The 115,343-nt window shown below is 31.3% G+C and carries 93 protein-coding genes (2 of these 93 running past the window's edge); 50 read left to right on the forward strand and 43 right to left on the reverse strand.

What is annotated here, in order from left to right; translation table 11 throughout:
- From V9L04_RS06940 to recA, 4 genes are all read right to left on the reverse strand, one after another.
- A protein-coding gene (locus tag V9L04_RS06940; RefSeq protein ID WP_338793361.1) for a hypothetical protein crosses the window boundary here: on the reverse strand, positions 1–1,132 show its 5' portion. 497 nt of this gene lie to the left of the window's left edge; the window shows 1,132 of its 1,629 coding nt (coding positions 1–1,132); the start codon lies at positions 1,130–1,132; its stop codon lies beyond the left edge, outside the window.
- Positions 1,133–1,344: 212 nt separating this feature from the next.
- Positions 1,345–3,444 carry an alkaline phosphatase D family protein gene (locus tag V9L04_RS06945; RefSeq protein ID WP_338793362.1) on the reverse strand — a complete coding sequence of 700 codons (2,100 nt, stop codon included), beginning with the start codon at positions 3,442–3,444 and terminating at the stop codon, positions 1,345–1,347.
- Between the two features lie 285 nt (positions 3,445–3,729).
- Complete coding sequence (locus V9L04_RS06950) at positions 3,730–4,743, reverse strand: methyltransferase (protein ID WP_338793363.1); 1,014 nt, start codon at positions 4,741–4,743, stop codon at positions 3,730–3,732.
- Between the two features lie 219 nt (positions 4,744–4,962).
- Positions 4,963–6,117, reverse strand: a complete 1,155-nt coding sequence (gene recA / locus V9L04_RS06955) for a recombinase RecA (protein ID WP_338793364.1) — start codon at positions 6,115–6,117, stop codon at positions 4,963–4,965.
- A gap of 807 nt (positions 6,118–6,924) precedes the next feature.
- Here recA and hflX point away from each other — a divergent pair.
- The gene (gene hflX / locus V9L04_RS06960) at positions 6,925–8,178 is read left to right on the forward strand and encodes a GTPase HflX (RefSeq protein ID WP_338793365.1); all 1,254 of its coding nucleotides are present in this window, start codon (positions 6,925–6,927) and stop codon (positions 8,176–8,178) included.
- Positions 8,179–8,244: 66 nt separating this feature from the next.
- On the opposite strand, the gene V9L04_RS06965 is transcribed toward hflX, so the two are convergent.
- Complete coding sequence (locus V9L04_RS06965; RefSeq protein WP_338793366.1) at positions 8,245–10,074, reverse strand: ABC transporter ATP-binding protein; 1,830 nt, start codon at positions 10,072–10,074, stop codon at positions 8,245–8,247.
- Positions 10,075–10,452: 378 nt separating this feature from the next.
- Here V9L04_RS06965 and V9L04_RS06970 point away from each other — a divergent pair, with 378 nt between their 5' ends.
- The 5 genes from V9L04_RS06970 (at position 10,453) to V9L04_RS06990 (ending at position 14,494) form a co-directional block, all read left to right on the forward strand.
- Positions 10,453–11,523 carry an FAD:protein FMN transferase gene (locus tag V9L04_RS06970; RefSeq protein WP_338793367.1) on the forward strand — a complete coding sequence of 357 codons (1,071 nt, stop codon included), beginning with the start codon at positions 10,453–10,455 and terminating at the stop codon, positions 11,521–11,523.
- Between the two features lie 373 nt (positions 11,524–11,896).
- Positions 11,897–12,352: a hypothetical protein gene (locus tag V9L04_RS06975; RefSeq protein ID WP_338793368.1), complete on the forward strand. Its 456-nt coding sequence runs from the start codon at positions 11,897–11,899 to the stop codon at positions 12,350–12,352.
- 259 nt (positions 12,353–12,611) lie between these two features.
- Positions 12,612–13,337, forward strand: a complete 726-nt coding sequence (locus V9L04_RS06980) for a DUF3592 domain-containing protein (protein ID WP_338793369.1) — start codon at positions 12,612–12,614, stop codon at positions 13,335–13,337.
- 10 nt (positions 13,338–13,347) lie between these two features.
- Positions 13,348–13,761 carry an SWIM zinc finger family protein gene (locus tag V9L04_RS06985; protein WP_338793370.1) on the forward strand — a complete coding sequence of 138 codons (414 nt, stop codon included), beginning with the start codon at positions 13,348–13,350 and terminating at the stop codon, positions 13,759–13,761.
- A 16-nt stretch (positions 13,762–13,777) separates the two neighbouring features.
- Entirely contained in the window at positions 13,778–14,494 is a 717-nt protein-coding gene (locus V9L04_RS06990) for a hypothetical protein (protein ID WP_338793371.1), read from the forward strand.
- Between the two features lie 73 nt (positions 14,495–14,567).
- Here V9L04_RS06990 and nadE read toward each other — a convergent pair whose 3' ends face one another.
- From nadE to V9L04_RS07005, 3 genes are all read right to left on the reverse strand, one after another.
- The gene (gene nadE / locus V9L04_RS06995; RefSeq protein ID WP_338793372.1) at positions 14,568–16,586 is read right to left on the reverse strand and encodes an NAD(+) synthase; all 2,019 of its coding nucleotides are present in this window, start codon (positions 16,584–16,586) and stop codon (positions 14,568–14,570) included.
- 279 nt (positions 16,587–16,865) lie between these two features.
- A complete protein-coding gene (locus tag V9L04_RS07000) occupies positions 16,866–17,360 on the reverse strand; it encodes a hypothetical protein (protein ID WP_338793373.1) in 495 nt (164 codons plus the stop codon).
- Between the two features lie 138 nt (positions 17,361–17,498).
- Positions 17,499–20,849, reverse strand: coding sequence for a hypothetical protein (locus tag V9L04_RS07005; protein ID WP_338793374.1), 3,351 nt, complete (start codon positions 20,847–20,849; stop codon positions 17,499–17,501).
- 448 nt (positions 20,850–21,297) lie between these two features.
- Between V9L04_RS07005 and V9L04_RS07010 the strand changes: the two genes are divergently transcribed.
- The 8 genes from V9L04_RS07010 (at position 21,298) to V9L04_RS07045 (ending at position 30,954) form a co-directional block, all read left to right on the forward strand.
- On the forward strand, positions 21,298–22,071 hold the full coding sequence (locus V9L04_RS07010) for a porin family protein (RefSeq protein WP_338793375.1): 774 nt from the start codon (positions 21,298–21,300) through the stop codon (positions 22,069–22,071).
- Between the two features lie 296 nt (positions 22,072–22,367).
- Positions 22,368–23,852 carry a TolC family protein gene (locus tag V9L04_RS07015; protein ID WP_338793376.1) on the forward strand — a complete coding sequence of 495 codons (1,485 nt, stop codon included), beginning with the start codon at positions 22,368–22,370 and terminating at the stop codon, positions 23,850–23,852.
- Positions 23,853–24,007: 155 nt separating this feature from the next.
- Positions 24,008–24,967, forward strand: a complete 960-nt coding sequence (trxB, locus tag V9L04_RS07020; protein WP_338793377.1) for a thioredoxin-disulfide reductase — start codon at positions 24,008–24,010, stop codon at positions 24,965–24,967.
- 178 nt (positions 24,968–25,145) lie between these two features.
- Complete coding sequence (gene folP / locus V9L04_RS07025; RefSeq protein WP_338794189.1) at positions 25,146–25,916, forward strand: dihydropteroate synthase; 771 nt, start codon at positions 25,146–25,148, stop codon at positions 25,914–25,916.
- 94 nt (positions 25,917–26,010) lie between these two features.
- On the forward strand, positions 26,011–26,388 hold the full coding sequence (locus tag V9L04_RS07030) for a DoxX family protein (protein WP_338793378.1): 378 nt from the start codon (positions 26,011–26,013) through the stop codon (positions 26,386–26,388).
- Between the two features lie 160 nt (positions 26,389–26,548).
- Entirely contained in the window at positions 26,549–27,235 is a 687-nt protein-coding gene (locus V9L04_RS07035; protein ID WP_338793379.1) for an N-acetylmuramoyl-L-alanine amidase, read from the forward strand.
- A 78-nt stretch (positions 27,236–27,313) separates the two neighbouring features.
- Entirely contained in the window at positions 27,314–29,869 is a 2,556-nt protein-coding gene (locus V9L04_RS07040) for a bifunctional UDP-N-acetylmuramoyl-tripeptide:D-alanyl-D-alanine ligase/alanine racemase (protein ID WP_338793380.1), read from the forward strand.
- 176 nt (positions 29,870–30,045) lie between these two features.
- The gene (locus V9L04_RS07045; RefSeq protein WP_338793381.1) at positions 30,046–30,954 is read left to right on the forward strand and encodes an Abi family protein; all 909 of its coding nucleotides are present in this window, start codon (positions 30,046–30,048) and stop codon (positions 30,952–30,954) included.
- A 117-nt stretch (positions 30,955–31,071) separates the two neighbouring features.
- Here V9L04_RS07045 and V9L04_RS07050 read toward each other — a convergent pair whose 3' ends face one another.
- The gene (locus tag V9L04_RS07050; RefSeq protein WP_338793382.1) at positions 31,072–31,611 is read right to left on the reverse strand and encodes a YceI family protein; all 540 of its coding nucleotides are present in this window, start codon (positions 31,609–31,611) and stop codon (positions 31,072–31,074) included.
- Between the two features lie 340 nt (positions 31,612–31,951).
- The gene (locus tag V9L04_RS07055; RefSeq protein ID WP_338793383.1) at positions 31,952–32,491 is read right to left on the reverse strand and encodes a YceI family protein; all 540 of its coding nucleotides are present in this window, start codon (positions 32,489–32,491) and stop codon (positions 31,952–31,954) included.
- Positions 32,492–32,604: 113 nt separating this feature from the next.
- Here V9L04_RS07055 and V9L04_RS07060 point away from each other — a divergent pair, with 113 nt between their 5' ends.
- Positions 32,605–33,120: a TspO/MBR family protein gene (locus V9L04_RS07060; RefSeq protein WP_338793384.1), complete on the forward strand. Its 516-nt coding sequence runs from the start codon at positions 32,605–32,607 to the stop codon at positions 33,118–33,120.
- 4 nt (positions 33,121–33,124) lie between these two features.
- Here V9L04_RS07060 and V9L04_RS07065 read toward each other — a convergent pair whose 3' ends face one another.
- The 7 genes from V9L04_RS07065 to V9L04_RS07095 all read right to left on the reverse strand — a co-directional run bounded on the left by V9L04_RS07065 (position 33,125) and on the right by V9L04_RS07095 (position 43,814).
- The gene (locus V9L04_RS07065) at positions 33,125–34,861 is read right to left on the reverse strand and encodes a hypothetical protein (protein WP_338793385.1); all 1,737 of its coding nucleotides are present in this window, start codon (positions 34,859–34,861) and stop codon (positions 33,125–33,127) included.
- A gap of 30 nt (positions 34,862–34,891) precedes the next feature.
- Entirely contained in the window at positions 34,892–36,232 is a 1,341-nt protein-coding gene (gene rmuC / locus V9L04_RS07070; RefSeq protein WP_338793386.1) for a DNA recombination protein RmuC, read from the reverse strand.
- 110 nt (positions 36,233–36,342) lie between these two features.
- Positions 36,343–37,209, reverse strand: a complete 867-nt coding sequence (locus V9L04_RS07075; RefSeq protein ID WP_338793387.1) for a LiaF domain-containing protein — start codon at positions 37,207–37,209, stop codon at positions 36,343–36,345.
- Positions 37,210–37,343: 134 nt separating this feature from the next.
- The gene (locus V9L04_RS07080; protein ID WP_338793388.1) at positions 37,344–38,810 is read right to left on the reverse strand and encodes a M28 family peptidase; all 1,467 of its coding nucleotides are present in this window, start codon (positions 38,808–38,810) and stop codon (positions 37,344–37,346) included.
- 179 nt (positions 38,811–38,989) lie between these two features.
- Positions 38,990–39,610 (reverse strand): class I SAM-dependent methyltransferase, encoded by a 621-nt coding sequence (locus tag V9L04_RS07085; protein ID WP_338793389.1) that lies wholly within the window; start codon positions 39,608–39,610, stop codon positions 38,990–38,992.
- A gap of 152 nt (positions 39,611–39,762) precedes the next feature.
- Positions 39,763–42,951, reverse strand: coding sequence for a TaqI-like C-terminal specificity domain-containing protein (locus V9L04_RS07090; RefSeq protein WP_338793390.1), 3,189 nt, complete (start codon positions 42,949–42,951; stop codon positions 39,763–39,765).
- Between the two features lie 134 nt (positions 42,952–43,085).
- Positions 43,086–43,814: a 3'-5' exonuclease gene (locus tag V9L04_RS07095; protein ID WP_338793391.1), complete on the reverse strand. Its 729-nt coding sequence runs from the start codon at positions 43,812–43,814 to the stop codon at positions 43,086–43,088.
- A gap of 355 nt (positions 43,815–44,169) precedes the next feature.
- Between V9L04_RS07095 and dut the strand changes: the two genes are divergently transcribed.
- The 9 genes from dut to V9L04_RS07140 all read left to right on the forward strand — a co-directional run bounded on the left by dut (position 44,170) and on the right by V9L04_RS07140 (position 51,928).
- Positions 44,170–44,625, forward strand: a complete 456-nt coding sequence (gene dut, locus V9L04_RS07100) for a dUTP diphosphatase (protein WP_338794190.1) — start codon at positions 44,170–44,172, stop codon at positions 44,623–44,625.
- A 214-nt stretch (positions 44,626–44,839) separates the two neighbouring features.
- The gene (locus V9L04_RS07105; RefSeq protein ID WP_338793392.1) at positions 44,840–45,853 is read left to right on the forward strand and encodes a sugar phosphate nucleotidyltransferase; all 1,014 of its coding nucleotides are present in this window, start codon (positions 44,840–44,842) and stop codon (positions 45,851–45,853) included.
- A 252-nt stretch (positions 45,854–46,105) separates the two neighbouring features.
- Entirely contained in the window at positions 46,106–47,875 is a 1,770-nt protein-coding gene (locus V9L04_RS07110; RefSeq protein ID WP_338793393.1) for a tetratricopeptide repeat protein, read from the forward strand.
- A gap of 42 nt (positions 47,876–47,917) precedes the next feature.
- Positions 47,918–48,103: a hypothetical protein gene (locus V9L04_RS07115; protein WP_338793394.1), complete on the forward strand. Its 186-nt coding sequence runs from the start codon at positions 47,918–47,920 to the stop codon at positions 48,101–48,103.
- A gap of 193 nt (positions 48,104–48,296) precedes the next feature.
- Positions 48,297–48,662: a hypothetical protein gene (locus tag V9L04_RS07120; protein WP_338793395.1), complete on the forward strand. Its 366-nt coding sequence runs from the start codon at positions 48,297–48,299 to the stop codon at positions 48,660–48,662.
- 36 nt (positions 48,663–48,698) lie between these two features.
- Positions 48,699–49,364, forward strand: a complete 666-nt coding sequence (locus tag V9L04_RS07125; RefSeq protein WP_338793396.1) for a hypothetical protein — start codon at positions 48,699–48,701, stop codon at positions 49,362–49,364.
- A 456-nt stretch (positions 49,365–49,820) separates the two neighbouring features.
- The gene (locus V9L04_RS07130; protein ID WP_338793397.1) at positions 49,821–50,195 is read left to right on the forward strand and encodes a TraR/DksA C4-type zinc finger protein; all 375 of its coding nucleotides are present in this window, start codon (positions 49,821–49,823) and stop codon (positions 50,193–50,195) included.
- Between the two features lie 172 nt (positions 50,196–50,367).
- Entirely contained in the window at positions 50,368–51,270 is a 903-nt protein-coding gene (prmA, locus tag V9L04_RS07135; RefSeq protein ID WP_338793398.1) for a 50S ribosomal protein L11 methyltransferase, read from the forward strand.
- Positions 51,271–51,433: 163 nt separating this feature from the next.
- On the forward strand, positions 51,434–51,928 hold the full coding sequence (locus tag V9L04_RS07140; protein ID WP_338793399.1) for a hypothetical protein: 495 nt from the start codon (positions 51,434–51,436) through the stop codon (positions 51,926–51,928).
- 102 nt (positions 51,929–52,030) lie between these two features.
- Here the strand turns inward: V9L04_RS07140 and V9L04_RS07145 are convergent, their stop codons facing one another.
- The 11 genes from V9L04_RS07145 to V9L04_RS07195 all read right to left on the reverse strand — a co-directional run bounded on the left by V9L04_RS07145 (position 52,031) and on the right by V9L04_RS07195 (position 59,867).
- Positions 52,031–52,729, reverse strand: coding sequence for a hypothetical protein (locus tag V9L04_RS07145; RefSeq protein WP_338793400.1), 699 nt, complete (start codon positions 52,727–52,729; stop codon positions 52,031–52,033).
- Between the two features lie 23 nt (positions 52,730–52,752).
- The gene (locus tag V9L04_RS07150) at positions 52,753–53,439 is read right to left on the reverse strand and encodes a hypothetical protein (RefSeq protein ID WP_338793401.1); all 687 of its coding nucleotides are present in this window, start codon (positions 53,437–53,439) and stop codon (positions 52,753–52,755) included.
- Positions 53,440–53,486: 47 nt separating this feature from the next.
- The gene (locus tag V9L04_RS07155; RefSeq protein ID WP_338793402.1) at positions 53,487–54,383 is read right to left on the reverse strand and encodes an ABC transporter ATP-binding protein; all 897 of its coding nucleotides are present in this window, start codon (positions 54,381–54,383) and stop codon (positions 53,487–53,489) included.
- A 98-nt stretch (positions 54,384–54,481) separates the two neighbouring features.
- Positions 54,482–55,090 (reverse strand): TetR/AcrR family transcriptional regulator, encoded by a 609-nt coding sequence (locus V9L04_RS07160; protein WP_338793403.1) that lies wholly within the window; start codon positions 55,088–55,090, stop codon positions 54,482–54,484.
- Positions 55,091–55,137: 47 nt separating this feature from the next.
- Positions 55,138–55,557 carry a hypothetical protein gene (locus V9L04_RS07165; protein WP_338793404.1) on the reverse strand — a complete coding sequence of 140 codons (420 nt, stop codon included), beginning with the start codon at positions 55,555–55,557 and terminating at the stop codon, positions 55,138–55,140.
- 83 nt (positions 55,558–55,640) lie between these two features.
- Positions 55,641–56,294 (reverse strand): ElyC/SanA/YdcF family protein, encoded by a 654-nt coding sequence (locus tag V9L04_RS07170; RefSeq protein ID WP_338793405.1) that lies wholly within the window; start codon positions 56,292–56,294, stop codon positions 55,641–55,643.
- Positions 56,295–56,419: 125 nt separating this feature from the next.
- The gene (locus V9L04_RS07175) at positions 56,420–57,592 is read right to left on the reverse strand and encodes an acyl-CoA dehydrogenase (RefSeq protein ID WP_338793406.1); all 1,173 of its coding nucleotides are present in this window, start codon (positions 57,590–57,592) and stop codon (positions 56,420–56,422) included.
- A gap of 148 nt (positions 57,593–57,740) precedes the next feature.
- Positions 57,741–58,274 (reverse strand): hypothetical protein, encoded by a 534-nt coding sequence (locus V9L04_RS07180; RefSeq protein WP_338793407.1) that lies wholly within the window; start codon positions 58,272–58,274, stop codon positions 57,741–57,743.
- A 28-nt stretch (positions 58,275–58,302) separates the two neighbouring features.
- Positions 58,303–58,605 (reverse strand): preprotein translocase subunit YajC, encoded by a 303-nt coding sequence (gene yajC, locus V9L04_RS07185; protein WP_338793408.1) that lies wholly within the window; start codon positions 58,603–58,605, stop codon positions 58,303–58,305.
- 290 nt (positions 58,606–58,895) lie between these two features.
- Positions 58,896–59,246 carry a hypothetical protein gene (locus tag V9L04_RS07190; protein ID WP_338793409.1) on the reverse strand — a complete coding sequence of 117 codons (351 nt, stop codon included), beginning with the start codon at positions 59,244–59,246 and terminating at the stop codon, positions 58,896–58,898.
- A 270-nt stretch (positions 59,247–59,516) separates the two neighbouring features.
- Positions 59,517–59,867, reverse strand: coding sequence for a hypothetical protein (locus V9L04_RS07195; RefSeq protein WP_338793410.1), 351 nt, complete (start codon positions 59,865–59,867; stop codon positions 59,517–59,519).
- Between the two features lie 367 nt (positions 59,868–60,234).
- On the opposite strand from V9L04_RS07195, the gene metG reads away from it, so the two are divergent.
- Both metG and V9L04_RS07205 read left to right on the forward strand, forming a co-directional pair.
- Complete coding sequence (gene metG / locus V9L04_RS07200) at positions 60,235–62,379, forward strand: methionine--tRNA ligase (RefSeq protein ID WP_338793411.1); 2,145 nt, start codon at positions 60,235–60,237, stop codon at positions 62,377–62,379.
- Between the two features lie 142 nt (positions 62,380–62,521).
- Positions 62,522–63,067 carry a DUF4291 domain-containing protein gene (locus tag V9L04_RS07205; RefSeq protein ID WP_338793412.1) on the forward strand — a complete coding sequence of 182 codons (546 nt, stop codon included), beginning with the start codon at positions 62,522–62,524 and terminating at the stop codon, positions 63,065–63,067.
- A 74-nt stretch (positions 63,068–63,141) separates the two neighbouring features.
- Here the strand turns inward: V9L04_RS07205 and V9L04_RS07210 are convergent, their stop codons facing one another.
- Complete coding sequence (locus V9L04_RS07210; RefSeq protein ID WP_338793413.1) at positions 63,142–64,881, reverse strand: DUF4419 domain-containing protein; 1,740 nt, start codon at positions 64,879–64,881, stop codon at positions 63,142–63,144.
- A 424-nt stretch (positions 64,882–65,305) separates the two neighbouring features.
- Here V9L04_RS07210 and V9L04_RS07215 point away from each other — a divergent pair, with 424 nt between their 5' ends.
- A complete protein-coding gene (locus V9L04_RS07215; protein ID WP_338793414.1) occupies positions 65,306–66,655 on the forward strand; it encodes a Na+/H+ antiporter NhaC family protein in 1,350 nt (449 codons plus the stop codon).
- 57 nt (positions 66,656–66,712) lie between these two features.
- On the opposite strand, the gene V9L04_RS07220 is transcribed toward V9L04_RS07215, so the two are convergent.
- The gene (locus tag V9L04_RS07220) at positions 66,713–70,501 is read right to left on the reverse strand and encodes a gliding motility-associated C-terminal domain-containing protein (RefSeq protein WP_338793415.1); all 3,789 of its coding nucleotides are present in this window, start codon (positions 70,499–70,501) and stop codon (positions 66,713–66,715) included.
- 172 nt (positions 70,502–70,673) lie between these two features.
- Entirely contained in the window at positions 70,674–70,838 is a 165-nt protein-coding gene (locus V9L04_RS07225; RefSeq protein ID WP_338793416.1) for a hypothetical protein, read from the reverse strand.
- A gap of 399 nt (positions 70,839–71,237) precedes the next feature.
- On the opposite strand from V9L04_RS07225, the gene V9L04_RS07230 reads away from it, so the two are divergent.
- Entirely contained in the window at positions 71,238–71,687 is a 450-nt protein-coding gene (locus tag V9L04_RS07230; protein ID WP_338793417.1) for a hypothetical protein, read from the forward strand.
- A 92-nt stretch (positions 71,688–71,779) separates the two neighbouring features.
- Here the strand turns inward: V9L04_RS07230 and V9L04_RS07235 are convergent, their stop codons facing one another.
- A complete protein-coding gene (locus tag V9L04_RS07235; RefSeq protein WP_338793418.1) occupies positions 71,780–72,976 on the reverse strand; it encodes a hypothetical protein in 1,197 nt (398 codons plus the stop codon).
- Between the two features lie 186 nt (positions 72,977–73,162).
- On the opposite strand from V9L04_RS07235, the gene V9L04_RS07240 reads away from it, so the two are divergent.
- Entirely contained in the window at positions 73,163–74,080 is a 918-nt protein-coding gene (locus V9L04_RS07240; protein WP_338793419.1) for a 3-hydroxybutyryl-CoA dehydrogenase, read from the forward strand.
- A gap of 168 nt (positions 74,081–74,248) precedes the next feature.
- Here V9L04_RS07240 and V9L04_RS07245 read toward each other — a convergent pair whose 3' ends face one another.
- Positions 74,249–74,725, reverse strand: a complete 477-nt coding sequence (locus tag V9L04_RS07245) for a PaaI family thioesterase (RefSeq protein WP_338793420.1) — start codon at positions 74,723–74,725, stop codon at positions 74,249–74,251.
- A gap of 142 nt (positions 74,726–74,867) precedes the next feature.
- Between V9L04_RS07245 and V9L04_RS07250 the strand changes: the two genes are divergently transcribed.
- The gene (locus tag V9L04_RS07250; RefSeq protein WP_338793421.1) at positions 74,868–75,908 is read left to right on the forward strand and encodes an MBL fold metallo-hydrolase; all 1,041 of its coding nucleotides are present in this window, start codon (positions 74,868–74,870) and stop codon (positions 75,906–75,908) included.
- Between the two features lie 26 nt (positions 75,909–75,934).
- On the opposite strand, the gene V9L04_RS07255 is transcribed toward V9L04_RS07250, so the two are convergent.
- Both V9L04_RS07255 and V9L04_RS07260 read right to left on the reverse strand, forming a co-directional pair.
- Positions 75,935–79,630 carry an ATP-binding protein gene (locus V9L04_RS07255; protein WP_338793422.1) on the reverse strand — a complete coding sequence of 1,232 codons (3,696 nt, stop codon included), beginning with the start codon at positions 79,628–79,630 and terminating at the stop codon, positions 75,935–75,937.
- A 332-nt stretch (positions 79,631–79,962) separates the two neighbouring features.
- Positions 79,963–81,192: a serine hydrolase domain-containing protein gene (locus V9L04_RS07260; RefSeq protein WP_338793423.1), complete on the reverse strand. Its 1,230-nt coding sequence runs from the start codon at positions 81,190–81,192 to the stop codon at positions 79,963–79,965.
- A gap of 84 nt (positions 81,193–81,276) precedes the next feature.
- Here V9L04_RS07260 and V9L04_RS07265 point away from each other — a divergent pair, with 84 nt between their 5' ends.
- On the forward strand, positions 81,277–81,726 hold the full coding sequence (locus V9L04_RS07265; protein WP_338793424.1) for an HAD family hydrolase: 450 nt from the start codon (positions 81,277–81,279) through the stop codon (positions 81,724–81,726).
- On the opposite strand, the gene V9L04_RS07270 is transcribed toward V9L04_RS07265, so the two are convergent.
- The 3 genes from V9L04_RS07270 to V9L04_RS07280 all read right to left on the reverse strand — a co-directional run bounded on the left by V9L04_RS07270 (position 81,710) and on the right by V9L04_RS07280 (position 86,497).
- On the reverse strand, positions 81,710–83,932 hold the full coding sequence (locus V9L04_RS07270; RefSeq protein ID WP_338793425.1) for a T9SS type A sorting domain-containing protein: 2,223 nt from the start codon (positions 83,930–83,932) through the stop codon (positions 81,710–81,712). The genes V9L04_RS07265 and V9L04_RS07270 overlap by 17 nt on opposite strands.
- 250 nt (positions 83,933–84,182) lie before the next feature.
- On the reverse strand, positions 84,183–85,256 hold the full coding sequence (locus tag V9L04_RS07275) for a Fe(3+) ABC transporter substrate-binding protein (protein ID WP_338793426.1): 1,074 nt from the start codon (positions 85,254–85,256) through the stop codon (positions 84,183–84,185).
- A 668-nt stretch (positions 85,257–85,924) separates the two neighbouring features.
- The gene (locus tag V9L04_RS07280; RefSeq protein WP_338793427.1) at positions 85,925–86,497 is read right to left on the reverse strand and encodes a hypothetical protein; all 573 of its coding nucleotides are present in this window, start codon (positions 86,495–86,497) and stop codon (positions 85,925–85,927) included.
- Positions 86,498–86,671: 174 nt separating this feature from the next.
- On the opposite strand from V9L04_RS07280, the gene lnt reads away from it, so the two are divergent.
- From lnt to V9L04_RS07345, 13 genes are all read left to right on the forward strand, one after another.
- Entirely contained in the window at positions 86,672–88,384 is a 1,713-nt protein-coding gene (gene lnt, locus V9L04_RS07285) for an apolipoprotein N-acyltransferase (RefSeq protein WP_338793428.1), read from the forward strand.
- A gap of 34 nt (positions 88,385–88,418) precedes the next feature.
- The gene (locus tag V9L04_RS07290; RefSeq protein ID WP_338793429.1) at positions 88,419–89,354 is read left to right on the forward strand and encodes a 1,4-dihydroxy-2-naphthoate polyprenyltransferase; all 936 of its coding nucleotides are present in this window, start codon (positions 88,419–88,421) and stop codon (positions 89,352–89,354) included.
- 247 nt (positions 89,355–89,601) lie between these two features.
- The gene (locus tag V9L04_RS07295; RefSeq protein ID WP_338793430.1) at positions 89,602–94,047 is read left to right on the forward strand and encodes a T9SS type A sorting domain-containing protein; all 4,446 of its coding nucleotides are present in this window, start codon (positions 89,602–89,604) and stop codon (positions 94,045–94,047) included.
- 194 nt (positions 94,048–94,241) lie between these two features.
- Entirely contained in the window at positions 94,242–96,185 is a 1,944-nt protein-coding gene (asnB, locus tag V9L04_RS07300; protein WP_338793431.1) for an asparagine synthase (glutamine-hydrolyzing), read from the forward strand.
- A 92-nt stretch (positions 96,186–96,277) separates the two neighbouring features.
- Positions 96,278–96,727: a DUF1572 family protein gene (locus V9L04_RS07305; RefSeq protein WP_338793432.1), complete on the forward strand. Its 450-nt coding sequence runs from the start codon at positions 96,278–96,280 to the stop codon at positions 96,725–96,727.
- 91 nt (positions 96,728–96,818) lie between these two features.
- Entirely contained in the window at positions 96,819–97,085 is a 267-nt protein-coding gene (locus V9L04_RS07310) for a hypothetical protein (RefSeq protein WP_338793434.1), read from the forward strand.
- A gap of 77 nt (positions 97,086–97,162) precedes the next feature.
- Positions 97,163–97,522: a PIN domain-containing protein gene (locus V9L04_RS07315; RefSeq protein WP_338793435.1), complete on the forward strand. Its 360-nt coding sequence runs from the start codon at positions 97,163–97,165 to the stop codon at positions 97,520–97,522.
- A gap of 48 nt (positions 97,523–97,570) precedes the next feature.
- A complete protein-coding gene (locus tag V9L04_RS07320; protein ID WP_338793436.1) occupies positions 97,571–98,431 on the forward strand; it encodes a hypothetical protein in 861 nt (286 codons plus the stop codon).
- 81 nt (positions 98,432–98,512) lie between these two features.
- Positions 98,513–99,811, forward strand: a complete 1,299-nt coding sequence (locus V9L04_RS07325) for a DUF5103 domain-containing protein (RefSeq protein WP_338793437.1) — start codon at positions 98,513–98,515, stop codon at positions 99,809–99,811.
- A 114-nt stretch (positions 99,812–99,925) separates the two neighbouring features.
- On the forward strand, positions 99,926–100,837 hold the full coding sequence (locus tag V9L04_RS07330; RefSeq protein ID WP_338793438.1) for an SDR family oxidoreductase: 912 nt from the start codon (positions 99,926–99,928) through the stop codon (positions 100,835–100,837).
- 82 nt (positions 100,838–100,919) lie between these two features.
- Positions 100,920–101,459, forward strand: a complete 540-nt coding sequence (locus V9L04_RS07335) for an isochorismatase family protein (RefSeq protein ID WP_338793439.1) — start codon at positions 100,920–100,922, stop codon at positions 101,457–101,459.
- A 6-nt stretch (positions 101,460–101,465) separates the two neighbouring features.
- Positions 101,466–102,677, forward strand: a complete 1,212-nt coding sequence (locus V9L04_RS07340) for an AAA family ATPase (RefSeq protein WP_338793440.1) — start codon at positions 101,466–101,468, stop codon at positions 102,675–102,677.
- A 34-nt stretch (positions 102,678–102,711) separates the two neighbouring features.
- Positions 102,712–103,434: a hypothetical protein gene (locus V9L04_RS07345; RefSeq protein ID WP_338793441.1), complete on the forward strand. Its 723-nt coding sequence runs from the start codon at positions 102,712–102,714 to the stop codon at positions 103,432–103,434.
- Between the two features lie 3 nt (positions 103,435–103,437).
- Here the strand turns inward: V9L04_RS07345 and V9L04_RS07350 are convergent, their stop codons facing one another.
- Complete coding sequence (locus tag V9L04_RS07350) at positions 103,438–103,878, reverse strand: hypothetical protein (protein ID WP_338793442.1); 441 nt, start codon at positions 103,876–103,878, stop codon at positions 103,438–103,440.
- A gap of 121 nt (positions 103,879–103,999) precedes the next feature.
- The gene (gene rnhA / locus V9L04_RS07355) at positions 104,000–104,476 is read right to left on the reverse strand and encodes a ribonuclease HI (RefSeq protein WP_338793443.1); all 477 of its coding nucleotides are present in this window, start codon (positions 104,474–104,476) and stop codon (positions 104,000–104,002) included.
- A 141-nt stretch (positions 104,477–104,617) separates the two neighbouring features.
- Here rnhA and V9L04_RS07360 point away from each other — a divergent pair, with 141 nt between their 5' ends.
- Both V9L04_RS07360 and V9L04_RS07365 read left to right on the forward strand, forming a co-directional pair.
- Positions 104,618–104,983, forward strand: a complete 366-nt coding sequence (locus V9L04_RS07360) for a DUF1622 domain-containing protein (RefSeq protein ID WP_338793444.1) — start codon at positions 104,618–104,620, stop codon at positions 104,981–104,983.
- Between the two features lie 225 nt (positions 104,984–105,208).
- Positions 105,209–106,474, forward strand: a complete 1,266-nt coding sequence (locus tag V9L04_RS07365; protein WP_338793445.1) for a hypothetical protein — start codon at positions 105,209–105,211, stop codon at positions 106,472–106,474.
- A 51-nt stretch (positions 106,475–106,525) separates the two neighbouring features.
- Here the strand turns inward: V9L04_RS07365 and V9L04_RS07370 are convergent, their stop codons facing one another.
- Positions 106,526–107,164, reverse strand: a complete 639-nt coding sequence (locus V9L04_RS07370) for a CatB-related O-acetyltransferase (protein ID WP_338793446.1) — start codon at positions 107,162–107,164, stop codon at positions 106,526–106,528.
- A 45-nt stretch (positions 107,165–107,209) separates the two neighbouring features.
- Here V9L04_RS07370 and V9L04_RS07375 point away from each other — a divergent pair, with 45 nt between their 5' ends.
- The 4 genes from V9L04_RS07375 (at position 107,210) to V9L04_RS07390 (ending at position 111,572) form a co-directional block, all read left to right on the forward strand.
- Positions 107,210–108,292, forward strand: a complete 1,083-nt coding sequence (locus tag V9L04_RS07375) for an endonuclease/exonuclease/phosphatase family protein (protein ID WP_338793447.1) — start codon at positions 107,210–107,212, stop codon at positions 108,290–108,292.
- Positions 108,293–108,519: 227 nt separating this feature from the next.
- A complete protein-coding gene (gene ppk1, locus V9L04_RS07380; RefSeq protein ID WP_338793448.1) occupies positions 108,520–110,742 on the forward strand; it encodes a polyphosphate kinase 1 in 2,223 nt (740 codons plus the stop codon).
- A 361-nt stretch (positions 110,743–111,103) separates the two neighbouring features.
- Entirely contained in the window at positions 111,104–111,409 is a 306-nt protein-coding gene (locus V9L04_RS07385) for a hypothetical protein (RefSeq protein ID WP_338793449.1), read from the forward strand.
- 4 nt (positions 111,410–111,413) lie between these two features.
- Entirely contained in the window at positions 111,414–111,572 is a 159-nt protein-coding gene (locus V9L04_RS07390) for a hypothetical protein (RefSeq protein ID WP_338793450.1), read from the forward strand.
- 189 nt (positions 111,573–111,761) lie between these two features.
- Here V9L04_RS07390 and V9L04_RS07395 read toward each other — a convergent pair whose 3' ends face one another.
- Positions 111,762–114,215, reverse strand: coding sequence for a leucine-rich repeat domain-containing protein (locus V9L04_RS07395; protein ID WP_338793451.1), 2,454 nt, complete (start codon positions 114,213–114,215; stop codon positions 111,762–111,764).
- A gap of 6 nt (positions 114,216–114,221) precedes the next feature.
- On the reverse strand, positions 114,222–115,343 hold the 3' portion of the coding sequence (locus V9L04_RS07400) for a hypothetical protein (protein ID WP_338793452.1). 48 nt of this gene lie beyond the right edge of the window; the window shows 1,122 of its 1,170 coding nt (coding positions 49–1,170); its start codon lies off the right edge, out of view; its stop codon occupies positions 114,222–114,224.

The following is a 115,343-nucleotide window of genomic DNA, read 5'->3' on the forward strand; positions in this document are numbered from 1 at the left end:
AACTATCAAAGGCAAGGCTTCCTATTCCATCCAATCCTTCAGCACGCTCTGAATATACAATATTTCCTTTTTCTATTTGCAAAGTATCTATTGCCAAACCAATTTTCCATTCATAAGGCATTTTTTTCTCACTAGGTTTTCCATGTCTATTTCTATCTTTCAAAATAGAAATATCAGGATTAAAAACTAGAATTTTGTCAGCTTTTATGAGTTGTCTTTGTAGTGCTTGCCAATCTAAATTATGCGCTTCTAACTGTTGCGCTTTTATCTCTCGTTTTTCATCTAAATCTTGAGATAACTGCACATTTTTTACTTTTACAAGGTTATTTCCATAGTTTATTTCTCCTATTTTAAAATTTGTACCATTTTGGTGTGCCATTGAATAATTATCAATCAATAGTTTAGCATCAGAAAAACGCAAAACATCTACATAAGAAGTATCAAAACTGACAGTATTCAATGTTCCATTTAGCGTATCAACCATTTGTACAAAATCAGCCGTTTTATGATTTAACTGTTCAAAAGAAACTTGGACTTTTTCTGAGCTAAAACGAAATGTAGGAGGTTTGAGCCATCTAGCATCATCTATTTCTAAGTCTAATTTTTTGAGTTCTATAATTGAATTTGAATTATACTGATAACGTCCTGTTAGATTTTGTATTTCCAAAACTCCTACTGAAAGAGGTGCAACTACAAAATTAGCTACTGTATCAGCAGCACCAGAAACACCTTGTGTAGAATCAGCAACATACTTTATTTCAATAACAGGATTTTGAAGTGTAACTCTATCGGCATGCCATTCTCCTTTCGAAATATATTTCCAAAGACTTGCCCCTTTAAAAACTACTTTCTCTACATCGATTTTTGCCTTTGGTTTCCCTTTCTCTTCTGCTGAAACACTATCTGTTCTAACTTTAATTTTTTCTAAGGTTACTTTTGTAGGTAGTAATTGGACATGAACATCATCTATTTCTATTCTGTAAGGAGATTTTTTATTTTCATTAATAGAAGTAGTAATTTGATTTTTTAAGTAGTTATCTAAATAATTGACAGCTACAAAACCTCCCACAACAAGCACTAGAATAATGCTTCCTACAATGATAAGGAATTTTTTAGATATAATATTTTTCATAAAACAGATAGAATTTTGAGATAGGTATAAAAATAGAGTTTAAAAAATAGGCTTTATAATGAGCCTGCAAAAATAAGAACGTTAAACAAAAGGCAAAGTTTTTTTTAATACAGAATTAAAGTGAAATAAAACAGAAAAACACAAAAAACACTTCCTTTTTAAAGAAAAAAGAAGTGTTCAATTAAAATAAATCAATTTTACAGTCATTTTTTTTATTTCTCTACTACAACTCTACGGCTAATCTGTCCTTTTGGTGTTTCGAATTGAAGAATATAAACACCTACTGAAAGGTCTTTTACAGAAAAATGAAGAGCAAAATTTCCACTCACATTTTTTTGTTCATTGATTACTCTTATAGTTTTTCCTTGAGAATCAATAAGTTTGATTTTGACATTCATTGGACGAGCAACTGCATAATTTACAAGTGCAATTGTAGAAGAAGGATTTGGATACAAACTCAAAATTGCAATATCTGTAAACTCATTTTTTGTAGGAAAAAGACCTAAAACTTCATCCACATATTCAGGAACTTCATTTGGTGCTGCTGTTGCTTGTGTAGATTTAGGTTCAGTCTGTGCATCTGCTTTTGTTAGATGATTTCTTCCATCTGTTGTTAGCCAGCCTTCTCCAAAGTTCTCAATTTCAGAAGGTTCTAACACTTTATCTACAAAAAACCAATCTGCCTGAACAGCACTTTCTTTAATATCCAAAATAAAGTAACCATGTCTGTCCAAATCAACAAACTTCATGTGAGGATTTGGATTAATGCCTTCTAAAGGTGCAGGAAGAGGTTTGTTAATTTGGTATTCTAAAGCTGCTGAAGTAGCTGCACCTACATTTTCATCAAAATTAGCAGAAGCAATACTTGGAGTGGCAAACTCAACAGCTACAGAACCTTCACCAGTTGAAGCATTATAAGTAGGAGTTGCCTCATCAAAGCCAAAAATAGATGGACGTTTTGCAACATCAAAGGCAAAAGTAGAATGAAAATCACCTGTCAGCCAAACTATATTGTCGATAGAATTACCTGACATAAAATCAATAATATTATCTCTTTCTATTGGATAACCATCCCAAATATCTGTAAATGTACTTTCTACTTGTGCAGGTGTTTGTGGAGGAGTAAGCGCAGCAGCAGCCCATCCGACATTAAACTCCGAAAAAATAACTTGGTTTCCGATTACTTTCCATTTTGCAGTAGAGTTACCTAGTTTATCCAAAAACCATTCTTTTTGAGTTTGCCCTAAAAGTGTACGGTTTGGTGCATACATAAGTGGATTTGTAACATCATTAATTTGCTCATCACGCCCTTCGATACGAGTATCAATCATAATCAAATCCATCAAATTTCCGTAATTAATAACACGATAGATTCCTGTATTTTGCGTTCGGATGGGCATCCATTCATCATATACTTTTTTAGAAATTGCTTTTCTATCTGCCCAACTTCCTTCTGTCGAATCAGTATGATTTTGCGCTCCATCTTTGTAAGAATCATTTGCAAATTCATGGTCATCCCAAATAGTAATGAAAGGATGCTGTTGATGCGCTCTTCGAAGATTATGGTCTAAACGATACAATGAATAACGAGTACGATAATCTGCAACAGTCAAAATTTCTGTTTCTGGTTGATGTGAACGTTCGATAAGGTTTGCGCCATACGCTCCTTTTCCATACTCATAAATATAGTCTCCCAAATGAACAACAGCATCAAGGTCATTTCGGTCTGCAATTCTTCCAAAGGCATTGAAATAACCAGCTTCATAATTTTGACAAGAAACAACAGCAAATTTTAAATGTTCTGCATTGGTTTCATTAGGAGCTGTCTTGGTACGACCAATAAGTGAATTTGCTTCCAAAGCAGAAAAGTAATAATAATAAGTTGTATTTGGCTGTAAACCAACTACATCAATCTTGACTGTAAAATCTCTATCTGCATTTGTAGTAAACTCTCCTTCTGCAACTACATTTTTAAGCTCAACATCAGAAGTTAAATACCATTTTACAGGAATATCACTTGTTTGTGTTTCTGTATCTGGTGTTACTCGTGTCCAAATAATTACTCGGTCAGAAAGAGGATCACCAGAAGCAATCCCATGATAAAATGGTTTTAGACGCTCTTCGAAAGGTAAGCCATCTTGAACATCATTTTGAGAACTAATCTTGGATATTTTTCTTTTGAGAGAAATAGGAGCAGGTTGTGCTGTTGGACTGACTATCTTTGTGATTGTGCCAGTATCTTGTCCAAAGACTGGTAAACTAGTTACCGAAAAAGCAATACAATACAAGATAAATAAAGTAGTTTTTTTCATTGCGAAACAATTTTGAATTATTTTAGTGATGGATTTTTAAAATACTTCGCAAGTTGAATTTATAAATTTACTTTATCATTAGTTTTATATGAATTTTCTTTGAATCACTATTAAGTATGTAAACTTGTTTTGCACGATAAGCCATGTCATAAAAGATAAAATTTGGTACAAAAAAGACTTTCCAATAAATTAGAAGGTCTTTTTTATGAGAATAATCTATAAGTTACTATGCTATATCTGATACTTTAAAAGTATATTAATAATTAAACTTTTTACTTTTATAATTTACACAGCAACTGCTTCAATAATACTTAAAGGACTTTGAGTTGGATAAACATTGTTTATTTTAAAACCTGCTTTTTCTAACAACTCTTCAAACTCTTGTTTTGTACGTTCTTTTGCTCCTAGAAGCAATAACATAACAATATCTAAAGATTTTTCAAATATTTGAGGTTGGTCTTCTTTTATCAAAATATCCATAATCAATAAATGTCCATTCGATGAAATGGCTTCTCTACATTTTTTGAGAATTTTTATACAATCTTCATCATTCCAGTTATGTAATACATATTTAATTACATAACAATCTATGTTAGCAGGAATAGATTTAAAAAAATCACCTTCTACATATTCTAAAACTTCATCTCTATCATTTGCTTTAGCTTGAGCAATGGCATGAGGCAAATCGAATAGAATAGGTTTAATATGTGGATAATTTTGTTTTATTACCTTTAATAATTGTCCTTCTGCTCCTCCTAAATCCACAACACTTTTACAATTACTAAAATCGTAAGCATTAACCAAAGGTTTGTCAAAAGAGTATGAAAAACTAGACATAGCCTGACTAAATACTTTTCCATCTTTGGGACTATCTTTTTTAAAATATTCAAATAAATTTTCGTATCCCATAGCTTTTTCAGAAGCTGAATCACCTGTACTAATAGAATGTTCTAGATTATTGAATATCTTCCACATCCATGGGCTTCCCATCATCCGTGCAAAATTTCGTTGAGAACCATCTGTTTCTTCCTGCAAAAAATAAGAAACATCATTGTTAGAAACCATTTTGTTGTCATCAAGTTCAAAAATTCCTTGTATAGCCAAAACTCTGATTAAACGATATAAAGCATTTTCATTTAATTGTAGTTCTTTACTTATTTGAGCAATAGATTTTGCCTCATTACCAACTATATCAGCAATGCCTAACTCAGCTGCTATACTTAAACATCTTGAAGACACCATTTGTGTCATGATTTCACGCATTTGATTAGGTGGTTTTTTATGAACTTTATTTTGCATATATAATTTATTAAGATGGATTAATTAATATTTGAATATAAACTGTTTCGTGGAACAAATTACAAATTATATTTTGCAATGTAGAGTTACACTAAAAATAAATTATGTTTATTTATTCGAATGACAAAAATAAAAAAGACCTTCCACAAGGCAGAAGGTCTTTTGATATATCAAACAAATAGATGAAGTAAATCCATTTTTAAACGAACTATAAACAGATTATTCTCCGTCTTCTAATTCTTCGTCTTCAAAGACAAAATCTTCGTCGTTGTCTTCTTCCTCATTTTCAGCGTCAGCAGTTGCAGCAATTGCTTTTTCTGCTTTTTTGCCTTTAGATTTAGAAGATTTTCCATCTTTTTCAGCTAAATTAGCTGCCTTATCTAGTTCACGAAGTTGTCCTTCAAGATCTGCCATTAGCACCTCATCTTCTTCGATAAGAGCTTTTACAGAATCACGACCTTGTCCGAGTTTGTTATCTCCATAAGAGTACCAAGAACCTGATTTTTTCACAATATCCAAATCAACGGCTAAATCCAAGATTTCGCCAGCTTTAGAAATTCCTCTTCCATACATAATATCAAACTCAACTTGTTTGAATGGAGGAGCTAATTTATTCTTTTTGACACTCACACGAGTACGGTTACCTGTGATTTTGTCTCCGTCTTTAATTGCTCCAATACGACGAATATCCAAACGAACAGAAGAATAAAATTTAAGTGCATTACCACCTGTTGTTGTTTCAGGACTTCCGAACATAACACCAATTTTATCACGAAGTTGGTTAATAAAAATACAAGTACATTGTGTTTTGCTAATTACACCTGTTAGTTTACGAAGTGCTTGAGACATCAAACGTGCTTGAAGACCCATTTTCGAATCTCCCATATCGCCTTCTAATTCTGCTTTTGGTACAAGAGCAGCCACAGAGTCTATTACTACAATATCAATGGCAGTTGAACGAATAAGCTGTTCAGCAATTTCTAATGCCTGCTCTCCATTATCAGGTTGAGAGATAAGAAGGTTGTCCAAATCTACACCTAAATTTTGAGCATATTGTCTATCAAAAGCGTGTTCTGCGTCAATAAAGGCAGCCAAACCACCTTGTTTTTGAGCTTCTGCAATAGCGTGTAGTGTAAGGGTAGTTTTACCTGAAGATTCTGGCCCATAAATTTCTACTACTCTACCACGAGGTAATCCTCCAATTCCTAAAGCAATATCAAGTCCTAGTGAACCTGTTGAGATGCTTGGAATATCTACTACATTATCATCAGTCAATTTCATGACTGTTCCTTTTCCGTATGTTTTGTCTAGTTTAGCTAAAGTTACTTTTAGTGCTTCTAGTTTCTTTTTTTGGTCGTCGGCTCCTTTTGCCATAATTGAAATATATATAAGAGTGATAAATTATTTACTAAATTATTTTTCCTTTTAAGGATATTACAAAATTAACGTCGTAGAACGTAAGCGATTTACGTAGTAAAGATTATTTTCTAAAAAAAAGCTAATTTTTTACTATTTTAAAAATCAAAATTTTATTTTGTCCTTTTAGGATATTACAAAATTAAGAGCGCAGAACGTAAGCGATTTACGTAGTAAAAAATAATTTGAAGTTTTTTTGACTTTTTTCTAAATTATTTTTCTTGCCTTGTATTTGTTGTTTTTGCTTCCTTTGCTTTTAAGGATACTACAAAATTAAGAGCGCAGAACGTAAGCGATATACGTAGTAAAAAATAATTTCAGATTATTAAACGTTATCACGATTAATTGTCTTATTTGTGTTTAGCTTCACTCAAGACTACGTCGTTTATTTAAAAGAACTAAATCTGGTTCAATCAGTTAAAGTAATTGAATTTACATTTGTTTGTTGGGTCACTATACTAAAACAAAGGCTGTGTGTTTTCCATAAAATAGGATTTGCAAACTTTACTTTATGGAAAGGAAAGAAATTTATACAGAATACTATTTCTCTATTTGTTAAATAAATAGTTTAGATCTAAAAGACAACACTGATCGAATTTTATGCATCGTATGTTCTGAATAGCTAATCTCTTTTAGTTATTAGTTTACGAGAGTTAAAAGTTAGTCTATCAAAAAATGTAAAAGCAAACAAAATTTAAAAATTTCAAGTTTCATATTCAATAAAATCAATACAGAAAACATTTATATCTTTACATAAAAAAATATATGTTAGAAACCGAAAATATAAAACCCGAAACAGCCGTTTTGGTAGGAATTGTAAACCAGACACAAAACTCACAAAAATCACAAGAATATTTAGATGAATTAGAATTTTTGGCAGAAACGCTTGGCATTCAGTGTGTAAAACGTTTTACACAACAATTAGATACGCCCGACACAACTACTTTTGTAAGAAGTGGAAAAATAGAAGAAATCAGAGAATATATGGAATCAAAAGAAATTGATACTGTTATTTTTGATGATGAGCTTTCACCTCGCCACGTTCGAAATATAGGTAGGGAATTCGAAAACAAACAAGTCTTTGATAGAAGTACACTTATTTTAGAGATTTTCAAACACAGAGCGCAAACGTCACAGGCAAGTACACAAGTAGAACTAGCTCGTTATCAATATCTTTTACCACGTCTTACTAATATGTGGACTCACCTTTCTCGTCAGCGTGGTGGTGTAGGACAGCGTGGAGCAGGTGAAAAAGAGATTGAAACTGACCGTCGTATTGTTAGAGATAGAATTACGCTTTTGAAAGAGCGATTAAAGAAAATTGAAAAGCAAGATGAAACACGTCGCAAACAGCGTCATAAAGTAGTTCGTGTTTCTTTAGTAGGTTACACCAATGTTGGAAAATCTACATTGATGCAGATTCTTAGTGGTTCTGATGTTTTTGCTGAAAACAAACTTTTTGCTACCGTAGATTCTACAGTACGTAAAGTTTTTTGGCAAGGAATTCCATTCTTACTTTCTGATACAGTTGGTTTTATCAGAAAACTACCAACTATGCTTATCGAAAGTTTCAAATCTACTTTGAAGGAAATTGTAGAGGCTGATGTTCTGATTCATGTAGTTGATATTTCGCACCCTGCTTTCGAAGAGCATATAAAAGTAGTTCAGGAAACGCTCAAAGAATTAGGAGCATCAGACAAACCGACACTTTTAGTATTTAATAAAATTGATGCTTATACGAATGATGTTCAGGTAGGTCAGAATTATTTGGTTTGTCCTCCAACTTTGGAAGAACTCAAAGATTCTTATTTGGGAAGTGATACAAAAAATACTGTTTTTGTTTCAGCAGTCAAAAATCAGAATATTGAAGAGCTAAAAGAAAAATTAATCGAACTAATTGCAGCTCGTCATTTTCAGATTTATCCGAATTATGTGCGTCCAGATTATTATGCCCAAGGTCAAGATTACAATCAAGAAGATTATGGAATAATAGAGGAACATAATGATGAAGAGGAATAACAAAAAAGTAAATGTCAGTTCAATCTTATAAGAATGAACTGACATTTTTTTTATCAAATAAAAAATCTAGCCTTTTTCAGCCTGCAAAAACTGCATTTCATAAAGTGTGTTATAATATCCACCCAGTTTTAAAAGCTCTTCATGTGAGCCACTTTCTTTTATCTCACCTTTATCCAAAACCATAATTTTATCAGCCTTTTGAATAGTAGCCAAACGGTGAGCAATAACTATTGCTGTTCTTCCTTCCATCATTTTATCAATTGCATTTTGAATTAATTCTTCTGTTTCAGAGTCTACTGAAGAAGTCGCTTCATCAAGAATCAGTATTTGAGGATCATAAACCATTGCACGAACAAAGGAAATAAGCTGTCTTTGTCCTACTGAAAGTGTTGCTCCTCGTTCTTGTACATCATAATAAAAACCATTTGGAAGTTTTTCTATAAATTCTTTTGCTCCTACTAATTCGGCTGCTTGTTTTACTCTTTCTAAAGAAATATCTGGATTTCGTAATGTAATATTGTCTATGATAGTTCCTGAAAACAAAAAGACATCTTGTAAAACAACTCCAATATGCTGGCGTAAAGAATTCAAATTATAATCTTCTAAATTCTTATCATCAATAAAAATTTCTCCTTTCTGAATCTCATAAAATTTATTTAATAGATTGATAATAGAAGATTTTCCTGCTCCTGTTGCACCTACCATAGCAATGGTTTGACCTTGTTTTACTTCAAAAGAAATATTTTTCAATACCCATTCAGGTTTTGTTTCTACTTGAATATCTCCGTTTTCTGAATATTCTTTTTTGGTAGAATCCATATTATAGGCAAACCACACTTCCTCAAAACGAATATCTCCTTTTAAATTTTTGGCAAAATAAGTTCCGTTGTGTTGAATGGTACTATTGTCATCTAAAAGTTTCAGAATTCTGTCCGAACTCACAATTCCTAATTGCAGTGTATTAAAACGGTCTGCAATCATTCGAATAGGACGGAAAAACATAGCCAAAAATAAAATAAAAGCAATCAGAGTTCCGAGTTCAATACGCTCTCCCAAAACACTAGAAGCACCATACCAAACTACCAAGCCAGTTCCTGCTGCTCCCACAATTTCGGCAAGAGGAAAGTAAAGTGAGTAATACAAAACCGTTTTCACATTCGCTCTTCTATGTTCCTTATTAATAGCCTCAAACTTTTTGTGTTCTCGTTTTTCACTATTAAAAATCTGAACAATTGCCATTCCTGTTACGTGTTCTTGTACAAATGAATTGAGATTCGAAACAGCAGTACGAACATCATTAAAGGAATCTTTTACTTTTTCTTTAAAAATATATGTTCCAACTAACAGAAAAGGCAATACAGTAAGAGTAACCAAAGTCAGTTTCCAGTCTAGATATAACATAGCAGCTAAAATAAAAATAAGCTGCAAAATATCTCCTAAAATGTTGGCAATTCCTTGTGTAAAAATATTAGAAAGCGTTTCAATATCTGAAATATTACGAGTTACAAGTCTTCCGATAGGTGTTTTGTCATAAAAAGACAATTTCATTCCCATCAAATGATTATAGACTTGCATACGAATATCACGCACTACATTTTGCCCCAACCAACCCGAAAGGTAACTATGAATAAACTCAACACCCACTTGTACGACAGCTGAAACTAAGAGCAAAATAAGCATCAAATTTAAGCCTTGCCAGTTGTTTTGAAGGATATAATCATCAACTGTAAGTTTGATTAAATAAGGACGAATAGGGGCAATGATTCCTAACAAAACAGTTAGAAAAATAATAAAATAAAAACGTCCTTGATATGGTTTTACAAAAATGAAAACACGTTTGAGTATTTTCCAGTCAAATATTTCTCCTTTAGGAGTTGATTTTTCTAAATTTGCCATTTATATAATACAAAAAGTAGTGCAAGTAGTATAAAAGAAAGTCATCAGAATAATAAAAACATACTGCAAGTTAATCTAAAAATTTATTTAATTATTCATTAATAACTCAGACTTCACTACAACGCATGAGTATAGCAATAGGTTTTTTTAACAATTCTATAATTTAACAAACTCAAATGAGGTATCAAAAATTCTTTAGTCTCAGTAAAAATAAAACTAGTTTTTTGAATAAAAATTTTACTTAGTCAGACTAGAAAATCTGAAATATTTATTACTTATAACTTGAGTTAAGTTACACAAAATTACTAGACGAATAGTTTGTATTTTTGCTTACTGATTGATTCAACAACTAAAAATCTTAAAAAAATTAAAGGTAAAATGGAAAAGAAATATTATTATCGAAATGCAATTTATGGAGGTATACTTATTTTAATGATGTTTTTGGTGTACAAATTCCGAAATACAGAAAATATAAATAACCAACAAATCTACCAAGTATATGGAGAAACACAAGGCACAACCTATACTATAAAATACTTAGCTGAAAAAGGTAATAATTATCAGCTTGCCATTGATTCGGTTTTGGTTGCTTTTAGTCAGAGCCTTTCTACTTATATTCCTGATTCTGAGATTTCTATTTTTAATAACCTATCAACTATTGATAGTGTGGTAGTTTTTCAGAATGAGCTTTTTTATCCCGTCTTGAAGACTAGTAAAGAAATATTTGAGCTGAGTGAAGGAGCTTTTGACCCAACTCTTGCACCTGTAATTCGTGTTTGGGGATTTGGCGAAATAGAAGAACCTGAAAAAATTCCGTCTGATAAAATTGATTCCTTATTAGAATTTGTAGGTTTTGATAAATACATTGTTTTTGATAAAAAATCGCTCAAAAAAACTAAAAAACATATCCAACTTAATTTTAATGCCATTGCTCAAGGTTATGCAGTTGATGTAGTAGCTCTTTTCTTAGAGCAAAAAAACATCAAAAATTATATGGTAGAAATTGGTGGAGAACTCAGAGCCAATGGAAAAGGAACAGATAACACAGGATGGAAAATAGGAATTGATAAACCCATTGAAGAAGAAAAAGACAGTCAGAATACAGAAAGAGAACTTCAAGCAATAGTTACTTTGAATAACAAATCTCTTGTAACATCAGGAAATTATCGCAAATTTTATGTTAGAGAAGGTAAAAAATATCCCCATACTATCAATCCAAAAACGGGTTATCCTGTTTCTCATAATCTTTTAAGTGCAACTATTTTGGCTAATGATGCCATGACTGCTGATGCACTTGGTACAGCTTGTATGGTTTTGGGAAAAGATAAAGCTTTAGAAATGATAGAAAAATTAGAGAATACAGAAGTATTTTTGATTTATGATGAAAATGGAACTACCAAAACAGCTATGAGCAATGGATTCAAAAACCATATCGAAGAGTTAAAATAAAGATTAAGGTTTATTTTTTTTGTTTATCTTTAATGTTTCGTTAGAATTGAGTTTACAAACACAATTCATATAGAAAGGTAATACAGACTAGGGTCATGTTCTATTGTAACTATATCAACAAATGAAACCTATTTTTACACTACCTTCATCATTAGAATTATTTTGAAATTACTCTAAAGATGTTCTGATTTCTCTAAAAATTACTTCAAAATAAAATCGTTTTTGTATTTTGGCTAGTAAATTGAATTACAATAGGTTATACACTTTCATAAATTTGGACAAATATAGAGTTCTGATAGTTCTCTGTCTTTTTTCTTGTTGTGTTACTAAATTTATGTTTCTAATTTTATTCTAGTCCTATAAAAAAATAATTATGAAAATTTTCCTTTTTTTGTGCAGTTTGTTTGCCTTTATGGCTTTTAGTAGCTCTTCTGAAGCCTATGCTCAATGTGATGTAGATTCGTTGGCTCAAGTAAAAATAATGAAAGATTTATCTAAAAACGGATATCGTCTTTCAAAGAGCTACCGTGTTCAGCGTACTTGTAGAGGTTGTAACAACTTTAGAAATTATACTGTCATTATGACTAAAGGAAATACCTATACACTTGTAGTATTGAGTAGTGAAGGTGGCGCAGAAAATATTATTGCTAATTTTAAAGAGCTTTCAGGTGCAGTTATCGCTTCTAATTATGATGATGGCTCAAAGAAGTTTTATACTTCTATTACCTTTCAATGCAATCGTACAGCTCCTTATTATCTCAATTTTCTTCCTAAAGATTCCAAAAGCTCATGTGGAATGGCATTTTTAGCATTTAAGATAACCAAATAAAAAAGCCTTTTTTGATTTAAACAACAAGCAAACCTAATTCTAAAACAGAATTAGGTTTTTTGTTATATAGAATTTGAAATTAAATGCTAAAAAAGTGAACAAAATTTATGTATTTTGCATAGTGAATAAACAATTAAAAATTACGAATATAATTCCTTGATAGTGAATAGTTTTTAAGATGAAAAATATTATTTAATTTTCACTTCTACTAAGTATAGGTTAGCTTACAGTTTTTTGGCTGTCATAAAAAATATCAAAAATGAAAAGAACGGCATTCTATCTCGCTTTATCACTTATTCTGACAGGTTTGGTTTTTCTTGTTTTGGCTACACAAAGTTGGAATAAAGAACAAATTCGTCAGACAAAATATGAGCGTACTTTGGGTAGAGTAGTCGAAATAAAACCTCTCCCAGAAGACAAAACATACCCTGTCATTGGTTTTTATGCCTTGGATAGCCAAAAAGTAATGGTACACGCAAAACAGGAGGCTTCTCGCTTTTCTAGTTACAATCTTGGAGAAGTAGTAGAAATTTATTATGATATTATCAATCCAGATGATACCCATATTGTTCGTTATGAGTGGTTTTGGATGAGTTTTTTGTCTATTACAGGAATTGCATTTGTGGGAGGAGGGCTTGTTTGGGGACTTATGATTTGGCTACGAGCTAACCGTCGAAATTGGCTTTTAGAAAATGGAAGTGTTTTAGAAGGTGTAATTCAGTCAGTAGTGCAAGACCCACAAATTATGCTACAAGACAAACCTGCTTTTATTATTCTCTGTGAATGGAAAAGAGATGAAAATTCAGGAGTATTACTTTTCAAGAGTGAACCTTTAGCTGCCGACCCTACTGAGCTTTTAGAAGAAAGAGAAACACTACCCATTTATATAGATTTAGAAAACCCAGAAAATTACTGGATTGATATTTCGTTTTTGAATGAAGAAAGAGAAGAAGAAACTAGAACAGAAGAATCAGAAAATCTATAAGAATAATTCTATGAAAATAACCGATTTTGAAAAACATATCGAAACTCGTTTTTTAGACAGAGGATTTTATATCTATGAACAAGATTATATTCAAGAGATAGATACCATTGGATTAGGAGAATTTTTTGCCATTGTTTTGGGAACAACTTATTACAAAGTTTATGTTCAGATTGAAGAAGAAACTATCATTGCATGGAATTGTACATGTCCGTATGATGGAAATAACTGCAAACATGTAGTAGCTGTTTTGTATTATATACATGATTCTAAAATGTGGCTAGAATTACCTAAAAACACAGTTTTAGATAAAATAGAGTCTGTTTTTGATAAACTTTCAAAAGAAGAAATTAAAAAATTTCTCTTTACTTATTTTAAAAGAAATGATGAAATGAGAGAGGATTTTTTACATAGATTTAGGAAGTAATAAAACTAAGGAAATTATGTTAATACCAACAAACACAGTAAGTTTTTTTAAATGGGTAAAGAAAAGAAGTGAACACTATTGGAGTAAAGAATATCAAGATTCTATTGCTTCTAAAGATGAAATATATAAGTGTGAAAAGTGGATTATTGGTGCAAAATGGGTCGGACTAACCGAATCCCAAATTGAAGAAGTTGAGAAAAAATATCAAGTAACTTTTACTGACAAACATAAAGCATTTTTACAAATTCTTCACTCTATAGACAGAAAAGAGGTTAATGAGTATTTAGAAGAAGACCCTTTCTTTTATAACTGGATAAGAGATGAAGAAGAAATTAGATATAGACTGAATTGGGCATTTGAACAAATATTATTTGATATTTTAAATCCTAGATGTAATTTTTGGCTAAAGTCGTGGGGACAAAAACCAAAGTCAGAACAAGAAAAAGAACATATTTTTAAAGAACAGTTTGCAAAATCGCCTCAACTTCTTCCTATTAAATCTCATAGATTTATAGTGAATGACCATCAAAATACAATTTTATCTATTTGGGGAAGTGATACAATCATTTATGGTCAGAATTTCAGACATTATTTATTGAATGAAATAAGTGAACATTTGAATTTATCAACAGAAGAGAGAAAAGAAGTTGATGCATTAAATGCAAAGGAATACAAAAGTATAGAATATCAAAAAATCCCTTTTTGGAGAGAAATAATTAGTTCTAACTCTTGAAAAAACTATCTTATTTAAAAGAATACAAACTCTATATTTATATAATAGAGTTTGTATTTTATTATAAGAGAAATCAATTATTGCCAAGTTGTTCCAATTCATATTCAAAACCACTAGATAAAATAGGGAAACGACACCACGTTTTTGGATCAAGATTTTTATCATCTAAATGGAAAGAAGGCGCATAACGTTCTCGCTTCCATTGGTTTCTACTCCAAAGTCTGAAAAATTTGATTGTCCATTCTTTGAGTTGCTTTTCGTTGTATTGCTTGAAAGTTAGTTTTAATAACTTCAAGCAATCAGCAGGTGATTTTTTATCTCTGATGGCAGCTTCTTCAATAGCATCTAGCAAATCATAAGGCATCAAATCATCTTCATCTGTTTGTTTATTTTCTAAAGGTCGAAGTTCGGCAGTCGGTTGTTGCTGATTGATAAATTTTAGAGCTTCAATTTTGAAATAAGACGATTCAGAATCATTAATCCAAGTCAAAACTCCTTTTATTTCTAACCATTTTAACCAATTTCTCAAAAAATGTTTATCTATTCCTGCAATGGGGCTAAGTCCTCCACTTGTGTCTCCGTCCATTGTTGCATAACCTACAGCAGCTTCCGAACGATTACTTGTAGAAAGCAAAAGAGCATTATAAATATTTGCAATCATCCAAACAGAAGGCGCACGAACCCTAGCTTGAATATTTTGTAGCGCAATATCATCAGTTTGCCAAGTGAGTTTTCTATCCAAACCCTGCTCAATAATTTTGTGATATTCTTTCACAACCTCGTTAATATTAAATGTATAATGAGTTGCATTTAGTGCTTCTGCTAACTTATCTGCTGCATTTTCAGTTGTGTTTGAGCTGTTTTCGGTGGGTTGATAAGCTGTAAGTAATAATTTTTTAGCAACTTCATCAACTGTACTTAAATTTTGAATAGCTGAAATATAATAAAGTTTTTTCTTAAACTCTTCTAACCCAATATTTTCAACACCTAATTTTATCAATAAATATACGCAACAAGCTACGGCTGCCGAATCTGCTCCACCCGAAAGAGAAACTACAAAACCATTCGAACGACTTTTTCGAAGATAATCAAAGAGTCCTAAGGCTAAAGCTCGTGTAAACTCTTCTTCTTGAATAGAATCACTATATTCCCATTTTGATTCACTTGGGTCATACGGTTCAGGTTCTACATTTGGAAAATTGTATGGAATTATTATTTTATTATCTTGAGTAGAAGGCAAATCAAAATTCATACTCGCCTGAGATTGTGCAATTCGGTTGGCATTAATATCAATAACAGCATCAGTAACAAGTACATCATGAAAACTCAAACGCTGACCAATATTTGCTATTTCTCCTGCTGAGGCTATAATTGTCCCTCCATCATAAATCGCTCTTCCTGCTTCATTTCCTAAGAGATTTGCATACAAATATGCCACCCCAAAAGCACGAGAACCTTCCAAAACAAAGCGTTTACGTACATTTATTTTATTGAAAGCAAAATGAGAAGCAGAAGGATTCATAATTACATCAATTCCATAATTAGATAAAACACGTCCAGGGCGATGAGCTACCCACGCATCTTCACAAATTTCAAAACCAATTTTTATTCCTCCAATATCAAAATAAATATCTCCAAAAAGATAATTTTCCGTTTCTTTTGTTTCTAGGTTTTGAATAGACAGATTTATATGTTTATCAGCGACCCAAGGTGTAAACCAACGAGGTTCATAATGAATTCCATTTCCAGCCAAAAAACGTTTAGCTACAAAACCTGCAATTTTTCCATCTACCAAAAGCGCACAGGCATTGAAAGTTCGGTTTTGATACATCATGGGAAGTCCCAAACAAGTAATAATTCCCTTTGTGTGGGGCAAAACTTCATACAAAACTCGTATAGACTGCTCCAAAACATTAGGCGAATAAAACATGTCTTCACAGCCATATCCAGAAATACACAGTTCGGGCAAACATAGAACGCTTACATTTCGTGCTTTTGCCTCATGAATGGCTTGCAGAATATTTCTTTTATTGCGCTCCCAGTGCATTGGAGTTTGGTTCAAAACAGCACAAGCTACTTTTAGTAATTTCATAAATGGAAATATGTTACTTTATATTTACTTGGTTCAAGCAACAATACTAGTTGAAACAATTAAATATAAGTTAGGTTAGTGTCAAAAATACAATTTCTATTAATTTGATTAACGGAATTTATTAGAAATAGTTTTAGATAGTGAAGCATAACAATCAATTTAATATCATTTACATGAATTTTATCACTAGTTTCAACAGCCTTTTTCAATAAAATATAAAAAAGCCTTCTAATTTTTCAATTAAAAGGCTTGTCGTAGAAAGTAATTACTTACAAAACACTATTTTTCTTCATCTATAACATCTCTTCGCACCCAATAACCATCATTTTCTATCCATTCATAACGTGGCTCATTTCCTACTTTTTGTAAAAACTTATCTGTAACTACAAACTCTCCTTTTTTCCATGTAATTTGAAAATCTACAATTACACTATCTTTTGAAGTAGTCATCAAAACAGGCATATAACCTACAGTAGGAGATACTTTTTTAAATCTTGGACGCAATACCTTTTGTATTTGTGGATAGCGATAAGGCAATCTACTATTCATAAGAGGATCTTCAATCTCCATAGCTATTTTACCATCTTTAAGTAAAGAATCTTCATAATATCTATTGATTACTTTTCCCATAGTGGTAGTATCATTCCAGTTAGCAGCTAGAGTTTCAATTTCTTCGTTTTGTTCACTTTCAGAATCTTTATTTTCTGTAGAACTTGTACAAGAATAAAAAGTAATTACAACAATTACAAATAACAAAGAAGATAAATAACGCATAAAATTTTTAATTAATAATTTGATTAGCATTAATTTTTATAAAATAATTTGACAAAAAAGAAAGGCTAAGGTTGCCCTTAGCCTTCTTTTTATATATAAAGGATTCAAATATGAATCATTAAAGCCGTTAGACTAAAATTATTCTAATTCGATACCAGTACCGTAGTTTACGTCACGGATATAAGTCATACCAGAATACACGTCAAAGCTACTAGCTCCACCGATAGTTCTGAAACGCTCACCCATTGCATTGTAGTAAGGATCATTACCATTATACAAGAATGAAGTAACTGTAACACCATTAACCGTTACTGCAGTAGTAGGGAAAGAACCTGGTGTATAAGTTAAGCCATCAATCATTGCACTTGGATTCAATGTAGCAGTACCAGTTCCACCAGTAGTAGCATCTTGATCACCAAATGTTACATTGAAAGTAGGAGGAGTAATATATGTTCCAGTAATTTCAGGAACAGTACCAGCAATTGCAGTAAAGAACGCAGTTGCATCAGTAGTTGGGTTAGTACCTAACCAGTACTTGAAGCCAGCTGCATATGTAGAAGCATCTGCTGCATAAGGTGTAAGGTAAGTACCATTACGACTGTTAGCAGAAGCAGTAAACTCATTTTCTAAACGAGCTACGCTAATAGCAACGTTTACTGGGTTAGTAGCTAAATCAGCAGCAGAGAATGGCAATGCACCTGTATAAGATAATGAAGTATTAGTAATCTCACCAGCTTCGTTAAAAGTAAGGTTGTTACGAATAGCACCATTAATAGCTGTATTGATAGCAGCTAAATCTTCAGCAGACTGATTTCCACCAGAAAGTCTGAATTCAGGACGAACTGCATAACCAGAACCTGGAGTATCAAAAGTGATAGTCAAGTTAGTTGCATTAAGAGAAGCAGAAGCATTTGCATTTGCACCACCGTCAGCAGATTGAGCATACTCAGCTAAAGCAGTTCCTTTGTTACCGTCAAGGTCAGCAGGAATTACCCAGAAGTTGTATGCAGCAGGAGCAGGATTAGTATAACCAATACCTTGGTTTACAATGAACAAACCTACTAAGCTGTTACCAGAGTTATCAAAGATTGGGTAACCCCAAGCATTAACACCACCACCAGCAGTTGGATTTTCAAATACTACGATGAAATCACTGTTATCTGCGTAGTCAGCAGGAGCTACAGCAACACCATTTCCATCAACGATAGTACCAGAACCATCATTAAGCGTAGTCAAGTAATCAAAAGATTCACCAGCAGCTGTTACAGTTGACTGATACACATCATTTGTAGTACCGTAGTTAGTAAGGATATAGCTATCAATACTTCCACCTTGAGTAAAGCCTTCAGCAGAAACACCTACAGCATCAGGGTTAGCATTAATATTAATAGTACCATTTATTTCTGTACCAACAGCTCCCCATCCAGAAGTAGCTCCTTGTATTTCAATACCTGTAATAACTCCATTAGTAACAGTAGCAACAAAAGTTGGAAGAGTTGCACCAGCAGGAGCAGTTAATCCTGTAGCTGTAATACTAGGTACAAATGTATAATTAGTACCTCCATTAAATGAAATATCTCCACCTGGACCTGTAAGGTTTCTTGCACCTGCACCACCATTATTCCAATTTAATGCACCAGCAGCATCTACTATAAATAGTTCATCACCAGCAGCAGCAGGAGATACGTTACCATTTTCACCATAATTAAATGTAATATTAAGGCTTGTATCATCATATCCGTCACCACCACCTGTTAATTGAACTTCTGTAACAGTACCTACAGTTTCATCAACAATAGCAGTAGCAGTAGCTAAAGAACCACCTGTTGGAATAATATTGTTGTTGAATACAACACCAGGAGCAACACCTGTATATGCACCTACACCTGTAACTGGAGTACCAGGAGCAACTGAAGGAGTCATTCCAAATCCACCGTTCATGATACGGATATAAGTAATTTGAGAGCTAGGAGCAGCTACAGAACCAGTACCATTAGCAACTGGAACACCACCTACACGACCTGTATACGACTTACGAGTAAATGTAACAGCAGGAGCAGCAGCATAACCTGATCCACCACTTGTTACAGTAACACTACCTACCATTTTCAAGCCTCTGTCTCTTGCATCAGCAGCATCACCAGTAGCAGTTGCAGGAATATCTACCAAAGTAGCTGTACCAGTAGCAGTAACACCACTTGCAGAAGTTCCGATAGTTACAGTAGGAGCTTCATAATAATAACCTCCATCACTTACAGAAATAGCAGAAACTCTATCACCACCTGCAATACTAGCAGTAGCAGTAGCGTCAGTAGTAACGAAGTCAAAGTTTACAGTAGAGTAAACAGCAGCTAAGTCTGATTCTCCTGTAAAGAAAGGAGTTGGAGTTTGGTTTCCACCCATCTCAGTATTCTGAGTGTAAAGGAAACGTTTAGTACCTGTACCAAAATCACCGTCAGTAGAACCTGTTTGAGTGATACCGTTACCAAATACGTAAGTACGATTTGCAGCGAAATCATCAAACTTCATCTTAATTGGAAGACCAGATGCAGTACCTGGTACATTAACACTATAGAAACCACCTTGAGTAGCTCCATCAGTTACATCAACACCACTATCATCTGTCAAATCAGTAAGAACAGTAGTACCAGTAGTAGAAACAGCATTCTCATAAGCGATACGTCTTACGATACCTGACTTAGTAATATTTCCATTGATGTTAGTACCTTCGTCAGTACCGTTCATTGGATTAACGTATTTTGCCATAAAAGCAGCGTTTACGTCAATGAAAGCACGTACTTTAACGCCGTCTGGAGCTGGCTCTTCAAAGTTATTACCGAAAGTAATATCTGTTTCAGCAAAAGCAAATCCTTTGATTTCAGCAAGTTCAGGAGTACCAGCTGGAGGATTAAGAGGGTTTTCAAATACAGGAATAACATTACTTACAGCAACGTGTGCGCCATTAGCAACACCACCATCTGGAGTAAGGTTAGCTGTATAGTTTACAGTACCATAGTTATCAGATACGATACTTACAGTAACTTCACCACTGTAAAGTTCGAATGAAGCAACACCAGCAGCGTTAGTAGTAACTTCTTGGCTGATACCTGACTGACCAGTAACATCACCTGATGTAAATTGAGATACAGTAACGACAGCACCGTCAAGACCTTCAACTTCTTCAAAACGACCACTAGAGAAAGCAGCATCACTACCTGGAACTACAACAACAGAATAAAGAACTCTACCACCTGCGTTAGCACGAGTAAGAGCTTCTATTTGTTGACGAACTCTAAGAGTTTGCTCTAAACGAGTTACATCGTTGTTTAAGTTATCTTGATTACGAGTGTTTTCAAGCTCAAGACGTTGTTGCTCTAAAGCATAAGCATCTGCTTCTGTGAACTCATCACGTTCACAAGATGAGAAAGTAACCAATGCCAATAAAACAGCAAGGTACTTGAATGAATAAATAAAAAGATTTTTGTTCATGGAACAATAGAGTTTAGTGTAATTGAATATCAATTTTTTGCGCACTTAGTAGTTTACACTTGTGAATGCAAAGGTAATTATTAGTTTTGAGACTTACAAAACGTTTTTCAAAAATAATTTTTATTTTTTTCCAAGTTATTTGAATGTTTTTCATTCTATATCTTAAAAAATTTTAGTTTTTTAAATTATTTTTTGAGAAGTTTCTAAAGCCTTTATCACGAATGTAGTAGCTTTGCAGACAAGCGAACTGTCTGTTATGCTTATAAGACCCAACAACTACTAAAAAAGGTTGCATTTGGTTAAAAAAAAATCAAAATTCTTTCATTTTTTTTCAGAAATATTAAATTCTATGTGGTACATCAATCAAAAAAACACACTTAAACACCTGTATATAAATCACTTACAGACAAATTCTTTTAATTTATTTTTTTTATTATTATTTAGTCTTTTGACTAATTTATTTTTTATTTCGTCTGCTTTTTCACAATCTCAAGACGGTAACACAAATGATTCTCTACAAATAGATACATTAAGCTCTTCTGCTTCTTTAGATTCTGCCTTACTTACAAAAAAAATACGTACAAATTTTAGTATCGGATTTCGTGGGGGCATTAGCATTGGAAAACTTGAAATAGCTAGTCCTTTAGAAAATGATCAAAATACAACAGGTATTGGTTCTTCTATTACTGTTTTTACTAATTATAGAATTAATTCAAAATTTAGTATTCAGCCCGAAATTAATGTGGGAAAGTATAGAAGTAATAACACTTTATATCAAATTGCTCTTACAGAAGGCAAAGTAGACTATTCCATTTCTACTTATGATTTTAATTTATTAGGAGTATATTCTTATTCTATTAAAGATTGGTTTTCGCTTTCTTTGGAAGCTGGAGGTTCGGTTGCTTATTTACAAAACTCATTTGGAAAAGTAGTTGCTCCTAATATACATGTAGGTGGATTCTATGATACAAATTCAGACAATCAGTTTGAAAAGCTTAATTATGGAGCAATAATAGGAATTGTTCCTTCTTTTAATTTTGAAAATATAAGTATTCAGGCTTCTATACGATATAGATACGGACTCAATAACATTAATACTTTTGATTATAAACTCAATAGATATTTATCAGATTCAGAGCGAACTATCCAAACTAGAGATATTATTTTTCAAATTGGTTTCTTTGTTCCTATATATAAGAAGGAGAAAGTGATTGGTGAATAATAACTTTTAATTGAGTATTATTAATCATTTTTTTCAAAGATAAAGTCATAAAAAAGATGTTGTTTACTACGTCTACTTTTTTCTAGACATTCTTTAACAACCTCAATTAAACACCTGTAAATCAACAATTTATATATACATTTTTTACTCGTGAAAATTAATATTGATAAAATTGTAATTTTCTTTTAAAAAGTTTAACAAATCAATTACTGATTTGGTAGCTCTATATAAATAGATTTTATTTATTTTGGCTTCTTCTAATAAGAAAATATATACTCAAGAATTTTAAATCAACTATGAAAGATATGCAATGTAAAAAAGGTAAGAAGCTGGTATTACTCACTAGCTTTTTTTTTAGTGTTTGTTTTTTCTTGTTATCAGGACAAACAATTGCTCAAAATACAACAGAATGGTCACTTGACTCTTGTATCTCGTATGCACTTCGTCAGAATATACAACTTAAAATAAGTGAACTTGGTATTGAGAATTCTGAATTAACATTGAAACAATCAAAAGATAACAGATTACCAAATGCTAACGCATCTATTTCTCATAATTATAATTGGGGACGTTCGATTGACCCTTTTTCAAATAGCTTTGTAAATCAGCGTATTCAAACCAATAATTTGTCTCTAAATTCTTCTGTTACTCTTTTTAATGGTTTTAGTCTAAAGAATACAATTGAACAAAATCAACTTCAAGTAGAAGCAGATAAGCTCAACTATGGACAATCTCAAAATGACTTGATGCTAAATATTGCTAGTAACTATCTACAGGTTGTTTTGAATAAAGAAATTGCAGCAAATGCTCGTCGTCAGAAGACAAGCACACAAGCACAATATGATAGAACAGCACAACTTGTAGAAGCAGGTGTTCTGCCTAGAGCAAATCTATATGATTTGGAAGCACAATTAGCAGCCGATCAACAACAGATTATTTTAGGAGAAAATAATTTAATGTTAGCAAAATTACAACTTCGCCAACTTATGCAACTTTCACCTACTGAAGAGTTTGATATTGTTACTCCACAAGTAGATGATCCTTCAGCAGTTTTAGACTCTAAAAATCCATATCAAATCTATCAGATTGCCGAAACTACACAGCCTAATATAAAAGGAGCAGATATCAGCATTGAAGTAGCAAAAAAGGGAATTGATATTGCAGAAGCAGGTAGGTTACCTATACTTTCTTTAATAGGAGGAGCAGGTTCGAATTATACAAGTAATCAAAGAGTTCGTTCTGATTTTACCACTCAGACCGTTGTAGGTGTAGATACACTTGGATATATTCCAGATGGAGCAGGACTTCCAGCAGATTATGTAGTACGTCCCAATGTAGCTTTTGGAACAGAAAATTTTGGTTTTTTTAGTCAGCTTAATGAATCCTTTAGATATAATCTAGGATTAAATCTTCAAATTCCAATCTTTAATCGTTTTCAAGTAGATAATAACATTCAAAGAGCGCAAATTCAGACTCAAAATGCTCAATTAAACTCTCAACTTGTTCGTACTCAACTCTATCAAACCATCGAACAGGCTTATATTTCGGCTCGTGCTGCAAAAGCCTCTTTTGAAGCTAGTCAGCAGCGTGTCAAAGCATTAGAAGAAACTGTTAGAGTAATGGAAAAAAGACTTGAAGCAGGGGCAGCCAACAGTACAGAGTATACAGTAGTAAAAAATAACCTTTCTGTTGCACAAGCTGATTTGCTTAGAGCCAAATATGAATTTATTTTTAGAATAAAAGTATTAGAGTTTTATGAAGGAGAAGAGTTGAAATTCTAATAAAAATCTGATATTTAGTAGTTTCAAAACCATTTCTCATAAAAAATCGTTTATTTTGTAACTTATATGAAATTATGTTGATACGTTGATTAAAGGGAAAAGATAACCAACTAAAAACATTTTTATATTAACAACCAAAAAATAAAAAAAGAATTATGTCAGAAATACATACAACAAAATGCCTAATTATTGGCTCAGGTCCAGCAGGTTATACAGCAGCTATTTATGCAGCTAGAGCAGGACTAGAACCAATTTTATATAAAGGACAACAACCTGGAGGGCAGCTTACTATCACAAATGATGTAGAAAACTTCCCTGGTTATGCTGATGGTGTAATGGGTCCTCAAATGATGCAGGATTTGGATAAACAAGCAGGTCGTTTTGGAACAGATTTGCGTTATGGAGTTATCGAAAAGGTAGAATTTAGCAAAACTGGAGGAGTTCATGTTGCTTATGACGATTCTGGAATACGAATAGAAGCCGAATCAGTTATTATTTCTACTGGTGCTGCTGCAAAGTGGTTAGGTTTGCCTTCTGAAGCAGAATACAATGGAAAAGGTGTTTCTGCTTGTGCTGTTTGTGATGGTTTTTTCTTTAGAGGACAAACAGTTGCAATTGTAGGTGGTGGAGATACTGCTTGTGAAGAAGCAAGTTATTTGGCAAAACTTTGTAAGAAAGTATATATGATTGTTCGTCGTGATGAACTTCGTGCTTCCAAAATCATGCAACAACGTGTCATGACAAAAGACAACATCGAAATTCTTTGGAATACAGAAACAGAGCAAATTTTGGGAGATGGAGAAAATGTAACTTCGGTTCGTCTTCTAAATAATCAAAAGAATGAAAGTTATGAGATTGCTGTAGAAGGATTTTTTGTAGCCATTGGACACAAACCAAATACAGATATTTTTGTAGGGCAATTAGATATGGACGAAAGTAATTATTTAATTACACAAAATGATAGCACACTTACTAATATTCCTGGAGTTTTTGCTTCTGGAGATGCTCAAGACAAAATTTATCGTCAAGCTGTAACAGCAGCAGGAACAGGTTGTATGGCTGCTCTTGATGCAGAACGTTACTTGGTAGAAAAAGAAGCAATGGTAAATGCTTAATAATTAAGTACAAATACATGAATAAAAAAATTAGCTACGTTGCCTTTTATATTTATAAAAGTTAGTGTAGCTAATTTGATTTAGACAAAAAACTATAAATTAATTCTTATTGCAAACCTCAATCATCCCTACCCTACGTCTAAAAAATCAACTCATTTCCTTACAAAAACCAATTGTAATGGGGATTTTGAATGTTACACCTGATTCTTTTTATGAAGAAAGTAGAATAACTACTGAAAAACATATTCTCAAAAAAGCATCTCAAATGTTAGAAGAAGGTGCAACTATTTTGGATATTGGAGGATATTCTACTCGTCCAAATGCTGATGATATTTCTATCGAAGAAGAAATAAATAGAGTTGTACATCCAATTTCAGCTATAAAAAAAGAATTTCCAAACGCTATTATTTCTATTGATACTTTTCGTTCAAAAGTAGCTAGGGAAGCCATAAATGCAGGTGCTGATTTGATAAATGATGTTTCTGGTGGAAATTTGGATAATCAAATGTTTGAAACGGTAGCAAATTTGAAAGTGCCTTATATTTTGATGCACATGAGAGGAACACCTCAAACGATGAAAACACTAACCAATTATGAAAATATCATTGCAGAAATGATGACTTATTTTCATAATCGAATAATGACTTTGAAAAATTATGGAGTAGAAGAAGTTATTCTTGATTTAGGCTTTGGATTTGCCAAAACGATAGACCAAAATTATTTTCTTCTGAAAAATTTAGCCATTTTTGAGCAGTTCGAATTACCTATTTTAGCAGGTCTTTCTCGTAAATCTATGATTTATAAACGCCTTGATATTCCTGTTTCAGAAACACTAAATGGAACTACAGTTTTGAATACAATAGCTATTCAGAATGGAGCAAAAATTTTGCGTGTTCATGATGTTAAGCCTGCAATGGAAGCTATTCAGCTTTTGAGTTATTTGAAATAAATTATAATTGTACCTACAACTATATTTCATAAATTGCGTATAAAATTTTAGTCTTTTATATCAATTCATAAACTCAATTTTTTAAATCAAAACAATGAAAAGTAAAATTCTCTTTATTGTCAGTCTTCTTTTTGGTCTAATGATGATTAATGGTGGACTTAATAAATTTCTTCACTACATGCCTATGCCTGAGATGCCAGAAGCTGCTACCAAACTAATGATTGCTTTTGTAGAATCTGGTTGGATTATGTCTCTAATTGCTATTGTAGAAATTGTTGCAGGAATCTTGATTATCATTCCAAAAACTCGTGCTTTGGCTGCTATCATGATTTTTCCTATTACTATAGGAATTGTATTTTTTCATATTTTTCAAGATTCTTCAGGAATGATTATAGGTTTTGTTCTTTTGCTTATTAATCTTTGGATAATTTTTGAAAACAAAGAAAAATATATGCTTATGATTAGTGAATGACTAATAAATTCTTAAAGTTAAACTATAAATTAGGTTTTCTATTTTTAAAAATGGAAAGCCTTTTTTGGTTCGTTAAAATAGAATCAAAAAAACATTCTAGCAAAAAATTTGTACTTTAGTTTGTCTCTAAAATGTAATTATAAATCTATCTATCCAAAAAATGAAATATTACTACTTTTCTAAAATTAAATATTTTGCTTTATTTAGCTCTTTTTTAGTCATTTTTCTAATAGGAAGTAGTTTTTCTTTTTTAGATGCTACTCAAAAAAAACTATTTGTAGTTGTCATTGATGCAGGACATGGAGGCTATGATGTTGGAAACGAATGTTCAGACTTAAAAAGGTTTAAACAAGAGAAAGATGTGGTTTTACCTGTTGCTTTACAACTGGGAGGTTATTTAGAAAATTTATTAGAAAATGTAAAAGTAGTTTATACTCGTAAAAATGATACTTTTGTGAGCTTAGAAGATAGAGCAAAAATAGCAAATGATTCGAGTGCTGATTTATTTATTAGTATTCATGCCAACCACAATCCTATAAAAAGTATTTATGGTTCGCAGGTTCATATTCATAATCACGACATAAAATTCAGTAAAATTTTTGCCAAAAAACTGATAAAACAACTTTCTGAACGAGCAAAAAGAAAAGTATTAAAACTTCAAACAACAGATGACAGAGGACATAACTTATTTGTTCTTCAAAACACAAAAATGCCAGCCGTTTTGGTAGAATTAGGTTTTATGAGTAACGCAAAAGAAGAAGTATATCTCAATAGCGAATACGGACAAGCGATTTTAGCTTCTGCTATTTTTCGTGCTGTCAGAGAGTATCGTGAAGTAGTCCAATAATTAGAATTTGTTTTTGTAAAATTTCGTATCTTTTCATTCCCAAATAATAGCAAATAAAATTATATCAAAACCGAATTTATGCCTACTTCTTCTCTCGTTTCTAATGTCGCTTATATTACCGATTACTACAAAGAATTTCGTTACAAACAATTACTAACAGATAGTCGTAAACTTTCCATTCCTCACGATACAATCTTTTTTGCTATAAAAGGAAAACGCCAAGATGGGCATAATTTTATCAAAGGTTTGTATAATAAAGGTGTTCGATATTTCATAATCGAAGACGAAACGGCTGCCTTAAGACATTTTAAAAATGATGAGGAAGCACAAGGCGCACATTTTCTGCTTGTCAAAAATAGTATTCGTGCTTTACAAGAACTAGCTGCTCACCACAGAAAACAGTTTAAACTTCCTGTTATCGGAATTACTGGAAGTAATGGCAAAACCATTATAAAAGAATGGTTATCACAGCTTTTATCAGATAGTTTTCAGATTATCAAAAGCCCAAAGAGTTATAATTCTCAAATTGGTGTTCCTTTATCGGTTTGGGAACTTTCAGAAGAACATACACTTGCTATTTTTGAAGCAGGAATTTCACAACCTGGGGAAATGGAATATTTAGAGCCTATCATCCAGCCTAATATTGGAATTTTTACGAATCTAGGAAGCGCACATGATGAGGGTTTTGAAAGTCGAATAGAAAAGGCAACCGAAAAAGCAAAATTATTTGAACACTGCAAATTTCTTATTTCAAGAGATATTTATTCAGCAGTAAATACAGCAATTCTTTATTTAAAAGAACGAAAAGGTGACCCTCATTTTTTTGGTTGGACTACTCAAGATGTCGCTATTTATCCATCTGCTGTCGATATGCGTTACCTTGACCCAAATGTGGGTGGTGTGAATGTGGGTTTGTATGACCCTCATACTGACAAAAAACTCAATTTTTATTTACCTTTTTCTAATCCTGCTCACGTCGAAAACTGTTTGCATTGTGTTGTTACTATGTTACTTTTTGAATACAAAGAAAAAGAAATTCAAGAAAAAATAAATAAGCTAAAAGCTGTAGAGATGCGCCTTGAACTCAAACAAGGAATTTTTAATTGTAGCTTAATTGATGATACCTATAATAATGATTTTGCAGGGCTCAATGTCGCTTTAGATTTTTTATTACAACAAAGTAACAAGCCAAAACGAACTGTTATTTTGTCGGATATGCCAGAAGAAAATCAAAAAGGATTATATGAGAAAATATTTCAATTGTGTGCAAAAAAAGGAGTAGAGCGTGTTATTGCAGTTGGAGAAAATATCAAGAGAATGCTTATTCCTGATACAGAAATGCTTATTGATGTAGAGTTTTTTGCTACCACAGAAGATTTTCTGAGTGATTTTGCAGATGGAGATATTCGTTTTGGTAATGAAGCTATTCTAATAAAAGGAGCAAGAAGATTTGAGTTTGAAAAAATTGTAGATGCTTTAGAGTTAAAAGTACATGGAACAAAACTAGAAATCAATCTTAATAATTTAGCACATAATTTAGACTATTTTCGTTCACTTATTTCTCCCAGAACGAGAGTTATGGCAATGGTAAAAGCCTTTGGATATGGAAGTGGAAAAAACTTCGAAATTGCTCATTTGCTACAATATCATAGAGTAGATTATTTGGCTGTGGCGTATGTAGACGAAGGAATTTCGCTGCGAAATGAAGGAATAAGAACACCAATTATGGTCATGAATCCTTCAGTGGATAGTTTTGAAAAAATGTATATTCATAAACTTGAACCTGAAATTTATAGTGTTGCAACCCTAAAAAGATATGCAGAATATGCAAAAGAAAAAACGTATGAGCTTAATCTAGCAGAGTTTGGAGCAGATGTAAAAGATGTGTTCAAAATCCATTTAAAATTAGATACAGGAATGACTCGTTTGGGTTTTTCGACAAATGATTTACCTATTTTATTAGATTTGATTCAGTCTGTTGGCGAATCTTTAGAAGTAGCAAGTGTATTTACACATTTAGCAGCAGCAGATGATGAACAAATGGACGATTTTTCACTCCAACAAATCAAAGAATTTGAAGAATGGGCTGCCGAATTAGAGAAACAATTAGGCTATTCTTTCCTTCGTCATGCTGTCAATTCAGCAGGGATTATTCGCTTCAAAAATGCACATTTCGAAATGGTACGTTTGGGTTTAGGATTATATGGAGTGGATGCTTCCAAAAAAGCACAAGAATATTTATTGCCTATTAGTTCATTGAAAGCAACCATTTCGCAAATAAAAGTAGTTCATCCCGAACAAAGTATTGGCTATTCAAGAAAAGGAAAAGTAGAGCGTATCTCCAAAATTGCTACTATTGCCATTGGTTATGCTGATGGATATGATAGGCGTTTTGGAAATGGAGTAGGAAAGGTTTATTTACATGGCGAACTTGCACCTACGATTGGAAATATTTGTATGGATATGTGTATGGTAGATGTAACTGATATTGAAGATGCAAAAGAGGGCGATGAAGTCATTATTTTTGGAGAGTATCCAACTGTAACCGACCTTGCCAATACTATTGGGACAATTCCGTATGAGATTTTGACCAATGTAAGCGAACGAGTAAAACGTATTTTTTATGCAGATTAAGAAAAACAGTTATCAGTTAATTTCAGAATCGTGTATGTTAAAAAAGAGAGATAATTTTTTTATTATGCTTTTTTTTACCACCTTTACACTATCAACGCTCCTCTCGCCTCTTCTTTTTATTAATAAAATGAATGCGCAATTTTGAGGGGCTTTTTGTTTGCCCTTACTTTTTTCTGATGATAGAATATACAAAAAAGCCAAAATCTGTCGAACAACAAATAGAATTGTTAAAGAGCAGAGGTCTATTATTTTCGAATGAAGATAAAGCAGCTAAAATACTAGAAAACATAAGCTATAGTAGGCTTAGTGCTTATTGGTATCCCATGCTTAAAGAACCAAAAGAAGACGAAATATTTAAAGAAAATTCCTATTTTGATACAGTTTTCAAAATTTATCAGTTTGATAGTGAGTTAAGAATATTAGTGTTTTATGCAATAGAACAAATTGAGATAGCTTTAAGAACACAGATAACATATCAATTATCTATAGAACACGATACAGGGTTTTGGTTTGAAAAAAGTGCCCTTTTTAAATCTTATCCCAAATTTATTGAGGTAATCCAAATAATAATAGCAAGTACGAACAAGTCTAATCAAGATTATATTAAAAAATATAAATCAAAATATACTCAATATTTACCACCAGCTTGGAAAAGTTTCGAAATTTTATCTTTTGGAGTATTAAAAACAATTTTTGAAAATCTAGAAGATAAAAACATGCAAATTAATATATCTAATCATTTTGATTTAAACCATGAAGTTTTGAAATCTTGGTTAGAGTCAATTCTATATGTTCGTAATGTTTGTGCCCATCATAGTCGTTTATGGAATATAAAATTAACTGTTTCGCCTAAATTTCCTAGAAGGACAACTGGTAAATGGATAAACAAATGGAATGAAATAGAGGATAGTGGAGCAAAAACTTATGTAATTCTTTGTGCATTAACTTATTTAATGGATAAAGTCAATCCATATCATAAATTTAGAAAAAAGTTATTTGAATTAATCCAAGAATATGAAAGTAGTATAGATTTAGCTCATATGGGTTTTACTGAAGATTGGAAACAACAAGAATTATGGAATTAAACCAATCAAAAAGTGAATATATACCAAAACATTATATGCTGCACAAATCGAAAAAAACGACATTCCTTCAAAAGAAAAAATGTCATTTTTTATTCCCTATTCTCCACTAATTTAACTCTAAACAGTTTGTTCTACTACCTTTGCAACTTGTACGTTCATAATTAGTTTTACCTCATCACTTACTACTATTCCACCTGCTTCAGTTACACCATTCCAAGTCAAACCAAAATCTTTACGATTGATTTTTCCTTTTAGCTCAAAACCTGCTTTTGTGTTTCCGTACATATCATTTGCTGTTCCACCATATTCTACATCTAATGTAACTGGTTTTGTTGTGCCTTTAATAGTCAAGTCTCCTTTTAACTCATACTCATCTCCTGATTTTTTCTCAAAAGAAGTAGATTCGAAAGTAAGTTTTGGAAATTTCTCTGCGCCAAAAAAATCGTCAGACTTTAAATGTCCGTCACGCTGTCCATTTCCTGTTGTGATACTGTCTATGCTTGCCTCAAAAGAAATTTTTGCATCTGTCAAGTCATCTTTAGTAGCTTCTAGTTTTCCTGAAAACTCTTGAAAAGAACCTGTTACGGTAGAGATTACAAGGTGTTTTACTTTAAACTGAATTTCAGTGTGCATTGGGTCAATATTCCAAGTAGCCATAATAAAAAGTGTTTGTCTGAAAGTGATAAAAAAAAATGATGGAACAAATAATTAATAGCAGAAAAAATAGAAATTTTGAAGTTATCTATTCTGTTATTTCGTTGCTCTTGATTAGTTATACGCAAAGATAAAAAAATAGTTGTACATACAATCATTTATTTTCAAATAAAATCGAAAAATCTCAAAAAAACCTAATTATTACGCCAAAAAGACATTTAATTTAATTGTCTAAACAATTAAATTAAGATCTAAATACAAAAAAAAAGCCTTTGTTTTATGATTTCTCATCAAAACAAAGGCTTTAAAAATCTTAATTGTTTTTCCTTTATGATTCTTTTATTTAGTCTTGTTTTACAAGTTGTAGTTCGGCAACAAGTCTTATATCATCAGAAACTATAACTGCACCTTCTTCTGTCGTAGCACTCCAAACTAATCCAAACTCTTGACGGTTTACTTTTCCATTAAGTTCAAAGCCAATTTTAGTTTGTCCATACATATCTACTGCTGTTCCACCATATTCTACCTTTAAAGAAATTGGTTTTGTTATTCCTTTTATAGTCAAATCTCCTTCCATATTATATGAATCATCAGAGCCATTTTTCTTAAAAGAAGTAGATTTGAAAGTAATAGTTGGATATTTTTCTGCTTCAAAAAAATCATTAGAGCGCAGATGCTCATCACGCTGTTCTACACCAGTATCGATACTATCTACTTTAGCTTCAAAAGAAATTGTTGAATCTTCAAAATTGGTTTTGTCATCAGATACTTTCTCCATTTTTCCAGAAAACTCTAAAAATGAGCCTGTAACAGTAGAGATTACCATGTGTTTGGCTTTAAATTGAATTTCGGAGTGCATTGGGTCTATTGTCCAAGTTGACATAAAAATAAAAATTTAGTTAAAAAAATGATTTACAGAACCTATAACAAAGAAGTTTAAAAAATGTTGTTGCTATAAATTTATTTTTTCAACTTCTATTTTTTACTTTTATAAATATGCAAAACAGAAAATCATTTATCATTAAAGCCTTAATTTTAGTTATTATCTGTGAGGTTATTGGTATCGTTGCAGGACTTGCTACAGCAGAAGGTGTAACAAGTTGGTTTCAGACCATCGAAAAGCCCTTTTTTAATCCTCCAGGTTGGCTTTTTGCGCCTGTTTGGACTCTTTTATATTTTTTGATGGGCATTTCGGCTGCTCTTGTTTGGCATAAAGGCACAGATAATGGAAAAGAACAAATTTTTGAAATGAATAATAATAAAGTGCGTATTGCATTAGGTCTGTTTGCAGTTCAGCTTATCCTAAATTTTTGTTGGTCATTTATCTTTTTCAAACATCATCTACTCTTTTTTGCTTTTATAGAAATAATTACGCTTCTCACTTTTATTATTCTCACCACAATACATTTTTATAGAATTCATAAAATAGCAGGTCTTTTAATGATTCCCTACATTTTGTGGGTGAGTTTTGCTAGTGTTCTGAATTTTTCGCTTTGGTGGCTCAACAAATAATTATTTATTTTCTCTCAAATCCTTTTACAAAATCATCTTGATAGAAAATAGAATAGTTCAAACTATCTGTTTTAGACAATGGAAATTCTTTTTCATTAGGTAAAATAATAATTTGATATTCTGTTTTTGGATTTGGTAAAACCTCAACTTTTGTATCTAAATCTCTGAAATAATATCTTAGAAAGACATTATAAGTATCATCTAAAACCAATACAGAGCTTGGATTTTGATGATAAATAGTTTTGGCTAAAGGCTCTGCAAACTGATAAACATTCGTTCTGATATTCCAATGATAATATTGTCCATACATTCTAAAGGCACTATAAAGAATAGCTAGAGAAATAAATATAGCCTGAAAACATTTTTTATAAAATAGTTTAGTAAGGTATTTTTCTGTCAGAATTCCTATACCAAAACAAAGCATCAAAATTTCAGCTACTTGTCTGTACAAAAAAACTCTTTCAAAAGGCAATACTTTTTGAATAAAGACAATCAGATAAGGAGAATAAGCAATACACCAAAAATAAATGACTATTTTTCTAAACTCTTTCTTATAAAAAAATAAAACTAGAGAAGTTATGAAAGCCAAAATACCGATAACCCCATGCACCTCCCACAAATAAAAAGGGAAACTTTGCAACCATTTTTCAAGATGTAAAGGAGCAACCCAAGAATTAGAAACAATGGCTGAAAGTCCATTAAAAATAAGAATTGGAGAATACAGCATCAGAATAATTATTCCTGAAATAAAAGACACTATAATACTTTCTATTCGGATTTTATTTGTTCCAATAATCCACAAGCCAAGCAAAGAGCCAAACCAAACATAAACAAAAACAGGAATGGTATAACAACCCAAAATTATAGATACAGACCATAAAAACCAGTGTTTTTTAGATTGGGTTGTTGTCACTAAAAAACCAACAATGGCTTTATTCTGATTTGAAATAATTTTGAAAACAGCAAAACAAGACCACAAAAAAAACAAAACTATCCAAGCATAACCTCGTCCATGGGTTGCATAAAAGAAAAAACCTCCACTCAAGGCAATCAAACCAAAGGCAAACCAAGCTATAGTTTTTTGTTTTTTTCTATAAAAAAATAGCCAAATTGTCCATAGAGAAAAAATGGCTGAAAATGTAGCAGGAAGTTTTAGACAAATAAAATCAGAAAAAAAAGAAGGAATAATCTTGTTGAGAAAAGCCGAAAAAATCAGAAAAGCAACGTGGTTATTTGGAGCAGGATAATAAGTAGCACAAACCAAAATACCTCTATCTACAAAGAAGGTATAAGAAAAAACTTCATCATTTTGCCAACCATAAATCCACCAAAAAATGATATAAACAGGCAAAGGAATAAATAAAACTACTTTTTCAAGAATAGAAATTTGACTCCAAATAGATTTTACTTTCTTTGAAATTGATTCTATTTCAATGTAAATTCTATTCTTAGAGAGAATAAAATACTTTTTTATCCATTTCCACTTCCAAAAAATCAAAGCACAAAAAAGTGTGTAAATTGTTCCACCAACTATTTTTAAAATAAAAAAACGAGTTTCTGTCAGTAGATTTTGACGAAAAAAATCAATTCTATCAGTTTTATTATAAAAAGAAAGAAGCTCAAAAGTAAAACTCTGATACTCCAAATTAAATAGAAAAATCAAGAATAAAATTGAACACAAAACTACACTAAATACGACTACAAAACCCACAAATTTATCTAAGAATATGCCTTTGCTCATATAAATTATAGATTTTGTTTGAAGATAAAATTATTCTTCCACACGAATTTCCTGTACTTTTTGAAGTTGTTTTTCTATGGCACGAGAACGAACATTTGCTTGGTCTAAGGTATTACTAGCTTCTCCCAATTTCTTTTGGATTTTTTCTAACGCAGTTCCAAAATTAGAAAACTCATTTTTTATACTTCCCAAAAGCTGCCACACTTCGCTACTTCGCTGTTCGATAGCCAATGTTCTAAATCCCATTTGCAGACTATTCAGAATGGCTGAAAGCGTCGTCGGACTTGTAATAGTAACTTTATAATCTCGCTGAACTTGCTCAAAAAGTCCGTCGCAACGCATCACTTCGGCATACAAACTCTCAAAAGGCAAAAACATGATTGCAAAATCAGTGGTGTGAGGAGGAACAATATATTTTTGTTGAATATCTTTTGCTGATGATTTTATTCTATTTATCATCAATTTTCGTTTTTCTTCTATCAATTTTGGTTCTGCCAAATCATACGCATCCATTAGAGAATGATAATCTTCAACTGGAAATTTTGCATCAATCGGAATCAGAACATTCTGACTTTTATCTTTTGCATGTGGAATCTTCAAAACAAATTCTACAATGGCGTTACTGTTCGGATTTGGTTTTACATTTTTGGCGTACTGTTCGTTACTCAAAATTTGCTCTAAAATAGCTTCTAACTGAAATTCTCCAAAAATACCTCTTGTTTTTACGTTATTCAAAATCTTTTTCAAATCGCCTACACCGTTTGCCAGTTGTTGCATTTCACCTAATCCTTTATGAACAAGTTCTAGCCTTTCGCTCACAATTTTGAAAGATTCTCCCAAACGTTTTTCTAAAGTAGATTGTAGTTTTTCATCAACTACATTTTTTATTTCGTCTAGTTTCTGTGTGTTTTGTGTTTGCAACTCATTCACTTTGAATTCTAAAGTTTTTCGAATATTTTCTAAGTTTGAAGTTGTTGTTTCATTGATTTTACTTTCAAACTGCAATATCGTTTGTAGGGATTCTTGTCTGTTGCTGTCTAATTGAGTTTTGAAATGACGAAAAGCCTCTGCTATTTGACGAATTGTTTTTTCTAATTGGTCTTGATTTTTTTCAGAAACTTGTCCTAAAGTCTCTCTAAACTGCTCAAAAGTTTGGTTACTTTCTGTGCGATTTTCTTTTGATTGTTGGGCAAGTTCTTGACGATTGAAAACAAACTGTTGTTCTATTTTTTGTAAATCTCGTTCTATAAATTGCAGATTTTCAAGGAGTTTGTTTCCGTTTGTATTCTCCTTATTTTGTATCAATCTTATTAACAAAAAAATTACAACTCCTATTCCTATTAAAATCAGCCACAGTAAAGCATTTTCCATATTATCTTAGACTATTTTTATTTGAAAGCTAAAGCATTCAGTACATTTTTGCACCTTAAAAGGTACACTACATTTATTTTTTGCTCATTTTATTAGATAAATTTCAAAAACTAATATATTACTTTTACTGAACCCATAAAAGTATTTCCATGCAAAGTAATTGTAAAAGCAATAGCTTTGTTTTCTGTTTGTTCATTTCCTAAAAATTTATTGACTTGACTCATAAAACCATTTTTTTTATCTTTTATAGAATACTCTCCCAAAATAAGATTTGTATTTTTCTGAACTGTTCCACCATTAGGAATATAAATTTTGATTTCATTGAGCGCACCTTTTATAAAAATATCAATATGCTTTCCTGCTAAATCTTGGTTTCTCAAATCTAATGTGGTATTACTAAAAATGCTATCCACATCTATTCTAAAACGCTGTCCTTCAAAACGACAGTTTCTAAAATCTATTTTTTGTGTTCCAAAAACAGCTTGAAAATGAACAGATTGCTCTGTTAAAACTGGTACTAACTCCTTATCAGTGGTAAAAATAGCTTTTACACTTCTAGCAGGGAAAAAATTAGAAAGCTCTGAACCCAAATGAGTGGTCGTTTTAGAAGAAGAAAACTCTGAAGTTGAGTGGGTCATTCGACTACTAGAGGATGAAAACTCAGAATCTGAGCTTCGCTGGCTAGAAGAAGAGAATTCAGAACTTGAATGGGAGGATTTCTCACTAGAAGATGAAAAAGCAGCAGGAGGAAAATCTGATTTTTGTTGTGAGATATTTTTATTGGGAAATAATTTATTCTTTATTTCTTTAGGAAAGTCAAAAACAATCACTTCTAATTCCTCAATACATTTTGCATTTAGAGCTTCTTTTACTCGGTTTTCATATTCATCATCATCCAAGTTTTGCTCAGCAAAAGCTGTATTCAAGACATCTATAAGTTCTTCTCTTTTTGCAGGTAATCCGTAGGTAGTTTTCATGATTTTTGTAAGTTGGAAGTCGTTGGTGGAGACAACAGCAAGAATAATATGTAGAATAAAACTGCAAATTACTTTTTCTATTCTAAAAAACAAATAACTGTTTCAAGCGTCGACGCTTGAAACAGTTATATAAATTATTCTATTCCATATTCAGCCATCATATAAGTAAGGCTTGCCATAGCAGCAGCTCCCAATAAAAATTCTCTTTCATGAACAGCTTCAAAAACATCTGTTTTGGCATGGTGATGGTCAAAATAACGCTGAGAATCAGGTTCTAAACCAATCAAAAGCGTTCCAGAATCTCCCAAAGGACGAATATCTGTTCCTCCATAACCATACTCTACTTTATGCAAATTATACGGCTCAAATAAAGGAATCCATTTTTGAATAACTTTCAAACGAATAGAATCCTGAACTCTAAAACCTCGTGGTGTAAATCCTCCACTATCTGATTCTAAAGCAGCAATGTGGTTTTCATTTTTCTCTGTTGCTAATCTTGCATATTCTTTTGCTCCTCTTGCACCATTTTCTTCATTCATAAACAAAACACAACGAATTGTTCTCTTTGGTCTAGTTTCTATTTTTTGGATTAACCTCAAAACTTCAACAGATTGCAAACAGCCTGTTCCATCATCGTGCGCTCCTTCTCCCAAATCCCAAGAATCCAAATGTCCTCCAACTGTAATTATTTCTTCTGGCTTTTCTCTTCCTCTCAGTTCTCCAACTACATTATAAGAAAGAACATCTGGCAACGTTTGGCAATTGAGTTGCAATTCCATTTCTACTGATTTATTTTCTTTTTTAGCTTTAACTAATAATTTTTCTAAATAATCAGCCGAAATTGTACTAAGCGCAGCAGCAGGAATTTTTTTTCCATCTTCTTCATAAACCATTACTCCTGTATGTGGATGATTGTCATTTGCTAGAGTAAGCGAACGCAATAAAAATGCTTTTGCACCTACTTTTGCAGCATAATTTGCACCACGTACACGCACAGAAGAACAAGCTCCATAAGCAGAACCAGTATTTATAAATTTTGCATTCATTGGTTGAGTTACAAAAATGATTTTACCTTCGTATTTTTTGGCTTCTTTTTTAGATAAATTTTCTAAATCATCCAAAGAATTTACAGCTATTATTTCAGATTTGATTCTTCCATCTGTTCCAACCGAGCCACCTAAAGCTGTAATATCAAGCACTTTTTGATTGATTTTATTCTTATCATTACCAATAATCTGACAAAACTCTTTTTCGCCACGTTCCCAATGAGGAACCATAACAGGTTGTAAATAAACGCTATCCAAGTTCATAGAATCCAAAACTCTCTGCATATATTCAACAGCTTTTTGGGCATTTTCCGAACCACTAAGGCGTGCGCCAATATCTTTACACAAATAACGAAGTTGAGCATAAGCAGGCGAACCGACTAAAGCATCATCATGAATAGAGCGCAAAACTGTTTCAGGTGCAGGAATTTCAGTTTTTATTTTATCAGAATCAGTGATTACATAATTTGGTGGAGCTTCAGCAGTCGTACAAGAAAAGAGAAATAATCCATTACATAAAATGAGAATAACAAACGAGAGAATAGTTTTTTTCATAGAGAAAGTATAGAAATAAAATTCTATTTTTTTAGGTGTAAAATAAGCTAGAGGTATAATTTCCTGATTTTTTTGATACTTCAAATTTTACACAAAAAATACTCATAAAAAAAGAATTCTATGAGTATCATCGTTTTTGTAACTAAAATTAACAGAAATATTTTTTCTCTGAAACAAATTTAAAACTTCTCAAAGCTGCAAAATAAAAAATTTTGTTTGGTATCAAAAGGTGTAGTATGGTCTTCTTGCAAACAAGAAATTTTCCTAAAATTCTTTTCAAATTGAGCTGTCAAACTTTCTTCATTGTATTGCGAGACATCCAAACCACTACATTTTTTAGCTCCTTCTTTCGAAAAAGTAGCTAAAACTAGATTTTTATTTACGTGTTTTTCTACTATTTCAGTATATTTTTTGATATGATTTGACTCAGTTAGAAAATGAAAAGTGGCTCTATCGTGCCAAAGGTCAAAATTTGCTTCAGGTTCAAATTCGATTACATCACTTACTACCCAAGTTACATAGTTCGCTTTTTCTCCAAATTTTTCCTCCACTCGTTTTTTTGCTTTTTCTAGTGCGATGGAAGAAATATCCAAAACAGTAATATCAGTAAATCCATCTTCTAATAAAAAATCTACAAGCAGACTTTCGCCACCACCAACATCAATTATTTTTGCATTTTTTTCTAAATTAAAAGAAGCAATAAAATCAAGTGAAGTTTGAGGTTTTGATTGTGTCCAGCTTACTTCTTGGGGAGTTTTGGTTTCATAAATGTTTTCCCAATGTTGTTTTTTTGAGGTCATTTTTGATAGTTTTTTATATCTTGAATGTGTATTCAGTTCCTTAAAACTGAAAATAATACTTCCTCAGAAGTGTTATTTGTATAAATCACGCTTCTAAGGAAGCGAACCATTCAGTTCTGAGGAACTGAATGCACAGTAAAACATTGAAAAACTTATAGGTTTGTGATAATGTTTACTTCATCTTTTTCTACTCCATAAATTTGATAAACCAATTCATCAATTTTCAGAATGCAAGTTTGTTGCCTATTATAAAAATCGGATAATTTTGTTTTTTCGTCTTCAAAAATAGAAACCCATTCTATCAATTCTTTTTTTGGAATAATGGCTTTTACATTTTTGAGTTCTTCTACAAATTCTGTCCATTCTAATTCATACCACAAACTTAATTTTTCAGTTATTTTTTTTGGTTTGAAGGAAGATTGAACCACTTTTAAAAAGGCATTCGAACGGTTATTTAGCTTTTCAGATTGTTCTAGCAGCGTATCTACAAGACTTATAATTTCTTTTTGCGTTTCTTTTTCTACAAAATCAATAGACTTTATAGGCAATTTTTTGAGATATACTTTCTTCACTTCTGCAAACAGTTTTCCTTTCTCTTGGGCAATGGATTGATAGACATAATTCATCAATTTACTATTCAGAATAGCCAAAATATATTTCAATGAATAACCTTCTTTCGGATTTGCAATATTATAAACATTATTCAAATTGATGTATTTATTGGTGTCCAAATGACAAATCAAACTATCAGAAGTTTGGCGAATAATAATTTTTTCTTCTTCAAAAAAAGGTGCATTTTGGCGAAATTCTGCCAACCAATTTCCATAACTCAAAAACATAGGAGGTTTTCTAACAAAATGATAGCGATGAAAATCTTTTCCATTTACACATCTCAAAAAAGTTTCATTTACTGCTTTTGTGGCTGTAAATGGTTTTTCATCTACTGTTTTTTTTGTTTGTTTTGGATTTCCTTTATTTTCTTGATAGGCTTTTATTCCCATCGTTATATTTTCTACAACTTCATCTAAAAGTAATGTGTTTTCATAAATATTCTTCAAAAAGTTAGAATTTCCAATGTTATAAGTTCCGTCTGGATTGATAAATTCCTCAAAATTTATATCTAAAAAAGGTTTTTCTTCCTCTTCTTCTTTTGAAGTTGTAATTCTATATTTTACAGTTTGGTTTTGCTTTTCATTTTTGATAATCCACGAAATAGTGTCGCCTACATTTGCATCTTCAAAAACTTTATAAGCGTGTTTGGTTAGGTTATCAATAGAATAAGCAGAAAAATAAGAGCGAAGTTTCGTAAAAAAATGCTGATAGGTAAATGTGTTTGGCGTAATAAACCCTAAATAACCGTTTTGATTGAGTAGTTGCAGAGCCTTTTCATAAAAAACCACATAACTATTGATTTGATATTCTGCCGTTTGATAATTTGTGCGAATATAAACCGTTTCGGATTCTGAAAAAGAAGCTCCATAAGGAGGATTTCCCACAATAACATCAAACTTTACATCAAATTTTGTATTATTTTTTAGACTGTTTTTTGTATCAATTTCAGAGCTTTCTAACTTAAAATTTTTATTCCAATCAAAAGCATTTGAAGTAATTTTTTTATCATCAATTAGGCTATTTCCTTGTTTGATATTTTCAGAAAGATTAGCAAGTGAAACTGTTTTGTTTGCGCTCATAATCCAAAGTGAAAGTTTTGTAATTTCGACACTCTCCTTGTTCAAATCGACACCAAAAATATTATTATCAATTATTTCTCTTTTGTGTTGCCATTCTTTTGAAGAATCAGAAGCCGAAATACTTGCAAACATTCCAGCCGAATTTCCATTTGTCTTTTTTGTATTATAATTGTCTAGTTCTTTTTCAATAATTTTCCATTCTGTACTCAAAAATACTACTACTTCGGTCAGAAAAGCACCACTTCCACAAGCTGGGTCTATTATTTTTATGGTTTTGAGTTGTTGGGAATACTCTAGCCAAAATTCTTTCGTTTCGGTTTTGTGTTTTTCTAAAAGAGTGTTTTTTTGGTCTTCTAGCCACTTTCCTACCGAATTTTTGATAATTTGTTTGGTGATATAATTTGGCGTATAAAAAATTCCATCTTTTTTTCTTCTATCAAAATCTTCTAAAATTTCTTGTTCAGTAGGAATAGTTTCATTTGGTTTTTCTTGAATTTTTTCTTGAATCTGAATTTTGAAATCTTCTAAATCAGCAATTGATTGTTCGAAAATATGTCCCAAAATTGTAACATTCAACTGACTTTCAAAGTCATATTCCAATAAAAAAGAAACAAAAGAAATCAGAAAATCATCATGTACCTCAAGTTCATTGAGTTTTTCATTATTGCTAAAAAGTCCACCATTAAATTTTGGAATATTGAGGCGTGGAATTCGATGCGAAAAACCTTTATCAAAACTGACAAAAATGTCTTTCATTTCTCTCCAAAAATAATCTTCTCTAGCTGTAACTTTATCTAATGTTTGGTCTTTAATAATCCTCAAAATATCCAAAAGAGGAATTGTATCACGTACAAAACAAATAAAAAGAAGTCTATCAATGATGATTTGAGTAAGCGATAAAAGTTCTAAGGGTTTCTTTTTATAAGTTGTGTTTTTTCTTAGGAGATTGTAAAATAAAAGTTCTCTATGTGCTGCATAACCGTTATAAAATTCGGTAGAAATTACTTTTTCCTCTTCCCTTTTTTCTACAAACAATTTATCAATAACACTATTTTGTTCTTCCAAAAATAAATTTCGAAAATAAAGCAAATACATAAAACGCTCAAAATTTTGAGGGTTTAATAAAGTCTGAATTTCAAAATTTTCGTATTTGGAACTGTCAGAGGCGTGATAAAGACGTATTTCGATAAAATTAGAAACAATAATCCAATTACATTTCGAACCTAATTTGTGAGCATATCGAAAAGCTTGTTCGACAGCACTTCCTTTAAAATCTTTTCGATACTGGATTTTGTCCAAATGTTGAGTAGCACTTTTTAGCTCAACGACAGCACAAGAAGTTCGTTTATTTTCAGTTCCAAAATAACCTAAAACGGCATCAGGTTTGGTAGAGTCTGTATCTGTTTTGGGTTTAATTTCGATATTCCATTTTTCAGAATTTTGATATTCATACCCCAAAACATCTCCAAAAATTTGATTGATAAAAGAAATGTCTTGCTGCGTTTCGGAAAGTTGATAAATTTTTCCACTTTCAATAGCTGCTTGCCATTCTTTAATGATTTTTTTTTTTTGTTCTAAATCAGGAATTTGTGCTATAAACTGCTGAATTACTTCCGAACGAAAATCCTTTTTTGAAAAAATAGAAAGCATAAAACTTGGGGTAAATGACTATTATTCTAAACTGTTTGTTTAGCAAATTTAAACAAATGATGAGATATTTTTTTAAATTACTTTTTTATTTTGCATCTACTTCTGAAATCTAACTTCTGAATTCTAAATTTATTCTATTCCACAACAATAATATTCTCTTCTTTTATAATAGGCAAATTTTGCATTCTCAAAAATAATTGTCCTGTCAAGATTACGTCTTTTGTACAATAGACAGCAATTCTATTCAAATCATTTTCATTATAATAAACACTATTTACTTCACTTCCATCAATATCATCTTTACTTGTTGCTAATCCAAAAACGGCAGCCAAAAGAGAAAGAGAAGTAAAGTTTTTGTAATCGCCAAACTTCCACATGTGCATCGTATCAATATGATTTATTTCCCAAGGTTTTTTACCTGAAATATCTAAAGCATAAGGAATATCTAGTCCATTAATGAGCATTCTACGACAGAGATATGGAAAATCAAACTCTTTTCCGTTATGCGCCACAAACTGCAAATTCTTACCAAACTTTTCTACTACTTTTATAAAATCTTCTAAAAGTTCTTTTTCATTATCAGAAGCCAACGATTTTACTCTAAAAATCTGTTCTTCTTTTCCTGTATCATCTTTTTGAATAGTAAAAAAACCAATTCCGATAACAACTATTTTTCCAAACTCAGCATAAATTCCAGCTTTTTCTTCAAATGCTTCTTTGACTGTGTCATCTGGTGAAACTCGTGCAGCTTTTTTCTCCCAAAGAGATTGTAATACTTCTGGTAATTCTTCGAAAGTAGCATGTGAGGCAACCGTTTCGATATCGATAACCATCAAGTTTGATAAATTAGTTGTTTTGTTCATAGTTTTAGAAGAGAATGAATTAGTAGTAATTTTAGCTTGTTTTTTAGAGTGATATAAATTTCAGTTTTCAGCTAAAAGATTAGTTTTTGTTCTAGCTGATAAAAATACTGTATTTAATTCAAACTAAACACATTTGAAGGATTTAAAGCAATTCCTTTTCCTATTTTGTATTTCTAATTTGATTTTTCTTAAATTTAGCATTTCATATTGATTTAGAAAAATAAAATAACTATTCGTTGTTGATGTTTTGATACAGAAGCACCAACAAAACGCCAAATAATATCATATTCTCAAACAACGTCTATACTTTTAAATAGACACATCAAATTTAAAACTCAATTTAATTTTGGATACAATTATAGAAAATATTCTTCAAGTTAAAATAATAAATAAATCATCAAATCCACTTCCTTTCTATCAAACTCAAAGCAGCGCAGGAATGGATTTGTATGCCAATATAGAAACTTCTATTGAATTAGATTCTTTAGAAAGACAACTAATCCCAACAGGAATTTTTATAGAGTTGCCTGTAGGGTTTGAAGCTCAAATTCGTCCTCGTAGTGGTCTTGCTTTCAAACATGGAATTTCGATTGTCAATTCCCCAGGAACTATTGATGCTGATTACAGAGGTGAAATAAAAGTTTTGTTAGTCAATCTTTCCAAAGAAAAATTTACTATCCAAAAAGGTGAACGCATTGCTCAAATGGTTGTTGCAAAACACGAGCGTGTAAACTGGCAAGAAGTACAAACTATCGAAGAACTTTCTCAAACAGAAAGAGGAAGTGGTGGTTATGGAAGCACAGGAAAATAATCAGTTACCAGTTAATTTCGAATAAATTTAGAAGATAGATTTCAGAAGATAGAAGTAAATACTAATTGCAAGTAACTATGAAATTGTATTTTGTATTCTCTTTTATCTCTCTTAACTCTGTGGTTCAAAAATGTATTCGCATTTTCATTCTCTGTGTACTTTGTAACTCTGTGTTTAATAAAAGTATTTAAAACAACATAAACCAAAAAATATAGTGAAAATAATCATTCCAATGGCAGGACGTGGTTCTCGTCTTCGTCCTCATACACTTACTGTTCCCAAACCTTTAGTTCCTGTTGTGGGAAAACCAATTGTAGAGCGTTTGGTAGAAGATTTGGCTCGTAGTTCTAAAGAAAAAATTGAAGAAATTGCTTTTATTATTGGTGACTTTGGTGATGAAGCTGAAAAAGAACTTCTCAAAGTAGCTGAAAATGTAGGCTCAAAAGGTAAAATTTATCATCAAGATGCTCCTCTAGGAACTGCACATGCCATTATGTGTGCAAAAGAATCTTTAGAAGGAAATGTCATTGTAGCTTTTGCTGATACACTTTTTAAAGCTGATTTTTCTATCAATACAGAAAATGATGGTGTTATTTGGGTACAAAAAGTAGCTGACCCTTCGGCTTATGGTGTTGTTCAATTAGATGAAAATGATGTTATCAATAATTTTGTAGAAAAGCCAAAAGAATTTGTATCTGATTTGGCAATTATTGGTATTTATTACTTTAGAGATGGCGAATATTTGCGTTCAGAATTACAATATGTCATCGATAATGAAATCAAAGACAAAGGCGAATATCAGCTCACGACAGCATTAGAAAACATGCGCCAAAAAGGAACAAAATTTCGTACTGGACAGGTAGAAGAATGGTTAGATTGTGGAAATAAAGATGCTGTTGTTTTTACCAATCAACGTTATTTAGAGTATTTGACAGACCGAAAAACAGAAACTTTAATTTCTCCAAGTGCAAAAGTGGAAAACTCTATTGTTATAGAGCCTGTTTTTTTGGCAGAAGGTGTTCATTTGAAAAATAGTGTAGTTGGTCCTCATGTTTCTATCGGAAAAAACACACATATTCATAATAGTAGAGTACAAAATTCTGTTATTCAATCAGATACACTTGTCGAAAATGCTCTTTTAGAAAATACAATGTTAGGTAATTTTGTAAAATACAACGGAAAAGCCGAAAATGTGAGCTTAGGAGATTATTCGGAAGTGAAAAAGTAATCCCTTATTCTATTAAAGTAAATTAAAAATAGTGTTTATGGCATAGTTTCGCTTATATAAATCGTATAAGAAGCTATGCCTTTTCTATTTTAAGAAAAAAATTGCTGCTATTTTTGTAAATTGATACATGCCTCTAAAATTATGAGTTGCTTCACATCTGATTTAATTGAAAGCAACATACTAAACACAATTAAAAAATATATGAAAAGTGATATACAATTTATAAACCCTCATTCCATCAAAAGGATAGTTATGTTTCTGTTTTTTTGTGTCTTGGTATGCTCTTTTTCAGATGCGAATGCACAACGCAGAAATAAAAAAGAAGGAAAGAAAGACAAAAAAGAAGAATCAAAATTAATTCAAAAAGAACCTATAGACGGTAAGGTAGACAACAACTTATTAGCCGAACAAGCATTCTTTGAGGGAATGAAAGAGTTTATAAAAGAAGAATATAAAAGGGCAATTCCTCATTTTGAAGAGTCTTTAAAATATAATTCAGACAATCCAACAGCACATTATCAAATTTCGCTTTGTTATTACAGAATGAATAACTTGCAAGATGCGCTCATGTATGCCATGGAAGCCGAAAAAATGGAAGATAAAAATTTTTATTTTCTCTCACACCTTGCTACTATTCAATTAGATATGCGAATGCTTGATGCAGCAGAAAGAACCTACAAACAAATTCTTTCAAAAATTGGAGGTGATGAAATCACTTATCTCAACCTAGCTGCTCTTTATATTGAAATGAATGAATATAAAAAGGCTATTCAAGTGTATGATAAAATGGAAAAGGAGTTAGGGCTGAATCAAAATGTAATTCGTCAGAAACAAATCTTGTATTTACAGATGCAAGACACAGAATCAGCACTTAATGAAGGTAAAAAGTTAATACTTGAATTTCCTGATGTAATTGAGTTTCGTTTGGCTCAAATAGAATTACTATTAAATCAAAAACGCTATGCTGATGCAGAATTATTATTAAATGGAATTATAGAAGAACAAGAAGAATTTCCTGCTCAAGTTCATTTAATGCTGGCTCAAGTGTATCATCATCAAGAGAAAGCTGAAAAAGAAGTAGAAAATCTCAAAAAAGCATTTCAATCAAAAGAAATACCTTTAGATTCAAAATTGAATTTATTGATGGGATTGTATCAAAATGCAAATCCAAGTACAGAAAAAGGTCAAAAAACAATTGAAATGAGTAGCGAGCTTGCTCAAACACTTACTGAAATACATCCAAAAGAATCGTCTTCTTTTGGTGTTTTGGGAGATTTTTTATTAAAGCAAAAAAAATATAAAGAGGCTTTTGAAGCCTACACAATAGCTCTCAAAAATGACCCCAATAATTATTCACTTTGGGAACGAACAACTCAACTTGCTTTGGAATCTAGAAATTATGAATATGCCATTTCTACAAGTGAAGATGCTTTAGAGTACTTTCCAAACCAACCTAATTTATGGTTTCTCAATGGTCTTGCTTATATGTCTAGCACAAAGAATGAACAAGCAATTGCATCTTTAGAGCAAGGTAAACGAATGGTTTTTAATAACCCTGAACTATTAAGTCAATTTGAATCTCAATTAGCCGACATTTACTACAAAAATGAGGAGTATCAAAAGGCTGATGAAACCTATGAAAAGGCACTAAAACAAAATCCAAACAATGCACATGCTTTAAATAACTATGCTTATTATCTGTCTTTGAGAGAGGAAAAAATGGAACGTGCAGCCGAATTAGGAGCAAGACTAGTCAAACTTTATCCTAATAATCCTACTTATTTGGATACCTATGGTTGGGTTTTGTTTGTCAAAAAAGACTATAAAGAAGCCGAAAAATATTTATCTTTAGCTGCCAAGACTACACAGAGTTCGACCATCATCGAACATTATGGTGATGTACTTTTAGAATTAGATAAAAAACAAGAGGCTATCATAGAATGGAAAAAAGCATTTGCATTAGATTCTAGTAATGAAAAGCTCAAAGAGAAAATAGAACGCTATTCCAAAACTGGAAATTAGTAGAAATTAATTGTACAAAATGATTCTCAGAATCAAAAAATTATGAAGATAACCTATTATCTCACTTTTATTGCTGCCAATGCTCTCATTGCTTTAGGTTTGGGATATTTATTCTTTAAACCTTCAAATGATTATTGGCAAGGACTTTTACTTGCTGGCGCATTTAATGCTTTTCTATGTTGGAAATCCTATCAACAAATGAAAGCAGAAGATAAAAACTCTGAATGAAGGTATAATAAATAGAAATACTAATGACTTTTAGTTATTGATTTATCGAAATTTCTTGCTATTTCTCATTATTTATAGTTGAGAATATTGAGAGTTACATCTTTTTTTGTATTTTTGAAATGTTAGAATTTATTCTATTCATTAAGATTTTTAAGTTACATTGTTTATAAAGGGCAATTTTCCCTAAACTCCCATGACAAGCCAAGAAAAAAAAGCATATATCTTACTCAAATGCGTGATTTTTCATTATCACGGACTTGATGAAGAAGAAAAGAAAATTTTGCAGGAAACAGCAGATGCGCTCAATGCTCATCAAGAACTAGCGTGGGCAAATGAGTTTATTGGTGAAGATTATTACAACGCCTTCGAACGTGCTAGAGGAGAGTTGCAACCTACAATGTTAGAATTGGAAAAACCAAAGCGATTAGAATACCTTTCAAAAGTTTGGAATGCCAACATGACAAAAGGATATATTTCTGAGATGGAAGCCATGGCAATGATAAAACTAGCTAAAGATTGGGATATAGAAACTGAGCTTATAGAGTCTATTAAAAAGTAAAAATTAGATATTAGTCAATTGAAATTACTTGATAGTATGAGTAAAAATAGTGGCTACGATAAGTTTGAACTCAAATGGAGTATTTCCACAATAAGAAAACGAAGCAAAAACGGAAGTGATTATTGGCATTTTTTGAGATATAAAGAAGAAACAGAGAGCTTTGAAGAATTCTTTAATCTGCTACAAAGGGGAGATAAATATATCACAGCAAATTACATTATAAATGGGAATGACTTTGCCCAGTATATCAATTTTAATTTTTATAAAAGGCGAATTTTAGATGAAAAACATTACCATTGTAATTATCTTACCTTCCATTTTAATGTTTCTAAAGTAGAACAAGGAGAAAATATAATAGATAAAATTTATCTTCCAGGACAAAAGTTTGCACTCAAAAGAATACTAGGAGAAGAAGCCACTTATGAAGATGTATCAGCTTGGTTCTCTAGAGAAGATTTTTCTAAAGAACAGTTTGAAGATACCATACAGAAAGAATTAAAGATACAAAACGAATATGTTGAACTTTATTGTTGTAGTTATTGTGCAAATAGAGATTGTGGGTATTATCCTGTAGAAATAACAAAAGACGAAAAAAGAGTGATATGGAAAATACCTGAAAACTATCACAGACCTTATATTTTTGAAAGACAAGAATATGAAAATGCTTTTGCAGATTTTAAAGAGTTTGTAGATAGCATTTAAAAAATTGATTCTTCATACTTTTTAGCATCGTTAAACTAAGCTGTATCATTTTTTCTGGATTTCAGGTTTATACATAGCCAATCTTTCAAAAAAAAGAAAATTTAAATAGCAATATTAAGGCAACTTTATGTTAAATTTTTCGTAAAAACTATATAATTAGTTACACAATAACCAATAACACAAAAGTAAAAAGCAAAGTCTAAAAACAGACTAAACAATTGAAAATCAATTATTTAAGACAAAAATATAGATTTCCTATCGCTCTATAGAATAGATTATTAATTATTCTATTATCGTAAAATAATAGTCCGTTCATTAAGACAACATCCAAATTTAATATGCTTTTTTGAATAAATAGCATTATTTTATTGGATTGATTGAAATAAATCAATTACCTTTGTGTTCGTAAAAAAGTACATGCAAAAATTTACACATCACTAAAACATATTATTTATTATGGAAAATAACCAGATGTTACGCTATTCTGCTGAGGAACTCAAAGAATTTGAAGCTATTCTTAATTCAAAATTGGCTAAATCTAAAGATGAATTAGAGTATCTAAAAAAGTCTATCATGAGAGAAGATGCAGCTGAAAATAGAACTAGTGCAGGAAATTTAGAAGATGGAGCAAGTTCAATGGAAAAAGAACAACTCAATCAATTAGCTGCTAGAGCACAAAAATTTATTGCAGACCTAGAACGTGCACTTTTCAGAATCAAAAATGGAACGTATGGAGTTTGTAAAGATACTGGCAAACTTATCTCAAAAGAACGTTTGCGTGCTGTTCCTCACACACAGCAATCTATGGAAGCAAAAATGAACCGAGTTTAATATATTTATAATTGGTTTTATACTGAAAATAATCCGTTCTTTGTACTATAAAATATACTGAAATACCGTTATTGATAATTTATTTTATCGATGACGGTATTTATTTTTCAATAAATTTCACGCCTTTGTTGGTGTTTTAGCACAGCGACACCAACAAACAAAAAATAAAAATATGTTTGTTGTCGTTCGTATAAAAACCATAGAAAGTATTGCAGAAATAGCCTATTATGAGCTTGCAGAGTTGGGGTTTGATGCCATTATGGAAGAAGAAAGTATGTATTCTGAAAATGCTGTTCTTGATCCAAATAAAAAAACAGTTTGGATTACTTCAGTGGCAGAAGAAAACTATGATGAAAATGCTGTAAGAGAAATTTTAAAAAATTATGAATTTCAAAACCTGCTTACTTACTCTATTGAAAAAGAAGAAAAACAAAATTGGAATAAGAAATGGGAAGAAAATTTTCAGCCAATTCGTTTAGAATATAATGATTCTATAGGTAAACAAGAAAAAAAATGTATCATCAGAGCTGATTTTCACGAAGCAGAACCTGATTTTGAACACGAAATAATTGTTACTCCAAAAATGTCTTTCGGAACAGGACACCACCAAACAACACGTTTGATGTTAGGTCATCAATTTGAAATAAATCATAAAGATAAAGTTGTGTTAGATGCAGGCTCAGGAACAGGAATTTTAGCGATTATGGCAGCTAAATTAGGAGCAAAAGAAGTGTATGCTTGTGATGTAGAAGATTGGTCAGTAGAAAACTCCTTAGAAAACGCAGAAAGAAATAATCTAAAAATAGATTCTAGGCATGGAACTGCAAAAGTATTTCAAGGAAAGAAATTTGATATATTACTTGCCAATATTAATAAAAATGTTCTTTTGGAAGAGATGCCTTTGTATTCAGAGCTTTTAGAGGAAACAGGAACATTAGTTTTGAGTGGTTTTCATAACAACGATATAAAAGACATCCAGCAACGAGCAGAAGAGTTTGGTTGGCTTGTCGAAAAACAAACAGAAGAAACGCCTTGGTGTAGCCTTCGTTTGATTAAGAATTCTTCTGAACTTTAATCACTAAACAATTAATAATCAGTAAGTTATTTTATGTATTTAATAGAATTGTATAAAGTTTTTATAGTATTATCTTAACTTTTTTTAATTAAAAATTGATAATGGCTTAAAGTGTGTAATTGTCTTCATTAAATTACTTATACACTTATCAAAAACTACTACTATGCAAAAATTCATTTCTATATCAATCATTAGTTCTTTTCTATTTGTACTACTTTTTAGTTTTTCAATTCATCAAGTAGAAGCTCAAACAACACTCTACAACTGGGATAGTTATGGGGTTCAGTTTTCTATTCCAAGTACACATGAAATCAAACAAAGTAGTGGAACAGCTTTCGAATCAGGCGACAATCTGACTTGGTTAGAAATGTATCCTTTCAAAGATTATTCGGCAACCTCTAAAGGTATGGTTCAAAAGATTGCCAATGAAAAAGGTTATCGTGCTATCTCAGAGGGTGCATATAAAAGTGGTGGATATGATGGATATTGGATTCGTTGTTCGACAGCAAGACACCCAACTTGGCTTTTTTGGGTTATTGGCTTTATAGACCCAGAAAGTGACACTAATTTTTATGCTATAATTTGGTGGAAGAAAGACAATCAAAGAGCTTATGATTTAGCTTACAATATGTCATATAGCTTCAAAAGAATGAAATAAATTTAGAAAAATAAAGACAAAACAAATTTATTTAGGTAGTAATCTGGATTAGTTTATCTAATTCAGATTACTACCTTTTTGATTTTGTAAGCAAAATTAAATCTACTCTATTTTTCTCAAAAACAAATAATATCCCACCAAGAAAACTATAAAATGACTAAAAATAGAAATTAAAATCCATAAAAAATTAGGCTCTTGTATTGCTCTATATGTCCAGTAAAAAGGAAAAACACTGAAAATATGTTTCCATGAAGAATCAATAAAAAAAGCTAAAGCAGGAAGAACAGAGAAAAAATTTATACCCTTAATAAAAGTAATTCCTTCAATTTTATTGTTTGCAAATGTAACTATAAAAAGCAGAGCAACAAGAGATGTTTGAGAGCAAAAAATACTATAAAGTAGCTTTTCTGATAAAGAATAATTCTGAATATCTAAAACTAGAAAAGTCAAGAAAGCAAAACAAAATGCCCAAAAACCAGCCAATAAAAGGCGATAAGCCATAAATAAAGATATAGAAAAAGGCATCACACGAATTACTGTAAAAACATTTTCATCTTTTTCATCAAGCATCACAAAGGCAATAATATAACCTCCCAATAGGGCTGATGTGGTAGCTAAAATAGCCAGTAAAAGAGAATAATAATTTGGAAGCAAAGGAAGTAATTCATTTAGAGCAGACAAACTAGCTTTCAAACCAAAAATCATTAAAAGTGGCAAAACAAGCATCATCAAAAGAGTTTTATCTCTTAAAATATTGGTTATATCATTTTTCAATAAATGAAGAAAAGTAATGGGTTTCATAGTTTATTATTTTGATAATTTTCTCAATTCTGAATCAAATATTTATCATAAAATTTTAGAGCAAGTAAGTAAAAACCAATCGTACTAAATGGCAAATAAATAAGTGCATAAATCCATTGCCAAACCAAAATAGGCTCAAAAGCAGCTTGAAAAAGTAATAGACAGGCTTGAAATGGAAAAATATAAAGAAAAATTGAATCAGTAATTTCAAAAAAATTTAAGAGTGGCAACATCAAAGGCGAAATCAAAAATGGAAACGTAAATAAATATTGATTAATCGTTTTGATACGAACAACTCCCAAAAAACCAATTAAAAGAAATTGAGCTGAAGAAAGTAAAACAGCCAAACTCAAAATAAAAAAGTTAAATTCTTTTTGACTTGTAAAAGCCATTATCAAACTAGACAAAAGTGCAATTCCTGTAAGAGAAATAATTTTAGCCAGTAAATATTCTGACTTTTTAATAGGTGTAATTACTACAGCTTCTATAGTTTTTGAGCCTTTTTCAAAAAGTATCAAAACACCAATAAATAAAAACCCTAACATCGTAGGATCAGTGCTGATAAGTAAAATGATAAATTTAGTAGGAAATTCATCAAAAAAAACAAAAATCAAACTATAAATAAGTGTAATAATTCCCACGACAGTAAGTATATGCTGACGAGCTTGTAAAATGAGTTCCCACAGTGTTATTTTGAGTATTTTTTTCATAATAGTATGACAGCCTTTCAGTCTGTCTTTAATTTGCTTACACAATTTTAAATCAGTTTTTTGCCTGTAACTTCAATAAAAATATCTTCCAAAGTAGCCTCTTGAGAGTGCATTGATTGAATATAATTTTGCTGAATTAGCTTTTGAAATCCTTCATTTTGTCCTAGGTTTTCTAACTCAAAAAGCTCATTTTGTCTTTCTGATTTGTCATTTTGAGAATATTCTACTTTTAATATCCGTTTTCCGTATTTTTCTTTTAAGTTTTTTGGAGAATCTATAAGTGGAATTTGTCCTTCTACCATAAATGCCACTCTATCACAAAGTTGCTCAGCATCGTTCATGTGATGTGTTGTGAGAATAATCGTTTTGCCTTCTTTTTTTAGATTCAAGATAATATCTTTTATAATTTTTCCATTAACAGGGTCAAGTCCAGAAGTGGGTTCATCTAAAAACAAAATAGGTGGATTGTGAATCAACGCACGCACAAAATTGAGTCGCATTTTCATTCCCTTCGAAAAGTCTTGAACTTTCTTTTTTGCATCTTTTCCTAGTCCAACACTTTCTAAAAGCTGCATTAATTTTTGATTGATATTTTGTTTATCAAGTTCATAAAATGAAGCAAAAAATTGTAAGTTCTCTAAAGCTGAAAGTTTTGAGTAGTGATTAGGAAGTTCAAAACCAACACCTATTTGATTGTAATACTCGTTTTTCCATTCTCTAAGCTCCTTATCTGGATTGTGAGTTTGACTTTGAGTTTTTATAAAAATATTTCCTTCATAATTTTTTAATAGTTTGGTCAGAATTTTTTGAGTAGTGCTTTTTCCTGCACCACTTGGTCCTAGAAAACCAAAAATTTCGCCTTCCACTACTTCAAAACTAACCTCTTTTACAGTCGGTTTTTCAGCTTTAGGATAAGAATAAGTAAGGTTTTGAACTGTAATCATTATATATAAAAATTAAAAACCGAACAGTCGGTAGGTAAAACTTAAAAATAAAAACCTCGTTGACGGCAACGCCTCAACGACGGTTAGCTGTTAGATTATCAAACTTTAATTAATTGATAAAACTGCTCAAAAAGTTGATTTACTTCTGCATAACTTTTGGCATTCAAATCGGATAAAATAAGTGTATGTAGTTCGAATCCATCAAGCATAAAATAGAATTGTTTGGAAAGTAAAACAGCATCTAAATTTGGCTTGACTTCATTTTTTGATTGAGCAATCTGTATTATTTTTTGATAGATGATTAATTCTTTATCCAAAAGAGCTAGAGAACGTTTTTTATGATGTTCAAAAAGCTGCATTGCCTCCAAAAGAACATTCAAATAATTAGCATTGAGAGTAAGAGATAGTTCTTCTGCTACTTTTCTTACAACTTGTTGTTTTTGAGTTAAATAATTTTGAATATTCTCTAAAAAAGTTTGATTTTCAGAAGGTTCAAAATCAATAACAGGTGAAGCAAGTGCAAAAAAGTATTTATCAATAGCTGCATCAAATAATTCTTCTTTACTTTTAAAATAATGATAAAATGCTCCTTTTGATACTTTAGAAGCCTTTACAAGTTCGGTAAGTGTAGCATTTTTGTACCCTTTTTCTAAAAAGACACGAAATGAAATAGCTAAAATAGCCTCTTTTGTAGAATTTTTTGTCATAAGTTTAATTTAACCGTCAACGAGCTTAAAAGTGTCGTTGAGGATTTTTAGTTGGATGCTACTTTTATCTCAAAAACTACTAAAACTAGAATTACAAATATCTCAAAGATAAAATAACTCATTCCCAAAACAGTCAAGCCTTCATAATGAAACAGCATTAAAAATGGCATCACAGTACAATATAAAATATTTGCTGTAATGATGACTTTCAAAAATGATTGCCAGTTTTTGTCCGTTTTTCCTAACTTATCAAATAAGAAAAAGTAACAAGAAAGAGAATAAAAAGCATAAAATGCAACAATACTTGATAAAATGTAAAGAATATTTTTAGGCATTCCGAAATAATCACTCAACCAAAAACCTATTCCGAATAAAGAAAGCGAAGTAACTAAAGCACCTATTCCATCAATCAAGAAAATGACTTTTGGATTTGATTTTACCTTTTCTATTGCTGTTTGTATGTTCATTAATTTTCTATTTGAAATAAATAAACCGACTGTTTGGTATGTATTACGTAAAAGTAGTAAAAAATGTTTTGAAATAGCCTGTTTTATGGAATAATTATTTTTTCGCCTAAAAATTTGGGTTCTTTTCCTGTTAGATAATCTACAAATACTTTCACACGAGCAAGTTTTTCTCTAATTTGTGTTTTGATTCCGTACTTTATACTTACATCTTTTGCATTGAAACCAATAACTTCCATTCCCTCCAAATGTGCCAAATAAATAGCTCTTTGATTATGGAATTTTTGAGAAATAACAGTAAATGAACTTTGTCCAAAAATTTCTCTCGCCCTTACAACAGAATCTAACGTTCGGAAACCTGCAAAATCCATAAAAATTCTATCCTCTGGAATTCCTTTTGCAATCAGGGCATTTTTCATGTCTTCAGGTTCGTTGTACTCTTTTGTACTATTATCGCCACTAACAATAATATATTTTATTTTGCCAGACCTATAAAGTGAAACTGTTGCATCAATTCTATACGTGAAATAATTGTTTATATATCCATTTGGTAAAATTTTTCTTGTTCCCAAAACAACACCTACTTTTCGTGTGGGAATCATTGTTACATTTTCAAAAAGGCTACTTTCTGTTTTGGAAACAACCAGATAATCAGCTATAATTATACTTCCTATTACTCCCAAAATGAGAAGAAAAGAAATAAGCATTATTTTTTTGAGATATTTTTTAATCTTTTTCATAGTTTTATATAAGCGTAAACTATAAAAAAAACAGATACATAATTTTATATATCTGTTTTCTTGTTTTATATGAAATACAGAACCGTCGTTGAGGCTCAAATGTAGCCATCAACAAGGGTTTGAAATTAGTCTTTCAAAATATGTCTTGAAATTACAATTTTCTGAATTTCAGTAGTTCCTTCATAGATTTCTGTAATTTTTGCATCACGAAGCATTCTTTCTACATGATATTCTTTTACATAACCATATCCACCGTGAATCTGAATAGCATCAGAAGTTACTTCCATAGCAATTTTTGAAGCATAGAGTTTTGCCATTGCACCTGAAAGAGAATAATCTCCACCTGCATCTTTAATTTGAGCAGCCTTCAAACAAAGCAAACGAGCAGCTTCTACTTTTGTAGCCATATCAGCCAATTTAAAAGCAATTGCTTGGTGTTTGTGGATTTCTTTACCAAATGTTTTTCTTTCTTTTGAGTATTTCAAGGCTAATTCTAAAGCACCACCAGCAATTCCTACAGCTTGTGCAGCAATGCCAATACGTCCACCATTCAAAGTAGCCATAGCAATATTGAAACCTTGTCCGTCAGAACCTAAACGATTTTCTTTAGGAATTTTTACATCTGTAAACATCAAAGAATGTGTATCAGAACCACGAATTCCCATTTTGTCTTCTTTTTTACCAACTACAAAACCGTCCATCCCACGCTCAACAATTACACAGTTAATTCCTTTGTGTTTTTTATCTACATCAGTTTGAGCCATTACTAAATAAATAGAAGCTGTTTTACCATTTGTAATCCAGTTTTTTGTTCCATTTAACAAATAATGGTCACCTTTATCTTCTGCTGTTGTGCGCTGTGAAGTAGCATCACTACCTGCTTCTGGTTCAGAAAGACAGAAAGCTCCGATTTTCTCTCCTGATGCAAGTGGCTTTAAGAATTTTTGTTTTTGCTCTTCTGTTCCGTATTTTTCCAATGCCCAACAAACAAGTGAGTTGTTTACAGACATACAAACAGAAGCCGAAGCATCTACTTTTGAAATTTCTTCAATAGCCAAAATATAAGAAACAGTATCCATTCCACTTCCTCCATACTCTGGACTTACCATCATTCCCATAAAACCAAGTTCACCCATTTGTTTGACTTGTTCAGTAGGAAATTTTTGTTCGTTATCACGTTCAATAACGCCATCCCAAAGCTGAGTTTGTGCAAAATCTCTTGCTGCTTTTTGTACTTCTGCTTGTTCTTCAGTAAGTTCGAAACCTAGAACTTGTGGAGTATCTGCTACTAATGCCATATATTTTTTATTTTTTTGAATTAAATTTTGATTCTTATATTCTTGATAATCAGACAAAAATACAAATTTTCAATATAACTTGAAAGTTTGTCTTTATGATTTTTAAAGCCTTTTGTCAACTAATTTTGTTTATAATTTTTTATAAAACTTATTGTTTATCAAAAGTAATATTCAGTTTTACAATCAGGGTTATCGGAATTGGAAACCCTGTTATTTGTTCTGTTATCTCTTCAGGGAGAGCAACATTTGTATTATTTTGAATAGCTAGTTTTGAGTTATTAAGAGTAGTCACTTCAAATGTTTGTAAATTAGCAAGTGTTTGAGCATCTACAAATTCTGTCAAATCTCCTTCTGCCAAACCACTAAAAGTAAGTGTCTGCCCATTTTCTGAAAGTGTCCAGTTTCCTTGTTGTTGATTATCATCTTCTCCTACTAGAAAAGTTCCATTTTCATTAAAAATAATTGTTTGTCCCTCTAAACCTTCTGTTGGATTAAAATCGTTTGTCAGTTCTGGAGGTAAAGTTCCAAAAGTAGATGATATATCAGAATCTACTTCCGTTATTACCCATGTTTTACCAACTAAATTCTCCTTTGCTGTCGGTTCTTTTTCATCGTCTTTTTTACACGCAGATAAAAGAGCAAAAAACAAAACAAAGACGAAAAATAAATTTATTTTTTTCATTTGATTTTTAATAATAGTAATTGAATATTTATTTTTTAGTTTCAGCAACTACTCCAGACTCGTAAGCAATAGCTGTTTTATCTAATTTGATACGAACTCCTTTGTCTATTTCTACTGTTACAGTTGCTTCGCTTACATCAATTATTTTTCCGTGTAAACCACCTGTCGTAACTATTTTCATTTCTCTAGCTAAAGACTCTAAAAATGTTTTTTGTTTTTTGCGTTGTTGTTGTTGTGGACGTAACAAAAAGAAATAAAAGACAGCTACCATACCGACAATCATTAAAATATTGGCGATGTCCATTCCACCAGTTGGCATTTGTACTAACATAGATTTGTTTTTGAGTAATGAATATTAATTTTTGATTAATTACAAAATTACTAAAAAAATCAGTCATTCAATTTCAATGGTTGTATCATTACCACTTTTTCATATTCTTTAAAGTTTAAATTTAATTATTTTTACTAAAGCAGTTTGCTGAATTTCATTTTGCTATATGGTAGTTTGCGCAAAAGTAAATGCCTGTGTTTCTATATATATCGTTTGCTAAACTATTTTCCACAAAAAAACACCTAATCAGATAATTGATAGGTGTTTTTGAATATTTTTAAATCAGATTCTTATCTTTTGTAAAGTTTCCAACTTGTACTATGGTCACTTGCATAAACGATAATATAGTCTTGATTACGGTAATAATCTACGTCATACGTATCTCCTTTACCATCTTTCACTGTATAAAGAAAACCTCCTTCGTGAGTATCTTCTAAGTCATGGAAATCAATAATATCAAATTTATGCCATTCTCCTTTACTAGAAAAGAAAACTTCCATTACTTGAGTATTGGCACTATTAGTTTTGAGTTGTACAGAAAATACATCACCATCATAAGTGAAATATTTTTGAGCTGCTGCTTCTGATTGGATAGCGAAAAATAAGGTCGCTGCAAACATGAAAGAAAAAAGAGTTTTCATACTTTTTAAATTTAAGATTGTAGTAATATTAGTAAATTAAGCACATGAAATTATTTACAAACAGTGTGCTATTTTAATCTTTTTTTTTACTTTATTTAAAAAAACATAAATTTTTCATAAAAAATCCCTTTAAAATTAAATTCTACAAAACAGATACAAATCAAAATTTACAACTATAAAAACAAATTATCTCATAATTTTACACAAACAAAAAAAACATCTACCAAATTAGTGATAGATGCTTTCAAATTTATTTTTGAGACAAATAACTTATCTTCTGTAAAGAGTCCATTGAGTTTCATAATCATTAGAATATACAATAATGTAGTCTTGAGAACGGTAATAATCAACATGATACTTATCGCCTTTTCCATCTTTTACTGTATAGAGAAATCCACCTTCCCCTGTGCTTTCTAAATCTTGAAAATCAATGATATTAAATTTATGCCATTCTCCTTTATCAGAAAAACTCACTTCCATTACTTGCGTATTTGCACTATTAGCTTTTAGAAGTACAGAGAATGTATCTCCATCATAAGTAAAGTATTGTTGAGCCGAAGCATTTGATTGCAAAGCAAAAAATAACATCGTCGCAAACATGAAAGAAAAAATAGTTTTCATAAGTGTCTGAATTAAATAAAATTAAATAAGTTTGAGTAATTAAGAGTATGCTTTTAGTAAGCATAAAATCTATTTGACAAAATTGATGCGCTATTTTTATTTATTTCAAAAAAAAACAAAAAACAATGGTTTAGTTATACAAGTACTTTTTATAGTTATATTTATTTTAAAAAAAGTGACATTTTAGTTGTATATAAATTGATTTTCATCAAATTAAAGTACATGAAATCATATTTTCCTCAAAAATCTTAAAGTTTTTATACTTAAAATATTATTCGGTTTACATTTTTCCTATTTTTGTAGATTAATCTATAGTAATTCAAATTGCCACTTGTTAAACTGATTTTTCAGTTCTAAAAATATATCTATGTCGACTTCTATAAAAACATCACAAGATTTCAAACGAACTACTGTTACGGCTGCTCTTCCGTATGCCAACGGTGGACTTCATATCGGACACATTGCAGGCGCATATTTGCCAGCAGATACATATGTGCGTTATCTCCGAATGAAAAATCATGATGTTGTTTTTGTATGTGGAAGTGATGAACATGGTGCAGCAATTACGCTTAGAGCCAAAAAAGAAGGAATTACACCAAAAGAAATTATTGATAAATACGATACTCTTCTCAAAAACTCATTTAAAGATTTTGGGATAGAATTTGATATTTATCATCGCACATCGACTGAAGTACATAAAGAAACAGCCCAAGAATTTTTTACTACTCTTTACGAAAAGGATGTTTTTACAAAGCAGACCAACGAACAGTTTTATGATGAAAAATTTGAGCAGTTTTTGGCTGATAGATATATTGTAGGAACATGTCCGAATTGTCAGAATGATAATGCCTTTGGAGACCAATGTGAAAAATGTGGTTCTACATTGAGTCCTACAGAATTAATCAATCCAAAATCAGCATTGAGTGGCGAAAAACCTGTCTTGAAATCTACTTCTCATTGGTTTTTGCCTTTACAAAATTATGATACTTGGCTTAGAGAATGGATTTTGGAAGACAAAAAAGACCTTTGGCGTACAAGTGTTTATGGTCAATGTAAGTCTTGGATAGAGCAGGGTTTGCACGAGCGTTCGATGACAAGAGATTTAGATTGGGGAATTCCTGTTCCTCTTCCAGACGCAAAAGGAAAAGTGCTTTATGTTTGGCTTGATGCTCCTATTGGTTATGTTTCGGCAACCAAACAGTGGGCAAAAAATCAAGGAGAAGAGAATAAATGGGAGAAATATTGGTTAAAGCAACAAGACGAATCTGAAAACTCTCGTCTTATTCATTTTATAGGAAAAGATAATATTGTTTTTCACTGTCTGATTTTTCCTATCATTCTTAAAGAACATGGCGATTATATTTTACCTGAAAATGTTCCTGCCAACAACTTTTTGAATTTGGAAGGCGATAAAATTTCTACATCAAGAGAATGGGCTGTTTGGCTCAATGAATATGTAGAAGAATTTCCTACCAAAAAAGATGAGCTGCGTTATGTTTTGACTTCTATTGCTCCAGAAACAAAAGACAGTGAGTTTACATGGGCAGTTTATCAATCAAGAATTAATAATGAACTTGTAGATACACTTGGAAATTTTGTTAATCGTACTGTGGTTTTGATAAATAAATATTATGAAGGAACTGTTCCAAGTATAGATTTATCAACTGAACAAAATCTAACTGATTTTGATAAAGAAACTTTAGAAGGGATAAAAATTCAGACTCAAAAAGTAAGTCAGAATTTAGAGGGCTTTAATTTTAGAGAAGGATTATATGAAGTAATGGAACTGGCACGAATTGGAAATAAATATCTTGCCACAACAGAGCCTTGGAAACTTCAAAAAACAGAACCACAACGAGTAGAACAAATTATGAAAATTAGTGCAGAACTAACAGCTAATTTATCTATTTTGATGCGTCCGTTTTTACCTGAAACTTCTGATAAAATTGCTCAAATGTTGAACTTAAAACTAGAAAATGAAAACGGTTCAATTTGGAATTTAGCAGGAAAACTTGACTTAATAAAAGGAAAAATAAATAAAGCAACTCTACTTTTTGAAAAAATAGAAGACGAATTGGTAGAAAGTCAAGTCAAAAAATTAGAAGATAATAAGGCTAGAAAAATGCAAGAATTAAAAGAACAGAAAGAAGAAAATGCTGAAGTAAGTCCGATTGCAGAAATTCAACCTGAAATTCAGTTTGATGATTTTTCTAAAATTGATATTCGTGTTGCAACCATCAAAAATGCAGAACCGATAAAGAAAGCAGATAAACTTTTGAAAATCACTTTGGAAGTAGGTGAGCAAGAGGTAACTGTAGCTAGTGGAATTGCAGAACATTTTTCACCAGAAGAAATAATTGGAAAACAAGTGTGTTGGCTTGCCAATCTTGCACCACGAAAAATGAGAGGAATAGTTTCTCAAGGAATGATTCTTTTAGCCGAAAATGAAAAAGGAAAACTTGTCTTTGTAAGTCCTGAAAAAATGGTCAATACAGGAGCGCAAGTTAAATAGTTGTTGTAAATAGAATTCTTTTATCAAATCCTTTATTTTTTCTTTTCCAAGACTGAATAAAGGATTTTTTTGATATTTTCTGAATTAAAAACAATGAATTAGAGTTTTGATAAAAAACTAATTTATTCTAAAACTTCAGAAAATGAGCCATATCAATAACTACAAAACAATTCGTGCTACTTTTGATAAAGACACAATCATTGTCTATCAAGCCTTCAATGATAACATTGCTAATCAAGCGATTGAATTACAAAAGTTTGGAAGCGAGTTTTCATTTCATAGAATGACATGGATAAAACCTTCTTTTTTATGGCTCATGGAACGCAGTAACTGGGCAAACAAACCCAATCAAGAAAGAATATTAGAAATTCATCTAAAAAGAGATTTTTGGGATAAATGTCTTGAACTAGCTGTAGATACAGATGCTAGTAAGTCGGAAGGAAATATAAAAGATGCTCAAATTTTGGTTCAATGGGATCCAGAGCGAACATTACGAGGATCAAAATTAAATATTCGTAGCATTCAAATTGGAGTAAGTCGAAACATGATAAACGAATATAATGAGAATATTAAAAAAATTGTCGATTTGACAGAGAAAGTCAAAAAAATGTATCTTTTAAACAGCAATGGAAAATTTGATAAATCAACTCAACTTTTACCAAAAGTAAAGGAATATATAGTATTATAAATTTCTCTTCAGTAGAGAATCTTTTTATTGTTGTTTAGATAAAAACGATTACAAAATTCATCTATTTTTTCATTTTAATTGAGTGGAATAATTACTTTGCTATTGGCTTTTACTCTTAAATTTCTTTGTTCTGATGTTCTAGCCATTCTTCCAGCTTTTACAATAGCAGGAAACCATTCTTCATCAAGATTTTTCAATGTTTCTTCGATTTGATTTTTGGCTTCTTTCGTTCCTGTAAATTTTATATTTTCTACTTTTCCATTTAATAAAACAACAAAAGAAACAGTATCTTTTGAAAGATTAAATTTTTCTTCCAAATCACTTTTAATTTTCTGCTTGACAAATTCTATACTTTCAATGCTATTCTTAAATCTCCTATGATTATAGATAGCCGAATTTGTCATACTATCCACTATAAACGGACTCCAATTAGGGTAATGTACCATTTTTTCATCTCTATATGAATATTTTAGCTCGTGGTCAGAAAATCTTGCTTTTTTCTCACATAAAGCCCAAGAAATCACAGGCTCTAAAGATTTATCTGGATATTGCTTGATAGCAAAAAAACCTGCATAAAGCTTTAGTTTTTGTGTTTCATTTTTAAAATGATTATTCCAAGTTATATCAATTTCTACTATGCTAGATGGGAAAACATCTGTGGACAGAGTTGAAAGTAGATAATTATTTCCTTCTAAAAACTTATTTTTTATAAAAATCTTTTCTATTTTTCGTATATACGTTTCTTCATCAGTAGATACAGTTTCCCCAAGAGAAAGTATATAAGGAAAGAATTTTATAATCCAACCCGAACTATAATCAGCTCCATAACCTTCCATGTTTTTATAGATGTCTTGCCAAAAAATGGTATTTGTTTTATCATCAAAGACATTTATAAATTCTTGAATAATAGGTTCTAGTTCTACCCTCCAATATTTTAATCCTAATTTATCTAATTCTTTTAGTCTTGAATAAATCAACTCCCAATCTTCTTTTGTTCCTGTAACTGTGATATATGGAATACCACAACCACTTTCTCCTACATATTCAAAGGCTTTTTTGTAAGAATTGAGTAAAGTTACTTGATAAGCTGTAGTTTGTGTGGGAGTTGTAGTTGAAAATTTAGGAACAAAAAAAGAATAAAAATCTGAATTGGTATATTTTGTAGTTTCATTAGATAAAGAAGAAACTAAGTCTTGCCAATGTCTTCCGTCATACTCTAAACTATCATTTCTGATTACTAACTTCTTAGGTTTATTTTTCTTGAAGATAACTTTCTCTAAAGAATCAAACTTTTCATTAATATGAATAGAAGCACCTTGTGTAATGGCAAGCCAAATAATATCAGGCGAAAGAACCAAAGGGCAATGTTCATCAAAAGATTTATGGATAGTTTGTAGCAAAACATTATTATAACTGTTTACTAATTGAGCATTTTTATGCTCTTTTGGCATAAACAGAATTTTTCTGTTTAATTTATTTTCAAAAATATCTTTTCCTTTATTTGTGAGTAAAAATTTTCTAGCTATGTGAACATTATCTACATCAAACCTTTTGCTATTTGGAATTTGAAATGAAGTATCACCTAATTCTAACTCTTCAAGTTCGCTTTCGTTCTGACTGTTTTTCTGTGGTATATTTTCTAAATAATCTTCAATACTCATCTGAGTAGCTAAATTTAGACTGTCTAATTTCTTTACCTTATTTAGACTATCCAATATATTTTGGTCATTATGTTGCTCAACTATTTTTGTCTCAGAATTGCAGCACATGAGAAACAATAGAAATGAATAAAGTATATAGATTATATTTTTCATTTTTTCAAAGATTAGGTTCTGCTTTCTTTATATTTTTGGTAAAATATTCTATAAAACAAAAATAACATTTCTAAATCAAAAAAATACGATTCTATCCTTATTAAATATTTCATCATTTTTAAGAGTTCTCTTTGTTTAATTTCTAAAAATAACTCTTACCTTTGCAGCTCAATTATCAAGAATCTCTTTTCTTTACTTCAACTTGAGTTTAGAAAAGGATAGCAACCTGCATGCGTAAGCAAGGTGCTGCAATCGATAAGCCGATATACTTTTTTTTATAAAATTTATACCTTCGGAAAAAAAACGCCTTAGTAATCTAACTAATTCAATAAGGTGGTTATCTGACTGCTTTTTATGCTTTTTTCTCTACCAAAACAGAGTAAAAGAGATTATTGATAATTTTTACAATTAACCAATAATTTCTATGAAAAAAGTAACTTCTACTACAGAATCTTCTAATTCTCTTTCTGAAAATTTTATACCTACTTCAAACTGGATTGCACTTATTCCTTTATTTGTTTTTGTAGGTACATTTTTAGGCGCAGGGATTTATTTCAATGATTTTTATGCTCTTCCTTCTCCTATTGCTGTTTGTTTAGGCATTTTTGTAGCCTTTGTTTTGCTCAGAATTCCTTTCAAGGAAAACATGGATACCTTTTTAAGAGGTTGTGGTGATGAAAAAATCTTGACCATGTGTATCATTTACCTTTTAGCAGGTGCATTTTCAACAATCACAAAAGCAACTGGAAGTGTTGATGCTGTCGTCAATTTAGGAATCAACTATATTTCTCCAAGTTATTATCCTGTCGGAATATTTTTGATAGCAGCTTTTTTGTCGTTGTCAGCAGGTACTTCTGTGGGTGCAATTGTAGCATTGGGTTCGGTTACGATGGCTCTAGCAGAACAAAGTGGGATTTCTGTTTCAATTATGGGTGCTGCTTTATTGACAGGAGCAATGTTTGGAGATAATCTTTCTGTTATTTCCGATACAACTATTGCAGCTACCCAATCTTTAGGTTGTGAGATGAAAGACAAGATGAGAACTAATTTTAAAGTTGCTTTTCCTGCTGCTTTAGTAACAGTTATTATTCTGACTGTGTATGGATTTTCTTTAGAAATAGATTCGACTTCCACTTTTGTTTCTAAATCTGTTTCTTGGATTTTGATAATTCCTTATGTTGTAGTTATTGTTTTATCTTTGGTAGGAATGAATGTCTTTGTTGTTTTATTTTTAGGTGTTGTTCTTTCTGGACTGATGGGATTATACTTGAATAGTTTTGATATAATTGGATTTAGTAAAACAACCTACAAAGGTTTTGAAGGAATGAGCGAAATATTTTATCTTTCTTTACTTACTGGTGGACTAGCTGCAATGGTAGAAAAAGGGGGAGGAATACAGTTTATTTTAGAGAAAATCAGTAAATTCATCAAAAATCAGCACACAGCTTTAATTGGAGTGGCTACTTTAGTAAGTGCCGTTAATTTTTGTATTGCAAACAATACAGTTTCTATTTTGATTTCTGGAAAAATAGCCAAATCATTAAATGATAATTATGAAATAGAGCCAAGAATAACAGCTTCTTTGTTAGATATTTTTGCTTGTATTGTTCAAGGACTTTTGCCTTATGGAGCACAGGTTTTACTTTTAATTAGTTTGAGCGATGGACAAATAAATTATCTTGACCTTCTTACTCAAGCGTGGTATTTACATATTTTATTTATTTTTTCGTTGGGTTTACTTTTTTATAAAAGTAATAATCCAATTAAAGCATAATTCAAATAAATGTAAAAACCCTAAGGGTCTTAAAGACTCTTAGGGTTTAAATAGCTCTTAATCTCTCAAAATAGTAAGCCAGTTTTTATAAGTCTTGTTTCTGTATTTGATTAAGAAATAATACTGACCTGATGAAGCATTTTTTCCGTCCCACTCAAAATTACGGTCTTTACTTTCGAAGAGTAATGTTCCCCAACGATTATAAATTTCTACACGTTGAAATTGGTCATTACAATCATCTTCTGGAAGATTTGGAATATAGAATGTATCATTTTTTCCGTCATTATTTGGTGTAAAGACATTAGCAGGTGTAAAATCAAGATTTACAGTTGCATCTTCTACAATAATTGTCAGAATTTTTGGAGTAGAAGCACGCAAACCACAACGAGTAGTATCTGAAGCTGTAAAGATCACTTTAAATTCTTTACTAAACTCTCCATCTAGTACATCACAGCTTGGAGTCCAAGAAAAATCACTTTGAAGAGTAGGAAAACCTTCTTTATTTTCATACTGCATTCCCAAATCTGAAAGTATAAAACCAACACCACGAGCAGAAAGCGAAAGTCTATCTCCATCAACATCATTAGCAAGTGAAGGAATAATTATTTCCTGTCCTATTTCTGTACGAATAACATACTCATTTGGATTAGATGTAGAATCTACATTTTGTAACTCTAAAGTAGGAGGCGTGTTTGTTGGATCAACAGTCAAATCAAAACGAACTTTGATAGTATCTGTATAAATAATATCACAGTTGGCAATATCTGTAACAATAAACTCAGCAAAATAAGAGGTATCTGCATTCTGAAAACCAAGATTTGAGCATGAAGGCTGCCATGTAAACTCACTTGTAAGAGTTGGCAAACCAAATACATTTTCAAAATTCATATTCAAATCAGCAAAATTAAATCCGATTCCACTTCCTTCTAAAGACAGGACATTATTATCAATATCTTCTCCTGTTACATTAAAACGAACAAATTCATCTACACGAACGGAACGAATATATAAATTTTGAGTAGCATCAAAAGTTAGATTTGCAGAAACTTCAGGTGCATTATTTGGTTTTCTATCATATAATAGAATCAACTTTACTCTAACTGTATCACCTAAAGACTCTTGACAATCATTGAAATCTTTAATAATAAAATCAATCAAAAATTCTCTTCTTGGATTTGATACTGGATTATCTCCCAAATATTCACATAGCGTTTGCCAATCAAATGTACTTTGAATAGGAGCAAAACCACTCACCTCTGGGAAAGTCATATTAAAATCTGAAAGCTCAAAACCCACTCCTTGTGCATACAAAAGAACACTATCATTTTGAGCATCAAGTCCCAAAACATCAAAAGAAATAGCATCTCCTACAAAAACAGTATCTACAAAAACCTGTTCAATAATATCAAAAGTAGTTATTTCTGGTCTTGCTTCTGGTGCAGTATTATTTGGGTCTGGAGGAAGAACAACTAGTTTTACATCAATCTCTTCACTTAATGAATTTTCACATTCATTAAAATCCTTTACTCTGAATTTCAAATTTATTGGAACTCCTATTGGAATATTAGTTTGTTCACAGTTTGTATTCCATACAAAATCAGTGGTTAGTATTGGTCTTCCTTCTACTGGTGTAAACTGCATCTGATAGTCTGCAAAATTAAATCCTACACCATTTCCTGTAATCTGAATACTATCACCATTTGGGTCATTACCTGTAAGAGTAAATCTATAAGAATCTCCTAAAGTAAGGGTATCACAATATGCCATACGTGTAGAATCGTAGACAATAGAGGCACGAATAGTAGGTTTTATATTTGGACGAGGAAGCAAAACAACACGCACTGTTGTTTGGTCTGTTGAATCGGCAAGTCCACAAGCATCATAGTCGGTTACATTGAAGTCCATTATAAACGTTTGTGGATTAAGTGGATTATCTAAATCTTCACAACTTGTCTGCCATAAAAAATCCGAATTTATGCTTCCTACTCCTTGTAAAGGAGAATAATTAATATTTCTTCCACTACGAGTAAAATTTTGAGGAACAAAAGCAATACTCATACTATCTCCGTCAGGGTCAGTAGCTAATGTATTAAAATCAATTATGTCTCCAACAAAAACGCTATCATATACATATTGATTTGTGAGAGCATCAAAAACAAGATTTGTATTAATAATTGGTGCACGGTTTTGAGTAGTATCTGCTAACACTTTGATTTTCAAACATGTTTCTACTGACTGAACATTATCACATTTACGAGTATCTGTTGTAGTAAAGCTAACATCAAATGTTTTTTCAGTTTCATTAGGAGCTAAAACATTACAATTAGGATTCCAAAGAACTTGCCCTCTCAAAATAGGGTTTCCTTGTGTTGCTCCTGTAAAACTAGCTCCTGCTGGCAGACCTGTTACAGCAATATTCAATGGATCTCCATTTGGATCGTCAGCAGTTGTATTAATTGTTAATTGCTGACCTACCATTACTTCTTTTATATAACAATTTGTTACTGGGTCAAAAGTAGCATCGGTAACAAAAGTAGGAGGGTCATTTGGAGGATTGCGAATAAGTACATTTACACGTACTGTATCCAAAAGAGGAACAGCACAGCTATTATCTAAGACAATAAAGTCCATGATATAAGGTTTTGTAAGGTCATTTGGATCAAGAGGACATTCAGGAAAACAAACATTCAATGAAAGTTCATCACCTTGTCCACTGATATTTCCACCATTTTGTAATAAAATTCCACTTGCATCTGTAAAATTAATTGGTTTTACTCGTGCAGTAATTACCGTATTTGGGTCAGAATCTGTAACGAAAAGACTTCCACATTTATCTTCATTTGCGTCAAGAATAATTGTAGTTCCCTCTACATAACGATTAGGTTTTGCATTAGCTTTGAAAGCTACATTTGGCTTTGTGGCTGTCGGACAATCAAGCACTAAAAGTTGATAATCTCTTCTTACTTCTCCTATTTTTATTCCATTTCTATACTCTTCTACTGCAATTGCAAACACAAAAAGTCCTGTTTGAGAAGCTGTAAGCGAAAGAATTCCATCTTGACCTATTCGCAATGGAACACTCCCTGGTACCATATTACTTAGGCTTATCCCTGGTGCAAATTGTACAGTTGAGTAAGGAGCAGAAGTTGGTATTATAGGGCGTGGGTCATTAAATGTACTACTACCATTTATTGGAACAGTAAGGCGATAACGCAACTCATCTCCATCTGGATCTGTACCACTAAAATCAAAGAAAAAAGGCTGATTTACACACACATAATCACTAAGTGGTGGAAAAATCTGTGGTTCAGAATTGATAAATGATCTTCCTGTTCTGTCTATTAAAGCAGGAAATTCTAAATACATAGTTAGTCCTGCGGTTTCAGGAGAAATAATATTACTGATAATGTTATTTCTACAACAACGTTCCCAGACCATATAATACCCTTCTTGTTCATTGAAGTTATTTCTATTAAGTGAAATTTCTCGTGCATAATAGATTCGTCTAACCAAAAGATTACCAATAGCACAATCTGGATTAGTGTAAGGAACAGGAGAGTCAGAAATCAAAGGAATATCTAGTTGTAAAACTAATCTGTTATCTTTTTTAGAAAAAATACCTATAGTTGCTGTATTCCCAATTGCACCTGGGTTTCCATTTACAGCATCAAAATATTTTACCATCCCGATACGATAAACATCTCCTCTAACATGGACAAACTCTAACTCTCCCCCTACAATATGTGTAGCAGAAGCTGAAAAATTTACTAAAAGAAATAAAGTAAATAAAAACGACAAAAAAACTATTCGTTTTTTGGATAAAATAGTATAAATCAAATTTTTCAAAATTTTATAAGTTCTAGTTATGATAATATGCTCAATTAATATCAGAAGGAAATATTTTTATTTATTTTTTCATAAAAATACAATAAAAAAACCTTAACAAGACTAGCTTATAAGGTTTTTAACAATTTGAAAATATAATTTATAGTATTTTTGAAGCAAATCCTAATAAAAGTTAAGATTTAAAAACACTATAAAGAAGATAAATTCCTCCAATAATTATAGCTCCAGTAATAACAGTTGTAAATAACGTTCCTAATACAAATCCTATAATAATTTTGATAGCAACAATAGCTACAACTACTAAAACGGCTACTTTGACGGCTTTCATGATATTCATAATTTCTTTAATTTAGTTAGTATGTGAAAAGGTAAAAATAATGTTAGTTTAAAGTATTTTTTCTTAAAATCTATTTATGAATTTAAATAGTTTTGAGTTTGAATTCAAGATACAAAAAATGAATGATTTACCGAAACCGTTCAGGATGTACGTTGTTTAGTTTGTTATACGTGGAAACTACTAAAAAGGATAAGATAAATTTGTTTTTTGTTTTAATGTCGTTTTTATTTCAATTTTTATGACTTTCTAATTTGATTGCTTTTCATCAAAAAATCTCACTTTATTCTAAAATAACTCAAACAAAACCCTTCTCATCTTAGATATGATATAGAATGCCTAATAAAATTCATTTTTTCATCTACTATTTTTTTACTTTCAATTTTTACAATTATGCCAGCAATGCAAACAACAAATGAATATCTAGAATTGCCTTATGAGGTAGAAATTCTACAACAAAATGAAATTGCTAATCTTTATTGGATTCCAAAAGCGAATACAATGGTATGTGAAGCAGTTCACGAATATATGCCACAAGAGGATTTTAAAATTTTATTTACAGAGATATCAAATTATGTAGCCAAATATCGCCCACAAAACTTTGTTTTTGACAAAAGAGCTTTAAAAGCATTTCATCAGCCTTCTATGGAATGGTATTTCACAGAATGGAAAACAGACATGTCAAAACTTTATGGTTTGAAAAAGCATCGTAAACTTCTTCCATCTATTACTTGGTTTGCTCTTGCTGTAAAAGCTGGGCGAGCAGAATTAGCAAAAAATCATCCAAATGGAGAATTTCATAATCTTGATATTCAATATAAAGATTCTGTTTTAGAAGCCATTAACTCATAAACTTGGTATGAGTAAAATCTTACAAAATCACAAAAAGTCTTAATTTAAGTTTTGAATTTAAGGCTTTTTTATTTATCTGAAATTAGAGAATTCTATATATTTTGCTTTTGCTTTTTTTTCTGTGCTTTTTGCTCATTTTTAAATTTTCGTTTCTCTCTGTATTTTTTAATTCTTCTTACTGCCATTTCTACTTGCTTCTCTAAATGAATTTTTTCTCTTCTGTTTTTCTGAATCTTCTTTTGTAAAGCTCTCAGTTGTGTTTCGGGGTTTGGGTACATTATTCTTTGTACCATATCAGCCAAAACCAAAGCCTCTCTCACTTTTGTAATTACCCCCTTAAAACGATAAGCTCTAGCAACTTGATTCACTCTTGCTAGTCCTTGAATAGCTCTAAAAGTTCGTAAAAAGGAAACTAAGGGCAACAAAATAATAAACAAATCAATCCAATTGGCTTTACAATAATCCAGTTTATCACGAGTAACTGAAAACATTAAGATAAATTCGAAAGTAAAAGCAATCCAAATAAAAGCCTGTACAGCTTCTAAATACAAACTAATATCAGGCACACGAGCAGCTACCTGTTCACCAACTGTTTTATTCAAATCAATAAACAGAATAGGAATAATCAGAAGAGCAATTCCAATCATGGGCATACTAAACTTTGTCTTCAATTCCTCTAAAAGTATGTCATTGCATTTACTCCACTTCCAAAACGGAATCCAGAGCCAATCATTATCCGACAAACGCCTTGCTCCCATACGTAAAGGCATAAGAGGAATTGCAATAGTTCTAAATACGAGTTGATTAATAGAAACCTTTAGTCCTTCTTTATTTTTGAGATGGATAACATAAAGCAATTCAGCCAAGGGAACTACCATTAAAATTCCATACAAAATAGTCATCTGCCATAATACCCATGGTGTAACTAGTTCTCTTGCTTGAGGAGAAAAGCTAAACATAATAATAAAACCCATTAACATGAGCATCAGAATACTAAACCAAAACATCAGAGGAGCAAAACGATTTTCAAAAATCTGTAATTTACTTATAGATGGAAGCTCTTGACGTATTAAAAGAGGTTCATCTTTCTGTTTATAAATTGCCAAAACCTCATCAATCATTTTACTATACTCATCTACACCTTCTTGTGTTTCTTGTTCATTGATATTTTCATCATCAAAAAAAACACGCAAACGTAAAAGTTCAGAAGGATTATCTATAGCATTGATTCTTTCTATTAATTCTTCTTTGGTTGGTAAATGATTGGCTTTATTTGTATTTAATGACATTTCTTTTTGTTTTCTGTTTGGGTAAAGATACAAAAAAACGTAAAATAGCTATTCACTATTTATTTTCATAAAAGACAGTGTTACCAAATTCTTAATTTTAGACTTTAAAAGTTATCTTTGTAGAATAGATAGTATAAATAATACTTATTCAACCAGTAATTATAAACTGAAACAAACTTTACAAATATGAATCATATTGCAGTCATTGGTGCAGGAACTATGGGCAACGGAATTGCTCACGTTTTTGCTCAAAACAATTATCAAGTATCTTTTATTGATATTTCTGAGAATGCTCTTACAAAAGGCTTACATACAATAGGAAAAAATCTTGATCGTCAGGTAAATAAAGGCATCTTGACAGAAGAAGAAAAAATAGCTACTCTGAAAAGAATTACTACTTTTACAAGTATTGAAGAAGGCGTAAAAGGTGTAGATTTGGTAGTAGAGGCAGCCACAGAAAACATGGAAATCAAACTCAAGATATTTGAGAATTTGGATAAAGTATGTGATGAAAAAACTATTTTGGCGACAAATACTTCATCTATTTCTATTACTCGTATTGCTGGTGCAACACAAAGACCAGAAAAAGTAATCGGAATGCACTTTATGAATCCTGTTCCTGTCATGAAACTTGTTGAGGTTATTCGTGGCTATTCTACTTCTGACGAAATCACAGATAGAATTATGGAAATGTCTAAAAACTTAGGCAAAATTCCTGTTGAGGTAAGTGATTACCCAGGTTTTGTATCGAATCGTATCTTGATGCCAATGATAAATGAAGCAATTTATGCACTTTATGAAGGTGTTGCAGGTGTAGAAGAAATTGATACCGTTATGAAATTGGGAATGTCTCACCCTATGGGACCTCTTCAATTAGCTGATTTTATTGGTCTTGATGTGTGTCGTTCTATTTTGGAAGTATTATTTGAAGGTTTTGGAAATCCAAAATATGCTCCTTGTCCACTTTTAGTAAATATGGTAAATGCAGGACATAAAGGCGCAAAATCAGGTACTGGTTTTTACGATTGGTCAAATGGAATGAAAGATTTGAAAGTAGCTAATCGTTTCAAAAAGAAAACAAATAAGACTTCACAAGAAGCGTAGATATATATTTCATGTCGTTGGTGGAGACACCAACAACGGCAGAATTCAATGAATTTATTTTCATAAAAATTAAACCCTAAAATTAATGTATAATTTTAGGGTTTTTCTATACAATTTTCCTAGTAATTATTTTTATTATCTCTAACTTCTGAAATCTAACTTCTAACTTTATTCAAAAGTCTGTTTGTTCATAGGATAAAGATTGAATGTTCCAATTCCTTTGGCTACTATTTTTCCTGTTTTTTTATTTTTTATATCACAAACAGTATGAACTAGACGGTTTCCTGTGTGTTCTAGGTTTGCTTCTGCGATAAGCTCGTCGTGAAGTTTGACAGGAAGAAAATAATTAATTTTGAACTCTACTGTTGCACATAATTTTCCTTGTGAAAAAGCATAACTCAATGCAGAACCTCCAAGAGTTGCATCCATCAATCCAGCAATTACTCCTCCATGACAATGATTAGGCGCACTTTGATGTTTTTCTAAAACTTTCATTTCAGAAATCGCATGACCTACCTCATCTATTTTTAAAGTCATTCCATTATCTTTTGCAAAATAATTGAATTGATTGTAAAGTTCTATAAGCTGTGTATGATTTTTATTCTCTGTAAAAAAAATCTTTTTTTCTTCTTTTGTATTTTCCATAGCTGAATAATTATAAATTATTTAGTAGTTGATTCTTAATAAAAACTGTGTTATTTTTAAACAACTTCTCAATATAGTAAATATAATTTTATTGAGTAAAAATTAGCTGGATGACAATAACATAATTTAAAAAACTTAAAAAATGCCAAAAATAAACCGAATCTTCAATCCTGATTTAGAATTTATAATTGACAGAGAAAATGAGTTTGAAAATTATTATGAAGGAAACCCTCTTCTTAATGGCATTTTTTGTAATGAAGGAGCAACCCAAAATGAAGAAACTTCTTTAGCAACCGTTTTGAAATGGCAACTTCAAACTAACCCACAAAAAGAAGAAAAGAAAAAGGAATATTTTAAGCTAGAAACAATTCAAAATAACTCATTTTTTGAAGAAAACAAAGATTGTATTGTTTGGCTCGGACACGCTTGTTTTTTTATTCGTTTGAATGGAATTAATTTTCTGACAGACCCTTGTTTGGAAAGTATGCCTTTTGTGCCTCGTAAATCTTCACTTCCTTGCCAAATTTCAGAAATAAAAAATATTGATTATTTACTTCTTTCTCATAATCACAGAGATCATTTAGATATTCCTTCTCTCAAAAAACTTCTTCCTCAAAATCCAAATATGGAGTTTCTTGTTCCTTTAGAAACGGCTGATTTTCTGCATAGGCAAGTTTCAAAAGACTTAAAAATTCAAGAAGCAGGTTGGTATCAACAGTTCAAAACAAAAGAAAAAATCAAAGTTAATTTCTTGCCATCCAAACATTGGTGTAAAAGAGGTTTGTTTGATTTTAATGAAATGCTTTGGGGTGGCTTTTGGCTAGAAACAGGACTAGAAAAGACAAACACGAATCACAAATTATTCTTTGTTGGCGATACAGCTTATGCTCATCATTTCAAACGAATAGAAAAAATTTTGGGAGCTGCCGATACTGTAATTATGCCAATAGGTGCATACAAACCTCCTTTTATGATGCATAATGCACATATAAATCCAGAAGAAGCTGTAAAAGCATTTCAAGAAACAAAAGGAAAAACACTAATTCCAATGCACTACGGAACATTTGATTTGGCAGACGAACCACTAGGAGAACCTATAAAATGGCTTACTTCGGAAATGGAAAAACAAGGTATTTTAGAAAAATTGAATGTTCCTAAAGTGGGAGAAATGGTTTATTTGTAGTTTGCAGGTCGTAATTATTTATTAATCTACTCCACCAAAGGCAATTCAATAAAAAAGGTAGTTCCAAAATAAGGTTCTGTTTCAAACCAAATTTTTCCTCCTGCGTGTTCTATTCCACGTTTTGCAACAGACAAACCAATTCCAGAACCTGTGGATTTTGTTGTGAAATTAGGAATAAAGAGTTTTTTAGCTGTTTCTTCATCAATTCCTTTTCCATTATCACGAATATAAATAAGTATCGTTTTTGGTGATTTTTGATTTGTTTTTTCCAAGACGACGTTAATATGTGGATCTTTTTCTTGAACTGCTTGTATTCCATTCAAAATTAGATTTGTCAAGATTCGTCCCATCAGTTTTGCATCTCCATTTACATAAAATTCTCCTTGGTCAATGATGGCATCCAGACGAACACTTCCATCATTTTTGTATAAAATCAATGTTTCTTGAAGTACCATCGAAACATCAAAACGCTCTGTTTTTGGAATAGGCATTTTTGCAAAAGCCGAAAATGAAGTGGCAATATCACTCAATGTATCGACTTGAATAAGCAAACTTTTGATAGAACGCTCAGCAGGAGATTCTTCATTAGCCAAAACTCGCTGCAAGTGCTGCAAAGTTAGTTTCATAGGTGTCAGAGGATTTTTTATTTCATGAGCCACCTGTTTTGCCATTTCTCGCCAAGCCGACTCTTTTTCACTAGCTGCAAGAGCTGCCCTACTTTCCTCTAATTTGACAAGCATTTTATTATATTCTCCTACCAAAAGACCAATTTCATCATCTGATTTGTAATCTAAAGGCTTATTATCTCCACTGAGTGTAATTCTTTTCAGGCGAGAAGTAACCAAACTTAAAGGCTTTGTCAAATCCCGAGAAGCAAAAAAGGAAAGTACAACCAAAAGCAAAAATATTCCTGTAAAAACATTAAGCATCGTCGAAACGACTTCCAAAATCTGCTCATCAGCATAGCGTTGAGATTCGAAAAAGGGAACATCTACAACCCCTACAATCTCGCCAGTAGCAGGAGAAGTTACGACTACATAAGCCGAATTATAATTCAGTTTTCCAATCGATTCACTGAGTATTGCTTTGCTTTGTTTCTGTTCTACCAAAAGTGCCATTGCCTTCGGATTAATAAGCGAAGAAACTAGTCCATTATCATAAATTGTAGGTTGAGAAGAAGCCAAAAGCACACCTTCTCTATCAAAAACGTTAATTTCTGTTTGTGTAAGGCGAGCAATCTCTTGAAGAGATTCTAGTAATTCATCTTTAGTAAGTTCTTTATAAACTACATAATCACTAAGTTTAGCAGAAAAATTTTGGGCTACATTTTCAGCTTTTTGAAAATAGGTTTCGATAGTTTGATTCTTATTTTCCGAATTCAAAATACTTACAATCAAGATACTTAAAAGAATAGTGGGCAGGAAAAAAGCAAGATTAAGATAAAGCTGAATTCTTCCTGTCAAATTAAAAGTAAAAGGTTGTTGTCTAAAATAAAGTCGATAAACTGCCAAAAGTAAAAGCATCGTTAAGACAATACAAATAAATTGCATTGAAAAATTTGTCAAAACTGATTTTAAAGGATATTTTACTGAAGAAATAACAACAAATTTATTTTCGCTTCCCCTTATGAGAAGGTGTTTATAAGAGGAGGTAGAAAATGTAGTTAAAGAATCAAAATTAGCTAAAAAATCTTTTGAGTAAACAAAATTTCCTTGTGTATAAACAGGTTTTCCCTCCTTAAAAATGGCATAACTCCACGCATTTCTACCTCCCCAACGATTATAATTTGAATACGGATTATCTGACAAAAGATTTGGATACACACTATTAGAAACTATCTTTTTGAGCTGTAACTCTATCACAATTTTTCCAATCTTGACTCCACTTCTACTAATTTCACTAAAGGCAAAATAGCGTTTCGTATTGGTAGATAAGTCGTGAACCAAAAAAATATCTTCATATTCTGTCGCATAACTTGACTGTGCATATCTTGAATACATTTCATCATAAGTCATGGTATTTTCATAAGGCATTCCGTTTCCATTAAACAAATGAACCTTTATATCATATTTATCAAAATAATAATCTAAATAAAACTTTCTTATTTTGCGTGAAATAATATCCTTTGTAGTAAAAGAAGTCATCAATCTATTTTTGATAATGGGGTCGTAGGGTAACGATTCGACAACATCATTTAATAAAAACTCTCCTTGTAAGTCATTTTTTACTAAAAGTTGGTCAGCAAAATTTTCTTTGGCTGATTTTTCTCTAGTTTGTTCGAAGCAATAGATAATATAACTACTCATTATTGAAGTAGTAATTGCTCCTAAAAAAATATAAATGAAGATTTGATAGGTAAAAGAACGTTCTGAGCGAGGCAATTCTACAAAAATAACTACCAAAAGATAAATGGTATGAATTAGTGCAATCCAAGCGTCTGACATATTTGCATGAACACTAAAAGCATAAATAGCGCTAACCACCCAACCCACCAAAATACCTACACTTACAAGGAAGACAAGTTTTTTCCCTTGTAAATGTAACCATTCTATAAATCTGACTAAAATATGAATAAGCAAAAAATAAGTTGTTGCTGTCAAAATCCCTATAAAAAGAGCGGTAATTTTGAGTAATGAAAAATCTAATTCTCTAGTAAAATCTAAAGAAATTTGAGGAGAATGAATATAGAGATTTCGAATATTTAGAAAATGATAAAAAGCAATTCCAAAAGAAATAGAAATGGCTATCACAACACCAAAACGTTTGCGTTTACGATTTCCAATGCTTCGCATATGAGAGAGTTCACTAAAATGAACAAACAAAAAACTACTAATAATAAAAATACAAATTACATTCAGAAGTAAATCTCCTAACGAAGGAGCAACCATAGAAGAGGCATAATAACGAGCATTGAAAAGAATGGTAGGCAAAACACTGTTTGGCAGTTCTAAAAAAAGCATTAGGAAACGAATTCCGACAAATGTACTCAAAAGTGTAAAAAAGGCATACCAGACTTGTCCTTCCTGTAAAAAATAGAGCATCGAAATTCTTGCTTGTAAGAAAACAAAAACGCACGCAATAATCATAAAAAAAAGCACTGTGTAGTTTTGTGAAGATTGCCAACTATAATCTGACGGAAAAATAAGCGCAAAAAGCAAATTACTTCCTTTTCCATAAATACGATATGAGGAACTCTCTGGAGTAAGTTGCAAACTAATGTCAGGTGTAGCAAAAAGTTTTGGATTGACTCCTAAAGTCAGAAATTGATTATAAATTTTATATTCAGAAGCCAAAGGAATCAAAACGACTCCTGTCATATTATCATACTTTGTAACAATGAGTTTTTGTTTTATCAGAAACAGACCTTTTGGTGTTTCAAGTGTATATTCTGAATAGTTATTTTTGAGTTGGTCATAGGAAAGCAAATAGGTATTATCTGTCCAAAAAAGAAGTTCACTATTTCTAAAGATATAAATTGGATATTTTCCTGTATTAGAAGTAATGAGTGAGAAATCTAATTTTTTATAATTCTGAATGACAGCTTCTTCTAATTCTGTGAGTTCTTTTTCTGCTACTTCTAACTCTTTATCTACTTTTTTTCGGACTTCTTGTGTGTATTCGTTGTAGTCTTTTGTATTTACCAAAAAATATCGAAAGCCCAAACCTGCCAACAATGCAGCCAAAGCAATAAATAAAAAGGAATAAGAAACAGATTTTGACATTTTTGAAGGTAGAAGAAAATGACAGGAAGTATAAACTTAAATAGATTCTCAAATTTTGAACCTTAAATTTTTATTGGTGGATTTTAACTAAACATATTATTTCTTGTGTCATAAAGATTTGATTGGTTTGCCTTAGGAATATAAAATGAATAAATTTACACTTTGAAAAATTCACACATTAATAAACTATTCAATTAAAAAACTACCTTTTGTGATTTTTTACTAAAGATATATTTTCAAAAATATGCTATGAATTATAAATTGGACAGGGTTTCAACCCTGTTTTTATAGATAGCTAAAAATGTAAATTTATTTTTTTAGTCTTCCTTAGTTTACTTTATTTCTAAAACATTCCATATTCCCCAAAAAACATCATTACTATTTTCTTTCTCAGAATCTGTATTTGCAATAAATATTCTACCTACTTTTTTTTCTGAGTCAAAATACATAAGTGTATTTGTACCTGGGTCTCCTCCAGTATGTCCAATGGCATTGTAAGCTAGTTCTTTATCTAAAAAAAAGCCTACATTAAAGTTTTCTTTTCCTTTAAAATTTTCTTTTTTTAATTGAGATTTAAAAAACTCTTCATAATTATCTTTATTGAGAAGTTTTCCATTTCCATTATATCCTTTTATCAAGTCTATCAAAAATTTACTCAAATCGGTACTTGATGTAATCAGTCCTCCATCTGGATAAGAAAGAATGGTATAATACGGCAATTCTTGATTATCAAAATAAAGTTTAGAATAATTAGAACTATCTACTTCTTCAAATAACCAACTGGCAGCACTCATTCCTAAAGGTTCAAAAATATGTTCTTTTGTAAACTCGTGAAATGGCTTTTTGGCGACTGATTCTATGACCAATGCACAAAGAGCTGCTCCAATATTGCTGTATTCATAAATTTCATTTGGTTTTCTATTTGCATAAGTGGCTGTATCATAAAGCTCATTTCCTTTTACTAATATCTTAGCTAAATATTCTTCTAAAGGAATCCAATTGTTTGATGGATTTTGATAATATAATTCATATTTCTCTTTTAAACTTTCATCAATTGCAATATTATTTCTATTGACATAACACGTCTTCATGTAAATATCTGTATCTACAATAGAACTTGTATGTGTAGCTAAATGCCGAACAGTAATAAGTTCATCAGGAAAATTGGGATTAATGACCTCAAAAGGTAGATAATCATTAATTGGCGCATCTAAATCAAGCAAATTCATTTCTTGAGCCTTCAAAAGAGAAATTCCGATAAATACTTTGGAAATAGAAGCTATATTGATTATTGTATTTTCTGTGTATTCTTTCTTATTTTTTATATCTGCATAACCAAAACCACGATTATAGAGTATTCCTGAAGTATCTACTATGCTTACTGAAAAGCCATTAAAAACTCCTAAATTATGAAGACTATCTAATTCTTTATTTATATTTGGTTTTAAAGAATTGATTTTAGAAACAGTAGTTTTTTGTTCTGTTTCTGCTACTTGCTTTGGGTTATCTTGACAAGAAGAAATAATAATTACTAATGACAAGATCAAAAATAGTGATTTCATTTTTTTGTGCTTTTAGAGTATTTTATTTCTTGAAAGATAGTAAAACAGAATCTCTAAAAAAAATCTTAATAAAGTAATATAAAAATGAATATTAGCTTCGATTTAGACAGCACACTTATTCCTCCTGGAAATGAATTTGAAGCAGAAAAAAGAAACTTTTTTATCAAGTTTTTAGGAGTTGAACCTATTCGGATAGGAACAGCAAAAGTGATTTCTGACTTACAAAAACAAGGTCATACCATTCATATTTATACCACTTCTTTTAGAAGTCAAATCAAAATTCGTTTGATGCTTTTTTATTATGGAATAAAAGTCGGGAAAATAATAAATCAATCTCAAAATCAGCGTACACTAAAAAACAGAAATATAAATGCTTCAAAATATCCTCCTGCATTTGGTTTTGACCTACATATAGATGATTTGAAAGGTGTAAAAATGGAAGGAGAAAGGTTAAATTTCAAGACAATTATTATAAAACCTAATGATAAGAACTGGATTGAAATAATACAAAAAGGAATTACTTTTGAACAATAACCTTTTGATATGTCTGTCCTTTTTCTGTGCTAAAAACAAGAATATATAATCCGTTAGCAAAACGAGAAATATCGATTTCATTTTGATTGGATTGAATATTTTTTTCTATCAAAGTTTGTCCTTTTGTGTTATACAAAATTAATTTTCCTTTTTCTTGTGTCTGAATTGTCAGCATATTATTTGCAGGATTTGGATAAATTTTTAGAAATAAATCTGTATTTTTTTTATCCTCATCAATTCCAGAAATAATTTCTCCATCAGGTGAAAGCCATTGCAAACCACCTCCAATTGTTCCAATCAGAATTTGAGAACCAAAAGCAACAGGAAAAACAGTATTTCCAAAATATAAAGTAGAATTTTGAGCATTCAACCAACTAGAAGGAAAATCAGATGGCAAATTTTGAGTCGAAAGTGAAAGAGGAATTAAATCAAAATTGGCTTCCTGATTTTTAAAATCTTGTATCAAAAAAAGTCCTTTTTCTGGTTCAGACAATAGCAAATCTTGTGAAGTTTGTCCATTTTCATTTCTTTCATACAGCGCAAAACTTCCTCTCGTAAAATTCTGATTGCCAAAATTTGGATTTTCTAAACTAAAGCTACCATCATCTTGCTGTAAAAATGATTTTATTCCTCCTCTATCTTGCAAAATAAGTAAGTCTATTTTATCATCATTATTTAGTTCTGTCAATAAAACCTCATCATTTTTACCTAAGTTTATCCCTGTCAAAGTAATTTCTTTTAAATCACTCAATGAAAAACTAATCGTATTATTTCCTTTATTTTCTATCCAAAAAACACCTGCTTTTTTAGTAGTGACATCAAAAGCTATAAAAAGCAAATCAGCTTCATTATCTCCATTAAAATCAGAAATAATTGGCTTTAAAAATTGAAACTGTAGCGTTGAAGAACTTGCAAAATTCAAAAAATCATCATTTCTATATTGAAATTTCGGACTTTGATTACTTCCAATATTTTCTAAAAAATGTAATCTTGCTTTATATGAAGTGGAAGGAAATAAATGTCCACGTTCTCCCAAAATCATATCCAAATCGCCATCATTATCAGCATCTATAAAAGCAGGACGAGCATTTTCACCTATGTCAAAAAATTTATCTTGTAAAAAGTTTTTTTGTATAAACTCAAAATTTGGATTTTCTATTGAGCCTGTATTTTGATAAAGCCAAGCTGAATTTTCATAATCAATTAAATCTCCCTCATTCAAATATAAATTGGGGGCAGCAATCAAATCAGGTGTTCCATCAAAGGTAACATCTTCATAGAAAACGGCTGCAAAAGTAGGAATATCAATCGGTTTTTGAGTAGGAAAACGAGTTTTGGGATTTCTTAAAATAGCTTCTGTATTCGTTCCTTCATTAAATAAAGCTGTTATATAATTACAAGCCACATCGCCAACCAATAAATCAAGAGAAGGATTATTATCTAAATTCAGAATCAAAAGTGAAGAACCAGCATGTTCGGGTTTTTCTACTCTACAAGCATTTGCACCAAAAATATAATTTTCACAAACACACTCTTCAAAATCTCCCCATTTTATAGTTTCTTTCTTAAAAATAAGACTATCTGAAATGGAATAATTTTCTTGACTCAAATTTTTGTGCCATTCGACAGTCGTTCCAATAGCAGGACGAAAATTTAGAATATCCAAATCGCCATCATTATCCAAGTCTACGATGGCAGGAATATCTGTAACATCAATACCTAGATTTAATGGATTTCCCGAAATACCTGTACTGTAAAGTATTTTTTTAGCAATTTTGAAAGTCAATTTTCCAGTTTCATTTTTGGTGTTTTGATAAACAATAACTCCCAAATTAGTAGAAGTAAAGATATCTTTCTGACCATCATTATTATAATCACGAAGTAAAACCCAGTTTCTTAGCTTTGGAAAAAGTTGTGTGTATTGAGGTGCAAAAATCCATTCTTTTTGTCCTTGTGAATTTGTTTTTTGAAGAAAAATAAGAACTTGATTTGTCGTTCTATCAAAAATAAAAAGGTCTTCTAAATCGTCATTATCTACTTTTAGAGTAGAAAATTGAGGTGCATTGAATCCTCCTGTCAAAGAGAGCTTTTGACCATCTTTTATGCTTTCGATATTTGTATCAAAACTGACTGGGAAAGTTTGAGATGTTTGTCCAAAAATCAAATAAGGACACAAAAAAAGGAATAAGAAGATTAGATTTTTCATAGTTGGTTGATATTCTTTATATTTTGTAGGAAAAAGGCTTGCATTTTCTTTTAAAACTGTTTTAATTTATTTTCCAGTCAAAAATTTTGTCAGTAATTGCTAAATTTTAAACGATTTTTTGATATATTTTATTCAAATAAAAAAGGACTTTCACAAAATACTATTTTTGTAAAAGTCCCAATTCATTAAAATGTTTTTTAAAAAATACTAGAATAGTAAAAGGCATGCCTTTTCTCTACATCTGATATTTCTATTTCCATTTTACTTCATCAAAAATAATAACAGCTTGTTCTTGATTTTCACCTAATTTTGAAAGGCTTAAAGTATCTTCTTTGAAAGTTCCCCAATCTTTAAGTGTTTGAGCCATTTCTACATCTGTACGAACAGGATATTCCATTTCCTCTCTTACATAAACTTCTTGTGCTTCTTTGCTTGTCAAAAACTCAATCAATTTAATTGCATTTTCTTTGTTAGGCGCATACTTGGTTACTGCTGCACCACTTACATTGATGTGTGTTCCTCTTCCATCTTGATTTGGAAAAATAACAGCTACTTTTTGTGCTGCTTTTACATTGTCTTCATCTGTGTCATTGAGCATTTGAGCATAGTAATAAGTATTTGTTACTGCTAAAGTTCCTTCGCCTGCTGCAATGGCTTTGATTTGGTCACGATCACCACCTTTTGGTTCTCTTGCCATATTTGCTACAACTCCTGTTGCCCATTTTTTTGCAGTTTCTTCATCAGAATTTGCAATAATAGAAGCTAGAAGAGATTGATTATACACATTTTCTGAAGAACGAATCAATAATTTTCCTTTTGCTTTTGACTCAGCAAGACTCTCATAGGTAGCAAAATTTTCAGGTTTTACTTTTTCTTTGTCATAAACAATTACTCTAGCACGTTTTGTAATTCCGAACCACTCATTATCTGCATCTCTCAAATGAATAGGAATATTTGAAAACAAAACTTCAGATTCAATTGGCTGTAAAAGTCCTTTTGATTTTGCTCTGTGTAAACGCCCAGCATCAACAGTAATCAAAACATCAGCAGGAGAATTTTGTCCTTCCATTTCCAATTTATTGATAAGCTCATCAGCCGAAGCCTTCACTACATTTACTTTTATGCCTGTTTGCTTTTCAAATTCTTCAAAAAGTTGTTTATCAGATTCGTAATGACGATGCGAATAAACATTTACTTCTTTTGAGTTCTCCACTACGGCAGTAGAGTCAGAAGTAGTTTCTGTATTGTCTTTTTTCTTGTCATTACAGGCAAAAAATGAAATAGATACAAAAAATAAAATAATACTAACAAAAATACGATTCATAATTTTTTAGTTAAATGTCATTGGTAGAAACACCAACAACGGCGATAATTTTTGTAAAAAGAAATAAGACGTAAAGCCTTATTTAGAATGATTTTAAACAACAAAGGTAGTAAATCAAATTACATTTACTAGAATTCGATTATTTTTTTACAAAAATTAGTAAAAATACGTAGGTCACTGAGTAAAATTATTTATACATTATTGAAATCTGTCTGACATTTTCGATAGATTTATTTTTCAGAATGGAAAAATGACCTTTTCATTTTGAAAAAATAAATATTTATCAAAACAATTTCAAAAAACTAAAATACCCTCTTATGGCTTATAAACAGCTATTTTCAATTAGTTCAAGTTATTTCTAACTAATTTTTGGCATTGGCAAGCCTATTGAAATATATAAGTCAAGTAAGCAAAACAAAATAAGTGATTTTCAAAGTAACTGATTTGTAAAACTGAAAAGTCTAACAAAAAATTTTTAGCAGTAACTTTATTTTTTAAGAATCATTTATTTAGAAAGTCAAAATTGAATATTATGTGTGTTGTCAATCAGCAATGATTATTTTTAGCAACTCCTTATTTTTTAACTATTCAGTTATACTTTTATAAGAAACAAGAAGAATCCCTTTTCATTTTTTGAAGAAAGGGATTTTTTGTTTTGTCAAAACTATTTACTCCAAACAAGGACACATATATTTGTATTCTATCTCTCCAACAATCAATCTTGTATCTTCTACATAATAAACATTTTCACTCAGTCCATTCCACAAGCGCAGGTCACTAATATTTACATTATAATTTCTGACAATATCATAAATGTATGTTCGTTTTTTAATATTTTGATAATGTTTTCTTATTTCAAATTTTTCTGGTATTCCTTTTTCATAGCTTTTCTTTATGGCTACTTTCAAATATTCGCCTGTATAAAGAGATTGCTTTCTAAACGAACTGAAATCAGAATAATCTAACTTATTCCATTTTGCCAAACATGGCGCACAGATTTGATATAAATTTAAAATATATTCTATATTTTCTCCTTCTCCAATTTGATGATAAATATAGGTTGTGTCTTTAGGTCTTTCGAAAATGGCTTTTCGTTCTTCTGTTGTATTTGTAGTAGTAGTAACTTTATTGGTATAAAGAGTATCACTAAAATGCTCTCCTAAAACATTGTACTCATATTTTTGAGCAAAAGAGGTTTGAAAAAAAGCTAAAAGGACGATTGATAAAATAAATAATTTCATAATTGATAAACTAAAAGTGAGTAGTAATTTTCTTTTAGAAAGCTATCAAATTCTGAATTAAAAAACAATTTATCTTAATTTTGACTTGCTTTAAAGTTGATAAACAAAAGCTATTCATTCACTTTGCCTATTTTTGTGAACTAATTATCCATTGTCAATTATCCATTTATACAAATGTCTTCACTTTTATCCTTTCAAGCACATTTAGAACAATATCGTCAGAAAAAATATTATGCGCTATCTCTTTCTGTTTTGGGTGGTGTTTTGATGGCTTTAGGTTGGTATTTTCCTTTTTCGCCTTTGCTTTTTGTAGGACTTATTCCACTTATCGAACTCATAGAATTTTATTTTAAGAAAAATGACATTCAAAAAAAGGAGAAACAAAAAAATACTGATAATACGATAAAAAAGCGCAACTATTTTACTCGGCTTTGTTTCTTTATTTGGGTTTATTTTGTCTTATGGAATGCTGGCGTTTATTGGTGGCTTTGGAATGCGCTGAGTGCAGGAGTGATAGGTGTTTTTTTACTAAATGCTTTTTTACAACTTTTGCCTATCATTGTCTATATTTTTACAAGACGTTTTTCAGTTGGTTTTATCAATTACTTATCATTTGTTTCGTGTTGGTTATTCTTTGAATATGTTCATCTAAATTGGGTTTTGTCGTATCCGTGGATGAATATTGGCAATGCCTTTGGTGAAGTGCCTATGTGGGTGCAATGGTACGAATATACAGGTACTTTTGGAGGAACACTTTGGGTACTTTTGGCTAATATTTTAGCATATCATGTTTTCATAAAATCAGATATAAAAGTAGGAGCTTTTTTGGTTTGGGTATTAGTTCCGATAGGTATTTCTTATGGAATTTATATGAGTTATGATGAATTAGAAAATAATTTGAAATCTGTAGAAATGGCTGTTATTCAACCTAATTTGGATTGTTATTCTGAAAAATTCTCTCATAATCCAAAAACAGGCGAACCTTCTACCAACCATATTCCCTTCAAAAATCAAATTCAAAGATATATTGATTTAGCTAAAAGTGTGATTACAGATTCTACTAAATACATTATTTTACCTGAAACAGCTTTTCATAAAAACTCTACTGAATATAATTATACATCTCAGCAAGATTTAAAACCTATTTTTGATTTTTGTAGAAAAAATAATTTGATTCTCATTTCAGGTGCAGATACATATAAGTTTTATACAGAAAATGATACTGTTCCCAAAACAGCACGAAAATCTAATGGAGGTGATTCGTATTATGATATGTATAATTCAGCTATTCAGTTTGTTCCTTTTACTCAAGATTCTGTTTCATTTTATCATAAATCAAAATTGGTAATTGGTGCAGAAACTAATCCTATCAAAATGGTTTTACCAAATCAAAGTGCCTCTTTGCTTTTTGTAGATATAATGGGAACTTTAGGAACGCAGGATTATAGAAGTGTTTTTGTTTCCCCAACGACAGAGGCAAAAGTAGCTCCTGTGATTTGTTGGGAAGCTGTGTATGGAGAATTTTGTACAGAATACACTCAAAATGGCGCAAATGTAATTGTTGTACCAACTAATGAAGGTTGGTGGGGAAATACGCCTGCACCTCGTCAGCTTTGGGCATTGTCGGCTTTGCGTGCCATCGAAACACGACGTAGTGTAGCACGAGCAGCCAACACAGGAATTTCAGGATTTATAGACCAAACAGGAAAAGACATTTCTAGAAGTGAATATGGAGAACAAACAGCTTTAAAATATTCTATAAAACTCAATGACAAAGTTACTTTTTATACCCTTCACGGAGATTATTTAGGAAGACTTGCTGGTTTTTTGGCAATTTTATTTTTTATATCTGCTTTTGTTAGGAAACTTAGAACCCCAAAGAAATGATGAATTGTGAGTTATTAATTATAATTAGAAAAAAATGAATTTAAAATCGTGGATAGAAGCAGCAAGACTACGAACTTTACCATTAGCACTAGCCAGTATGTTAATGGGTTGTTTTTTGGCTGCCATAAATGGATACTTTGATGTAAAAATTGCATCTCTAATTATTCTGACAGCTCTTTTATTACAAATCCTGTCAAATTATGCCAATGATTATGGAGATAGCATTCACGGTGCAGACCATAAAGACCGAGTAGGACCAAAAAGAACTGTTCAAGCTGGAAAAATCACTTCTTCACAGATGCGAAATGCAGTTATTTTATTTTCTGTTTTATCGTTTGTGAGTGGTGTTTTGCTCCTTATTGTGGCGATAGATTTTCAAAAGGAAAGTAGCTGGAAAACACTCGGTTTCTTTTTAGGATTAGGAATTTTTTGTATTGCTGGAGCAATTCTTTATACAGCAGGAAAAAAACCGTATGGCTATATGGGTTTGGGAGATATTGCTGTTTTGATATTTTTTGGTTGGATAGCAGGTGGAGGAACGTATTTTTTACAAGCACAAGCCTATTTTCAAAGCTCAACAAACTTTCAAACTATTTCTTGGGATATTTTTCTTCCTGCTACAAGTTGTGGACTTTTCGCTGTTGGTGTTTTGAATTTGAATAATATTAGAGATATAAATTCTGATATTTTGGCTGGAAAAAACTCTATTCCTGTCCGAATTGGTAAAGAAAAAGCAAGTATTTATCACGCTTCTGTTTTGATTTTAGCTTGGGTTTGTGCGCTCATTTTTTTAGGATTAAATTATCAAAAGCCTTTAAATCTTTTGTTTTTGATTACACTTCCTTTATTTATCCGAAATATCGTTCAAGTTTTCAAAAGAAACGATATGGAACTTGACCCACTTTTAAAACAACTTGCACTTTCTACACTATTTTTTGTAGTGTTTTTTGGTATTAGTTTTTTAATATAAATTATTATTTTTAGTATGTTTTTTTGTTGTATTTTAAAAAAAGCTACTTGAAAAACATTCAATAAAAAAAATAATTTACTTGATTTATTATATTTTATAATCAACTGATATTCAGTAACTTTGCAACAATTTAATTGTATCTACTAAAAAAGTATTTATTTCGAAAGATATTTTTGCATTAAAGTTGTTATAGTAGTAGACAAATATTATGTTATTCAACCAGTTTCTCATATTAAGCTATAATTCAATGAATTCATTATACAGGTTCAAACAAACTTATTTACTAAGTCTGTTTGGCATTTTTTTATCTTTTTCACTCTATGCCCAAACAGGTCCTGGAGGAGTTGGAACTAATACAGGAGCAGCACCTTTACAACTGTGGCAACGTGCTGATGCTATTACACCTGTTCCTGCTGATGGTACAGCGACTAATTTTATAGATGCTTCTGGTCATGCAAGACATTCAACAAACTCAAATGGAGGAGGCAATGGAGTACGTGCATTGTACCAATCTAATATAGCCAATACATTTCCTATCGTACGTTTCAATGGATTAAATACAACTGCTGGTTCACAGTATGATGACGCTTATTCATATGCTGCACGTACTGTCTTTGTTGTATATAGGGCTTCTTCTACAACTCAAGATAATGGTGATTTGGCTCAAGTTTGGGGAGACTATAATCCTTCACAAACTCAAATAGCATTAGATGCACGTGCTGGCACTAACTTACGAGGTTTTAGTTTTGATGGGGCTGGTGGCACACAAGCTAGATATGCAATCAATGGAGCAAATTTTACGGGTTTTGCAGCAAATTCAAATACTCAACAATGGACATACAATCAATTTCAAGTTCTATCAGTAGAGTTTCAGAATACTCAAGCCATGACAAATCAACGGATTAGTACATTAGCTAGTAATTTTACCACAGACCATCGTTTTGGAGGAGATTTAGCTGAAGTTATTGTTTATGATAGGGTTTTAAATCCTGCTGAAAGAATTGTAGTTCAAAATTACCTTTCTTCAAAATATCAAGGTGCAGCACTTACTCAAAATGACTTTTATTCTCACGATGCTACTACTGCACAACCCTTTTTTCATAATGTAGTTGGGGTAGGAAAAGAAGTAGGTACAAATGTACACCTTGCTTCTAAATCTTCATTTGTAGAAATCAATGCTGTAAATACTATTAATCCTAATTCTTACCTTTTTATGGGGCATGATAATGGGGCTATTGGTAGTTATACAGCTATAAACTCTCCAGCTGGCTATGAGCGAGTAGCAAGAACGTGGCGTGCAGATGTAACAGGAACAATAGGAACAGTTACTTTTAGAATAGATGCCTCTCAATTACCTGGGGGAACAGCTTGTGAATTAGCTATTATCACAGATGGAGATAATAATTTCGCAAGTGGAGCAACTATTACACCTCTTACTCAAGTAGGTGCTTCTTCTATTTATCAAGCTACTTTAGCTATTCCTGATAATGTCTATTTTACTGTAGCACAAGCAATCGGAGCAACAATAACACTTACAGCTACAGCCAATGGAAACTCTGGAGAAGTAGATTTAGTATGGACAAATCCTGCATTAGCTAATTTCCAAGAATATAGAGTTTATGGAGGACTTTCTAATAATCCTACTACTTTATTAGCTACTATTCCTAGTCAAGCAACTTTATCTACTACACTTACAGGACTGACAAACTGTAGTTTGTATTATTTTAGATTAGTACCTGTTACTCTTACTGATGTAGAATCTCCTTGTGAAGGAACAGATACAGCTCGTCCTACGAATGGAGTTGCACCTACTGCCATGAATCTCACAGCTGCCACTCCTGTAACTTCTCCTTCTACAAACGGACAAGTTACACTTACTTTTGATGCTAGTGGAGACCCGACTATAAGGCAAATTAGAGTGTATAGATACAGAAGTGGAGATCCAGTTCCTGCTACGCCAAGTGTTACATTTACTTCAGGTATCACTCCTACTACTACACAAGTTATTGTTGCAGGTATATTATATGCTAATTCGCCATTTGCTACTTGTTATAGAATTACTCAAGTAAATCAGTGTGGAGAAGAAAGTCTAATTTCTGGAGAACAGTGTGCCACCATTACTGTACAACCTGAAATTTGTAATAATAGCTTGGATGATGATGGAGATGGAAATATAGATTGTGGAGATCCAGACTGTGCAGGAATAGATGGCTGTCCTGGTTGTATCTTTCAGATTACAGACCCTGGGGAATTTCAATTATTCCAGTATAAAGTAATACCTGTAAATGGTAACAATATTGGTTACCAAACACCTATTTTTGGAGATGTAGATAATGATGGAGAAAGAGAAATTGTAGTGTTGGGAGATGACGGAATTATTAGTGTCTTAAATCCTCGTAATGATGCTCTTCCTGATGTAGAATATGAGCAAACAGGACTCAGAAGACCAGATGGAGCAACTAGTTTGCTTACTATGGCTGATGTAGATGGCGATGGTTATATAGAGTTTTTCTATGTCAGAAATGATGCTAACTCTTCAGTAGTTTGTTACCAATACAATTACACCCTACCAGCTTTTGAACTGCAATGGGAAAGTATAAACAACCCTGTAGGAGAACGATTTTCTAATACTGACAGAGCAAATATAAACCTTGCAGACTTTAATGAAGATGGTACACCAGAAGTATATGTAGGAGGTACTATTTTTAATGCAGTTACAGGAGAATGGTTAGGCTATGTAGGAGCAGGAAACCCAGATGGAGATCCAAGAGATACAGGGCAACCTATTTTTCAGATTTCAAATGCTGCTGATGTACTTCCTGATGCTGCTTGTGCAGACTGTGCAGGTTTGGAGTTACTAGCAGGAAATGTAGTTTATTCTGTAAATATTGCGACAAAAACAATCGCAATACAACGTACTTCTCCTATTCCACTTACAGGTGGCTTTAAAGATGCTACCATGTCAGTTGCAGATATGGATAATGATGGAGATATAGACGCTGTAGTATCTGGTTATGGTAGAGTATATGTATGGGATATTCAAGATACAAATCCTGCTACAACTTTACTTTCAAATGTTTTTGATTTGAGAGCCTATACAGGAGCATCTACTATAAATGGAGTGCAAGGAGTGGGAGGCACAAGTCCTTTTTCTGGTATTGCAACTATAAATGACTTTGATAATGACGGAAAAAATGAATTTGGACTAACTAAAGAATTTGGTGTAGTAATGTTCAATGATATAGATACAGCAGCTCTCAATGGTGGAAATTTGCAACCTATGTGGACATTACCAACGACAGATGAATCAGGCACAACAGGACTTTCTTCTTTTGATTTCTTAGGAACAGGATTTGCAAATCTAGTATATAGAGATGAAACTAAAGTACGTATATTCCAAGGAGCTAGTGGTACAGTTTACTTTGATTCCGATGTGGCTGGCTTTCCTTCTTGTATAAGTGGTACAGGAATGGAAATCCCTACTATTGGTGATGTAAATGATGATGGACAAACAGAAATTGTGGCATCTTGTAATGGACGTGTTATAATCTATCAATCTTCTAATATTCCTTGGTTACCTTCTCGGGATGTTTGGAATCAAGTAAATTATAATATTACAAATATTGATGGAGATTTGACTGTTCCTGCTACCATCACAACACCAAATTATTTGACAGTAGCTCCTCCTCTAAATAACTACATGGCGCAGCGTCCACTTAGTAACTCTACAACGCCATTTATTCCTGCTGCTGATATTGTAGCTTTAGTAGATGTAGATGATGGTGCAATTGACTTAGGAAACTGTCCTGCTGAAGTAACTTTTACTATTGATATAGAAAATCAAGGAGATGCAGATGTTGTAGTACAGTATCCAATTACTTTTTATAGTGGTGATCCTCAAGGCTCTTCTTGGAGTAATCTAAGTACTTTTGCAATCAATGATGGTTTGGCAGTGGGAGAACAGAAAGAGTATACTTATTCTTTTCCTTTAACTAGCGACCCTGCACAAGTATATGTCGTTCTGAATGACAATGGAGGTAGTACCCCAGGTGCGCCAGTAGTATTACCAAATACTTCTGTTGCTGAATGTGAGTACAACAATAACTTCTTAGGACCATATACTATTTCTAGTTGCTTTGATCCTCTACCTATTGAACTTATTCGTTTTGGTGGAGAAGATGAAGGAGATAAAGTACAATTAGATTGGGCAACAGCATCAGAAAAAGATAATGCCTATTTTGAAGTTCAGCGTAGTTTTGATGGACAAGATTTTGTAACTATTGATGTTATTCAAGGACAAAAATTTTCTACTCAAACAAGAGAATATCAAACCTATGACTATGAAAACTGGACTGGAACAGCTTATTACAGACTCAAACAAGTAGATATAGATGGAACTCCAACACTAAGTAATACGATTGTCTTCAAAAGAGATAATAATTTAGAAATCAATATTTATCCAAATCCAATATCTTCTGGACAAGATTTACATATTGAAGGACTAAATGGAGAATGGAATGCCATTTTGTATGATATGGCAGGAAGAACTATTAAAAATTGGACTATCAGTTTTGATAAACAGGTCTATACTACACCATTTCCAATGATAGGAAAGGGAATGTATATTCTTCAATTAGAACCTTTAAATAATCAAGAACAAGGCAAAATAATTGAAAAACTAGTAGGAGAATAATAATTTATCTTCAACTATTATTTTCAAACCTTCATCAAAATAAAAACTTGATGAAGGTTTTTTTGTAGCAGTCAGTTTCCAAGCTGTCAGAAATAACAATTTTATTCCAAAATTTCAGTAAATTTGAATAAAAAGAAATTCAAAGGTTACAAGAAATTAACTGGTAACTGCTTACTGATAACTCATAACTGAACATGTGTGGAATAACAGGAATTTTTGCCTTTAATGAAATTGGTCGTTTTTCGTTAGTGCGTTTGCAGGAAGCAACTGAAAGACTAGAACATCGTGGACAAGATGCACAACGTTTGTACAATGATTTTTTTGTTGGTTTGGGACATCGTCGTTTGTCTATTTTAGATTTGTCTTCGGCCGCCAATCAACCAATGAGTAGTAAAGACGAGCGTTATACGATTGTTTTTAATGGAGAAATTTATAATTTCAAAGAGTTACGAAAAGAATATTTGAGTGATTTAGACAATGTTGATTTTGAGACAGAAAGTGATACAGAAGTATTACTTCAACTTTATATTCGTTTTAAAGAAAAATGCCTTGAAAAACTCAATGGTTTTTTTGCCTTTGCAGTTTATGATAATCAAGAACAGTCTATTTTTATAGCTCGTGATAGAATTGGAATAAAACCACTTTTGTATTATCACGATGAAGATAAATTTGTCTTTTCTTCTGAAATGTCGTCTTTAATGGCATATCGTTTTCCTAAAAAGCTAGATTTTGCAAGTCTGCGCTTGTATTTTTCGCTGCATTATATTCCTGCTCCTCATACTATTTTTGAAAATGTCTTGAAACTTCCTGCTGGACATTATCTCAAAATCAAGAAAAAAGAAGTTATTTTAGAAAAATATTACGAAATTCCGAATAACTACGAAACGCAAAACTATAATTCTATTTCGTATGATAACGCACAAAAAGAATTAGTAAGTTTATTAGAGGAGTCTGTAAAAAAACGTTTGATTTCGGATGTTCCGATTGGTTCTTTTTTGAGTGGTGGAACAGATTCTTCGGCTATTGTTGCGCTGGCTACTCGCCATACAAAACATCTCAATACATTTTCGATTGGCTACAAAGACGAACCTCTTTTTGATGAAACGAGTTACGCCAATTTGGTTGCAAAAAAATTTAATACCAATCATACCGTTTTTACACTTTCGAATACTGATATTTTTGAGGCTGTTTTTGATATGCTTCCTTTTTTGAGTGAACCTTTTGCAGACTCTTCGGCTATTCCGTTTTATGTTTTGAGCAAACACACCAAACAAACGGCTTCTGTGGCTCTTTCTGGAGATGGTGGCGATGAGCTTTTTGCAGGTTACAATAAATATTTAGGAGAATATAAAGTCAGAAATGCAGGTTGGAAAGAAAATCTGATAAAAGGAAATTTAGGACTTTTAGAAAAGCTACCAAAATCAAGAAATTCGTTTTGGGGAAATAAATTCAGACAATTACATCGTTTTGCAAAAGCGGCACAATTATCAAAGCAAGAACGTTATTGGTTTTTGAGTAGTTTTATTGATGAACAAAACGTCCAAAATATTTTTCAATCTGATGTTTTTGACTTATCAAATGAAGATAACAAATTCCAAAATCGAAAAAATAACTACACAAAATTCATTTCTGATAGCAAAAAAGGCGATATAAACGAAATGCTATATGCTGATATGAATTTACTTTTGCCAAATGATATGCTTCATAAAGCTGACCAATTTTCTATGGCTCATGCTTTAGAGGTTCGTGTTCCTTTTCTTGATCATAATCTTGTGAACTTTGCTTTTCAGATTGAAGAACAATACAAAATCAATCCAAAAATTAAGAAACGAATTGTTCAAGATGCATTCAAAAACATTCTTCCTGCCGAACTCTATAATCGTTCAAAACACGGTTTTGATGTTCCTTTAGCAAAAGGATTTCAAACACTTTTAAAACCACTTGTAGAGCAAAGTTTGGATAGAGATTTTATACAAGAACAAGGCATTTTTAGTCCTGCTTATACTGAAAATCTAAAGCAAAAAGTAAAACAAGGAACAGATTACGACCAAAATCATGTTTGGGCATTTATTGTTTTTCAACAATGGTGGAAAAAAAATGATATACAAAAGTTTATTGAAGAAGAAGAGGAGTTTTAAAATGTATCACAGACTTCCTAGTCTGTGTATAAAATAATTTTTCAACAGACTAGGAAGTCTGTCGTACAATAAAAGATTAATAAAAACCAAAAATGACACTCAACCAAACCTTACGCACACTTTTTGAAAGAGATATACAAAGAGTGAAACTAGAAATTGAGAGCTACAAAAACGAAGAAAATATGTGGAAATTAGATGGAGAAATCCTCAATTCTGCTGGAAATCTTTGTTTGCATCTTATCGGAAATCTAAATCATTTTATTGGTGCAGAAATCGGAAAAACAGGCTATATCAGACAAAGAGAATTAGAGTTTTCTCAAAAAAATATTCCTAAAAAAGAGTTAGTTGAAAAATTAGAAGAGGTCATCAAAATTGTTGATACTTCAATAAGATCTTTGGGTGAAGAAGAATTACATGCAGAAACTGCTATTCCAAAATTCATAGAAAAACAAACCAACGCTTTTTTGCTTTTACACTTACACGCTCATCTCAACTACCATTTAGGACAAATCAACTATCATAGACGATTATTAGACAAATAAAAGGGTATAACAGACTTCCTAGTCTGTGTAAAAAACTTTGATTCTTTCTTTATTTTTGATATTTTTAGTTACACCATTAATTAATAATAGTATGTTATCACAATTAGATTCAAGAAAATATTGGTTAGTACATCAAATTCTGTTGCTTCCAGATGAAAATCTTTTGGAAAAAGTAGAGCTTTTTTGGAAAAATCAAATCAAAACACATTCTATCTTAAAGCCTATGCGTAAAGAACTGCGTATTGAAGATTTGATAGAAGAGCAAAATTACCAAGGTTTTGATTATCAGAATTATACTAGATTATCAAAAGAGTTAAATATTACTGAACCTATCGAACAATTATTAGCAGATATATGAATTACGTACTAGACACAAATATTATTTTGCTTTCTATGTGAAGTGAAGAGTTTAAAGAGTATATTTATCAAGATTTTTTGAAAGATAATACAGCAATTATATGTGTAGTTACAGAAGGAGAAATATATTCTTTAGCTACTAGAAATGGTTGGGGAGAAAGAAAAATAAAGTTATTAGATGAATTGCTAGAAAATTATATAGTTGCAGATATTCATTCAAAAGATGTTACCAAAATGTATGCTCAAATAGATGCTTTTAGTCAAGGTAGATTAAAAACAATGCAAAGTAATTTTTCAGCTCGCAATATGAGCAAGAATGATATTTGGATAGCTGCTGTTTCAACTATATTAGATGCCATACTTATTACTACTGATAATGATTTTGACCATTTAGACCCCAATTTTTTGAAATGTATCAAAGTTAAATCCAATTTATAAGATTCTATTATCCCAACAGAATAGGAAGTCTGTTATACTGAATATCAAATGAAATTTTATATTTTATCAATTCTATTATTTTTATTTCTCTTTTCTTGTAATCAAAAACCTGTTGTTGATAATGAAAAGCCTTATTTTATAGAAGGACAGATAAAACCAAAAGAACATATTATTACAACCAATAACTCTTTCAATTTTGGTAATTATAATGATGTGCAACTTGATTCTATTTTTTGTTTGTCCTTAGATTCAATGTTAGATTTTTTGAATGTTACAGCATTTGAAAAAGATACAGTTGTAGAAAATTATTTTACAAATGCTATGTTTGTACAAGCACAAGCTGAATTTCCAGAATTTGTAATTTTAGATAGTAAGCATTTAGATTTAATGGATTCGATAGATTTTTGGGAATGTCCAACATACATTTATGTAAAAAAGGATAATAAATTAGAACTCTCTACTACAATAGTTACAAGCTCTAGAAGTTGGTTTGGTGCAGAAATTTATAGACGAGATATGGATTTTGATGGTAAATTAGATTTGATTATTTCACGTCCTTTTTATATGGCTAGTAGAGATATTGCAACTTACCATATTTTTATTAAACAAGATTTGAATAAAAATACAACAGCTTTTTCGACAAGAGAAGAAAAACTATTGGTTAATAATGGCAATAAAACTGTAACTTCATTTACTCACGGAGGTGCTTATGGAATTTATGCAAAAACTATAAATAAATGGAAAGGGGATAATTTAGTTGAAATAAGGAGATTACAACGAACTTATGGAACAGAAACAGAAGATGACTTTGTAGAAGAATTCACAATCAAAAATGGCAAAGAAGTAAAAATCAAAAGTCAAAAAATGTCATTTGAAGAAGCAGAAAAATACTTTGAAGAATATCAATAAAATGTATAACAGACTTCCTAGTCTGTTAAAAATATATTACACCAACAGACTGGGAAGTCTGTCATACATATTTTACACAAAATGAAATTTAAACTCACACTATTTACAGTTTTATTAGCAATTATTTGTATTTCAAATACAGTTTTTGCTCAAAATACAGAAACCTATTATGATGATATGTCTTTCAAAACGGAAGATTTTATCTATGATCCATATATCAAAACGGTTCGGCTTTATCCAAATCAACAACCTTCACAGGCTGCTCAATTAGAGCAGCCAATTATACCACTTTCACAGCAAACTCCGTTACTTCTCACTTTTGATGAGTTGGCAAGTGATGCACGAGTATATAAAGCTCAAATTATTCGTTGTGAATCGGATTGGACTGAAAGCAGTCTTCCAGCTATGGAATATTTGAATGTCTATAATGATTTTTTAATACGTGATTATGATTTTTCTATCAATACGAAAGTGCCTTTTGTGCATTATAAATTTCAAATCCCAAAAGTAAAAATTTCAGGGAATTATGTAGTAAAAGTATTTTATCAAGATGAAGAAAACCTAATTCTGACAAAACGATTTATGGTTTTTGAGGAAAAAACAAGTATTGGTTTTGAGCAAATTCCATCTGTGGGTGGAGAAAATTCTCTTATCTATCAACAGTTCAAACTTTCAGTAAATTATACAGGTGTGAAAGGTGTAGTAAACCCAAATACACAATTTGAAGTAGTTGTAAGGCAAAATTATCGTTGGGGAAATGCGATTTATGACTTGAAACCTACTTTTGTAAAAGACTTTCAAAAAACATTAGAGTTTAGTTCTCTAACCGAATCTCAGCGTTTTTTGGGGAGTAATGAATTTAGATTATTTGATATTCGAACACAAAGAAAATTTGGTTGGGGAGTAGATAGTGTGCGTTATCAAAAAAATAGCGACCACGTTTTCCTTCAAAAAGAAAAATCAAGAGCAAATCTAGCTTATGGAACTCGCTTAGAAGATTTCAATGGACAATTTTATATAGAAAACAGCCAAAGAGCAGAGCAATCTGAAACAGAAGCTGATTATGCGTATGTAAATTTTGTATTGAAATCTCAAAAATTAGATAACAATGTGTATATAATTGGAGGCTTGACAGATTGGAGAATAAATCCACTCTTCAAGATGAATTACGTGAATAAAGGTGGATATTATACAGCAGAAGTTTTATTGAAACAAGGAATTTATAATTATTTCTACACAACTGTAAATGACAAAAAAGAAATAGATTATTCACCTTTAGAAAACAATTATAGACAAACTGAAAATGCGTATGATGTTTTGATTTATTACCGTCCGATGAGTAGCAGAACAGATTATTTGGTGGGGTATCGTAAGATTTGAGAAATCAAATAAAAAATTGCTTCTACTTACAAAATCTATTATCTTACACAAAAATTAACCAATAATATAACTATAAAACAAAAAAATAATTTATATACTTAACTTAATATAGCTATGGAAAACGAAAAACCAACCTACGCACATCCTATGATGCGTGAAGATGCACTCAAAGGAAAAACTATTGTTATTACAGGTGGTGGAACAGGTTTAGGTCGTTCGATGGGAACATATTTTTTAAAATTAGGAGCTAACCTTGTCATTACAAGCCGTAAATTAGATGTTTTGGAAGCAACAGCTAAGGAAATGGAAGAAGAAACAGGTGGAACTGTACTTCCTTTAGCGTGTGATGTACGTGATTACGACCAAATCGAAAAAATGCTTAAAGATTCTGTTGAAAGATTTGGAAGTGTTGATGGTCTTCTCAATAATGCAGCAGGAAATTTTATCAGTCCAACAGAAAGATTATCGCATCGTGCTTATGATACAATTGTTGATATTGTTTTGAAAGGAACATATTATTGTACCCTTGCTTTCGGAAAATACTGGATTGAATCAGGAAAGGCTGATAATTATGCTAACCCTAAGACAGTTTTGAGTATCGTAACTACGTATGCTGAGACAGGTTCAGGTTATGTTGTTCCTTCGGCTACTTCTAAAGCTGGTGTAGTGGCTCTTACTAAGTCTTTGGCTGTAGAATGGGCAAAATATGGCATTCGTTTCAATGGTATTGCTCCAGGGGCATTTCCTACAAAAGGAGCTTGGGAACGCTTGATGCCAAAAAATTTACAAGACAAATTTGATATTAAAAAGCGTGTTCCTGCCAAACGAGTAGGTGACCATCAAGAATTGGCTAACCTTGCAGCTTATCTTATCTCTGATTATTCATCTTATATCAATGGTCAGATTATTACGATTGATGGAGGCGAAGTAGCACAAGGTTCGGGACAGTTTTCTATGTTAGAACACGTTCCTCAAGAAATGTGGGATATGGTAGAACAAATGACTCGTAGCGCAAAAAGTAGTTAATTAAATCAATTACGAATTATTAAAATTACGAATTACGAATAAGAAATATCATTCGTAATTCGTAATTGAAAATTAAAAAAACATGCAAATCAAAAAAGACGATAGCCTTTTACTTTTCATTGATGTACAAGAAAAATTATTTCCTCATATAGACAAGCATTTTGAATTAGAAAAAAAACTCAATCAACTTGTTGAAGGAATGCAGGTTTTAGATATTCCAATTATTGTTACAGAACAATACACAAAAGGATTAGGAAAAACCATCGAATCTGTTTCTAAGAACTTAAATGATGTTCCTACTTTCGAAAAAATGACTTTTAGTTGTATGCGAAATCCAGAACTTGCAGCAGCCATCGAACAAAGTGGAAAAAGAACAATCATTTTAGCAGGAATAGAAGCGCATATTTGTGTTCTTCAAACAGCTTTAGACTTGTGTGCAGAAGGATTTGATGTTGCTTTGGTTCTAGATGCAGTGGGTTCTAGAAGTGAAGAAAATAAAAGTATTTCGGTGTTGAGATTACAAAATAAAGTAGCTTTTACAAGTGTAGAATCTGTACTTTTTGAGCTTTGTGAGTTGGCAGGAACGGAAGAATTTAAAGCTATTTCTAGGATTATTAAATAGAAAAATATGTTTACCAAATTTAGAGTACGAAATTTCAAGACTCATTTAGATACAGAAATAGAACTAAAAGACCTTACTTTATTGATCGGTTCGAATAACTCTGGAAAAACCAATCTTTTGAAAGCAATTAGTTTTTTTTCGGAGATTGTTAGAGGTAATTTCTATGAAAGAAATGATGATATTTTTTATGAAGATTTGCTAAGTTATAGGCATAGTTTACATAATGAAGATATTATTTTAGAATGTAGTTCACTAATAAAGCATGAAAATAAAAATATATTTTTTAGTTATAAATTAAGCATATATGAACCTCCTTTTGATCAAACAGTGAAACTATCCGAAAAACTTACTTTAATTTTAGATAATGAAACATTAAATTTTGAGAATAAAGATTGTGATATATACTCTTTAAAACTACATGAATTAATAGGAGAAGATTATTTAAAAATTAATAATACTTTTAGCTTTAAGCATAAAGTTTATAGTCAAATTAAATCTATTGCGAATATTTACTACTTTAATTTTTATCCTCAATTACTTAGAGATTATAGCGAATTAGATAAAAATATTTCTTTAACATTTAATGAAGCTAATAGAATAGATATTGCTAATTTTGATGAATTGTTTGTATCTATATTTGTTCACATTAAAGACAATGAAAAAAACTCTTATAACAAATTTATGTCTTATTTGAGGAGTTTTGAGCCTAGTTTGATAAGTTTAGAAATACAAGATAGTGAGTTAGTTTGGCAGTTTGATTTAGGAAACCATAGATTAGTAAGTTTTAATGCCGATGATATTTCAGATGGATTATTGAAAGCTACTGCTATATCATTACTTTGTTCATTAGAAAAAAAACCTGCTGTAATAATGTTAGAAGAAATTGAAAATGGAATTAATCAAAGTAAAATTCAAGAGTTTTTAGGTTGGCTTAAACATGTTTCTGATAATGGAAAAAATACACAGTTTATCCTTACTTCTCATAGTCCTTCCGTGATTCGTGAGTTTTCAGATAATTTGAATTCTGTTTATACAGTTCATTTAAAAAGAAAAAAGGGTTATGTAAGTGAAGTTACCAATCTGAATGAAGCCTTAAAAATGATAAATCGTTTGGGAGGATTAAAAGAAGAAACGGTTGAGGAAGTGGATGGAGTTTTACACATTCGTAAATATGCCCTTACCGAGCTTTTTTATGACGGAATTTTGGGAGAATTATAAACTAAACTTTTATAGGAAAATAAATTTACCCAAAATGATAGGAATAATTAGTGATGGAGATAGTGATTTTGATGTACTCAAAAAACTTGTACAAGCCATCTTTGAAAAGCACAGTCAAAAAAATATTTCTGATGAAGAATTTTATAGGTTTGATAAAATAAAAACTTTTGACGCTATGCAATCTTACTTTGATGATTGTAGAAAAAAACAAAAAGGATATGGTTTACATGACTTTCACACAAAAGAATTTATCAAAAATATAATTGAATTTTTAGTAACCTCATTTTACAAACTCACACAAGAAAAAGAAACACCTATCAATAACCAAGACATTATTATTTTTAATGCTGATTCGGAAATGATAATGGGAAAAAATACGGCATACTTTGAAGAATGGTTATATTTTATTCATCCTGTTTTGTGGAAAGCTATTGAGCATTTTTATGACAAGCTAGTTTTAGCTGGCTATTCTTATGAACAAATTCCTTTAGTTTTGCCTATTATTCCATTTCCTTGCATCGAAATTTTAGTTCGTGCAGCAATGCCAAATTACGATGAAAAATATAGAAACCTAAAAGCAAAACCAGAGCTAAAACAAGAAGTTTGGGGAGTAGATACTATTCCAACAGCTTATAAAAATGGATATATAGCAATGACTTTAGAAGACTATATCATTCCTCAAAATATAGAAATGATTTATAAACATATTCCAGAAGCTAGAAAATTTATTCAAATTTTGTCTTTTAATTTGAAATAAAAATTATCCCAAAACCTCCAATTCACTTTTCTCAAAACGCCCCGAATCCTTCAAATAACCAATAAGAAAAGTACGAAATTCTGTATCAAAATCAGCTTTATCAAAATTTTCTACTAAAACAGTTTTATCTTCTTCAAACTCTCTATTTTTCCTCAAAAAATCGGGTACATTATGCTGCACAGAAAAACGTAAAAAACGAATTTCTGTATTTTGAGAATCCTCTTTTATAGCTTCTTTAAACAAGTCAAAACTCTTATTAACTTGTGCTAACTTTGTATAAGGATTCCAAGAAAATTGAGCCATCATAGACTCACAAGCAGCACAATAAGCCAATAAAAGTGCAGATGGATTTTCTATTTCTTGCAACTGTTTTAAAAGTCTTTCAATTTTGCGTTCATTTCCTATCGCTTCAAAGTATTTTTTGCGTGCTTCTTTTTCATTCATTATAAAAGTAATAAATAGTGAAAGTTTTTTATTAATCTATTTGTAGGTATAAAAAGTTTGAAAATCAGTTTTATTTTAACCTATTGGTGTTTTAGTGAATCGACACTAATAAAAACGCCTTTTACTTCATTTGATGTTTTTCATAATATTCATCAGCAGGAAGATTTGAGTTTGAAGCAGCAGCCACAGCTAATTCATCACAACGCTCATTTTCTGGAATTCCTGCGTGTCCTTTTACCCATTGAAAAGTTACTTGATGTTTTCTATAAATCTCTAAAAAACGTTTCCAAAGGTCTGCATTTAGGCGTGGTTCTCCTTTATTAATAAAGTTTTTTTTCTCCCACCCCAATACCCATTTTTTTTCTACTGCATCCACTACATATTTCGAATCAGAATAAACTTTTACTTTCATATTTGGTTTTTTGAGTGCTTCTAATCCGATAATGACAGCCAAAAGTTCCATTCTATTGTTGGTTGTACAGCGAAAACCTGCTGAAAATTCTTTTCGTAATCCTAGCGATTTAGCCATCAAAACTGTTCCATATCCTCCTCGCCCTGGGTTTCCTTGTGCTGCTCCGTCGGTGTACATTTCTATCATTTTGGTAGTGATTAGTGGTTAATTTTTAGTGATTAATGAATACAAGATATATTTTGATTAGCAAAAGTAGATAATTCTTTAAAAACTAAAACTTATCTTCAATGTTAATTCCAAATACATTTATTTTTTAAACTCTATTTTATGGAATTAATTAGACATTATATTCATTACGTAGCCATTTCTATTGAGGTTTTGGGGATTTTGACGATTATTTTAGGAATTTTTTATGCCTTTTTTCTTGCTCTGACCAAAACCAATCAAGATAAATATACGCTTGTCAGACAAAAAATTGGAAAGGCTATTTTATTAGGTTTAGAAATTTTGGTGGCTGCTGATATTATTTCTACTATCGTAACCGAACCTACTCTAAATCAAGTTCTTACTTTAGGATTAATTGTTTTGATTCGTACTTTTTTAAGCCTTTCTTTGCAAGTAGAACTAGAAGGTCGTTTCCCTTGGCAACGTAAAGACATAGAAAAAGAAATTTCTGAAATTGAATCTAATTGAATAAAAACACTTTATTATTAAATTATTTCATCGTAAAAAAATGCTTGCTAATAGAATTTGGAGAGATTTAAAGCTATAAAAATGATTCGTTACATAAAATTGCTCGAAAATTGTATAATAAAAGTTATAAATCAACTACAAACACTCTAAAAAAATACAGAAGAAATTTTTCTAACCCACTAGATTTTGACAAATAGCATAATTAGTACTACAATGATTGATACAATGAAATTTCTTTTTTGTAAAACCATACCTGCAATTTTGCTAGTCATTTCTTGTATAGCGTGTAATACAGAGGAAACAAAATATGCAGAAGACATGAATGCCACAATGCCTTCTGATACACTTTTAACACCATCCAAATCTAATAATTATACTACAAAAGAGATTGATAGTGTTTCATTTGCTGCTTATAACGATTCTGTTGAAACCATTCTTAGTAATTTACAGGTAAGTGAAGCACAAGCTCAAGAGCTTTCTGAGTCAATGAGTGAAATGATAGAAGAAGCAAAAAGCCTTCAAAAAAATAAGCCAAATCAAGAAGGAAATAGAGGTTTGGAAAGTTTCAAAAAAGATTTACCAAAAGATTTGAGTACTTATTTATATATGAAAGTTGATTCTTTTCCTCAAAAATTATTGCCCAATAACACAAAAAATCTGTATATAGGAGCTGCTTCAGAAAATGAAGAACAATATTTATATGGACTTAGTAATGAAGGTAATCTTAAAAAATTAGCAAAACTTCCAACTGATTTTTTATTTAATCCCTACAAAAAAACAGAGTCGTATTACAGAGACGGAAAGATTTTTATTTGTTCAGAACAGAGTTATAAAGCAACTGTTATTTGTGGAATCTTTAATTTTGATTTAGCTAAAAATATGCTCAATTTTGAAGACCAAACAGCCACTGATTTCTCAGTCGAATCTATTTCAAAAGCCCAAAAAGCAGTAGAAAAAGGTAATATTATCGAAGCTGTAAATTTTTACGAACAAGTTGCCTATCCTCATAATTATATGCAGGTAGAAACTGAAACTATTCATCTACTCAAAAAAACCTATTTGGTTTTGCAAAGACTAGAAAAACAACAAAAATATGATTCTGCAACGCTTGTTTTGGAAAGTATTTTTGAGTTTTGGGGAACAGAATTTTTATTAAATATTGAAACTCCACAGCAATTACAAGAGCTTTTTAAAAGTAATAACTTTGAGCTTTCTCAAAAGGAATACATTCAAATTTTAGAAAAATATGGAAGCCTTCTTCTTCAATCCAAAAAATATCTTGATGCTGTAGAAATAAATAAGAAATTGACTCAAATCACACCTACTTCTGCTCTCGCTTATCTTCAACTTGGAAATGCCTATTACAACTTGGAACGCTTACAAGACAGCCAAAATGCCTATAAAAAATATAAAGAAATTATAGCTAAAACAGGACAAAAATCTGATAAAAAAACACTAGAACAAATTGAAAAGCGATTGAATGAAAGATAGATTGCGAGGTTGTTGGTATCGCTTCGCTAAAATAATCACAACGACATCTATTTAAGAATGAAGAGCGATAAATTTATCCACATTCTCATCAGTCAATAATTCTACATTTTGAGTAATTTTTTCAATCTCCCAATTCCACCACTGTATCTTTAATAATGCCTCAATTTGAGCATCTGAAAATCGTTTTCGAATTACTTTTGCAGGGTTTTCTCCAACAATACTATAGGGTTCTACATCGCTAGTTACAGTTGAATTAGCTGCTATAATTGCTCCATTGCCTACTTTTACTCCTGCCATAATAGTTACATTGTAACCAATCCAAACATCATTCTGAATTTCTAAATCTCCTTTGTAAGGATATTTTTTTCCTTCCATTGCACCTGTCCAATCTTTTCCAAAAATAGCAAAAGGATAAGAAGTAACTGCTTTTGTGAGATGATTTGCACCATTCATAATAAATTTTGCATCTGAAGCAATCATACAAAACTTTCCAATGATGAGTTTGTCACCACTAAAATCAAATAAGTATTTTACATTTTTCTCAAAATTATTAACATCTTCAAAATCATCATAATAGGTATAATCACCCACAATTATATTTGGATTTTTGATGATATTCTTTAAAAAGCAAAGTCTTTCGTAGCCCTCTAAAGGAAAAACAGCGTTTTTATTTGGTATATTTGATTTCATTTGATAAAGTATAGTTGTGTTACAATGTTAAAAAAATAATCTGAAATGTTCAAAAAAGTAATTTTGCCTGCTATTGCCTATCTATTTTTTGTGGCTAGTTTTATAAGTCTTTTGCCTATTTGGATAGGAGATTTATTTTCTCATTTCAGAATGTTTTGGGCATTTTTTAGTGTTATTCTGTTCATTATTTATATTATTTTTTTCAGTCAAAAAAAGATTCATTTCAAAATTGTGATGAGTGTGTTTTTTTCATTGCTTATCAATGTTACTAGTTCATATTCATTTTGGACAAATTCTGAAACTTACCAATATTTGTTTTTTGGAAGTCCTACTTTAGAGACTTTTTCCCATTCAAGTCCAAATGAAAACGTACAAAAAGATACAACTGTAAAAAGTTTGCTTTTGATGAATGTACTTAGTTCGAATACAAATTATGAAAAAGCACGAGAATTAATCAGAAATGCAGATGCTGATTTTGTCGTTATTTTGGAATTAAATAAAAAATGGAAAAATGAATTAAAAGAATTGAATAAAAATTACCCTTATAAATTTACAGAGGTAAGAGAAGATAATTTTGGAATGGGAATTTACTCAAAAACTGATTTTACAGATTCTCATATTGTTTTAGGAGATAAATACTTAAATCAAATCAACAAAGAACTAAATGAAGGACTCAAAAAGTGGAGTTCTGATGTAAATCTTGATATTAGGAAAATAAATGGTGTAGAGTTGAGAGAGCCTGCAATTTTTGTAAAAGGTAAAGCAATAAACATAATGCTTTTACACCCAATTCCACCAATAAATAGAGATACATACATAAAAAGGAATAAATACTTAGAGAAAAAAGTAGAAGTTATAAGCAAAACAAATACTTCAAAAACTCTTTTAGTAGGGGATTTTAATTGCTCTCCCTTCTCTGCTGACTATAAGAAATTTCTAAAACAATCAGGTCTGAAAGATTCCCAACAAAACTTTGGTTTTCAGCCCACTTGGAATAGTTCTTTTCCTTTTTTGATGCAAACTCAATTGGATCACGTTTGGCATTCTGAGGATATTGAGATTTTGCACAGACAAACACTTCCAATTGAAGGTTCTGACCACAAAGCTGTATTGGTTCTTTTTAGATAAGGTTTATCAAATCGTAACATTTTCGTAATAAACGGACAAATATAGAAATCGTAGTTTTGCATTTTGTTTCGACTCTAGTTTTATCAAAAAACTAAAACAACTTGATTGATACACAGTTTTTTTTGTAATTTGTAACTGCTCTAGCTAATCTTTACAAAAAGATGCGTTTTTAGTGTAAAAAAGCCATTCCAATCCCGATTGAAGAATAATCTAAGAAGATAATAAATATGATTTCGCCAGAAAAAATAGAAGAAGTAATCGAACAAAGTCAGTACCTAAGTCGTGATTTGAGTTGGGTACAATTTAATTATAGAGTTTTAGACCAAGTAACGGCACAGCGTCGTACAATTTTGGAGAAATTCAAATTTTTGGCGATTACAGCTTCTAACCTAGATGAATTTTTTATGATTCGGGTAGGTAGTTTGTATAATTACATGGATTATAACAAACAACGCCTTGATTATTCTGGATTACGTGAACTTCCATTTCGTCAAAAATTACTACACGAAAGTCAGGAATTTGTCCAAAAACAATATCAATATTTACACGATTTACTTCCAAAATGTGGTGAGAATAATTTTAGAATTATTGATGGAGAAGAGATTTTGCAAGAAGAAGAGGAAGCAGTAGCTGCTTATTTTCAGCATACTATTTTTCCAATGCTTACGCCAATGGTGTATGACAACTACCATACTTTTCCAATTCTGATGAATAAATTATTGGTCTTTGGTGTCGTTACCAATATTAAAGGAGCAAGCAAAGCAAGCAGAAAAGTATCATTTATTCAAATTCCTCAAAATCTTCCTCGTTTTTTCGAAATGCACCGAGGCGAAACAGTTATCTTTTTACCAATTGAGGAAATTATCAGAAAATATGTCTATAAATTTTTTAGAAATGTAGATATTTTGGGAGTAAGTTTACTTCGCATTACTAGAAATGGCGATTTTACGCTTGATGAAAGTGATGATATGGAAGTAGATTTTGTACAGGAAGTAAAACAAAAACTCAAAACAAGAAAAACAGGACGAGTAGTTCGTTTAGAAATAGAAAAAAATTATTCAACGTGGATGCTTAGTCTTTTGAAATCTCGTTGGGATATTGAAGAAGATAATGTTTTTGAAGTAGAAAAATTAATTGACCTTACTTGCCTTTGGCAAATTGTAGGACATAAAGATTTATCAGAATTCCTGCCTTTACCTCACGAACCTGTCAAGCCATTGGCATTTTTACGTCAAGAAGAAAATACACAGAAAAAACGACATGATGACAGCATTTTTGATAGAATAAAGAAAGAGGATATTGTTCTTCATCACCCTTACAACAGTATGGAACCTGTTTTGGAAATGATAGAAGAAGCTGCTGAAGATCCAAATGTGTTGGCAATCAAAACGACAATTTATAGACTAGCAAAAGATTCAAGAATTACATCCGCTCTTTTACGTGCTGCTGAAAATGGAAAGCACGTTTCTGTGCTTTTTGAAGTTACAGCTCGTTTTGATGAAGAAAATAATATTAGAGAAGCGAAGAAATTACAGCAAGCAGGTTGTTTTGTGATTTATGGAGTTACACAGCTCAAAACACATACAAAAATTATGTTAGTTGTCAGAAAAGAAGGACAAAATGTAGTGCGTTATGTGCATATGTCTAGTGGAAACTACAACGAATCTACTGCCAAACTTTACACAGATATTGGACTTTTGACAACCAATGAAATCTATGCAAGAGACGTGTCAGAGTTTTTCAATGCTATTACAGGACACTCTGACCCAGACCGTTACGAACAACTTCTGACTGCGCCTAACTTTATGCGTCATCAACTTATTGCACTCATTCAGAATGAGACTAGAAATGCTTTAGATGGGCTTCCAGCAGGAATTTGTATTAAAATCAATTCATTACAAGACCGAGCATTTATTGATGCACTTTATGAGGCTTCACAAGCAGGTGTTCCTGTTGAGCTAATTGTAAGAGGAATATGTTGTTTGAGACCAAAACGAACAGGATTAAGCGAAAACATTAATGTTCGTTCGATTGTAGGCGACTTTTTAGAGCATTCACGTATTTTCTATTTCCATAATAATGGAGACCCTAAAATCTATAGTGGTAGTGCTGATGCTATGGTGCGTAGTTTTGATAGAAGAATTGAGTCTCTGTTTTTATTATTAAATCCAAATGCCATTCAACAAGCTATTAATCTACTTTCTTACAATCTGAAAGATACAATGAATAGCTACATTTTGCATGAAGACAGTAATTACTACAAGTACGAGCGTTCAGAAGATGAGTCTGTTTTTAATCAACACGATGAGTTTTTCTTGATTACACCTGAATCTGTTAGTCAAGCAAATTTGTATGAAGAGTTTTTGAAACCTAATCAAAAATTGATTACTCCTCAAAGTCAGATTGAGAATAATGAAGGAATTGAAACTCAAAGTCAAGAAACGAAGTAAATGGTAAAAGTAGTTGAAGCTTCCTCGTCAAAAATGACACTTACTATTGACCAAAAATATAAAATTAAAGTGATTTCCTTTGACAAAAAACCTCAAAAATAGTTGGTAAGCAATAAGGATATAACCAGTAACTTGATTATCTTCTACTATTTCAATTTAGTATTTTAGTCGCAAAATCTGCATGTTAAAATCGATTTACAATGAAACTAAACAAATGAATAAACCCAAATATCTATATACAGCAGAAGATGATTTTACTATTTTTGAATTTGTAAGCGTAGGTTTGAAAGGGTAAGTCAAAAAAGTAGTTAAATATTCTTTTTCAGGAACAGAAAATGTTTATAACCTTGGTTTTGGGGATTTGAATGAAAAAACAAACGAAATAGATGATTTATCCGTTACTAATAATGGAGATAGTGAGAAAGTTTTATCTACAGTAGTATCTACAATTTTTGCTTTCACTCAAAAATACCCTAATGCAGTAATAGTGGCAATAGGAAGTACAGAGGTTAGAACGAGATTGTATAGAATGGGTATTTCGAAACATCTAAAAGAAATAAAACTATATTTTGCTGTTTTTGGCTTGACTGAATTAGGAGAATGGGAAAGATTTATAACAGGCAAAAACTATGAAGCATTTTTTGTAACTAAAAAAGAAAACATTTAAAATTATGAAGACAGAAAAATCAAAAAATATAAAATTACCACCAATCACTATTGATAAAAAGTTGGAACGTTTCAAAGATAAAAATTTATTCCCTGAAAAATTGGCTAAAACACAAGAAATAATTGCAAAGTATGGACTTCCAAAAACTAAAAATCAAACGTAATTTAAGTTTTTATTTGGTACAGGGAAACTACGAATAAGTGGAAAATAATGAAGGAATTGAAACGCAAAATCAAGAAACGAAGTAAATGGTAAACGTCTAATAAAATCCTAAACGACGGCTTTACGTCTCGTTTACGGTTCTGTTCTAACCGTCGTTTAGGCTTGTAGCCGTAAACGAGGATAAAATAACTTATATTGCTTTAGCTTGATGGTCACTTGAAATTATAGCACCAACTAATTGTCGCATTCCCATTTCAAAGTTTTCTTTGCTTATATCAATACTAATAAAATTTCTTAAACTCTCAATGATATTTGGTAGATTATTTTCCAGTTTTACATAACGTTCATACTCTTCTTGTAAATGTTCAGTACCAACATTTTGGTTTTGGCATTCTCTTATTTCTTCCTCTATTTTTTCTTTCTTTCTTTTGACTTGCAATATACCCTCTTTTAAAAAATCATCACTAAAAAATGAATCATCTTCATAAAGTGGAATGAGTTTTTTACCAAATGTCTTTTCATTAAAAACAAGAAAACTTTCTATTGTTATCCAAGATGAAAGCAAACTATTTTGAGAAACTAAAACAAGTACATAATCACTTTCTTTTACACTTCTTTCAATAAATATTTTTATATCCTCTCCTACTTTCATAGTTTCAGAATCTATCAAAACATCATTTTCTCTTAACTCTTCTTTTATTTTAGTGACTAAACCCTTGTCTTTGTTATTGTAGGAAATAAAAACTGACGGAGTATAGACTAGACTTTCTAATTTCTTCCTGTAAGCTTCAATTTCTTTTTCTAAATCTTTAAGTTTTTGTGCGAAATCAAACTTAATCGCTGCGTTTTGAGCTATCACTAATTCTTGTCTAAGAAAGGTTCTTTTCTCTTCAAGCATTTCAATAGCTTTTTCTAATCCTTGAATTTCCTTTTGTGTCCCATAAGATTTTATATCTACTGGTTTATTTAATTCCTCTATTGCCTGTTCTTGCTCAATAAAACTTATTGCTTCCTTCACTATTTCACTATTCAAAAAAACTATTAAACGTTCTAATGTTGTAAAGTAAGAAGAAGATGCTGTCATAAATTCTTTCTTTAGGGTAGCATATTGAACTTGAGGATTCTTATTAAAATATAAATCCAAATAATCGAATACTTTTTCCATGCTTCCCTGTTTAGCGTATTCTTTTAATTCTTGAACTTTATTCTCTACTATTTTTTTCCAATCATTTTCCATATCGATTCTGAATTTCTCAAATTCTTCATCCATTTGCCCCATCAAAGTATTCTCAAAATACTCTCTCACTACTTCAAGACAATTTCCATCAAAATCATATATTTCTTTAGGTATGTTTTCTATTGGATTTCCTTTTAAATAAAGTTCTTTGAGGTTTGGTAATTCTAATAATGGAGAAATATTTGAAATATCATTATTATCTAAATGAAGTTTTTTTATATTTTTTAATTCTGATAAAGAAGAAATATCTGAAATTTGATTGTTACTAATATCTAAAACTTTTAAACTTTGCAATTTAGCTAAAGAGGAAATATCTGAAATTTGATTATCAAATAGTTGAAGTCCTTGTAACTGTTTTAAGTTTGATAAGAAAGAAATATCTGAAATCCTATTACCGTCCAAGTCAAGCTCTTTCAACTGATTCAAATCCGATAAAGGAGAGATATCTGAAACTTGATTATTACTAATAACTAAAATTGCTATTTTTTTTAACTCCGATAAAGAAAAAATGTCTGAAACACTATTACCGAATAAATCCAGTATCTCCAAGTTCTTTAAATTTGATAGGAAAGAAATATCTGAAATATAATTGTGCTGTAAATAAAGCTCTTCTAAATAGCTACAATTAAAAATTTTTGATATTCTACTTATTTCGTCAATATCAAAAGCAGATAAATCTAAAGAAGTATCTTTTGTAGCTAAATTTTCTTCGATTCTTTCATCTAATAAAGTTTTTTCAATCTTTTCTACATTTATTCCTTCATATTTTTCCAAATTCTCCTCAATCCCCTTCGGCAAATACCCAAGTTTCAAAACATTCTCTTCATTAGGATTATCCACACGAACCAAAGAAATTCCTGCTTTTTGACTTCCATTTCCGTCAAAAGAAGGGGAATTGAAATATAGACTTAAATAATTTGCTTTTTCGTTTGGTTTGGCTTCACTTTTTAGCTTTTCTATGATTTTCTTTTCCATTTCTTTAGGTCGCAAAATGCCTTCTGCAAACAAACTATGTATCTCAAAAATATTTTTACTAAGATTGCTTTTGTTTCTCAACGCATATTCTTCTATAAATAAAGCTACATCTTGCCTTATTTCCTTTGTCGTTTGAAGTAAAATATACTCACGAATATCCTCTTCCATACGAAACAAATCCGTACCAATCGGCTGACACAAACTCGACAAAATAAAATCAGAAACTACCAAATAAGAAGGCTGTTCTTTGGGGTCTTTTTGGTGGTAGCCTTTAAAATTTAGCCACAACTTATAGAGAAAATCAGTAGAAAAAAGCAAGGGTTGAGCTATCAAAACTAGAAAATCTTGATAGACTGCTGCATTTTTTCCTGCTTTCTGTTTAAAAAGATGTATTCTTCTTTCTATTGTTGTCTGATTTTGTTGTGTGTCCATAGTCTGTTAGTCTTTTTTGTGCTGTTTGCCTTTGAGCGTATGAATCGCCTTTTGTAAGTTTCGGTGTGCCTTTTCGTTGCCTTCTGTGCTATCTGCCAAACTGTACATATCCATAAAACGGCTAATTCGTTTGGCTGTCGTTTTGTTCCATCGCTCTTTTGGTAAAGGATTGAGCCATACAATCTGATGTGCTACTTTTTTTAGCTGCAACAAAAAACGCAAAGTAGGCTTAAAACGTCCGTCAGAATTTCCTCCTGCTGCTGCACCTGCATCGCTATAAATCAAAACAAGTGATTTTTTGCGCTTGATTTGCTTAAAGAGTTTGTATGTTTCTTTGGCTTTTATATGAACTTTATCTTCATAGAAATATTTTTGAGGAACATTATAAAAAAAATACTGCTCATAATCCATTTTCTTTTTGTTCGTCTGCACCTCAAAAGCCTCTGAAAGCGCAGTATGTAACATATCGCCAAGCAGTTCGAAAGATAACATCGAACCTTTATTATCAGTTAGCAAAACAACATTATTGTACAAACTTCTTTTTCTATGAAAAATAGGTTTCTCAAAAAAGCCTTTTTTTGCCCAATGGTGCAGCGTAGCCTCAATATTTATTTGATGAGAAGCAGAAGAAGGTTGAAAGATAGGCAGACTTCGAAAACTCTGTTTTATCTGCCTTTGGCTAATATCAAAATAGTTTTCTGTAAACAAAAAATTGCGTTTAGGTTGTTTACTTTCTGTATCAAAACTGCTTTTCTGACTGTTTTCATCTGTGTTTCCTAAAATGAATTTTATTAGATGTTCTTTTTGATCATTTGTCTTGATTTCTGTGTCTTGCTTTGCTTCTTCTTTGCTTGGTTTATCTTTTGGAAACTCATTTTTTATAGGATTTTTATTTTCTTCTTTCTCTTTATTTTCAGAAGATTTACCAGCTTCATCAAATGTATCTCTAAAAACCTGTTCGAACTCGTATTTACTTTGAGTTGGTTTGAGCCAAATTGTTTTTGCTAGTAAATACAAATTCTCTTTATCAAAATGAGATTTTGTAGCATCAAACCGAAAACCACTATGTAGCGCATCAATCAAGACATAATACTCTTCTATTCCCAAATCAAAACCATTTTTTTTGAG

This window comes from Bernardetia sp. MNP-M8 (assembly GCF_037126285.1).
Taxonomy (GTDB): Bacteria; Bacteroidota; Bacteroidia; order Cytophagales; family Bernardetiaceae; genus Bernardetia.

Coding starts and splice junctions, on each gene's coding strand:
- V9L04_RS06945 (WP_338793362.1), bottom strand. CDS start 3,444: ATGAAAAAAACTACTTTATTTATCTTGTATTGTATTGCTTTTTCGGTA.
- V9L04_RS06950 (WP_338793363.1), bottom strand. CDS start 4,743: ATGCAAAATAAAGTTCATAAAAAACCACCTAATCAAATGCGTGAAATC.
- recA (WP_338793364.1), bottom strand. CDS start 6,117: ATGGCAAAAGGAGCCGACGACCAAAAAAAGAAACTAGAAGCACTAAAA.
- hflX (WP_338793365.1), top strand. CDS start 6,925: ATGTTAGAAACCGAAAATATAAAACCCGAAACAGCCGTTTTGGTAGGA.
- V9L04_RS06965 (WP_338793366.1), bottom strand. CDS start 10,074: ATGGCAAATTTAGAAAAATCAACTCCTAAAGGAGAAATATTTGACTGG.
- V9L04_RS06970 (WP_338793367.1), top strand. CDS start 10,453: ATGGAAAAGAAATATTATTATCGAAATGCAATTTATGGAGGTATACTT.
- V9L04_RS06975 (WP_338793368.1), top strand. CDS start 11,897: ATGAAAATTTTCCTTTTTTTGTGCAGTTTGTTTGCCTTTATGGCTTTT.
- V9L04_RS06980 (WP_338793369.1), top strand. CDS start 12,612: ATGAAAAGAACGGCATTCTATCTCGCTTTATCACTTATTCTGACAGGT.
- V9L04_RS06985 (WP_338793370.1), top strand. CDS start 13,348: ATGAAAATAACCGATTTTGAAAAACATATCGAAACTCGTTTTTTAGAC.
- V9L04_RS06990 (WP_338793371.1), top strand. CDS start 13,778: ATGTTAATACCAACAAACACAGTAAGTTTTTTTAAATGGGTAAAGAAA.
- nadE (WP_338793372.1), bottom strand. CDS start 16,586: ATGAAATTACTAAAAGTAGCTTGTGCTGTTTTGAACCAAACTCCAATG.
- V9L04_RS07000 (WP_338793373.1), bottom strand. CDS start 17,360: ATGCGTTATTTATCTTCTTTGTTATTTGTAATTGTTGTAATTACTTTT.
- V9L04_RS07005 (WP_338793374.1), bottom strand. CDS start 20,849: ATGAACAAAAATCTTTTTATTTATTCATTCAAGTACCTTGCTGTTTTA.
- V9L04_RS07015 (WP_338793376.1), top strand. CDS start 22,368: ATGAAAGATATGCAATGTAAAAAAGGTAAGAAGCTGGTATTACTCACT.
- trxB (WP_338793377.1), top strand. CDS start 24,008: ATGTCAGAAATACATACAACAAAATGCCTAATTATTGGCTCAGGTCCA.
- folP (WP_338794189.1), top strand. CDS start 25,146: ATGGGGATTTTGAATGTTACACCTGATTCTTTTTATGAAGAAAGTAGA.
- V9L04_RS07030 (WP_338793378.1), top strand. CDS start 26,011: ATGAAAAGTAAAATTCTCTTTATTGTCAGTCTTCTTTTTGGTCTAATG.
- V9L04_RS07035 (WP_338793379.1), top strand. CDS start 26,549: ATGAAATATTACTACTTTTCTAAAATTAAATATTTTGCTTTATTTAGC.
- V9L04_RS07040 (WP_338793380.1), top strand. CDS start 27,314: ATGCCTACTTCTTCTCTCGTTTCTAATGTCGCTTATATTACCGATTAC.
- V9L04_RS07045 (WP_338793381.1), top strand. CDS start 30,046: ATGATAGAATATACAAAAAAGCCAAAATCTGTCGAACAACAAATAGAA.
- V9L04_RS07050 (WP_338793382.1), bottom strand. CDS start 31,611: ATGGCTACTTGGAATATTGACCCAATGCACACTGAAATTCAGTTTAAA.
- V9L04_RS07055 (WP_338793383.1), bottom strand. CDS start 32,491: ATGTCAACTTGGACAATAGACCCAATGCACTCCGAAATTCAATTTAAA.
- V9L04_RS07060 (WP_338793384.1), top strand. CDS start 32,605: ATGCAAAACAGAAAATCATTTATCATTAAAGCCTTAATTTTAGTTATT.
- V9L04_RS07065 (WP_338793385.1), bottom strand. CDS start 34,861: ATGAGCAAAGGCATATTCTTAGATAAATTTGTGGGTTTTGTAGTCGTA.
- rmuC (WP_338793386.1), bottom strand. CDS start 36,232: ATGGAAAATGCTTTACTGTGGCTGATTTTAATAGGAATAGGAGTTGTA.
- V9L04_RS07075 (WP_338793387.1), bottom strand. CDS start 37,209: ATGAAAACTACCTACGGATTACCTGCAAAAAGAGAAGAACTTATAGAT.
- V9L04_RS07080 (WP_338793388.1), bottom strand. CDS start 38,810: ATGAAAAAAACTATTCTCTCGTTTGTTATTCTCATTTTATGTAATGGA.
- V9L04_RS07085 (WP_338793389.1), bottom strand. CDS start 39,610: ATGACCTCAAAAAAACAACATTGGGAAAACATTTATGAAACCAAAACT.
- V9L04_RS07090 (WP_338793390.1), bottom strand. CDS start 42,951: ATGCTTTCTATTTTTTCAAAAAAGGATTTTCGTTCGGAAGTAATTCAG.
- V9L04_RS07095 (WP_338793391.1), bottom strand. CDS start 43,814: ATGAACAAAACAACTAATTTATCAAACTTGATGGTTATCGATATCGAA.
- V9L04_RS07110 (WP_338793393.1), top strand. CDS start 46,106: ATGTTTCTGTTTTTTTGTGTCTTGGTATGCTCTTTTTCAGATGCGAAT.
- V9L04_RS07115 (WP_338793394.1), top strand. CDS start 47,918: ATGAAGATAACCTATTATCTCACTTTTATTGCTGCCAATGCTCTCATT.
- V9L04_RS07120 (WP_338793395.1), top strand. CDS start 48,297: ATGACAAGCCAAGAAAAAAAAGCATATATCTTACTCAAATGCGTGATT.
- V9L04_RS07125 (WP_338793396.1), top strand. CDS start 48,699: ATGAGTAAAAATAGTGGCTACGATAAGTTTGAACTCAAATGGAGTATT.
- V9L04_RS07130 (WP_338793397.1), top strand. CDS start 49,821: ATGGAAAATAACCAGATGTTACGCTATTCTGCTGAGGAACTCAAAGAA.
- prmA (WP_338793398.1), top strand. CDS start 50,368: ATGTTTGTTGTCGTTCGTATAAAAACCATAGAAAGTATTGCAGAAATA.
- V9L04_RS07140 (WP_338793399.1), top strand. CDS start 51,434: ATGCAAAAATTCATTTCTATATCAATCATTAGTTCTTTTCTATTTGTA.
- V9L04_RS07145 (WP_338793400.1), bottom strand. CDS start 52,729: ATGAAACCCATTACTTTTCTTCATTTATTGAAAAATGATATAACCAAT.
- V9L04_RS07150 (WP_338793401.1), bottom strand. CDS start 53,439: ATGAAAAAAATACTCAAAATAACACTGTGGGAACTCATTTTACAAGCT.
- V9L04_RS07155 (WP_338793402.1), bottom strand. CDS start 54,383: ATGATTACAGTTCAAAACCTTACTTATTCTTATCCTAAAGCTGAAAAA.
- V9L04_RS07160 (WP_338793403.1), bottom strand. CDS start 55,090: ATGACAAAAAATTCTACAAAAGAGGCTATTTTAGCTATTTCATTTCGT.
- V9L04_RS07165 (WP_338793404.1), bottom strand. CDS start 55,557: ATGAACATACAAACAGCAATAGAAAAGGTAAAATCAAATCCAAAAGTC.
- V9L04_RS07170 (WP_338793405.1), bottom strand. CDS start 56,294: ATGAAAAAGATTAAAAAATATCTCAAAAAAATAATGCTTATTTCTTTT.
- V9L04_RS07175 (WP_338793406.1), bottom strand. CDS start 57,592: ATGGCATTAGTAGCAGATACTCCACAAGTTCTAGGTTTCGAACTTACT.
- V9L04_RS07180 (WP_338793407.1), bottom strand. CDS start 58,274: ATGAAAAAAATAAATTTATTTTTCGTCTTTGTTTTGTTTTTTGCTCTT.
- yajC (WP_338793408.1), bottom strand. CDS start 58,605: ATGTTAGTACAAATGCCAACTGGTGGAATGGACATCGCCAATATTTTA.
- V9L04_RS07190 (WP_338793409.1), bottom strand. CDS start 59,246: ATGAAAACTCTTTTTTCTTTCATGTTTGCAGCGACCTTATTTTTCGCT.
- V9L04_RS07195 (WP_338793410.1), bottom strand. CDS start 59,867: ATGAAAACTATTTTTTCTTTCATGTTTGCGACGATGTTATTTTTTGCT.
- metG (WP_338793411.1), top strand. CDS start 60,235: ATGTCGACTTCTATAAAAACATCACAAGATTTCAAACGAACTACTGTT.
- V9L04_RS07205 (WP_338793412.1), top strand. CDS start 62,522: ATGAGCCATATCAATAACTACAAAACAATTCGTGCTACTTTTGATAAA.
- V9L04_RS07210 (WP_338793413.1), bottom strand. CDS start 64,881: ATGAAAAATATAATCTATATACTTTATTCATTTCTATTGTTTCTCATG.
- V9L04_RS07215 (WP_338793414.1), top strand. CDS start 65,306: ATGAAAAAAGTAACTTCTACTACAGAATCTTCTAATTCTCTTTCTGAA.
- V9L04_RS07225 (WP_338793416.1), bottom strand. CDS start 70,838: ATGAATATCATGAAAGCCGTCAAAGTAGCCGTTTTAGTAGTTGTAGCT.
- V9L04_RS07230 (WP_338793417.1), top strand. CDS start 71,238: ATGCAAACAACAAATGAATATCTAGAATTGCCTTATGAGGTAGAAATT.
- V9L04_RS07235 (WP_338793418.1), bottom strand. CDS start 72,976: ATGTCATTAAATACAAATAAAGCCAATCATTTACCAACCAAAGAAGAA.
- V9L04_RS07240 (WP_338793419.1), top strand. CDS start 73,163: ATGAATCATATTGCAGTCATTGGTGCAGGAACTATGGGCAACGGAATT.
- V9L04_RS07245 (WP_338793420.1), bottom strand. CDS start 74,725: ATGGAAAATACAAAAGAAGAAAAAAAGATTTTTTTTACAGAGAATAAA.
- V9L04_RS07250 (WP_338793421.1), top strand. CDS start 74,868: ATGCCAAAAATAAACCGAATCTTCAATCCTGATTTAGAATTTATAATT.
- V9L04_RS07255 (WP_338793422.1), bottom strand. CDS start 79,630: ATGTCAAAATCTGTTTCTTATTCCTTTTTATTTATTGCTTTGGCTGCA.
- V9L04_RS07260 (WP_338793423.1), bottom strand. CDS start 81,192: ATGAAATCACTATTTTTGATCTTGTCATTAGTAATTATTATTTCTTCT.
- V9L04_RS07265 (WP_338793424.1), top strand. CDS start 81,277: ATGAATATTAGCTTCGATTTAGACAGCACACTTATTCCTCCTGGAAAT.
- V9L04_RS07270 (WP_338793425.1), bottom strand. CDS start 83,932: ATGAAAAATCTAATCTTCTTATTCCTTTTTTTGTGTCCTTATTTGATT.
- V9L04_RS07275 (WP_338793426.1), bottom strand. CDS start 85,256: ATGAATCGTATTTTTGTTAGTATTATTTTATTTTTTGTATCTATTTCA.
- V9L04_RS07280 (WP_338793427.1), bottom strand. CDS start 86,497: ATGAAATTATTTATTTTATCAATCGTCCTTTTAGCTTTTTTTCAAACC.
- lnt (WP_338793428.1), top strand. CDS start 86,672: ATGTCTTCACTTTTATCCTTTCAAGCACATTTAGAACAATATCGTCAG.
- V9L04_RS07290 (WP_338793429.1), top strand. CDS start 88,419: ATGAATTTAAAATCGTGGATAGAAGCAGCAAGACTACGAACTTTACCA.
- V9L04_RS07295 (WP_338793430.1), top strand. CDS start 89,602: ATGAATTCATTATACAGGTTCAAACAAACTTATTTACTAAGTCTGTTT.
- asnB (WP_338793431.1), top strand. CDS start 94,242: ATGTGTGGAATAACAGGAATTTTTGCCTTTAATGAAATTGGTCGTTTT.
- V9L04_RS07305 (WP_338793432.1), top strand. CDS start 96,278: ATGACACTCAACCAAACCTTACGCACACTTTTTGAAAGAGATATACAA.
- V9L04_RS07310 (WP_338793434.1), top strand. CDS start 96,819: ATGTTATCACAATTAGATTCAAGAAAATATTGGTTAGTACATCAAATT.
- V9L04_RS07320 (WP_338793436.1), top strand. CDS start 97,571: ATGAAATTTTATATTTTATCAATTCTATTATTTTTATTTCTCTTTTCT.
- V9L04_RS07325 (WP_338793437.1), top strand. CDS start 98,513: ATGAAATTTAAACTCACACTATTTACAGTTTTATTAGCAATTATTTGT.
- V9L04_RS07330 (WP_338793438.1), top strand. CDS start 99,926: ATGGAAAACGAAAAACCAACCTACGCACATCCTATGATGCGTGAAGAT.
- V9L04_RS07335 (WP_338793439.1), top strand. CDS start 100,920: ATGCAAATCAAAAAAGACGATAGCCTTTTACTTTTCATTGATGTACAA.
- V9L04_RS07340 (WP_338793440.1), top strand. CDS start 101,466: ATGTTTACCAAATTTAGAGTACGAAATTTCAAGACTCATTTAGATACA.
- V9L04_RS07345 (WP_338793441.1), top strand. CDS start 102,712: ATGATAGGAATAATTAGTGATGGAGATAGTGATTTTGATGTACTCAAA.
- V9L04_RS07350 (WP_338793442.1), bottom strand. CDS start 103,878: ATGAATGAAAAAGAAGCACGCAAAAAATACTTTGAAGCGATAGGAAAT.
- rnhA (WP_338793443.1), bottom strand. CDS start 104,476: ATGATAGAAATGTACACCGACGGAGCAGCACAAGGAAACCCAGGGCGA.
- V9L04_RS07360 (WP_338793444.1), top strand. CDS start 104,618: ATGGAATTAATTAGACATTATATTCATTACGTAGCCATTTCTATTGAG.
- V9L04_RS07365 (WP_338793445.1), top strand. CDS start 105,209: ATGAAATTTCTTTTTTGTAAAACCATACCTGCAATTTTGCTAGTCATT.
- V9L04_RS07370 (WP_338793446.1), bottom strand. CDS start 107,164: ATGAAATCAAATATACCAAATAAAAACGCTGTTTTTCCTTTAGAGGGC.
- V9L04_RS07375 (WP_338793447.1), top strand. CDS start 107,210: ATGTTCAAAAAAGTAATTTTGCCTGCTATTGCCTATCTATTTTTTGTG.
- ppk1 (WP_338793448.1), top strand. CDS start 108,520: ATGATTTCGCCAGAAAAAATAGAAGAAGTAATCGAACAAAGTCAGTAC.
- V9L04_RS07390 (WP_338793450.1), top strand. CDS start 111,414: ATGAAGACAGAAAAATCAAAAAATATAAAATTACCACCAATCACTATT.
- V9L04_RS07395 (WP_338793451.1), bottom strand. CDS start 114,215: ATGGACACACAACAAAATCAGACAACAATAGAAAGAAGAATACATCTT.